This window comes from Amycolatopsis sp. NPDC104775 (genome assembly GCF_055583325.1).
In genome coordinates this window covers 115344-220823 of the sequence record NZ_JBVJOE010000001.1, presented here as the reverse complement: position 1 = coordinate 220823, position 105480 = coordinate 115344, and the positions used below count along the sequence as shown (strand labels likewise).

The 105480-nt window shown below is 70.1% G+C and carries 84 protein-coding genes (1 of these 84 cut by a window edge); 44 read left to right on the top strand and 40 right to left on the bottom strand.

The genetic code is table 11. The features are described 5' to 3' along the window. Positions 1 to 121: 121 nt before the first annotated feature. The 6 genes from ACZ63D_RS00885 to ACZ63D_RS00860 form a co-directional block, all read right to left on the bottom strand. Entirely contained in the window at positions 122 to 2473 is a 2352-nt protein-coding gene (locus ACZ63D_RS00885) for an alpha-L-fucosidase (protein ID WP_465352208.1), read from the bottom strand. Positions 2474 to 2670: 197 nt separating this feature from the next. Then, positions 2671 to 4257: a glycoside hydrolase family 13 protein gene (locus ACZ63D_RS00880; RefSeq protein ID WP_465352207.1), complete on the bottom strand. Its 1587-nt coding sequence runs from the start codon at positions 4255 to 4257 to the stop codon at positions 2671 to 2673. A gap of 48 nt (positions 4258 to 4305) precedes the next feature. Further along, positions 4306 to 5175, bottom strand: a complete 870-nt coding sequence (locus tag ACZ63D_RS00875) for a carbohydrate ABC transporter permease (RefSeq protein ID WP_465352206.1) — start codon at positions 5173 to 5175, stop codon at positions 4306 to 4308. Next, complete coding sequence (locus ACZ63D_RS00870) at positions 5172 to 6146, bottom strand: carbohydrate ABC transporter permease (protein ID WP_465352205.1); 975 nt, start codon at positions 6144 to 6146, stop codon at positions 5172 to 5174. The genes ACZ63D_RS00875 and ACZ63D_RS00870 overlap by 4 nt, the downstream gene beginning before the upstream one ends. Further along, positions 6124 to 7503, bottom strand: a complete 1380-nt coding sequence (locus tag ACZ63D_RS00865; RefSeq protein WP_465352204.1) for an ABC transporter substrate-binding protein — start codon at positions 7501 to 7503, stop codon at positions 6124 to 6126. Before ACZ63D_RS00865 ends, ACZ63D_RS00870 begins: the two co-directional genes overlap by 23 nt. 119 nt (positions 7504 to 7622) lie before the next feature. Next, positions 7623 to 8630, bottom strand: a complete 1008-nt coding sequence (locus ACZ63D_RS00860) for a LacI family DNA-binding transcriptional regulator (RefSeq protein ID WP_465352203.1) — start codon at positions 8628 to 8630, stop codon at positions 7623 to 7625. A 361-nt stretch (positions 8631 to 8991) separates the two neighbouring features. On the opposite strand from ACZ63D_RS00860, the gene ACZ63D_RS00855 reads away from it, so the two are divergent. The 14 genes from ACZ63D_RS00855 (at position 8992) to ACZ63D_RS00790 (ending at position 35271) form a co-directional block, all read left to right on the top strand. Further along, positions 8992 to 12579 (top strand): discoidin domain-containing protein, encoded by a 3588-nt coding sequence (locus ACZ63D_RS00855; RefSeq protein ID WP_465352202.1) that lies wholly within the window; start codon positions 8992 to 8994, stop codon positions 12577 to 12579. A gap of 68 nt (positions 12580 to 12647) precedes the next feature. Further along, positions 12648 to 16325: a CARDB domain-containing protein gene (locus ACZ63D_RS00850; RefSeq protein WP_465352201.1), complete on the top strand. Its 3678-nt coding sequence runs from the start codon at positions 12648 to 12650 to the stop codon at positions 16323 to 16325. Between the two features lie 153 nt (positions 16326 to 16478). Continuing rightward, entirely contained in the window at positions 16479 to 16760 is a 282-nt protein-coding gene (locus ACZ63D_RS00845) for a DUF1905 domain-containing protein (RefSeq protein ID WP_465352200.1), read from the top strand. Positions 16761 to 16885: 125 nt separating this feature from the next. After that, a complete protein-coding gene (locus tag ACZ63D_RS00840; protein WP_465352199.1) occupies positions 16886 to 19033 on the top strand; it encodes a N,N-dimethylformamidase beta subunit family domain-containing protein in 2148 nt (715 codons plus the stop codon). A gap of 18 nt (positions 19034 to 19051) precedes the next feature. Next, a complete protein-coding gene (locus ACZ63D_RS00835) occupies positions 19052 to 20074 on the top strand; it encodes an LLM class flavin-dependent oxidoreductase (RefSeq protein ID WP_465352198.1) in 1023 nt (340 codons plus the stop codon). 132 nt (positions 20075 to 20206) lie between these two features. Then, positions 20207 to 22318: an acyltransferase family protein gene (locus ACZ63D_RS00830; protein ID WP_465352197.1), complete on the top strand. Its 2112-nt coding sequence runs from the start codon at positions 20207 to 20209 to the stop codon at positions 22316 to 22318. A gap of 168 nt (positions 22319 to 22486) precedes the next feature. Further along, a complete protein-coding gene (locus tag ACZ63D_RS00825) occupies positions 22487 to 23605 on the top strand; it encodes a cobalamin-independent methionine synthase II family protein (protein ID WP_465352196.1) in 1119 nt (372 codons plus the stop codon). Positions 23606 to 23897: 292 nt separating this feature from the next. Further along, positions 23898 to 25166, top strand: coding sequence for an ABC1 kinase family protein (locus ACZ63D_RS00820; RefSeq protein ID WP_465352195.1), 1269 nt, complete (start codon positions 23898 to 23900; stop codon positions 25164 to 25166). Beyond that, positions 25163 to 26104 (top strand): DUF1702 family protein, encoded by a 942-nt coding sequence (locus tag ACZ63D_RS00815; protein WP_465352194.1) that lies wholly within the window; start codon positions 25163 to 25165, stop codon positions 26102 to 26104. The genes ACZ63D_RS00820 and ACZ63D_RS00815 overlap by 4 nt, the downstream gene beginning before the upstream one ends. Then, positions 26101 to 28014: a CRTAC1 family protein gene (locus ACZ63D_RS00810; protein WP_465352193.1), complete on the top strand. Its 1914-nt coding sequence runs from the start codon at positions 26101 to 26103 to the stop codon at positions 28012 to 28014. The genes ACZ63D_RS00815 and ACZ63D_RS00810 overlap by 4 nt, the downstream gene beginning before the upstream one ends. Further along, complete coding sequence (locus ACZ63D_RS00805; RefSeq protein WP_465352192.1) at positions 28011 to 28943, top strand: enediyne biosynthesis protein UnbU; 933 nt, start codon at positions 28011 to 28013, stop codon at positions 28941 to 28943. Before ACZ63D_RS00810 ends, ACZ63D_RS00805 begins: the two co-directional genes overlap by 4 nt. Continuing rightward, positions 28940 to 34150 carry an SDR family NAD(P)-dependent oxidoreductase gene (locus tag ACZ63D_RS00800; RefSeq protein ID WP_465352191.1) on the top strand — a complete coding sequence of 1737 codons (5211 nt, stop codon included), beginning with the start codon at positions 28940 to 28942 and terminating at the stop codon, positions 34148 to 34150. Before ACZ63D_RS00805 ends, ACZ63D_RS00800 begins: the two co-directional genes overlap by 4 nt. Then, entirely contained in the window at positions 34147 to 34578 is a 432-nt protein-coding gene (locus ACZ63D_RS00795) for an acyl-CoA thioesterase (protein WP_465352190.1), read from the top strand. Before ACZ63D_RS00800 ends, ACZ63D_RS00795 begins: the two co-directional genes overlap by 4 nt. 12 nt (positions 34579 to 34590) lie before the next feature. Further along, positions 34591 to 35271: a winged helix-turn-helix transcriptional regulator gene (locus ACZ63D_RS00790; protein ID WP_465352189.1), complete on the top strand. Its 681-nt coding sequence runs from the start codon at positions 34591 to 34593 to the stop codon at positions 35269 to 35271. Positions 35272 to 36048: 777 nt separating this feature from the next. Here the strand turns inward: ACZ63D_RS00790 and ACZ63D_RS00785 are convergent. Beyond that, positions 36049 to 36780: a hypothetical protein gene (locus ACZ63D_RS00785; RefSeq protein ID WP_465352188.1), complete on the bottom strand. Its 732-nt coding sequence runs from the start codon at positions 36778 to 36780 to the stop codon at positions 36049 to 36051. Between the two features lie 626 nt (positions 36781 to 37406). After that, positions 37407 to 37616 carry a CsbD family protein gene (locus ACZ63D_RS00780; RefSeq protein WP_037812879.1) on the bottom strand — a complete coding sequence of 70 codons (210 nt, stop codon included), beginning with the start codon at positions 37614 to 37616 and terminating at the stop codon, positions 37407 to 37409. 183 nt (positions 37617 to 37799) lie between these two features. Between ACZ63D_RS00780 and ACZ63D_RS00775 the strand changes: the two genes are divergently transcribed. The 6 genes from ACZ63D_RS00775 (at position 37800) to ACZ63D_RS00750 (ending at position 40982) form a co-directional block, all read left to right on the top strand. Beyond that, positions 37800 to 38261: an Asp23/Gls24 family envelope stress response protein gene (locus tag ACZ63D_RS00775; protein ID WP_465352187.1), complete on the top strand. Its 462-nt coding sequence runs from the start codon at positions 37800 to 37802 to the stop codon at positions 38259 to 38261. Then, positions 38258 to 38692 (top strand): hypothetical protein, encoded by a 435-nt coding sequence (locus ACZ63D_RS00770; RefSeq protein ID WP_465352186.1) that lies wholly within the window; start codon positions 38258 to 38260, stop codon positions 38690 to 38692. The genes ACZ63D_RS00775 and ACZ63D_RS00770 overlap by 4 nt, the downstream gene beginning before the upstream one ends. Then, entirely contained in the window at positions 38689 to 38865 is a 177-nt protein-coding gene (locus tag ACZ63D_RS00765; RefSeq protein ID WP_465352185.1) for a hypothetical protein, read from the top strand. Before ACZ63D_RS00770 ends, ACZ63D_RS00765 begins: the two co-directional genes overlap by 4 nt. A 3-nt stretch (positions 38866 to 38868) precedes the next feature. Next, complete coding sequence (locus ACZ63D_RS00760) at positions 38869 to 39261, top strand: Asp23/Gls24 family envelope stress response protein (protein ID WP_465352184.1); 393 nt, start codon at positions 38869 to 38871, stop codon at positions 39259 to 39261. Positions 39262 to 39885: 624 nt separating this feature from the next. Then, a complete protein-coding gene (locus ACZ63D_RS00755; protein ID WP_465352183.1) occupies positions 39886 to 40413 on the top strand; it encodes a DUF6286 domain-containing protein in 528 nt (175 codons plus the stop codon). After that, a complete protein-coding gene (locus ACZ63D_RS00750; RefSeq protein WP_465352182.1) occupies positions 40410 to 40982 on the top strand; it encodes an alkaline shock response membrane anchor protein AmaP in 573 nt (190 codons plus the stop codon). Before ACZ63D_RS00755 ends, ACZ63D_RS00750 begins: the two co-directional genes overlap by 4 nt. Positions 40983 to 40985: 3 nt before the next feature. Here ACZ63D_RS00750 and ACZ63D_RS00745 read toward each other — a convergent pair whose 3' ends face one another. Continuing rightward, positions 40986 to 41747, bottom strand: coding sequence for a DeoR/GlpR family DNA-binding transcription regulator (locus ACZ63D_RS00745; RefSeq protein ID WP_465352181.1), 762 nt, complete (start codon positions 41745 to 41747; stop codon positions 40986 to 40988). Positions 41748 to 41837: 90 nt separating this feature from the next. On the opposite strand from ACZ63D_RS00745, the gene ACZ63D_RS00740 reads away from it, so the two are divergent. Continuing rightward, positions 41838 to 43010 (top strand): MFS transporter, encoded by a 1173-nt coding sequence (locus ACZ63D_RS00740; protein ID WP_465352180.1) that lies wholly within the window; start codon positions 41838 to 41840, stop codon positions 43008 to 43010. A gap of 5 nt (positions 43011 to 43015) precedes the next feature. Here the strand turns inward: ACZ63D_RS00740 and ACZ63D_RS00735 are convergent, their stop codons facing one another. Genes ACZ63D_RS00735 through ACZ63D_RS00720 form a run of 4 tightly spaced genes read right to left on the bottom strand, consistent with a single transcriptional unit; the run spans position 43016 to position 45196 of the window. Further along, positions 43016 to 43510 (bottom strand): nitroreductase family deazaflavin-dependent oxidoreductase, encoded by a 495-nt coding sequence (locus ACZ63D_RS00735; protein WP_465352179.1) that lies wholly within the window; start codon positions 43508 to 43510, stop codon positions 43016 to 43018. 26 nt (positions 43511 to 43536) lie between these two features. Further along, entirely contained in the window at positions 43537 to 44052 is a 516-nt protein-coding gene (locus ACZ63D_RS00730) for a pyridoxamine 5'-phosphate oxidase family protein (RefSeq protein WP_465352178.1), read from the bottom strand. A 7-nt stretch (positions 44053 to 44059) separates the two neighbouring features. Beyond that, positions 44060 to 44716, bottom strand: coding sequence for a TetR/AcrR family transcriptional regulator (locus ACZ63D_RS00725; RefSeq protein ID WP_465352177.1), 657 nt, complete (start codon positions 44714 to 44716; stop codon positions 44060 to 44062). Between the two features lie 42 nt (positions 44717 to 44758). Further along, positions 44759 to 45196: a MarR family winged helix-turn-helix transcriptional regulator gene (locus ACZ63D_RS00720; protein WP_465352176.1), complete on the bottom strand. Its 438-nt coding sequence runs from the start codon at positions 45194 to 45196 to the stop codon at positions 44759 to 44761. 104 nt (positions 45197 to 45300) lie between these two features. Here ACZ63D_RS00720 and ACZ63D_RS00715 point away from each other — a divergent pair, with 104 nt between their 5' ends. The 7 genes from ACZ63D_RS00715 (at position 45301) to ACZ63D_RS00685 (ending at position 50590) form a co-directional block, all read left to right on the top strand. After that, on the top strand, positions 45301 to 46557 hold the full coding sequence (locus ACZ63D_RS00715) for an alpha/beta hydrolase (protein WP_465352175.1): 1257 nt from the start codon (positions 45301 to 45303) through the stop codon (positions 46555 to 46557). Then, positions 46532 to 46804, top strand: coding sequence for a zinc-binding dehydrogenase (locus ACZ63D_RS00710; protein WP_465353671.1), 273 nt, complete (start codon positions 46532 to 46534; stop codon positions 46802 to 46804). Before ACZ63D_RS00715 ends, ACZ63D_RS00710 begins: the two co-directional genes overlap by 26 nt. Positions 46805 to 46908: 104 nt before the next feature. Further along, entirely contained in the window at positions 46909 to 47553 is a 645-nt protein-coding gene (locus tag ACZ63D_RS00705; RefSeq protein WP_465352174.1) for a helix-turn-helix transcriptional regulator, read from the top strand. Between the two features lie 32 nt (positions 47554 to 47585). Then, positions 47586 to 48053 (top strand): DUF3291 domain-containing protein, encoded by a 468-nt coding sequence (locus ACZ63D_RS00700; protein WP_465352173.1) that lies wholly within the window; start codon positions 47586 to 47588, stop codon positions 48051 to 48053. A gap of 102 nt (positions 48054 to 48155) precedes the next feature. Then, complete coding sequence (locus ACZ63D_RS00695; RefSeq protein WP_465352172.1) at positions 48156 to 48635, top strand: DoxX family membrane protein; 480 nt, start codon at positions 48156 to 48158, stop codon at positions 48633 to 48635. 39 nt (positions 48636 to 48674) lie between these two features. Continuing rightward, positions 48675 to 49883: a hypothetical protein gene (locus ACZ63D_RS00690; RefSeq protein ID WP_465352171.1), complete on the top strand. Its 1209-nt coding sequence runs from the start codon at positions 48675 to 48677 to the stop codon at positions 49881 to 49883. 116 nt (positions 49884 to 49999) lie between these two features. Beyond that, positions 50000 to 50590, top strand: a complete 591-nt coding sequence (locus ACZ63D_RS00685; RefSeq protein ID WP_465353670.1) for a dihydrofolate reductase family protein — start codon at positions 50000 to 50002, stop codon at positions 50588 to 50590. Here ACZ63D_RS00685 and ACZ63D_RS00680 read toward each other — a convergent pair. The 4 genes from ACZ63D_RS00680 to ACZ63D_RS00665 are packed head-to-tail and all read right to left on the bottom strand — an operon-like array spanning position 50566 to position 55598. Next, positions 50566 to 52329 (bottom strand): dipeptide ABC transporter ATP-binding protein, encoded by a 1764-nt coding sequence (locus tag ACZ63D_RS00680; RefSeq protein WP_465352170.1) that lies wholly within the window; start codon positions 52327 to 52329, stop codon positions 50566 to 50568. The two genes, ACZ63D_RS00685 and ACZ63D_RS00680, sit on opposite strands and share 25 nt — an antisense overlap. Before the next feature lies 1 nt (position 52330). After that, positions 52331 to 53164, bottom strand: a complete 834-nt coding sequence (locus ACZ63D_RS00675; protein WP_465352169.1) for an ABC transporter permease — start codon at positions 53162 to 53164, stop codon at positions 52331 to 52333. After that, the gene (locus ACZ63D_RS00670) at positions 53161 to 54099 is read right to left on the bottom strand and encodes an ABC transporter permease (RefSeq protein ID WP_465352168.1); all 939 of its coding nucleotides are present in this window, start codon (positions 54097 to 54099) and stop codon (positions 53161 to 53163) included. The genes ACZ63D_RS00675 and ACZ63D_RS00670 overlap by 4 nt, the downstream gene beginning before the upstream one ends. Next, entirely contained in the window at positions 54096 to 55598 is a 1503-nt protein-coding gene (locus ACZ63D_RS00665; protein ID WP_465352167.1) for an ABC transporter substrate-binding protein, read from the bottom strand. Before ACZ63D_RS00665 ends, ACZ63D_RS00670 begins: the two co-directional genes overlap by 4 nt. Before the next feature lie 168 nt (positions 55599 to 55766). On the opposite strand from ACZ63D_RS00665, the gene ACZ63D_RS00660 reads away from it, so the two are divergent. Next, positions 55767 to 56234, top strand: a complete 468-nt coding sequence (locus ACZ63D_RS00660) for a cupin domain-containing protein (protein ID WP_465352166.1) — start codon at positions 55767 to 55769, stop codon at positions 56232 to 56234. A 42-nt stretch (positions 56235 to 56276) separates the two neighbouring features. Here ACZ63D_RS00660 and ACZ63D_RS00655 read toward each other — a convergent pair whose 3' ends face one another. Together ACZ63D_RS00655 and ACZ63D_RS00650 are read right to left on the bottom strand one after the other, a co-directional pair. After that, complete coding sequence (locus tag ACZ63D_RS00655; RefSeq protein WP_465352165.1) at positions 56277 to 57332, bottom strand: LacI family DNA-binding transcriptional regulator; 1056 nt, start codon at positions 57330 to 57332, stop codon at positions 56277 to 56279. An 80-nt stretch (positions 57333 to 57412) separates the two neighbouring features. Then, entirely contained in the window at positions 57413 to 58369 is a 957-nt protein-coding gene (locus tag ACZ63D_RS00650) for an Acg family FMN-binding oxidoreductase (protein WP_465352164.1), read from the bottom strand. Positions 58370 to 58689: 320 nt separating this feature from the next. Here ACZ63D_RS00650 and ACZ63D_RS00645 point away from each other — a divergent pair, with 320 nt between their 5' ends. Then, positions 58690 to 59148: an SRPBCC family protein gene (locus ACZ63D_RS00645; RefSeq protein ID WP_465352163.1), complete on the top strand. Its 459-nt coding sequence runs from the start codon at positions 58690 to 58692 to the stop codon at positions 59146 to 59148. Here the strand turns inward: ACZ63D_RS00645 and ACZ63D_RS00640 are convergent. Genes ACZ63D_RS00640 through ACZ63D_RS00630 form a run of 3 tightly spaced genes read right to left on the bottom strand, consistent with a single transcriptional unit; the run spans position 59139 to position 62601 of the window. Further along, positions 59139 to 60719, bottom strand: a complete 1581-nt coding sequence (locus ACZ63D_RS00640) for a phytoene desaturase family protein (RefSeq protein WP_465352162.1) — start codon at positions 60717 to 60719, stop codon at positions 59139 to 59141. The two genes, ACZ63D_RS00645 and ACZ63D_RS00640, sit on opposite strands and share 10 nt — an antisense overlap. A 4-nt stretch (positions 60720 to 60723) precedes the next feature. Then, entirely contained in the window at positions 60724 to 61794 is a 1071-nt protein-coding gene (locus tag ACZ63D_RS00635) for an NAD-dependent epimerase/dehydratase family protein (protein ID WP_465352161.1), read from the bottom strand. A 36-nt stretch (positions 61795 to 61830) separates the two neighbouring features. Continuing rightward, positions 61831 to 62601: an ANTAR domain-containing protein gene (locus ACZ63D_RS00630; protein ID WP_465352160.1), complete on the bottom strand. Its 771-nt coding sequence runs from the start codon at positions 62599 to 62601 to the stop codon at positions 61831 to 61833. A gap of 271 nt (positions 62602 to 62872) precedes the next feature. Here ACZ63D_RS00630 and ACZ63D_RS00625 point away from each other — a divergent pair, with 271 nt between their 5' ends. Together ACZ63D_RS00625 and ACZ63D_RS00620 are read left to right on the top strand one after the other, a co-directional pair. Continuing rightward, on the top strand, positions 62873 to 63202 hold the full coding sequence (locus ACZ63D_RS00625) for a hypothetical protein (RefSeq protein ID WP_465352159.1): 330 nt from the start codon (positions 62873 to 62875) through the stop codon (positions 63200 to 63202). 76 nt (positions 63203 to 63278) lie between these two features. Further along, a complete protein-coding gene (locus tag ACZ63D_RS00620) occupies positions 63279 to 64103 on the top strand; it encodes a DUF72 domain-containing protein (RefSeq protein ID WP_465353669.1) in 825 nt (274 codons plus the stop codon). Positions 64104 to 64111: 8 nt separating this feature from the next. Here ACZ63D_RS00620 and ACZ63D_RS00615 read toward each other — a convergent pair whose 3' ends face one another. After that, positions 64112 to 64873: a helix-turn-helix domain-containing protein gene (locus tag ACZ63D_RS00615; protein ID WP_465352158.1), complete on the bottom strand. Its 762-nt coding sequence runs from the start codon at positions 64871 to 64873 to the stop codon at positions 64112 to 64114. Positions 64874 to 64947: 74 nt separating this feature from the next. Here ACZ63D_RS00615 and ACZ63D_RS00610 point away from each other — a divergent pair, with 74 nt between their 5' ends. Both ACZ63D_RS00610 and ACZ63D_RS00605 read left to right on the top strand, forming a co-directional pair. Next, on the top strand, positions 64948 to 65889 hold the full coding sequence (locus ACZ63D_RS00610) for an amidohydrolase family protein (protein WP_465352157.1): 942 nt from the start codon (positions 64948 to 64950) through the stop codon (positions 65887 to 65889). 105 nt (positions 65890 to 65994) lie between these two features. Beyond that, a complete protein-coding gene (locus tag ACZ63D_RS00605) occupies positions 65995 to 67968 on the top strand; it encodes a hypothetical protein (protein WP_465352156.1) in 1974 nt (657 codons plus the stop codon). A gap of 104 nt (positions 67969 to 68072) precedes the next feature. Here the strand turns inward: ACZ63D_RS00605 and ACZ63D_RS00600 are convergent, their stop codons facing one another. The 5 genes from ACZ63D_RS00600 to ACZ63D_RS00580 form a co-directional block, all read right to left on the bottom strand. Beyond that, a complete protein-coding gene (locus ACZ63D_RS00600; protein WP_465352155.1) occupies positions 68073 to 69029 on the bottom strand; it encodes a M28 family metallopeptidase in 957 nt (318 codons plus the stop codon). A gap of 105 nt (positions 69030 to 69134) precedes the next feature. Continuing rightward, positions 69135 to 70739, bottom strand: a complete 1605-nt coding sequence (locus tag ACZ63D_RS00595) for a M4 family metallopeptidase (RefSeq protein ID WP_465352154.1) — start codon at positions 70737 to 70739, stop codon at positions 69135 to 69137. Positions 70740 to 71039: 300 nt separating this feature from the next. Continuing rightward, entirely contained in the window at positions 71040 to 71696 is a 657-nt protein-coding gene (locus ACZ63D_RS00590; protein WP_465352153.1) for an alpha/beta hydrolase, read from the bottom strand. Beyond that, on the bottom strand, positions 71693 to 72082 hold the full coding sequence (locus ACZ63D_RS00585; protein WP_465352152.1) for a RidA family protein: 390 nt from the start codon (positions 72080 to 72082) through the stop codon (positions 71693 to 71695). The genes ACZ63D_RS00590 and ACZ63D_RS00585 overlap by 4 nt, the downstream gene beginning before the upstream one ends. Then, complete coding sequence (locus ACZ63D_RS00580; protein ID WP_465352151.1) at positions 72079 to 73581, bottom strand: FAD-dependent monooxygenase; 1503 nt, start codon at positions 73579 to 73581, stop codon at positions 72079 to 72081. The genes ACZ63D_RS00585 and ACZ63D_RS00580 overlap by 4 nt, the downstream gene beginning before the upstream one ends. Positions 73582 to 73648: 67 nt before the next feature. Between ACZ63D_RS00580 and ACZ63D_RS00575 the strand changes: the two genes are divergently transcribed. Continuing rightward, positions 73649 to 74296: a TetR/AcrR family transcriptional regulator gene (locus ACZ63D_RS00575; protein ID WP_465352150.1), complete on the top strand. Its 648-nt coding sequence runs from the start codon at positions 73649 to 73651 to the stop codon at positions 74294 to 74296. Between the two features lie 427 nt (positions 74297 to 74723). Further along, positions 74724 to 75170, top strand: a complete 447-nt coding sequence (locus ACZ63D_RS00570; protein ID WP_465352149.1) for a hypothetical protein — start codon at positions 74724 to 74726, stop codon at positions 75168 to 75170. Positions 75171 to 75389: 219 nt separating this feature from the next. Here the strand turns inward: ACZ63D_RS00570 and ACZ63D_RS00565 are convergent, their stop codons facing one another. Continuing rightward, a complete protein-coding gene (locus ACZ63D_RS00565; RefSeq protein WP_465352148.1) occupies positions 75390 to 77315 on the bottom strand; it encodes a tachylectin-related carbohydrate-binding protein in 1926 nt (641 codons plus the stop codon). A 416-nt stretch (positions 77316 to 77731) separates the two neighbouring features. On the opposite strand from ACZ63D_RS00565, the gene ACZ63D_RS00560 reads away from it, so the two are divergent. Together ACZ63D_RS00560 and ACZ63D_RS00555 are read left to right on the top strand one after the other, a co-directional pair. Then, on the top strand, positions 77732 to 81019 hold the full coding sequence (locus tag ACZ63D_RS00560; RefSeq protein ID WP_465352147.1) for a chemotaxis protein: 3288 nt from the start codon (positions 77732 to 77734) through the stop codon (positions 81017 to 81019). Positions 81020 to 81085: 66 nt separating this feature from the next. Next, a complete protein-coding gene (locus ACZ63D_RS00555) occupies positions 81086 to 81547 on the top strand; it encodes a hypothetical protein (RefSeq protein WP_465352146.1) in 462 nt (153 codons plus the stop codon). 148 nt (positions 81548 to 81695) lie between these two features. Here the strand turns inward: ACZ63D_RS00555 and ACZ63D_RS00550 are convergent, their stop codons facing one another. Continuing rightward, positions 81696 to 82109 carry a nuclear transport factor 2 family protein gene (locus tag ACZ63D_RS00550; protein ID WP_465352145.1) on the bottom strand — a complete coding sequence of 138 codons (414 nt, stop codon included), beginning with the start codon at positions 82107 to 82109 and terminating at the stop codon, positions 81696 to 81698. 38 nt (positions 82110 to 82147) lie between these two features. Between ACZ63D_RS00550 and ACZ63D_RS00545 the strand changes: the two genes are divergently transcribed. Next, the gene (locus ACZ63D_RS00545) at positions 82148 to 83038 is read left to right on the top strand and encodes a helix-turn-helix domain-containing protein (protein ID WP_465352144.1); all 891 of its coding nucleotides are present in this window, start codon (positions 82148 to 82150) and stop codon (positions 83036 to 83038) included. 11 nt (positions 83039 to 83049) lie between these two features. Here the strand turns inward: ACZ63D_RS00545 and ACZ63D_RS00540 are convergent, their stop codons facing one another. Together ACZ63D_RS00540 and ACZ63D_RS00535 are read right to left on the bottom strand one after the other, a co-directional pair. Then, entirely contained in the window at positions 83050 to 84234 is a 1185-nt protein-coding gene (locus ACZ63D_RS00540; protein WP_465352143.1) for an epoxide hydrolase family protein, read from the bottom strand. Between the two features lie 103 nt (positions 84235 to 84337). Further along, positions 84338 to 87121 carry an AAA domain-containing protein gene (locus ACZ63D_RS00535; RefSeq protein ID WP_465352142.1) on the bottom strand — a complete coding sequence of 928 codons (2784 nt, stop codon included), beginning with the start codon at positions 87119 to 87121 and terminating at the stop codon, positions 84338 to 84340. A 278-nt stretch (positions 87122 to 87399) separates the two neighbouring features. Between ACZ63D_RS00535 and ACZ63D_RS00530 the strand changes: the two genes are divergently transcribed. Then, entirely contained in the window at positions 87400 to 88374 is a 975-nt protein-coding gene (locus tag ACZ63D_RS00530) for an alpha/beta hydrolase family protein (protein ID WP_465352141.1), read from the top strand. Positions 88375 to 88394: 20 nt separating this feature from the next. Here ACZ63D_RS00530 and ACZ63D_RS00525 read toward each other — a convergent pair whose 3' ends face one another. Next, complete coding sequence (locus ACZ63D_RS00525; protein WP_465352140.1) at positions 88395 to 89699, bottom strand: MFS transporter; 1305 nt, start codon at positions 89697 to 89699, stop codon at positions 88395 to 88397. Between the two features lie 98 nt (positions 89700 to 89797). Between ACZ63D_RS00525 and ACZ63D_RS00520 the strand changes: the two genes are divergently transcribed. Next, on the top strand, positions 89798 to 90706 hold the full coding sequence (locus ACZ63D_RS00520) for a LysR family transcriptional regulator (RefSeq protein ID WP_465352139.1): 909 nt from the start codon (positions 89798 to 89800) through the stop codon (positions 90704 to 90706). Here the strand turns inward: ACZ63D_RS00520 and ACZ63D_RS00515 are convergent, their stop codons facing one another. From ACZ63D_RS00515 to ACZ63D_RS00495, 5 genes are all read right to left on the bottom strand, one after another. Beyond that, complete coding sequence (locus ACZ63D_RS00515; protein ID WP_465352138.1) at positions 90707 to 91921, bottom strand: cytochrome P450; 1215 nt, start codon at positions 91919 to 91921, stop codon at positions 90707 to 90709. Positions 91922 to 92003: 82 nt separating this feature from the next. Next, positions 92004 to 95072, bottom strand: a complete 3069-nt coding sequence (locus tag ACZ63D_RS00510) for an AfsR/SARP family transcriptional regulator (RefSeq protein WP_465352137.1) — start codon at positions 95070 to 95072, stop codon at positions 92004 to 92006. 29 nt (positions 95073 to 95101) lie between these two features. Continuing rightward, entirely contained in the window at positions 95102 to 95926 is an 825-nt protein-coding gene (locus ACZ63D_RS00505) for a DUF4097 family beta strand repeat-containing protein (protein WP_465352136.1), read from the bottom strand. A gap of 204 nt (positions 95927 to 96130) precedes the next feature. Next, positions 96131 to 97297, bottom strand: a complete 1167-nt coding sequence (locus tag ACZ63D_RS00500) for an LGFP repeat-containing protein (RefSeq protein ID WP_465352135.1) — start codon at positions 97295 to 97297, stop codon at positions 96131 to 96133. Positions 97298 to 97318: 21 nt separating this feature from the next. Further along, a complete protein-coding gene (locus tag ACZ63D_RS00495; RefSeq protein ID WP_465352134.1) occupies positions 97319 to 97513 on the bottom strand; it encodes a hypothetical protein in 195 nt (64 codons plus the stop codon). Between the two features lie 193 nt (positions 97514 to 97706). Here ACZ63D_RS00495 and ACZ63D_RS00490 point away from each other — a divergent pair, with 193 nt between their 5' ends. Both ACZ63D_RS00490 and ACZ63D_RS00485 read left to right on the top strand, forming a co-directional pair. After that, complete coding sequence (locus tag ACZ63D_RS00490) at positions 97707 to 101345, top strand: ALF repeat-containing protein (RefSeq protein WP_465352133.1); 3639 nt, start codon at positions 97707 to 97709, stop codon at positions 101343 to 101345. Then, the gene (locus ACZ63D_RS00485; protein ID WP_465352132.1) at positions 101346 to 102137 is read left to right on the top strand and encodes a hypothetical protein; all 792 of its coding nucleotides are present in this window, start codon (positions 101346 to 101348) and stop codon (positions 102135 to 102137) included. Between the two features lie 434 nt (positions 102138 to 102571). Here the strand turns inward: ACZ63D_RS00485 and ACZ63D_RS00480 are convergent, their stop codons facing one another. Next, on the bottom strand, positions 102572 to 103132 hold the full coding sequence (locus tag ACZ63D_RS00480; protein ID WP_465352131.1) for an HAD family acid phosphatase: 561 nt from the start codon (positions 103130 to 103132) through the stop codon (positions 102572 to 102574). 137 nt (positions 103133 to 103269) lie between these two features. Between ACZ63D_RS00480 and ACZ63D_RS00475 the strand changes: the two genes are divergently transcribed. After that, complete coding sequence (locus tag ACZ63D_RS00475; RefSeq protein WP_465352130.1) at positions 103270 to 104133, top strand: hypothetical protein; 864 nt, start codon at positions 103270 to 103272, stop codon at positions 104131 to 104133. 124 nt (positions 104134 to 104257) lie between these two features. On the opposite strand, the gene ACZ63D_RS00470 is transcribed toward ACZ63D_RS00475, so the two are convergent. Beyond that, positions 104258 to 105480, bottom strand: partial view of a glycoside hydrolase family 31 protein gene (locus ACZ63D_RS00470; protein ID WP_465352129.1) — the 3' portion only. The gene runs 754 nt beyond the window's last position; 1223 of the gene's 1977 nt are visible here — the last part of the coding sequence; its start codon lies off the right edge, out of view — the gene reads right to left on this strand; the stop codon is at positions 104258 to 104260.

Below are 105480 nucleotides of genomic sequence, written 5' to 3'. Positions count from 1 at the left end.
GGGTATGGTTGGTGTGGCGTGGGGTGGGTGGGGTACGCGCTGTGTCTGTCCCCCCCTCCCCCCCCCCCCCCCCCCCCCCCCCCCCCCCCCCCCCCCCCCCCCCCCCCCCCACCGGCCGTCGTCAGCGCCAGTCCACTTTGAACACCCACGCGTGCTTCCCCGCCGCCCGCGCCGCCGCCGGGACGTCGATGACGAGACGGCCGTCGTTCTGAGTCCAGTGCAGCGGCCCGCCGTAGCCGAGCATGCTCACGCGGTCGCCCTGCCGGATCGGGACCGGAGCATCGACCACCAGCTGTGAACCGGGCGCGACGAGCGACATGACGTAGAACGCCGAACCAGGCTGCACGGTAAACCGCAGATCGCCGAGCTGGGCCATCCGCGACCAGTACGTGGTGCCGTAGATCGCCTCCCCGTTGGTGCGCAGCCAAGCGCCGGTCTCGCGCAGCCGTTGCTGCATCACGGCGGGGATGGTGCCGTCGAAGTCAGGGCCGATGTCCAGCAGGAAGTTGCCGTTCTTCGACACCACGTCGACCAGCGTGTGCACCACGTCGTCGGTGGTCATGTACTTGTCGTCCGGCGTCGCGCGGTTGTAGCCGTAGGAGAACGGGTCCAGGCCCCGGCTCGACTCCCACTTCGCGACGACGGTGTTCGGGTACGTCGTGTACTCCGGCGTGGTGAAGTCGTGGTCCGGGATGCCGCCGCGGTCGTTGTAGGTGACGTCCTTGGGCCGACGGCGGTTCTTGGCGCGGTTGAAGTACTCGGTGAGCACCTCGCGGCTGTCGTTCACGCCGCCGATGTCGAACCAGAGGACGTCCGGGTCGAAGCCGGAGATCAGCTCCAGCACTTGCGGCGCCTGGAGGTCCTTCACGAAATCGCGTCCGGCGGTGTAGCCGGTGTAGGGCAGCGGCGCACCGGTGTACGGATTGCGCGGCGCGTGGCCCATCCACGGGTTGTCCGGGTTGAACCATTCGGGCAGCGAGAAATACAGGCCGTTGCGCAGACCCGGCGTGTACTTGCGCGAGGCGGCGAACAGGTCGGCGACGAGGTCGCGGCGCGGGCCGAGCTTCTTCGCGTTGCGGCCGCTGACTTTGGTGTCCCACAGAGCGAATCCGTCGTGATGCTTGGACGTGAGCACGTAGTACTGCGCGCCCGCGTCCTCGATCAGGTGCACCCACGAACGCGGGTCGAACCGCGCTGCGGTGAACTTCGGGATGAAGTCGTCGTACACGAACGATTCGCCGTACGTTTTGGCGTGATATGCGTACGTGGGGCCGTTGGGATCTTGCTGGTTGTTCCAGTACCACTCGGCGTACTGCTGCCCGACCGGAGCCCACGCGGGCACCGAGTACACGCCCCAGTGGATGAAGATCCCGAATTTGGCGTCGCAGAACCAATACGGCGCGCGGTGGGCGGAAAGCGACGCGTCGGTCGGCCGGAAGTCCGGGATGCCGAGCGGCACCGGCAGCGTCCGGGTGGCGATCGCCGAACGGTCGGCGAGCACCCGGATCCGGCCGGTCGCCGGCGTCCCGGCGGGCAGGCCGCGATCGGGGATCAGGCCGAGCCGCACCGTGGTCTGCTCGCCCGGGGCGAGGCGGGGGACGGGCGCGGGCGTGCGCACCCGGCCGCCGGGGACGTCGAGCGTGACGGTGATCCGGTCGCGCGTTTCCAGCCAGACCGTGCCGGTGTTGACAATCGTCGCCTCGACCGCTTGCGGACCGCCGTCCTGCAGCAGGTTCGCGGTCGCGCGGGCATCGAGGACGGTGGCCGAACGACCTTGCGCGACCGGCTGCAGCGTCAAGGCGAACACATGCAGGCTCGCCACATTCGCCGCGGGCGGGGCGGTTTTGGGCAACGTCAAGCCGACCGCTTCCCGCGCCGGGTCGATCCACACCTGCGCGCTGCCGATCGACACCGGGTTCTGGTCGGTGACCCCGCCCGGGCCGTAGCGGAAGGCCGAGGCGACGGCACCGCCGGAGCCGTACCAGTCGGAACCGGAAAGCGTGGCGGTGCTTGTGCTGCCGTCGGCGTAGTGGACGGTCGCATTGCCTCCGGTGCTGCCGTAACTGCACGCGACGAGGAACGCGGCGCCGTAGTACCGGCCTTTCGGCAGGTCGATGCGCTGGCCGAGCGCGATGACGTTGTTCTTCGCCCCGGCTGCCGCCGAGCCGAGCACATACGGCACGCCGCCCGCGGTGACCGTGCTGCCCGCCGGGATTTGCTCCGCCGGGAAGGTGTAGCCGGAGCCGTCGAAGTTCCCGTCATGCGCACTCGCGGAGTCGATGCCGTCATTGTCGAACCACGCGTCGAGCGGGACGGGCACCGGCGGAGGCGGCGGCACGACCGGCGCGCCCGCCCCGTCGGCGACCACCGGTTGCGCTGTCCCGCCCGCGGCAGCCGCGGTGCCCGCCGTGCCGAGCAGAACCGCGCCGCCGAGAGCCAGGCCGAGCGCCTGCCGACGAGGATAGGTCGTCATGGAACCTCCACAGTGAAGTCCAGTGGTCCGATGCCTGACGGAGAAATGGGGGACCGGCAGGGAAATCGGGCGAGCATGCGGCCGATACATCTGATGAATCATCGTCGGCGCGCACTGGAGTGCTGTCAAGGAGATCCCGCTGAGCGGAGCAACGCGAGAAGCCGGCCGCGCGGGGTGGCCGGCTTCTCGCGCGAGAGTCAGGAACGCAGCCAGACCGCCGTGTCCGTCGGCAGCTCGGCGGTTACCGGGTCGCTGGCCAGCAGAATTTCCGCATGCGGCGGCAGCGGGACCGGCGAACCGGAGAAGTTGAGGACGAACGCAAACCCCGGCCCCCGGCGGAAGGCGAGGACGCCGTCGCCGAGCGAAAGCCACTCCAGTTCTCCGCTCAGTTCCGCGCGCAGCCGCAGCCCCGCGCGGTAAAGCCGGAGCATCGACGCCGGGTCCGCCGCCTGCGCTTCCGCCGTGTACGCCCGCCATTCCCCGGGCTGCGGCAGCCACGCACCCCCGGGGCCGAAGCCGAACGGCGGTGCTTCGCCGGACCACGGCAGCGGCACCCGGCAGCCGTCGCGGCCGGGGTCGGCGCCGTTCGTGCGCGCCCACACCGGGTCCTGCCGCAGCTCTGCGGGGATGTCCTCGACCTCCCACAGCCCCAGCTCTTCGCCCTGGTAGACGTACATCCCGCCGGGCAGCGCCATGGTCAGCAACGCCGCCGCGCGGGCCCGCCGGGTGCCCAGCGCCAGGTCTACGGGAGTGCCGTGCAGCCGGTCAGCGAACGAGAAACCGGTGTCGCCCGTTCGCCCGTACCGCGTGACGTGCCGGGTGACGTCGTGGTTCGACAGCACCCAGGCGGGCGGTGCGCCGACAGCGTCGTGCGCTCGCAGCGTCCGCTCGATGACCTCCCGGAAGCGCGCCGGATCCCAAGGACAGACGAGGAAATCGAAATTGAACGCCGAATGCAGCTCGTCGCGGCGCAGGTACCGCGCGGTCCGGGTCATGTCCGGCAGCCACATCTCGCCGACCAGCACGCGCTCGCCCGGGTAGCTGTCGGCGATCTTCCGCCACGACCGGTAGATCTCGTGCAGCCCCTCCTGATCGGAGAACGGCGTCTCGTCGCCCGCCTCGACGTCCGGCAGCCGCGCGTCCTTCACCAGCCCGTCGGCGACGTCGATGCGGAAGCCGTCCGCGCCGCGGTCGAACCAGAACCGCAGGATGTCCTCGAACTCGGCGCGCACGTCCTGGTTGTCCCAGTTGAAATCCGGCTGCCGCGAGCTGTAGAGGTGCAGGTACCACTCGCCGTCGGGCACCCGGGTCCACGCGGACCCGCCGAAGCGCGACTTCCAGTTGTTCGGCGGTTCGGCGCCGTCCGGCCCGCGGCCCGGCCGGAACCAGAACCGTTGCCGCTCAACCGATCCCGGCCCGGCGGCGAGAGCTGCCTGGAACCAGCGGTGCTCGTCGGAACAGTGGTTCGGCACGATGTCGATGATCACCCGCAGGCCGAGCCCGTGCGCCTCGGCGATCAGCGCCTCGGCTTCGGCGAGCGAGCCGAAAAGCGGGTCTATGTCGCGGAAATCGGCGACGTCGTAGCCGCCGTCGTCCATCGGCGACGGGTACCACGGGGTGAACCAGAGCGTGTCGACGCCGAGCGCGGCCAGGTGGCCGAGCCGCGCGCGGACCCCGGCGAGATCGCCGACGCCGTCGCCGTTGCCGTCGGCGAAACTGCGGACGTAGATCTGGTAGATCGCCGCGGTGCGCCACCAGCCGTCCTGCCTACGCGATGCGGTCACGGAAAAACCCTCCTCGTGGTGGGGGAAAGCCGAAGACGCGGAACGGGCTCAGCCCTTGAGCCCGCCCGCGGTGAGCCCGGAGAGGATCTGCCGCTGGAACACCAGGAACAGCGCCACCATCGGCAGGCTGGCCAGCACCATCCCGGCGGTCAGCACGTTGAGCGGCATGTCGATCGCCACGCGCTGCAGCATCACCGAAAGGGTTTGCTTGCCGGTGTCCGGGAACACCAGCAGCGGCCAGATGAAGTCCTTCCACGCGGTGACCACCGCGAGGATCGACACCACGGCCAGGATCGGCCGCGAGATCGGCAGCACGATCCGCCACAGCGTGCGGACCGGACCGGCACCGTCGAGCCGGGCGGCTTCGATCAGCTCGTCCGGGATCCGGTCGAAAAACCGTTTCAGCACATAGACGTTGAACGCGTTCGCGGCGGCGGGCAGCCAGACCGCGGCGGGGGAGTCGATCAGGTTCAGGTGCAGCAGCGGCAGATCGGTGATGGTGACGTAGGTCGGCACCAGCAGCGCGGCGGCGGGCAGCATCAGGGTGGCGAGCATGAGCCCGAGCACGGCGTTGCCGAACTTCGGCCGCAGTTTCGACAGCGCGAAGGCGGCGGGGACGTCGATGGCCATCTGCGCCAGCCACGCCCCGCCCGCGACGACCAGGGTGTTGAGGAAGTACTTGCCGAGGTTCAGCTGGTCCCAGGCCTCGGCGAAGGTCTCCGGATGCCATTCGTGCGGGACGAGCGTGGCCGGGGTCTGCGCGAGTTCCTGCGGCGTCTTCATCGCCCCGGTGACGGCCCAGTACAGCGGGAAGAGGAAGGCGAGCACGAAAACCAGGAGCGTGCAGGCGAAAACGACGCCGTAGACCGCCTTGCCGCGGCGGCTGCGCAACGCGCCGGGGGAGACGAGCGTTCTCATGCCTGGTCCGCCTTCCGGGTCAGCCGGACGTACAGCGCCGAAAACACGCCGAGCGCCAGGAACAGCAGCAGGCTCATCGCGCTGGCCGAGCCGAAATCGTTGTAGACGAAGGCGTAGCGGTAGAGCAGCAGGAGCACGGTCACCGTGGAATCGTCCGGCCCGCCGCCGGTCATCACGTACGGTTCGGTGAACACCTGCATGGTCGCGACGATCTGCAGCAGCAGGAGCATCAGCAGGACGAACCGGGTCTGCGGGAACGTCACGTGCCGCAGCCGTTTCCACATCCCGGCCCCGTCGAGTTCCGCGGCCTCGTACAGTTCGCCGGGGATCGTGCCGAGCGCGGCCAGGTAGATCAGCGTGGTGCTGCCCATGTTCGCCCACGTCGAGACGAACACCAGCGACAGCATCGCAGTGCCGCTCGAATCCAGCCATTGCGGCCCGGACAGGCCCACCGCGCCGAGCGCGGAGTTGAACAGGCCGGAACCCGGGTCGTAGAACCATTTCCACATCAGCGCGGTCACCACCGGCGGCAGCATCACCGGCAGGTACACCGCGAGCCGGAAGAACGCGCGGGCGTGGCGCAGTTCGTTGAGCAGCACCGCGGTCAGGAACGGCACCGCGAAACCGAAAACCAGGGCGAGAACGGTGAACAGCAACGTGTTCCGCCAGGCGACGCCGAACAGCGGGTCCGCGAACAGCCGGGCGAAATTGTCGAAGCCGACCCACGTGGGCGGGTTGACGAAATCGACCTGCTGGAAGCTGAGCAGCACCCCGCGCACGATCGGGTACCAGGAGAACAGCGCGAACACCACCAGCGCGGCGCACAGCAGGCCGTAGGCGGTGAGGTTCTCCTTGAGCTTGCGGCGCAGCCGGGCCCGGCGGTGCGCGGACGGGGAGGCGGCCGGGCGCCTGGCCGGCGACGAGGACGTCGCGGGCCAGGCGAGGAGGCTACTTGACCTGGGCGAGGACACTGGTGACCTTCGCCGCGGCGGACGAGAGCAGCTGGTCGACGTTCGCGTTCCGGTCGGTGAGCACCGCCTGCATCACGCTGTCCAGGATCGCGTAGACCTGCTGCGCGTTCGGCGGTTCGACACTGCCTTTGATCTTGCTCGTCGTGTCTACATAGGACTGGTAGTTCTTCGCCGGAACGTTGGCGTACTGGGCTTTCAGCGCCAGCTGCTTCTCGCGCACCGCGCCCTGCCAGACGTCCGGGGTCGGCTCGGCGGGCAGGCCGACCGGCTGCTTGCCGTCGACGTACTGCTTGATGTGCTTCTCGAAGCGGTCCGGGTTGAGATACTTCCACTGGATCCATTCGAGGCCCGCCTTGATCTTCTCCGGCGACGCCTTCGGGTTGATCATGTAGCCCTCGCCGCCGAGCAGCGTGCCCTTGCCGTCCGGCATCCCGGCGATGCCGTAGTCCTCGTACTTGCCGTTGAACTGCTTGACGAGCACGGGCACGTTGTCCGGGGCGGCCATGTACATGCCGAGCTGGCCCGCGCCCATCATCCGCTGCACGTCCTGGGCCTCCAGCAATTGCTTGCTGCCCATGGAATCGTCGGTCCAGCGCAGGTCGTGGAGCAGGTTCAGGGCCGCCTTGCCTTTTTCGTTGTCGAAATCGGCGACCCATTTGCCGCCGTCCTTGCGCGCGACGGAACCGCCCATCGACGCCAGCCAGCCGGTGAGATGCCAGCCGCCCTGGTTGTTCTTGCTGTAGTCGGCGTACCCGACGATTCCGTTGCCCAGCGCGGAAATCTTCTTCGCGGCCGCGCGCACCTCGTCCCAGGTCTTCGGCGGGTTGTCCGGGTCGAGCCCGGCTTTCTGGAACAGCGGGCGGCTGTAGAGCAGGCCCATGGTGTAGTTCATCGTCGGCAGGCCGTAGAGCTTGCCGTCCGGGCCGCGGAAATTGTCGAGCAGTTCCGGCTTGATGTCGTTGACGTGCGGGACTTTCTTGGCCGCTTCGGTGATGTCCGCGGCCTGGTGCCGGGCGATGATCTGGGCGGGGTCGGTGAAATAGACGTAGTAGACGTCTTCGAGCTGCCCGCCCGCCAGCTTCGCGCCGAACGTCTTGGGGTCCATGAACCCTTCGTGCGGTTCGATGCGGATGTTCGGGTGCGAGGCCTCGAATTCCTTGACGTCGGCGTCGAACACGCCGCGCTCGAACGGCTGGCTCGCCGGCGGCTGGCCGGTGACGGTGATCGTGACCGGGCCCCCGGCGGAGCTTCCCGGGTCTCCGCCGCTCCCGCAGGCGGTGGTTCCCAGAACCAGGCAGGTCGCGGCGAGCAGGGCGAACGTCCGGCGGGAAACGGCGGGGGACCAGGGTCTGCTCATCTCAAGCCTCATCTCGCGGGGGAGCAACACGTGATGGCGGTCACCCTAGAGGCGCGGACCGCCGATCCGCAAGAACTCGACGAGAATCTGCAACTTATGAACAGTCAGCTCGGGCAGGTTCAGCCGGTCCGGCGGGCAGTGGAGCCGCGCACCACCAGCTCCGGCGCGAACAGCAGTTCCTCCACCGCGACCTCGCCGCCGTTGATGCGTTTCACCAGCAGCTCGACCACTGCCCGGCCCATCGCCTCGATCGGCTGGCGGGTGGTCGTCAGCGGCGGGTCAGTGCAGTTCATCAGCGCCGAATCGTCGTAGCCGACCACCGAAATGTCGCCGGGCACGGACAGGCCTTGCCGCCGGGCCGCGCGGATCGCACCCAGCGCCAGCGGATCGCTCGCGCACAGCACCGCGGTGGCACCGCGCGGGTACAGCCGTGCCGCCGCCGCGTGGCCACCTTCGATGGAGAACATCCCGTGCTCCACCAGTTCGTCGAGCACCGGGAGCCCCAGTTTCGCGGCGTGCACGCGGAACGCCTCGAGCTTGCGCCGCGAGGGCACGTGGTCGCTCGGCCCCAGCACCAGGCCGATTTTCTCGTGGCCGAGCGAGCTCAGATGCCCGACGGCCTGCTCGACAGCCACCGCGTCGTCGCACGACACCTGCGGCAGGCCGAGGTGGCCGACCGCCGCGTTGATCAGCACCGTCGGCAGCCGTCGCTCCACGAGGCGGTGGTAGTGCGTGTGCGCGGCGTCGGCCTGCGCGTACATCCCGCCAGCGAACACCACGCCGGAGACCTGCTGCTGCAGCAGCATCTCGACGTACTCCGCCTCCGACACCCCGCCCGCGGTCCGCGTGCACAGCACCGGCGTGAAGCCCTGCTGGGCCAGCGCGTTGCCCATCACCTCGGCCAGCGCCGGGAAAATCGGGTTCTGCAGCTCCGGCAGCACCAGCCCGACGAGCCGGGCCCGCTCGCCGCGCAACTGCGTCGGCCGCTCGTAGCCCAGCACGTCCAGCGCGGTGAGCACGGCGGCCCGGGTGCTCGCGGACACCCCGGCCTTGCCGTTGAGCACCCGGCTGACCGTGGCTTCGCTGACCCCGACCTGGCGGGCGACTTCGGCAAGACGACGTGTCATGAGTGAAAGTTACCGCAAACCCGCGCAAGTTTCCGACAGAACGCGCGCACCGCTTGCTCTCGCGGATAAACTCCTGGTCGCGGGGCATGCTGCTCGATCAGCGGCGTTGACTTACCGCCAGCATTCGGCTGTAATTCTTGAACGAATCAGTGAAAATACCTGACGAGATCTCCGGCCACTGCGGTAGCCGCCCCGGGGATCCAGCCTCAACGAAGAGGTGCCATGCCCCCTGTTCCGCGCTGTTCTCGTGCGCCTCCCGGCCGGTGCGCCCACCGGTCCGCTCCCTGGTCCCCGCCGTCCCGCGCCACGCGGGGCGCTCCTGTTCGAGTCGTCTCCCTCCTCCTTGGATCAGAGGAAACCCATGAGAACGAAGCGACTGCTCGCGCGCGCCGCGATCGCCGCCCTGTCCCTTCTCCTGACCGCCCCCGCTTGGCCAGCGAGCGGTGCGTCGGCCGAACCTGCTGCTCAGCCAGTCGTCCAGCCCGCCGCTCAAGCCGCCACCGCGACGTACACCGCCAGCAGCCAGCTCCCCGGCTATCCCGTCGCCAACGTCGGCGACGGCAACCAGGCGACGTACTGGGAAAGCACGAACAACCAGTTCCCGCAATGGATCCAGGCCGACCTCGGCTCCGCGGCGAACGTCGCCCAGCTCGTCCTCAAACTGCCCGCGAACTGGGAAGCCCGCACCGAAACCTTCGCGGTGCAAGGCAGCGCGAACGGCGCGAGCTTCAGCGACCTCGTGCCGTCGGCGGGCTACCGGTTCGACCCGGCGACCGGCAATACCGTCACCGTGAACCTCACCGGCAGCACCCGCTATGTCCGGCTGACCATCACCGCCAACACCGGCTGGCCCGCCGCGCAGCTGTCCGAGTTCGAGGTGCACGGCCCGGCGGGCGGCGACACGCAGCCGCCGGCCGCGCCCGGCAACCTCGCCTACACCGAGCCCGCGTCCGGCCAGATCCGCCTGACCTGGTCGGCGTCCACGGACAACACCGGCGTCACCGGCTATGACGTGTACGCCAACGGCCAGCTGCGCGGCAGTGTCGCCGGGGACGTGCTGACCTACACCGACAATCAGCCAGCCAGCGCGAGCGTCGCCTACTACGTGCGCGCCCGCGACGCGGCGGGCAACCAGTCGGCGAACAGCAATACCGTGACTCGCAACGGCACGCAGAGCGGCACGAACCTCGCGCTGCACAAGCCGATCACAGCGTCGTCGACCCAGCAGACCTACGTCGCGGCCAACGCCAACGACGACTCGGTGACCACGTATTGGGAGGGCAGCGGGGCATACCCGAACCTCCTGACCGTGGCCCTCGGCGCCCACGCCGACCTCGACCGGGTCGTGGTGAAGCTCAACCCGGACCCGGCGTGGAGCGCGCGGACGCAGACGATCGCCGTCGAGGGCCGTGACCAAGGCGCGACCGACTTCACCACGCTGAGCCCCGCGCAGACGTACAGCTTCGATCCCGCGAGCGGCAACACCGTGACCATCCCGGTCAGCGGCCGGGCCAGCGACGTCCGCCTCCGCTTCACCGCCAACTCCGGCGCGGGCGGCGGTCAGGCCGCGGAATTCCAGGTCTTCGGCGTGCCCGCGCCGAACCCGGACCTCACGGTGTCGAACGTTTCCTGGTCGCCGCAGAACCCGGTGGAGACTGACGCGATCACGGCGTCGGCGACCGTCCGCAACGCCGGGACAGCGGCCTCGGGCGCGACCGACGTCAACCTCTACCTCGGCAAGACGAAGGTCGGAACAGCGGCGGTCGGCGCGCTCGCGGCCGGAGCGTCCACGACGGTTTCGGCGAATATCGGCACCCGGGACGCGGGCAGCTACGACGTGACCGCGAAGGTCGACGAGGCCAACGTCGTCGTGGAACAGAATGAGGACAACAACTCCTACACGAGCTCGACGCCGCTGGTCGTCAGCCCGGTGCAGAGTTCTGACCTCGTCGCGGCCACGGCGTGGTCGCCGAACAACCCGGCGGCGGGCAACCTGGTGACCTTCACCGCGACCCTGCGCAACCAGGGCACGGTCGCCTCGGCGGACGGTTCCCACGGCGTCACGGTGACAGTCGCGGACCAGAACGGCACGGTCGTCAAGACGCTGAGCGGTTCCTCGACCGGGGTTATCGCACCCGGAGCTACCGCAGCGGTGACGCTCGGGAGCTGGACGGCCACGAACGGCCGGTACACGGTGAAGACGGTCGTCGCGAACGACGCTAACGAGCTGCCTGCCAAGCAGGGCAACAACACCAGCACCCAATCGTTGTTCGTCGGCCGCGGCGCCAACATGCCCTACGACATGTACGAAGCCGAGGACGGCGTCGTCGCGGGCGGTGCGTCCGTGATCGGGCCGAACCGGACGATCGGCGATCTCGCGGGCGAGGCGTCGGGCCGGAAGGCCGTGACGCTGAACGCGACCGGCTCCTCGGTGGAGTTCACCACCCGCGCGGCGACCAACACGCTCGTCACGCGGTTCTCGATGCCGGACGCCGCGGGCGGCGGCGGGCAGAACTCGACGCTGAACGTGTACGTCGACGGCACGTTCCTCAAAGCGATCGACCTGACCTCGCACTACGCGTGGCTCTACGGGGCCGAAACGTCGCCGGGGAACTCGCCTGGCGCGGGACCGGCGCGGCACATCTACGACGAGGCGAGCATGCTGCTCGGCACGACCGTGCCGGCCGGGCACAAGATCAAACTGCAGAAGGACGCCGCGAACAGTTCGACCTACGCGATCGACTTCGTGAACTTCGAACTGGCCTCGGCGACCGCGAATCCGGACCCGGCGCACTACGCGGTCCCGGCCGGGTTCAGCCAGCAGGACGTGCAGGCCGCGCTGGACAAGGCCCGCCAGGACCCGAACCTCACCGGCGTCTATCTCCCCGCCGGGCAGTACCCGATGACCAGCAAGGTCACCGTGTACGGCAAGCCGGTCACGATCGTCGGCGCCGGACCGTGGTTCACCCGGTTCACCGCGCCGTCCGGGCAGGAGAACACCGACATCGGGTTCGACACGCAGGCCAGCGCGAGCGGGTCGACGTTCAGCGGGTTCGCCGTGTTCGGCAACTACACCTCCCGCATCGACGGCCCCGGCAAGGTCTTCAACTTCACCGGCGTCACGAACATGACCATCGACAACATCTGGGTGGAGCACCAGGTGTGCATGCTCTGGGCGACCAATGTGGACAACTCCACGGTGAAGAACTCCCGCATCCGCGACACGTTCGCCGACGGCGTCAACTTCACCAACGGCAGCACCGGAAACCACGTCACCAACAACGAGGCCCGGTCCACCGGCGACGACAGCTTCGCGTTGTTCGCCGCCACGGACATCAACCAGGGCAACCAGTACGACAACGTGTTCGAGAACCTGACCGCGCTGCTCCCGTGGCGCGCGGCGGGCCTCGCGGTGTACGGCGGGTACAACAACACCTTCCGGAACCTTTACATCGCGGACACGCTGACGTACTCCGGGATCACGCTCAGCTCGCTCGATTTCGGCTATCCGTTCCTCGGGTTCGGGCCGCAGCCGACGACCGTGCAGAACGCCTCGCTCGTCCGCGCCGGCGGGCATTTCTGGGGCAAGCAGACGTTCCCGGCGATCTGGATGTTCTCCGCGTCCAAGGAGTTCCGCGGCATCCGGGTGTCCGATGTGGACATTAAGAGCCCGACCTACAGCGGCATCATGTTCCAGACCAAATACGACGGCAGCCAGCCGGAGAACCCGGTCCAGGACACGGTGCTGACGAACGTGTCGATCAGCGGGGCGCACCGCAGCGGCGACGAGTTCGACGCCAAGTCCGGGATCGGGATCTGGGCCAACGAGCAGCCGGAGCCCGGACAGGGCCCGGCGGTCGGGTCGGCGACGTTCACCGGGCTCACGCTGAGCGACAACGACCAGGACGTCCGGAACACGACGACCACGTTCACGATCAACCGCACCTGAGCACGCGGGCGCCCGCTTCTCCGGGGCGGGCGCCCGTTTCCCCGCCGTCGCACAGAAGAGAAGACGCCATGACACGTATGCGTTTGTCCCGTCTCGTCGCCGGTTTCCTCGCCGCAGGGCTCTTCGCGGCGGGTCTCACCCACGCCGCCGCGGCCGGTGGCCCCTCGCCTGGCCCCGCTCCGAACGCCGCTGATGTGCCCTTGTCCCGGACAGTGTCGGCAAGCAGCGTGCAACCTGGCTATCCCGTCGCCAACGCCTTCGACGGCAATCAAGCCACCTACTGGGAATCGGCCAACAACGCCTTCCCGCAATGGATCCAAGCCGACCTCGGCTCGGCCAAGCCCCTCTCGCGGATCGTGCTGAAGCTGCCTGTCGCCTGGGAATCCCGCACTCAGACGCTCACCGTGCGCGGCAGCACCGACGGCACGTCCTTCACCGACCTGGTCCCCTCGACCGGCTACACCTTCGCTTTCGGCACCAACACGGTGACGATCCCGGTGACCGGGTCCGCGCGTTACGTGCGGCTGGACGTCACCGCGAACACGCAGTGGCCCGCCGCACAACTCTCGGAGTTCGAGCTGTACGGCCCGGACACCGGCGACACGCAGGCGCCGACCGCTCCGGCGAACCTCGCGCTGACCGAGCCCGCCGCCGGGCAGGTCCGGCTGACCTGGTCGCCGTCGACTGATGACGTCGGCGTCACCGGCTATACCGTCTACCGCGACGGCGTGCCGGTCACCACGGTCACCGGCACGACCTTCACCGAAAACCGGCCCGCGGGAACGCGGATCGAGTATTTTGTGCGCGCCAAAGACGCGGCCGGGAACGAGTCCGCCGACAGCAACCACGTGGTCCGGGCCGGAACGCAGACCGGCCAGAACCTCGCCGCGGGCAAGCCAATCGAAGCGTCGTCCATTGTCGGCGCTTTTGCGGCCGCCAACGCGAACGACAACAACACGGGTACTTACTGGGAGTCCGCCGCAGGCTACCCGAGCACCCTGACAGTAAAGCTCGGTGCTGACGCAGACGTCGATTCCGTCGTGGTGAAGCTCAACCCGGACCCGATTTGGGGCGCGCGGACGCAGAACTTCGAGATCCTCGGCCGCGCCCAAGGCACCACCGACTTCACCCCGCTGGCCGCGCGAGCCGACTACCGCTTCGACCCGGCCACCAACCAGAACACCGTGACCATCCCGGTCACCGGTCGCGCCGCCGACGTGCGGCTGCAGTTCTTCGCCAATTCCGGTGCGCCCGGCGGGCAAGCCGCGGAGTTCCAGGTGTTCGGCACACCCGCGCCGAACCCGGATCTGATCGTCACCGGCACCGCGTGGACCCCGTCGAACCCGACGGAAAGCAGCGAACTCGCCGTGTCCGCGACCGTGCGCAACGCCGGTTCCGCCCCCGCGCCCGCGACGACGGTCAACGTCAGCCTCGGCGGGACCGTCGTCGGATCCGCGCCGGTCAGCGCACTCGCCGCCGGAGCGTCCACCACGGTGACCGTGCAGGCAGGCAAGCGACCGCAGGGCACCTACCGCGTGGCCGCCACCGTCGACCCGGCTAACACGGTGATCGAGCAGGACGACACCAACAACACGTTCACCTCGCCGACGCAGCTGGTGATCGCCCAGGCGCCGGGCCCGGATCTCGAGGTCACTGGCATAACGCCGAACCCGCCGAACCCGGCCGTCGGCGCGCCAGTGTCCTTCACCGTCGCAGTGCACAACCGAGGCACGAGCGGCGCGGGAACTTCGATCACCCGGCTGTCCGCTGGCGAAACCACGCTGAACGCCGACACGCCCGCGATCGCAGCCGGGGCGACGGTGAACGTCGCGATGCCCGGCACGTGGACGGCCGCGAATGCGACCCTCACCGCGACGGCGGACGCGACGGACACGGTCGAGGAAACCAACGAAGCCAACAACACGCTCTCGATGCCGATGGTGGTCGGCCGCGGCGCAGCGGTGCCGTACGTCGAGTACGAAGCGGAAGCCGCGCAGTATCAAGGCCAATTGCTAGAGACTGACCCGCTGCGCACGTTCGGACACACGAATTTCGCGACCGAGTCCTCCGGCCGGAAGTCCGTGCGGCTGGCGAACCAGGGCCAGTACGTCGAATTCACCTCCACGAACCAGGCGAACTCGATCGTGGTCCGCAACTCGATCCCGGACGCTCCCGGCGGCGGGGGACAGGACGCGACGATCAGCCTGTACGTCAACGGCACTTTCGCGCAGAAGCTGAACCTGTCGTCCAAGCACAGCTGGCTCTACGGCAACACCGACGATCCCGAGGGACTGACGAACACTCCGGGAGGCGACGCGCGGCGGCTGTTCGACGAATCGCACGCGTTGCTGACGCAGTCGTATCCGCCGGGCACGAAGTTCAAGCTGCAGCGAGACAGCGGCGACAGCGCGGCGTTCTACGTCATCGACCTGATCGACCTGGAACAGGTCGCGCCGGCGTTGCCGAAACCGCCCGAATGCACGTCGATCACCGACTACGGCGCCGTCCCCGACGACGGGATCGACGATTCCGGGGCGATCCAGCGCGCGGTCACCGACGACCAGAACGGCGTGATCAGCTGCGTCTGGATCCCGCCGGGCCAGTGGCGGCAGGAACGCAAGATCCTGACCGACGACCCGGACGTGCCCAACGGCGGCGGGCAGTACAACCAGATCGGCATCTCGAACGCCACGATCCGCGGGGCGGGGATGTGGTACTCGCAGCTGTACTCGCTGATCCAGCCGCAGGACGCGGGCGGCATCAACCATCCGCACGAGGGCAACTTCGGCTTCGACATCGACAAGAACGTGCAGATCTCCGACCTCGCGATCTTCGGCTCCGGCCGGATCCGGGGCGGCGACGGCGGCGCGGAAGGCGGCGTCGGCCTCAACGGCCGGTTCGGCACCGGCACGAAGATCTCGAACGTGTGGATCGAACACGCGAACGTCGGCGTCTGGGTCGGGCGGGACTACAGCAACATCCCGGCGCTGTGGGGCCCGGCCGACGGGCTGGAGTTCAGCGGCATGCGGATCCGCGACACCTACGCCGACGGCATCAACTTCGCCAACGGCACCCGGAACTCGCGGGTGGTGAACTCGTCGTTCCGCACCACCGGCGACGATTCGCTCGCGGTGTGGGCGAATCAGTACGTGAAGGATCCCGCGGTGGACATCGGCCACGACAACGTCTTCCGCAACAACACGGTCCAGTTGCCGTGGCGGGCCAACGGCATCGCGGTCTACGGCGGGTACGGGAACAAGATCGAGAACAACCTGGTGTCCGACACGATGAACTACCCGGGCATCATGCTGGCCACCGATCACGACCCGCTGCCGTTCTCCGGGCAAACCCTGATCGCGAACAACGCGCTGTACCGCTGCGGCGGCGCGTTCTGGGGCGAACAGCAGAAGTTCGGCGCGATCACGTTCTTCGCCCAGGGCAAGGACATCCCCGGCATCGTGCTGCGGGACACGGAAATCCACGATTCGACCTACGACGGCATCCAGTTCAAAACCGGCGGCGGCGCGATGCCGGGCGTGACGATCAGCAACGTGAAAATCGACCAGTCGAACCACGGCGCGGGCATCCTCGCGATGAGCGGCGCCCGCGGAAGCGCGACGCTGACGAACGTGACGATCACGAACTCGGCGACGGGCGACGTCGTCCGCGAACCAGGCTCGCAGTTCACGATCACCGGCGGACCAGTCCCGGCGGTCGCAGCCCGCGGCCGTCGCGGCACGAGATAGGGGAGCGGCCCGGTGCCGGGGCGGCTTCCGTTCCGGCACCGTGCGTGATCATCCCCGGCCGCTGTGGAAATGGCCGGGGTACCGTGTCGAAATCCCGCGCACAGGTTCGTACCTCGGGGCGAACGGCCACCGGAGGACAAGGAGAACCCGATCATGACCGGCGAACTCAACGAGGAATTCACCGCGACCCTGCGCACAAGCCCCGCCAAGGGCGGCCACACCTACCTGGTCTGGCCCGGCTCCGCGGAGTTCTTCGGCACCCGCGGCCTGGTAAAAGTCCGCGGCACCGTGGACGGCGAACCGTTCCGCAGCTCGTTCATGGCACTGGGAGACGGCACCCACAAACTCCCAGTCAACGCCAAGCTCCGGAAGGCGATCGGCAAGGAGGCGGGGGACACGGTGACGGTGGTCCTGCTGGAGCGGCTCGCTCACTGAGCCCCGCGGGTGCCGTTGGGCTCATCGGGTGGTCGTCCGGTCGCCGGGTAAACGCCCGGCGACCACCCGAGCGTTACCCCATAAGACGTGTGCGACGGGACGCGCACCGAACTCCTGGGGGAGACATGGGGATTATCACCGGCCGTCCGGCATTGCCGATCAGCGAAGCGGCCGAGGGAACCGAATTCTCGGAAAAGGCACTGGAAACCGGAGCGTTCGATCCGCACCAGCGGTGGAGCAGGCTCGTCGGAGGCGGCGACGGAATCGTCTACGCCGTCCAGGCGGACGGCACCCTTTACTGGTACCGGCACCGGGGCTGGCCCACCGCCGCGTTCGACTGGGCCAACCAGGGCTTCGGGGTGCCGATCGGGTCCGGATGGCAGGACTTCGTCACCGTGCTCGGCGACCTGCACGGCGTCCTCTACGGCGTGCGAGGGGACGGGACGGTGCTGTACTACCAGCGTCTCGTCTCCAATCCGGACACCGGTGAGGGCACGTGGGCCAACAATGCGACCGGTGTCGTCGTCGGGAGCGGATTCACCGCGTTTCCGCGAATTTTCGGCGGACCCGGCGGAATCATCTGGTGCGTAGACGCCGACGGAATCCTGTACCGGTCGCGACGAATCAACGGCACTTTCGAAACGCCCCTGCCGCTCGGCGACGGATTCAACATCGCGCGCTATCTTTTCTCCGACACGGCGAATGTCATTTACGCCGTCAGCGGCACCGGCGCGCTCACCTGGTTCCGCTACCGCGACGGCGTCGGATGGGCGAACAGCGGGCGGCCCATCGCGATCGGCGACAACGACTGGTTCGAGCTGTTCCGCCGGGACCTGTTCGCCGGAGGCGGCAACGGCGCGATCTACCTGATCCGGATTGATCGCTCGACGGTGCCGGGCGACGACGGCGATCTCGTCGAACTGCGGCTCGCCAACCACGAGACGGTCGACACCGACGGCGGGCCCCGCTGGATCAACAACGCGACCGGTGTGGTCGTCGGGCAGGGCTTCACGGTCGAACGCAGTGCCGGGCTGCAGGGGTATCCGCAACGGCAGAGCGTGCCCGCTGGCGGCCGGGTGTCCATCGCGCTGTCGACGGCGTTCAGCTCGGTCACCGCGCAACTTGTGCGGGTAGTGCCCGGCGCGGACGCGCCGGAGCCGGTCACCGGGACGACGACCGTCGCGGGCGGCCTTCAGCTGGTGGCCGCGAACTACCGGTCCGCCGGATGCGGCTGGGCCGAGCGCTACGCCGCCGACCTCCCCGCGACCTGGCCGTCCGGGGTGTACGCCGCGCGGGTGACCGGGCGGTTCGGCCGGGTCCAGCACATCCCGTTCGTGGTGCGGCCCGCGGCACCCGCGCAGAAGATCGCCGTGGTGCTGCCGACCAACACCTACCACGCCTACAACGGCTGGAGCGGGCACGACCAGTACTCCGAGGGCCAGGAAGGCGTCCAGCGCACCATCTCGTTCCTGCGGCCCAGCTACACCTGGCTGATCGCCCCGAAGGGACAGTACGACGTGGAGCTGTACAGCGACCTGGAACTGCTGCGCTGGCTGAGCGCCGAGCAGATCGGGTTCGATTGCTACACCGACCACGATCTGCACACCGGCGGCTGGCTCCCGGCCTATCGCGCCGTCGTGCTCGGCTCGCACCCGGAGTATTTCTCGATGGCCATGCGCACCAACCTGGCGAACTACCTCGCGGCCGGGGGCAGCGTGATCGGCACCGGCGGAAACCAGATCTACGAGCGCGCGGAATTCGACGCCGACGGCACCGCCTTGACGTTCCGCGCCGCCGACGGCAGCCGCGACCTGTTCCTCGACCACTACAACCTGCCCGAGTCGCAGCTGCTCGGGGTGAATTTCGAATACGAGGGCTGGATGACCTTCGCGCCGTACCGGGTGCTGCGCGACCACCCGTTCCTGGCCGGGACGGGGCTGACGGCTGGCAGTGAGTTCGGCGCGCACGGCCGCAACGGCGCCGCGAGCGCCTGGGAATTCGACACGCTCCAGGGTCTCGACGGCGAGGTGCCGCCGAGCGGGGTCATCGCACAAGGCACGAACCCGACAGCCCGCGCGGGCGCGGCGATGACCTGCAAGGAACTGCCCGGCGGCGGATTCGTGTTCAGCGCGTCGTCGATGACCTTCAATGGAGCGATCCGGTCGGACCCGGTGGTGCGGAGGCTGCTGCGGAACGTGTTCGACCGGGCGCTCAGCCGTCCCGCGCCGACAAGCCCCGGCCCCGCCTCGGCCGCCGGGAATGAGACCGGATAGTTGAACGTTTGACGATGCGTGAAGAAGATTGGCTTCCTGTCGTTCGGCCACTGGTCGCCGAGCCCGCACTCCGAGACCCGGTCGGCCGCCGACTTCCTGCACCAGTCGATCGACCTCGCGGTCGCGGCGGAGGAGCTGGGCGTCGACGGCGCGTACTTCCGCGTGCACCACTTCGCGCGGCAGGCGGGCAGCCCGTTCCCGCTGCTCGCGGCCATCGGCGCGCGGACCTCGAAGATCGAGATCGGCACCGGCGTGATCGACATGCGCTACGAGAACCCGCTGTACATGGTCGAGGACGCCGGCGCCGCCGACCTCATCTCCCGGGGCAGGCTGCAGCTCGGCGTCAGCCGGGGATCCCCCGAGCAGGTGATCGACGGCTGGCGGTACTTCGGCTACGCCCCCGCGGAGGGCGAGACCGACGCGGACATGGCCCGCGAACGGGTCGAGGTCTTCCTGAAGCTTCTCGAGGGCGAGGGCTTCGCGAAACCGAACCCGCGGCCGATGTTCGCCAACCCGCCGGGCCTGCTCCGCCTCGAACCGCACTCCGAAGGCCTGCGCGACCGCATCTGGTGGGGCTCCGGTTCGAACGCGACGGCCGTCTGGGCGGCGAAACTCGGCATGAACCTGCAAAGCTCCACGCTCAAGGACGACGAAACGGGCGAACCGCTGCACGTCCAGCAGCGCAAGCAGATCGAGGCCTACCGCGAGGCGTGGAAGGAAGCCGGCCACGAGCGCGAGCCGAGGGTGTCGGTCAGCCGCAGCATCTTCGCGCTGACCAACGACCTGGACCGCGCCTACTTCGGCCGCGACCGCAACTCGCGCGACCAGATCGGCATGATCGACGAGAACACGCGCGCGATCTTCGGCCGCTCGTACGCCGCGGAGCCGGACGAACTGGTGCGCGAGCTGAAGGAAGACGAAGCGGTCCAGGCCGCGGACACCTTGCTGCTGACCGTGCCGAACCAGCTGGGTGTCGACTACAACGCGCACGTGCTGGAGAGCATTCTGACGCACGTCGCTCCGGAGCTGGGCTGGCGCTGACCGCGCCCCGGACGAGGGGACGGCCCACTGTTCTCTCGTCCGGCTCTCGCGAGGACGCACGCCCGTGCCTGGCCCGTCGGCCAGTCCCGCTAGCATCACTGAGTTTCGGCGAGGCGGGAAAAGGGGCGGAAAGTGGACACGGGGACTTTGAGCGGGCCGATCCGGCCCCCGCGGTCGTCGGACGGGGAGCGAAGACGCGTTTTCCGGCCGGACATCCAGGCGCTGCGCGCCGTCGCGGTCGGTCTCGTCGTGCTGAACCACCTCTGGCCCGCGCGCGTGACCGGCGGATACGTCGGCGTGGACGTCTTCTTCGTCATTTCCGGCTTCCTGATCACCTCGCACCTGGTCCGCGAGGTCGCGAGCACCGGGCGGATCCGGCTCGCGAAGTTCTACGCCCGCCGCGTGCGCCGTCTCCTGCCCGCGGCGTTTCTCGTGCTGGCTTTCGTCCTCGTCGCCGCGTATTTCCTGCTGCCCTTCCCCCGCTGGGAGTCCAACGCGCAGGAAGTCGTCGCCAGCGCGCTGTACTGGGAAAACTGGCTGCTCGCCGCGAATTCCGTCGACTATTCGCACCTGACCCAGTCGGCGAGCCTGTCCCAGCACTACTGGTCGCTCTCGGTCGAGGAGCAGTTCTACCTGTTCTGGCCGTTGCTGCTCCTGCTGCTGTTCAAGATCCGCGCGCGATGGGCGCGGCTGGCCGGGATCGTGCTGATCGGGGCCGCCTCCCTGGGCTTCAGCATCTGGTTCACCGATGTGTCCAAGAGCCAGGCTTATTTCGTGACGCCGGTGCGGGTGTGGGAGTTCGCGCTCGGCGCGTTGCTGGCGCTCGGCGGCGCGAAGCTCGTTCTGCCGAAGATCGCGGCGAACCTGGCCTCGCTGGCCGGCGTCGCCGCCATTGTCGCCGCGGCGGTGCTGTACGACGATGAGACCGCTTTCCCCGGTGCGACCGCGCTCCTGCCCGCGGTCGGCACCGCGCTGGTCATTTTCGGCGGCACCCGCGACGGGCGGCAATGGCACACGCCGCTGTCCTCTTCGCCGCCGGTGCAGTGGCTGGGGAATGTCAGCTACTCGCTGTACCTGTGGCACTGGCCGCTGATCATGCTCGCCCCGTTCGCCTTCCCCGGCGCGCTGGCCGCGGGAGCGCCGACCTGGCAGCTCAAGGTGGGCATCCTGGCCGCGTCGCTGGCCGTGGCGCACGTGTCGAAGCGGTTCGTCGAGGATCCGGTCCGGACCTGGCGGCCGTTGAGCCGCACCTCCGGGGTGACGTTCGCCGGAATGGCGGCCGGGATGGCGGTGGTGTGCGCCGCGGCGGGCGGGCTGACCTGGACCTACCAGCGGCACGTCGACCAGGAGGCCCGCGAGGTGGCCGCCGAAATGGCCGGCCCCTGCCACGGGGCGAGGGCGCTGATGGCGGGCAACGCGTGCGCCGACCCGTTCGGGCCGGCCAGGACCGTCGAGATGGGCCCGGCCAACCGGTACTACACGGCGCCCGCGGACTGCCCGCCGCCGATGTCGCAGTACGCCGCGAGCGACGGCACGAAGACGACCACCCGGTGCGATTTCAGCCAGGGCGCCGCCGAGCCGACAGTGGTGTGGCTGGTCGGCGACTCGCACGCCCAGCAATGGCAGGCGCCGCTGCTGAGCATCGCCCGCAAGAACCATTGGCTGCTTTACACGAGCTATCTGGGCGGCTGCCCGTTCGCGGACATCCGGGCGATGCAGTTCGGCCGCGACGTCACCGACCAGCGGTGCATGAGCTGGACGAAGCAGATGGTCGGCGAAATCGCGAAAACGCGGCCGGCTTACGTGTTCACGTCGTTCTACAGCCGCCACGAGCCGGCCGACGACCGCAGCGGCCGTTCGCAAACCGAGCAGTACCAGGACGGGCTGAACGCGTACTGGTCGAAATGGACCGCGGCGGGAGCTACCGTATTTGTGCTCGCCGACCCGCCGCTCAACGGACTTGTCCGCGCGACGGATTGCGTCGTGCTGAATCCGGACGATCCGCGGCAGTGCGCGGTCGACCGCTCCGTCGCGCAGCCGGAGGACCCGCTGACCGCGGCGGCCAAGGCGAGCACCGATCCGCAGGTCCGCCTGCTCGACCTGACGGACTACTTCTGCGACCGGCAACGCTGTTACGCGGTGATCGGAAAGGTCAGCGTCTACTACGACGCCAACCACCTGAACCTCGACTACAGCCTGAGTTTCGATCGGATCATCGCCGCGGCAGCAGGGATCCCTGGCTGACCGAGAAGACCGCGAGACCGGTTTTTCGCACTACGCCAACAAACCGCCTTTATCACCGTCGTGCCATGTCAACACTTTCGGTCCGCTAATGGCCCGAAAGGAGGAGAACAGCGTTCTCCGGCGTTCTTTCCTGTTCCGCTCCGTGCTGCCCGCTTCTACGCTCGTCCCATGACAATTCCTTCCGAACCCATCGGCAGCATCCCCCGTTCGGCCGAATTGCTCGGCGCTCTCGCCGCGCGCGAAAGCGGGCAGCTCGGCGACGCGGCTTTCGCCTCCGTTCTCGACCGGGCGGTCCGCGAGACCATCGAAACGCAGGCGAGCATGGGCGCGACCGTGGTCACGGACGGCGAGCAGCGCAAACCCAGCTTCGTCACCTACCCGATCGCGGGTTCGGCGAATCTTTCCTCGGACGGGGTCGTCATTCCGTTCGCCGACGGCCACCAGCGGCAGCTGCCCAGTCTGACCTCCGGCCCGTTCCGCTACCAGGAGCACGCCGAGCAGTATTTACGGGCCGCGCGGCAGTGCACGAATATTCCAGTGAAACAAGCGGTGATCGCGCCTTCCGCGCTGTCCCTGCTTTACCCGGCGTCGGGGATCGACGGCTATTCGCGCGAGAATTTCCTCGCCGACCTGGTCGACGGGGCCGAGGCCGACATCCGCGGGTGCCTGGACGCGGGCGCGCACGTCGTCCAGCTGGATTTCACCGAGGGCAGGCTGTCGCTGAAACTCGACCCCAGCGGCCAGGTGCTGCGCGATTTCGTCGAACTGAACAACCGGGTGCTGGCGCGGTTCAGCGAATCCGAGCGGGCGCGCCTCGGCGTGCACACCTGTCCCGGCGGAGATCAGGATTCCACGCACAGCCTCGACGTCGACTACGCCGGCCTGCTTCCCGAGCTGTTCCGGCACACTGCCGGCAATTTCTACGTCCAGCTGGCCAGCGAATCCGACCCGGACCGGGTTCTGCGCGTTCTGGCGGATCAGCTCAGGCCGGGGGTTCGCGTGTTCGTCGGGGTGATCGACCCGATCGACCCCCGGGTGGAGACCGCCGAGGAGGTGCGGGACCGGGTTTTGCGCGCCGCTCAGTACATTCCGGTGGAACAGCTGGGGACGTGCGACGACTGCGGCTTTTCCCCGTTCGCCGACGACCAGTCGACCTCGCGGGAGACGGCGTTCGCCAAGATGCGCGCGCGGCTGGAAGGCACCGCGCTCGCGGCGGAGCAGCTCGGGGTCGGTTTCCCCGCTGCCCGCGACAGCGAGGAAGCGCGGCGCACCGCGGCTGTCGACTGATTTTCGCGCGTCGCCAAGGAAAACGGCCCGGCGACGGCTACGCACGGTGTTTCGCCGTGCCGGGATCGGGCCAGTCGCGACCACGACCGAGTCAGCGGCGGTGACTCGCGTCCTAGGCAGCGTGCCGAGCCGGGCCGATTTCCTGGCCTCGACAGGGAAACAGCTTACCCAGTCGGGTGTTTCGGCCTGACTTTGCCGGAAAGGATGGTCCTGAGGTAACAGGGGGCATTCAAAGCACTACTGGTTGTAACGTCTCTCGTAGGGCGGTCGGCCTGGACGGCGAAGGGGAGAGATGAGGTTTCCGAAAATCAGCGGCGGCACGGTGGCGCTGCGGGCGGCGCGCGTGTTCGCGGTTTTCGCCGGACGGTCGCTGCTGCTGGGGCCGGCGGCGGCAGCGGCGCGGCTGCGCGGCGAACGGTTCGACCGAGACGTCTGGCTGGCGGACACCGTAGTGGCGTTGGGGCCGGCGTTCGTGAAGGCGGCCCAGCTCCTGAGCACCAGGGCGGATCTCTTGCCGCAGCGAGTGTGCCGCGCGCTTTCCCGGCTGCACGACCAGGTCCGCCCGGTTCCGCCCCGCACGATGCCGCCCGCGCTGAGGTTCGGCGCGGGCGAGCCGCGACTGGTCGGCGCGGGCAGCATCGCCTGCGTGTACCGGGTGGTCCTCCCGGACGGCCGGGCGGTCGCGGCGAAGGTGCGCAGGCCGGGGATCGTCCAGTCCCTTTCGGCTGATCTCGCGATGCTGGAACGGGCGGCCGGGGTGCTGGCCAAGCTGCCGACGCTGCGCGGCGTGCCGGTCGCCGCCGTCGCCGGGCAGCTCGCCGAGAGCATCCGCGCGCAACTCGACTTCGGGAGGGAAGCGGATCGGCTGGAAGGCTTCCGGAAAGCGCTCAGCGGCGCGGACGGGGTGACCGTGCCGGGAGTCCGTCCCGGACTGTCCACTGAGGACATTCTGGTGATGGACTTCCTGGACGGCCTGACCCGCCGCAGTCCGGACGAACTCGGCGAGGAGGAACGCCGGGACGCGGTCGTGCGTGCCTTGCGCGCGGTGTACCGGATGCTGTTCCTGGACGGCGTGGTGCACTGCGACCTGCATCCCGGCAACCTCTACTTCCGCGAGGACGGCTCGATCGTCGTGCTGGACGCGGGGTTCACCGTCCAGCTGTCGGAGTCCGCGCGGGAGAAGTTCGCCGCGTTCTTCTACTGCATGAGCCAGGGCGACGGCGAAGCCTGCGCCGACATCGTGCTGTCGACCGCGAAAGCCTCGCCGGGCTCCGACCCCGCCGGGTTCCGTGCCGAACTGTCCGCGCTCGTGGAGACACACACCGGACGCAGCGCGGCCGACTTCGACCTGGTTTCCTTCGCAGCCAAGCTGTTCGACCTCCAGCGCCGGCACGGTCTCCACGCCGACCCGCAGTTTGTCTTCCCGATCCTGTCCTTGCTGGTCCTGGAGGGCACAGTGCGCGAATTCCACCCGGACGTCGACTTCCAGCGGGAGGCCCGGCCGATGCTGGTCACCGCCTTGATGGAACGCGTCGTCGCCGTCCCGCAGGAAGCAAGATGATGTCCGGCGTTCTGGCCCGGGCGCTGCGCCAGGACTCGCGGCAGGTCGATTTCGGGCTGCGCCGGTTCCGGCTGCGGCCCGGGCCGGCGCGCGGTGTCCTGGAGTCGGCCGGCCAGGCGTTCCTGACCGGGCTGAACGCCTCGGTCGAGCCGGATCGCGACACGCTCGAGCAGCAGGTGTCCGCGCTCGAACCAGAGCTGCGCGGGTTCGCGTTCGAGGGCGCGGGAATGGGGTGCGCTCTGCTGGACCTCATCCTTCCGGCCCGGCGCGGGCGAGTCGCGGCTTTGCTGAAAGGACCGGCCGCGGGCTATCCGCACCTCGTGCACGTCGGCGTCGGCTGGGCGTACGCCCGGTTGCGGTTGCGTCCCTTTTTCCGGAGCACCGGCACGGATCCGTTGCTGCGCTGGCTGGCCTGGGACGGATTCGGGTTCCACCAAGGGTTTTTCCACACCGACCGGGCAGTCGGCCGCCGTCGGGTCGAACCCGGGCTCGGCCTCGGGCCGCGGCACGTCCGCGACCAGGGACTCGGCCGGGCACTGTGGTTCTGCGAATGCGCGGATCCCGAAGGCGTCGCACTGCGGATCGCCGAGTTCCCCGCCGGCCGGCGGGCCGACCTGTGGAGCGGAATCGGCCTCGCCGCGACTTACGCGGGCGGTGCCGACGCCGGTGAACTCGCCCGGCTGGCCGACCTGTCCGGGGACTGCCGCGCGCACCTGGCACAGGGTTGCGCGTTCGCCTGCGCCGCGCGGCGGGTCAGCGGAATCGTGCCCGCGCACACCGACAAAGCCGCCGAGGTGCTGGCCGGAGCCAGTACCGACGTCGCCGCGGACTGGACCGAGCAGGCGCTCGGACAGGGCGTGCCGCACCCGTCCACACTCGCGCACTATCAGCGCTGGCGCGCGGAAATCCGGTATCTCTGGGAGAGGAAGAGCCGATGAGACCTTTTCTGCGCCGGCATCTGGCCCGCGTGGTCGCGTTGCTCGGCTGCGCGGCGGTGTTCGCGTTCACGGTCGTCCCACAATCGTCTTCGGCGGAGAAAACCGCGCTGGCGCACCAGTTCTCGTTCGCCGCCTCACCCGTCAGCCCGGACGACGCACCCGGTGGGCGGCACGTCCGGACGGTCGCCCCGGCCTACGAGCAGATCCGGTCCTGGATCTCCTCCGTGGGAGCGGCGACCGCGTTGTTCGCCGCGGACGGCGGCCCGGTCTCGCACGACGTCTGCCTGGTGGATCCCCGCACGGACACGGTCACCGTCGAGCCCGCTCCCGGCACTGGCGCGCGGTACGAGCCGTTCACGCTGACGCCGTCGGGGCTGGAGATGCCGTCCTTCGCGGCTCCGATGGGCTGCCTGCCCGCGGACGTGGACGAGAACGGCCGTCAGGACGTCGTCGTCTACTACTGGGGCCGGTCTCCGGTGATCTTCGAGCGGCTGCCGGGGACCGTGCCGTCGGCAGCCGCGTTCCGGCCGCGCGAGCTGGTCAGCCCGTGGCAGATCTGGAACACCAATGCCGCCACGATCGGCGATTTCGACGGCGACGGGCACCCCGATCTCGTCTTCGGCAACTACTTCCCGGACGGCGCGCGCGTGCTCGATCCCACCGCGCACCAGCCCGAACTGGTGATGAACGATTCGCTGTCGCACGCGGTGAACGGGGGCACGCTCCGGCTGTTCCGTTCCGTGGGTGCCGGCCGGTTCGCCGAGGCTCCCGGCGCGTTCCCGCCGGAGGTGCGGACCGGATGGGCGCTGGCGCTCGGCGCGCAGGACATCGGCGGGCGAGGGCTGCCCGATCTCTACGTGGCCAACGACTTCGGCCCCGATCACCTGCTGGTCAACGAGTCCGCCCCGGGCCGCTTCGCGTTCCGCCCGGCGACCGGGACGCGGCACGCGACGACGCCGAAGTCGAAGGTGCTGGGCAACGATTCGTTCAAGGGAATGGGCGTGGCATTCGCCGACCTCGACGCGAAGGGTGTCCCGGACATCCTGGTCAGCAACATCACCGAGCCGTACGCCCTGCAGGAAAGCAATTTCGCCTACCAGTCCACTGTGGACCGATCCACGACAGCCGCCCGGCTGCGCGAAGGCGTGGCGCCCTATGACGACCACAGCGAGGATCTCGGCCTGTCCCGCACCGGATGGTCGTGGGATGTCAAGGCCGCCGACTTCGCCAACTCCGGTTCCGACGAGGTCATGCACGCGACCGGTTTCGTCGCCGGGGAGGTGAACCGGTGGGCGCAGCTGCAGGAGACCGCGATGTCGAACGACCTGGTGCTGAGCCATCCCGCTCTGTGGCCGCGTTTCACCGAGGGAACCGATCTGTCCGGGCACGACCGCAACTCGTTCTTCGTGCGCAACGGAGACGGCCGCTACGTGAACGTCGCTGACGAGGTCGGCGTCGGCACCGACAAGGTCAGCCGTGCCTTCGCGGTCGGCGACGTGGACGGCGACGGGCGGCTCGACTTCGTCGTCGCGAACCAGTGGGCACCGTCCACGTTGTACCGCAACACGTCGCCAGCCGGAGCGTTCCTCGGGCTGCGTTTGCGAAAATCGGTGGGCGGCGACGCGTGCCGGACGGGCGGGCCGACGTCGCCCGCGATCGGGGCAGAAGCGGAGGTCGCCGCGCCGGGAGGCGGTAAGCGGCTCCAGCAGGTGTACCCGGCCAATGGGCACAACGGCGTCAACGCCCCGGACCTGCACTTCGGCCTGGGCAGCCAGCCGCCTGCCGCCGTGCCGGTCCGCCTGTCGTGGCGAGACGGCTGCGGGCGCCGCCACGACGGTTCGACCTCGCTCGCGCCTGGCTGGCACCAGTTGCGGCTCAACCCCGACGGCACCATCGAGGAGGACCGGTGACCAAATCGCCGAGCGAACGCCGTTCCGCTGCCCTGCGCCGGTTCGGCGCGTCGATCACCGTGCTGACCGTGCTCGGGCACACCGTGCTCGGCTTCGAACAGGCATACCTCACCCCGGTGGTCGCCGTGGTCGCCGCCCTGACCGCGGAGATCGTGCTGGAGTCGGTCGAGGCCGCCACCGCCGGGCGTCGCCCGCGCTATCTCGGCAAACCCGGCGCGGTGGTCGACTTCCTGCTTCCGGCCTACATCACCGGCATGGCGTGCGCGATGCTCCTGTTCGCCAACGACCGGTTCATGCCGACCGTGCTCGCCTCGGTCGTCGGCGTCGCGTCCAAATACGTGGTGCGGGTGCGGATCGGCGGCAAGAGCAGGCACGTGCTCAACCCGAGCAACGTCGGGATCGTGGCGGTCCTGCTGCTGTTCGGCTGGGTCGGCATCGCGCCGCCGTACGAGTTCACCGAATGGGTCTCCGGCTGGTGGGACGCGGTCGTGCCCGCGTTGCTGCTGATCGCCGGGACCATGCTGAACGCCCAGCTCACCGGCAAGGTCCCGCTGATCCTCGGCTGGGTCGGCGGCTTCCTCGGCCAAGCCTTGCTGCGGGCGTTGTTCACTGAGGTTTCGCTGGTCAGCGCGGTGCTGCCGATCACCGGGACGGCGTTCGTGCTGTTCACGAACTACATGATCACCGACCCTGGCACGACGCCGTCGTCCCGGCGCAATCAGGTGTACTTCGGGCTTGCCACGGCGGCGGTGTACGGCGTGCTCGTGCAATTCCACGTCGTATTCGGCCTCTTCTTCGCGCTGACGATCACCTGCGTGCTGCGCGCTGCGGTGCTCGTCGTCGCCGCCCGGAAGAGTCCGCAGTGGACTGTCCTGCTTCCGGCGCAGCGCAGTGCCGCCGAACCGGTGCCGGCGCGGGAGCCCGCGTGACCCGCCGGGAGGCGGGCGAGCCGATCGCGATCGTCGGGATGGCCTGCCGCTACCCGGACGCGACCGGCCCGGACCAGCTGTGGGAAACCGTGCTGCACCAACGCCGCGCGTTCCGGCGGCTGCCGCCGGGACGGCTGGACCTCGCCGATTACTGGAGCGCCGACGCGAGCGTCCCGGACCGCACCTACAGCGCTCAAGCCGCGGTGCTGGCGGACTGGGAGTTCGACCGGGAGGCGTTCCGGATCCCCGGCTCGACGTTTCGCGCCGCCGATCCCGCGCACTGGCTGGCATTGGAAACCGCGGACCGCGCGCTGGCCGACGCGGGTCATCCCGCCGGATCCGGTCTGGAAGCCGATCGGGTGGCTGTCGTCGTCGGCAACAGCCTGACCGGCGAAGTGACCCGTGCCCGGACGCTGCGGCTGCGCTGGCCGTACGTCCGGGACGTCCTGCGCGCCACGCTCGGCGAGGTGGACCTCGCGGAGGTCGAAAAGCGTTATCTGGCCGCGTTTCCGGAGGTCGGCGACGAAACACTGGCCGGAAGCCTCGCGAACACCATCGCGGGCCGGATCTGCAACCATTTCGGCTTCCACGGCGGTGGGTACACAGTGGACGGTGCGTGCGCCTCGTCGATGCTCGCCGTGATCACCGCCTGCCGGGCGTTGCGGGACGGCGGGGCCGACTTCGCGCTGGCCGGGGGAGTGGACCTGTCGCTCGACCCGTTCGAGCTGGTCGGCTTCGCCAAGACCGGCGCGCTCGCCGCCGACGAGATGCGGATCTACGACGAGCGTTCGGCGGGCTTCTGGCCGGGCGAGGGCTGCGGGATGCTCGCGCTCGCCCGCGCCGAAGACGCCCGCGCGGCGGGCTTGCCGGTGTACGCGGAGATCCTCGGCTGGGGCGTTTCCTCGGACGGCCGCGGCGGCATCACCCGGCCGGAAGCCGACGGACAACTGCTCGCGCTGCGCCGGGCGGGCGAGATGGCCGGGATCGAGCACGCGGAGATCGGGCTGTACGAGGGACACGGCACCGGGACGGCGGTCGGCGACCTCGTCGAGCTGACGGCGTTGAACCGGGCTCGGTCCGGCGCGCGGACCGCCGCCGCGCTCGGTTCGGTCAAGGCGAACATCGGCCACACGAAGGCGGCCGCCGGAGCCGCCGGGGTGCTCAAAGCCGCGCTGAGCGTGTCTTCGGGATTGCTGCCGCCGACCACCGGCTGCGCGACGCCGCATCCAGCGGTCGGGGAGACCTTGCGGGTGCTGAAGGAGCCGGAGCCGTGGCCGGACGGCCGCCGGTTCGCCGGAGTGAGCGCGATGGGCTTCGGCGGGATCAACACCCACGTCGTACTGGGCTCGCCGGCACGGCCCCGCTCGGTGCGGTCGCCGGTGGCGGACCGGCCGACGCCGGAATTCGACGTCTTCGCCGTCAGCGGGTCCGACCCCCTCCAGGTCGCTGCCGAGCTGACCTGGATCGCCGAGGCGGCACCGCGGCTGTCGCGGTCGGAGCTGCACGATCTCGCCTGCCACTACGGCCGCCGGGTCCCGTCCGGGCCGGTCCGGGCCGCGCTGGTCGCACGAACTCCGGCCGAACTCGCCTCCCTTGCCGCCCGCGCCGCGGCCGAAGTGCCTTCATTGGCGAATAGTCAGCTCTCCGCGTCCCCAGGCTCCTGGCTGGGCAACGCGGTGCCGGGCCGGGTAGCGCTGCTGTTCCCCGGACAGGGAGCGAGCGGTGCGGAACCGGCCGACACCACCGTGGCCCAGCCCGCGATCTACCGCGCGTGTCGCACCGCGCTGTCCCGGCTCGAAGACCTGGGCGTAACCGCCAGCGCCGCGATCGGCCACAGCCTCGGCGAGCTTGCCGCGCTCACGTGGGCGGGCTGTCTGTCGGCGGAGGACGGCGAACGGCTGGCCATCGAACGCGGTCGGATCATGGGCAAATACGGGACATCTGGCACCGGAATGCTCGCTGTCGCGGCGAGCGCGGCCGAGGCACAGGCGCTCTGCGCGGGGACGAAGGTCGTGGTCGCGGCCGACAACTCCGCCCTGTCGCAGGTGCTGTCCGGAGCTGTCGCCGAACTCCAAGTGGCAGCGGCCGCAGCCGAGCGACAAGGTTTCCGCGTCACGTGGCTTCCGGTGTCCCACGGCTTCCACAGTCCCGCTATGGCCGCCTGCGCCAAGCCGTGGCGCGCGTTCCTGGCGGGAGTCGAGCTCTCTCCGGTGCGGCGCACGGTGGTGTCCACTGTGTACGGTCGCGCGCTCACCGAACAAGACGACCTCGTCGAACTGCTCGTCGAGCAGTTGTGCGCGCCGGTGCGGTTCCGGGCCGCCGTGCAGGTCGTCGAAGCGGACTTGTTCTGCGAAGCGGGCCCCGGCCGGGCTTTGACGGCTCTGGCGGGGCGGGCGGCGGTCAGCCTGGACATCGGCGAATCCGGCGATCGCGCGTCCGCCGATTCCGCTGCCGCGCTGTTCGCCGCCGGGGCCGTCGCGAACCTCGTCCGCTGGTTCGCCGGACGCGCCGCGCGACCCATCGACCTCGGCCGCGAGCCGGAGTTCCTGACGAACCCCTGTGCGGCGGTGGCGGCGGTCGTCCCCGCCCCGAGGGAGGCGACGGACGCCGCCCCGGCTCGGGACGCCGCCGCGACAGTGACCGGCCTGCTCGCCGAGGCCACCGAGCTGGACGCGGCACTCATCGGCTCCGACGCCCGTCTGCTCGCCGATCTCAACCTGAGTTCGCTGCGGGCCACCCAGCTCGTGGTCGAGGCGGCGTCGGCACTCGGCCGGAAGCTGCCGTCGGTGTCGATGGCGTTCGCCGACAGCTCGGTCGGCGAGGTGATCGCGGAGATCGAACGGCTTCCGGAGACCGAGGAATCCGACGGGGAAATACCGGGCGTGCGGCCCTGGATCAGCTGCTTCGCCGAAGCCTTGGTCCCGGCCCGGACGGAACCGTGGCGTCCGACGGAAACGGTGTACCTCGCCGACCCCGAAGACGTCGAGGCGCTGCTCGACGCTGGCAGGAAAGCCCTGCGTCACCAGGCGCTCGTCGTGGTCACGCACGGCTGTGCGGTGAGCGGCTTCTTCCGTTCACTGCACCAGGAACATCCCGGCATCGGCATCACGCTCGCTCAAGTCCCGGTCGGTGCGGCGGATTTCTCCGCGCTCCACGCCGAACCCGGCCGGTTCCGCGAACTGATCCTCGGCGAGGACGGCACCTGGTACGAACCGCAGGAGCGGCCGGTGCACGCGGAGCCAGACGAAACACTGCTCGACGACCAGGACGTGCTCCTGGTCAGCGGCGGCGGCAAAGGCATCGGCTACGAGTGCGCGCGGGCCCTCGCCAGCACGACCGGGGTCGCGCTTGCCGTCCTCGGCCGCTCCCACCCGGAGACCGACGAACTCCTGCGGTCCAATCTGGACCGGCTCCGGGCGGACGGCATCCGGGTCGCCTACGAGGCCGCCGACGTCGGCGATCCCGCCGCGGTCGCGCTGGCCGTGAAAAAACTGACCGCCGAGACCGGGCCTGCGACCGCGCTGCTGCACGCGAGCGGCGTCAACGAACCCGCCCGGTTCGCCGATCTGACCGCCGAGGCGATCCGCGCGCACCTGCGTCCAAAAGTCACTGGGCTCCGCGCGTTGCTCGCCGCCGTCCCGCCTGAATCGCTGCGGCTGCTGGTCACCTTCGGCTCGGTGATCGGGTCCGCCGGGATGGCGGGGGAGTGCCACTACGCGCTGGCCAACGGCCTCCTGCGCGCCGAGGCCCGGCGGCTGGCGCGCGAGCTGCCGTCCTGCCGGGTGCTCGACATCGCCTGGTCCGCGTGGTCCGGCGCCGGCATGGCCGAACGCATGGGCGCGGCGCGGGCCCTCGCCCGCTCCGGGGCCACGCCGATCCCGGTCGAGGAAGGAACCGAGCTGTTCCTGCGGCTGCTGCGCACGCCGTCGATGCCCGCCGACGTAGCCGTGCACGGACGCCTCGGCGAGGAATTCCCGGCGGGCACGGGCCGGTTCCTGGAGCGGATCCGCACGGGCCACCCCGGCGTCGAACTCGTCGCCGACGCGACTCTTTCGCTGCGCACCGATCCCTGGCTGGACGGCCACCGGGTCGACGGAGCGGTGCTGCTGCCCGCCGTCGTCGGGCTGGAAGCCATGGCGCAGGCCGCTTCCGCGGTCGCCGGCCGGGCACTGACGACGGCTTGCGATGCCCGATTCGACCGACCGGTCATCGTTCCCGAAACCGGCGAGCACACAGTCCGGGTGTGCGCTTTGCGAGACGGGGACGTCGTCACCACCGTGCTGCGCTGTGCCGAATCCAGCTTCCTCACGGATCATTTCAGCGCGACTTTCCCGTTGTCCGCCGAGGAAACCGAAGCACCTCCGCCCGAGGTCCCCGATCGCGGCCGGATCGAACCGGACCAGCTGTACGCCCTTTTGTTCCACAGCGGACCCTTCCGCCGGGTCGCCGCGGCCGCTGTCCCGGACCCGTGGTCCTGCCGGGCCACGATCACCCCGAACGCCGAGCCCTGGTTCACCTCGGTACTCGGCGACCCAGCGGCCCACGACGCCACCGTGCACGTCCTGCAAGCTTGCGTTCCGACGCGGCGCTTGCTGCCGATCGCCTGCGACCGCGTCGATTTCGACCCGCGCGCCGCGGGCCCGTGGGAACTCCGCGGCTCCGAACAACACGCCGCTGACGGCCGCTACACCTGGAACGTCGTGGCCACCGACCCGAATGGCCGCACCGCCATCCGCTGGACCGGCTTGCGGCTGGCGGACACCGGCTCACTGTCCGACGATCGGCCGTTGCCGCCAGTCTTGCTGTCCGCGGCGATCACCCGGACGGCAACCGCGCTCGGGCTGGATCCGTCGCTGCGCGTGTCCATCGGCGAACCGTTCACCGTGAACGCCACCAGTTCCGGCCCGGCCGCCTGCGCTTGGGAGTTCGTCGAACCGCACGAACGACCGGATCCCGAACTGCTCCGCGTGCTCTCCGGCCCCTGCGACGAATCGCCCGAGCGGCTGGCCGCGCGAGCCTCGACGGTGCGGCGATGTCTGACGCGAGTGAGCAGGAACCCTTCGGAAACAAGACTTTCCGGTGCCTACGAGGGCGGCTGGCTGGTCCTCTCCACCGGAACCGCGCGGATCGCGTCCGCGGTGTTCGCGGTGGACGGATACCGCCTGCCCGTCGCGCTCGCGCTGCTCACGGCCGGTGGCGTGGCATGACCCCGGCCTACCGGTACCGCCATCCCGTCACGCTGGAGGAAACCAACCTCGTCGGCAATGTCTACTTCGCGCATTACCTTCGCTGGCAAGGACACTGCCGGGAACGGTTCCTTGCCGAGCACGCCCCGGACGTCCTCGCCTCGCTCACCGGTGGCTTCGCCGTGGTCACCACCGGGTGCGGCTGCGAGTACTTCGGCGAACTGACCGCAGGGGACGTCGTCGAACTGCGCATGACCCTGACCGGACTCGAAGACCACCGCGTCGCGATGGCCTTCGACTATTACCGGACCGAGGTCGCGGTGCCGCAGCTGGTCGCCCGCGGGCACCAGGCCGTCGCCTGCATGACCCGAGGACCCGGCGGCCTGGCACCGGTCCCGGTCCCCGAACAGCTCCGGAGTGCCCTGACGCCGTACTTGAAAATCCAGTAGTACGCTGGGGCGGTGACGACCACCGCCAGAGGAGAACGGCAGTACCGCCAGTACTGCGGGCTCGCCGCCGCCCTCGACACCGTCGGCGAACGCTGGACCCTGCTCATCGTGCGCGAGCTGCTGCTCGGCCCGCGCCGGTACACCGAGCTGCTCGCCGACCTGCCCGGCATCGGCACCAATCTCCTGGCGGACCGGCTGAAAAAGCTGAGCGCCGCCGGAATCGTCGAACGCTCCGAAACCCGAGCCGGGCACGCCTACCGGCTCGGCCCGCTGGGCGAACAGCTGCGGGAACCGGTGCTGGCGCTGTCGAAATGGGGCATCGGCCTGCTTGACGAACCGAGCGCGGACCAGGTCACGCGGCCGCATTGGGCCCTGCTAGCGGTCCAGTCCATGGCGGACGCGAGCCGGCTGCCCGAGGTCGCGGAAACGTACGAATTCACCGTGGACGACGAAATCTTTCACTTGACCGTCGACCGCGGAGCCCTGACCATGGCGCGCGGCCCCGCCGAAACCCCGGCGCTGAGCATCCGCACCGATGCGACGACGTTCGTCCGGATCGGCGCCGGAGCGCTCGAGCCGTTCGAGGCGCTGGCCACGGGAAAGCTGACATTCGACGGCGACCCGGACGCGGTAGTGCGCTGCTCGACGGTGCTGGGGCTGATGGTGCGGGCTGATTCTCGTGCTGTCGGCTGAGCTGGGTGCCTCGTCCGCTGGTGGTGCGGTGCTCGGGTGCGAGAGTGAGTGGCCAGAGGTTTTGCGCGAGTGCTGGGGTTGATGGAGCGGGTCGAATTTCGTCCCGTTGGCTGAGCTGGCGGTTCTCGGGAGCCGCGTCCGTTGGTGGCATGGCGCTGCGGTGAAACTCGGGCGGTCGAGCGCTTTGCAGGAATGAAGGGGCTGGCTGCCCGCGAGTTCTGCCGCCGGTTGCCCGTGGAGAATCTGGCCTGGCGGCGAGTTCTGTCCCGTGCGGGCAGGTGGCCCCGCCCGCACGTGGTGATTTGGTGCTTCCGCGCGACCGGAAGCTGGAGCCCCTGGCCGTCCTGGGATGCGGTGCTGGCCGAAGCGGTCTGGCGAGTGGCCGGAGGAGGCGTGCTCATGACACGGGCGGCCCGCAACCATCGGCGATCCGGTTGCCGAGGCCGGTGTCGCGGCCCGGCGGTGCCGTCCGTCTCTTGGCAGTGCCTTGCCTTCGGGTTGTCTGCCTGGCCTGCCTGCGGCGAGTCGTGTGGTTCCGCGCGGTCGGATGCCAGGAGGCTGCCGCCGCCTTCGTCATGCTGAGCGCGGCTCGACCGATCCTGCCGAGGTGGGCGCGCAGCCCGCCTCATCGACGGTCCGCGGCCCGGCGGCCAGAACGGAAGGGTCCCCGAATCTCGAAAGGGCCCGCTTCCGTCAGCGACCCGCCCGCACGGCGGGGTCCTGCGCAGCGACCCGGCCCGCGTATCGGCGGGTCGGGCCGCTGCGTGGGGCTGAACCTCAGAGGCCGCCCACCTTCACCGGGAATTTCTGGATCGACGCGATCGTCGTGTCCGGGTCGTCCGGCAGCACCAGGTCGATCGGGTTCTGCAGCTGGTAGAGGTCGCCGCGCGGCGGGAACTGGGTCAGCTTTCCGACCAGCATCCCCGGGTCCTTCGTGGTCAGCACGAGCGGCTCGTAGGCCTTCCGGGACCGGATGCCCGCCCGGCGCAGCAGGCCGTCGGGCTGGTCGATCGTCATGGTGAAGCTCAGCACCATGACCTGCTCGAAGCGCGGCGGGAACCGCTGGGTCAGCTTGAGCAGGCTCTTGGCGTCCACGTCCACGTCGTTCTGCTCGATCGTGATCGTGCCGCCGCCCTGGTCGGCACTGTCGCCGCCGGGCAGTTCGGCCGTGACCCGGTGGCCGACGACCCGCAGCCGCACCGAGTTGACCGGGTCGTCCGGGTTGACGTCGACCCGGACCCTGATCCCGCCGCGGAAGTCGACGCTGACCAAGGACGTGCGGATCTGCAGCGGGGTGTTGATCGCCAGGCAGCTGCACGGGATCTCCGCCCCGATCGGCGGAAGGCCGGTCTGCTGCGGGGAAGCTTCGGCAGGCCGCCCGCCCAGCAGCCCGCCGGCGGCGACCCCGCCCATCCCCAGCGCGGCCGCGGCGGCGGCTCCCTTCAGGAAGCCCCGCCGGTCCTTGCCGGGGCCTGGCTGTCCGGGTGTCTCGTCGTTCGGAGCGGGCATCCTCTACCTCCGCAGGTGCGTGTCGAAGACTCTGGCTCGCTTGAATTTAAGGTAGTGATCTCCCCGGCGGCCAGGGAGCGGAGCAAGATCGACCCGGTTGTGTCCGCCTCCGGTGACCCACGGCGACCGGCCTCCGGGGAGGGAGCGGCCGGACCGGCGGCGCCGGTCATCAGATCGGGGGTGGCTGACCGGAACGGGGCGGAAGAATGCGTGAATCCGTGACCGGGAAGTGCTGCCGCCGGGCATATCCGGCCCGCCGATCGTCCGCAAAGGACTCAAGATGTGCCGGTCCGTCGGCTGAAATACGCGATCCGGCCGAGCGTGGCAAGCGATTCGAGCACCGGAAAATCGTGGAGATGCTTACTCATCGCCTTCCGAGTCGCTCGGGAGCGTATGCGCCTTCGAAGGAGCAGCCGGGATCGCCGAATCGCTCAAGGTAGCGGCAGGGAAACGTTATTGGCTGCCTCTGTTCGCCGTCTTCATCGAGTTCCTGGGCCACGCTGGCAAGTCCTGATCCCCCTATTCCGGCTTCGCCTGACGGGCTGCACTGGGCTTGCCCGGTCCCGGATACGCGTGCGGGGTCCCGGCGACCGTGCCGGGACCCCGCGTGCTCACCGCGAAGAAAATCAGTCTTTCTTCAGCGCGTTCTTGACCTTGCCCGCCGCGTCGCCGAGGGCGTCTTTCACGTTTTCGGCGGCTTCCTTGATCCCGGCCTTCGCCTGGTCGGCCTTGCCTTCGTTCTCGAGCTTTTCGTCGCCGGTCAGGGAACCGGCGGCCTCCTTGGCCTTGCCGCCGAAGTCGTCTGCCTTGGCGCCGATCTTGTCACCCATAGACATGAAATGCTCTCCTTCATCGCCGGACAATGAACGCGAGAATGCGTCAAGCGTAAGGACACCGCGATCGCCAAACCGTCATTCACTCGATGATGTGATCGTCACCACTCGTTCGGGGCGTGAGCTTTGTGCGGCGGTGGAGTCGAACCGATGAACTGAACAACGGGAACCGACTGGAGGAGAATCATGGCTTCGACGACTGACACGGCGGCCAAGTCCCAGGACGTGGAGAAGGTCAACGCCGGTCCGCTGACCAGTTCGCAGGGGACGACCACCGTCGCGGACGTGGTGGTGCAGAAGATCGCCGGCCTGGCGACGCGCGAGATCCCCGGGGTCTACGACCTCGGCGGCGGCGCGGCGCGGGCGTTCTCCGCGCTGCGGGAGCGGATCCCGGGCGCGACCGCGTCGGCCGGGCAGGGCGTTTCGGTCGAGGTGGGGGAGAAGCAGGCCGCAGTGGACCTGCAGATCGTGGTCGAGTACGGCGTTTCGATCGCGGAGGTCGCGCGGTCGATCCGGCGGAACGTGATCAGCGCGGTGGAAGGGATGACCGGGCTGGAGGTGGTCGAGGTCAACATCAACGTGGGCGACCTGCACCTGCCGTCCGACGACGACGAGGACGCCTCCGGCGACAGCGGCCGGGTGCAGTGAGCGGGCCGGCGAAGGCCGGCCGCCCGGATCTCCCTCGCCAGGAGCGCGGAAGCGGGCCGGGCGGCGGCGCCCGGCCCGCTGACCCGGCGCGGCGGGCGGATCCGGTGAATCCGCTCGCGGAGGCCCGCCGGATCGCCGCCGCGGTGCGGGAACTGCCGGAGGTGGCGGACGTGCACAGCGGCAGCTTCGGCAAGATCGCGACGCTCGGCGCGGGCGGCCGGGTGAGCGGCGTGCGGGTCACCGAGGAGGACGTCACCGTCGGCGTGACGGTCCGGGCTCCGTTCTCGGCGGACGACGTGGCGGCCGCGGTGCGCGCGGCCGTCGCGTCCCCCGGCAGTCCGGTGCACGTGGTCATCGCCGACGTCCTCGTCGCCGAAGCGCCGGCGGCGGCGGAAACCGAGTCAGAAAACCGGAAGGAGACGGTGTCGTGAACGCAACCGGATTGGGGCTGATCACCGGCCTCGTGCTGGGCATCGCCGCCGCTGTCGGCGGGTTCGGCGCTTTCCTGCTCGTGCTCGTGCTGGGCGCGGTGGGGCTGCTGGTCGGCCGCTTGCTGGACGGCAAACTCGACCTTTCGCAGCTCACCGGCCGCGACCGGGGGTGAGCCGTGACTGTCGCAGCGGAGCGCGCGATCGGAACCGTGCCGGAGGACCGCGGAAGCCTCACGATCAGCGAGCACGTGGTCGAACGGCTCGCGGCGCACGTGGCGGGTGAGGTGGACCGGGTCGGCGGCTCCGCCGGGCGGACGCTCGGGATCAGCCTCGGCGGCGAATCGCTGGACCGGTCGGCGAAAACCACCGCCCGGATCGCGGGCGGCGAGATCGAACTGGACGTGCGGATCTCGCTGGAGTACCCGGCCCCGGTCGGCGCGACGACCGAACGGGTCCGCGGCCATCTGCGCGAACGCGTCGGGGAAATGACCGGGATGCCGGTCAGCCGCGTCGGCATCACGGTGACGGCGCTGCACACCGAGGCCGCCGGGCAGCGGAGGGTCGAATGAGACTTGCCAGCCCGCCGCGGTGAGCTGGGAGCCGAGGTTTTCGCCGCGCTCCGGTCGCCCATCGGGGATCGTCGCGGACGGGCTGGCCGATGTCGTTCCGGCGAGGTCGACGGCTAGTGCGCGGTCGCGGCACAACGGCGAGCGGCCGGGCCGCTGGTGTTCTGGCCTCGGCGGGTTGGTCCAGTCGGTGACGGCTGGCGCGCCGTATGCGGTCGCGGCGCAAGGGCGAGCGGCCGGGCCGTTGGCGTTCCGATCTCGGCGGTGCGGTCCAGTCAGTGACGGCTGGCGCGCCGTGTGCGGTCGCGGCACGAGGGCAATCAGTCCGGGCCGCTGGCTTTCCGGCCTCAGCGGGGTGGTCCAGTCAGTGAGGGCTGATTCGCGGTGGTGGCGGCGAACCGGGGCGATCGGCTGGACCGCCGGTGTTCTGGCCTCGGCGAGGTGGTCCAGTCAGTGACGGCAGTGCGCGGTCGTCGCGGCGAACCGGGGCCATCGGCCGTGGCCGCTGGCGCACTGGACCCCGCGGAGCGGCCCAGCCAGTGACGGCTCCGCGTGTCGGAGCCCGGCCCTGGCGCATGGTGGGGCGGCAGCCGCGACGGCTCCGCCCGCAGGACAAAGGAGGATCGAGTGAAACGCCGAACCCGCCGGTCGCTTCCGGCGACCTTGACCGCCGCGGTGCTGCTGGCGGTGTGCGTCCTGGCAGCTGTCGCCGCGATTCAGCGGCTGACCGGGCACCAGCCGTGGCTGGACTACCGCGCGGCCGCGACGACGGCCCACGACGCGCACTGGACTGATCTCGTCCCGGCGCTGATTTCGGGCGCGGTGGCGCTGCTCGGGCTGGTGCTGCTGGGGGCAGCGCTCCTGCCAGGCAAACGCCGGATCCTCCCGCTGACGGGAGCCCCGGACTCCGGTGCCGACACCACGGGCTACCGCGCCGCGTTGCGCGCCGCAGCGGCCGACGTGGACGGGGTCGAGCGAGCCCAGCTCTCGACCGGTGCGCGCAAGGTCAAGGTGCGGGTAAAAACCGCGCGCAGCCGGACGGACGGATTGGCCGACGCCGTCCGTGCCGCCGTCGAATCCCGGGTGGACCGGATCGCGCCTGTCCGGCGTCCGGCGGTGTCCGTGCGGGTCCGAACCACGAGGGAGCAGTCATGACCACGCCGAACCGTCCGGCCGCGCTCAACCGTTTTCTGCTCGCGCTGTTCGGCCTCGTACTGCTGGCCGCGGGCGGATTCGGCCTGGCGACCCACTTCCGCGTGCTGCGGCTCGTCGACCCCGAGGCTCCGCTCGTGCCGGGCACCGCCGAGCCGCCCGTCTGGGTCTTCTACGTGATCGCCGCGGTCGCGGTCGTGGTGGGACTGCTCGCCCTGCGCTGGCTGCTCGCCCAGCTCGTGCACCGGCCGCGCACGGGGGTGTGGCGGTTCGAAACCGATCCGGCTCACGGCCGCACGGAGTTGCACGCGGACGACGCGGTGGCCCCCTTCGTCGAGGAACTGCGCGAGTATCCCGGAGTGCATCAGGCCCGGGCGTGGCTCGCCGGGTCGCGGGAGAGGCCGTCCCTGGCGCTGATCATCACGTGCGAACAGGACGTGGACCTCGCCGAGATCCGCGCGCGCGTCATGGAGGAAAGCCTTCCGCGGTTCAAGGAAGCGTTGGAGCTGGACGACATTCCGGTCGAGATCGAGTTCCGGTTCACCAGCCGCACGACGTCCCGCGTCGGGTGAGCATCAGACGATTGTGACGATGACGCCGGCGTTTTCGAGCGCGGCGAGTTCGGCGTCGGGTGCGGTGTCGTCGGTGACGATGGTGTGGAATGCCGCGACCGGGCCGACGTACGCGTGGGCGGTGTGGCCGAGTTTGCTGCCGTCGGTCGCGAGGACCGCGCGGCGGGCGGAGGCGAGCGCGGCTTTCTTCACGGCCGCGTCGTCGAGGTCGTAGGCGGTGAGGCCGTCGGCCGCGGTGAGGCCGCAGCAGCCCAGGATCGCGGTGTCGAAGCGCAGTGCGGACAGTGAAGCGAGAGTCAGCGGGCCGGTCAGGGCCCCTTCGGCGGCGCGAGGTTGCCCGCCGGGCACGATCAGAGTCGCGGCTCCGGGGGTTTCGCCGAGGACGTGGATCGCCTGCAGGGACAGCGGCAGCACGGTGACCGGTCGCTGCCGCAGCTCTCGGGCGATCTCCACGCAAGTGGTGCCGCTGTCCAGCAGGACGGTCTCGCCGTCGGCGACGAGCGCGGACACCTCGGCCGCGATGCGGCGTTTAGCGGCGAGGGCTTCGTTGGCACGCAACGCGAACGGCGGTTCCTCGCCGCGCAGCAGGAGGGTGCGCGCGCCGCCTCGGACGCGTTCCAAGACGCCCTGTCCGGCCAGCGTGTCGAGGTCGCGCCGAATGGTCATCTCCGACGCGCCGGTCAGTTCGACGAGTTCGCCGACGGTGGCGCTGCCGGACTCTCGGACGGCCTGGACGATCAACCCGTGGCGGCCTGCGTTGCTCATGCCGTGATTCAACCGCCTCTCGTATCGAACATGCAATGTGTGCGAATACCTGCTTTTCAATCATCAAGCGTGTTCGTTATGGTCGTTGGCATGGACAGACCTCCTCGCTCGGCCCGGGTGGCGACCTTCGTGTACTTCGTGCTGTGCGGCACCCTGATGGGTGCCTGGGTAGTGCACATCCCCGCCGTCGAGGAGCGCGTCGGCATCACGCACGCGACGCTGGGCGGCCTGCTGGTGCTGCTGGGCCTCGGGGCTTTCCTGGGCATGCGGGTGGCCGGGACGCTCAGCGACCGGCTCGGGACGCGGATCGTGCTTCCCACCGGGGGAGTGCTGGCCAGCGCGGCTTTGGTGCTTCCCGGCCTGGCCTGGGACCCGTGGACGCTGGGCGGCGCGCTGCTGGTCTTCGGCTTCTGCCACGGCTGCCTGGACGTGAGCATGAACGCCCACGCCGTGCACGTGGAGAAGGCCTACCGGCGGCCCGTCATGTCGGCGTTCCACGCGACGTTCTCCGTCGGCGGTGTTCTCGCCGCGCTGATCGCTGCCGCGGCGGCGGGCGTGGGTCCGATCGCGACCTTGACCGCAGTGGCGGTCGTGGGCGTCGTGACCTCGCTCGTCTCGGCTCGCAGACTGCTGGCGACCGAAACGGAGCGACCTGCTCTTGCTGCCGAGGTACGGTCGGCGAAACGTTCCCGGCACATCTGGGTTCTCGCGGTCTTGGCGTTGATGATCATGCTGTGCGAAGGAGCGGCCAACGACTGGAGTGCGTTGCAGCTGAAAGACATCCTCGGGGTGCCGGCAAGCGTCGCGGCCTTCGGCTACGGCGCCTTCGCCGCCACGATGACGCTCGGCCGGCTGCTCGCGGACCGGTTCTCCGCCCGGTTCGGTCCGGTGGCCGTCCTGCGCTACGGCTCGGCGGTCGCGGCGGCCGGAATCACGATCGTGGCGGTCTTCCCGTCGGTCACGGCCGCGTTCGCGGGGTGGGCGTTGTTCGGCCTGGGGCTGTCCGGTTGTGTCCCGCAGCTGTTCAGCGGAGCCGGGCAGGTCGATCCGTCCGCCGCCGGCGCCAACGTGTCCCGGGTGGCGGGTCTCGGTTACGTCGGGATGCTGGCCGGTCCGGCTGTGATCGGCTGGCTGACGCGTCTCGTTCCGCTCGACCGCACTTTCTTGCTGCTGACCCTGTTTTGCGTGATCGCCGCCGTGAGCGCGGGAGTTTTGCGCGTCAAGCCCAGCCGGAAACCGGAGATGGCTGACGCTGGCCGCTAAGGCGCTCAGCGCGGAGTCAGCACTACCACTGGAATCTCGCGATCCGTCCACTGCTGGTACTTCGCGAAGTCGGCATACAGTTCGACGAGCCGCGGCCACAGTTCGCGCCGTTCGTCCGCCGACGCGACCCGCGCGGTGACCGGCACGTCGCGGCGGCCCTTGAGATGCACGCGGGTTTCCGGATTCGCGCGCAGATTGAAGTACCACTGCGGATGTTTGGGCAGCCCGCCCTGGGAAGCGACGAGGACCAAGTCGTCGCCGGAGCGCAGGTACAGCAGCGGGGTGGTGAAAAGCCGCCCGGACTTGCGGCCGCGGTGGTCCAGCAGCAGGGTCGGCACGGGCTTGCGGAACCCCGCGCCGACGCGCCAGTTGTGGCCGATCCGGCCGTTCGTCAGCGTGAAGACCTTGACCTGGATTCTGGCCATGTACTTCATGAGCGCCGCTGTCACCGGCGAGTCCAGGCCCTTCGGCGCTTGCGCGGGCAGGGAAAAACGTCCCATCGTGACCTCCTGTCGGGGCGAACGCGTCAGCGGGCAGGCGGCGGCGAGAGGTGCGCGGCGGTCGATCCGGCGAGCGGCATCGGGTCCAGCCCGAGCTTGCGGTGGTCCCAGGAACGGACCCGCTCCACGTCGACGCGGATCGCGACCCGTTTGCGGAGCATGAATTCCACCATCGGCTTCACCTCGTCGGTGTACTCGCCGTGGTAACGCTCCCAGACGTTGACCCCGACCGTCCAGAGCGCCTCCGGATCGTCGACGACCTCGGCCCGGCCTTCCAGCGAGACGCCGCGCAGGACGTCGTAGGTGAGGCCGTCCTCGATCAGCACGGTGACGCGCGGATCGCGGCGGAGGTTGACCGCCTTCTGCGCCTTGGCTTTCGTTTCGAACCACAGCACGCCGTCGACGACCGCGTACCACATCGCGACCGCGTGCGGATGCCCATCGGGGCCGAGCGACACCAGCGTCGCGGTGCGCTGGGAGGCGAGGTAGGCCGACACCTCGTCCGGGGTCATCTCGATCTGCGCTCGCTGGTTGGTTCCCATCGGTTCCTCACTTCCCGCGGCGTGCCCCGGGCGGCCCGGCGAGCACGGAGGTCACGACGTCGACGAGGTCGTCGACGAGCTGGCCGGTGGTCCAGTCCGCCGCGTCCGCGCCGTGCAGGCGGCGGGTGCGGCCGATGTCGCCGAGGACGTTCAGCGTCACGGTCATCGCCTGGGACAGCCGGAAATCGAGCGTCCGGCGGGGGACGCCCGGGCTCAGCCGGTCCAGCAGTTCGACGAACGCGGCGTTGCGCTCGAAGAACGAATCGGCGATCGCGTCCAGCCCGTCGCCGCCGGTCGCCAGCAGCCGGCCGACCAGCCGGATCCAGCATTCGCCGCCCGATTCGAGCACCGTGACCACCGGCTGCACGTACGCGCGGGCCAGTTCGCGCGCGGTGACGTTCTTGCCGGAGAATTCCCGCAGGACCGCGTTCCGCTCGCCGGTCACCTGGCCGAGCCGGCTGCGGAGGACGGCGTCGAGCAGTCCTTCCTTGGAACCGAAGTGGTAGTGGATCGCCGCGACGTTTGTCTGCGCCGCCTGCATGACGGTCCGCAGCGACACCGCCCCGACGCCGTGCTCGGCGAAGAGCCGTTCAGCGGCCGCGATCAGGCGCTGCTCGGTCGCCTCCCCGCGACTGGCGGGGACCCGCGCGGCTTCGGTGCCCATGCCGCGGACTCTATCAGCCGTTTCAATCAGTTGATAGAGCTCTCAGAGCCGGTCGTACAGTTCGGCCAGCCGGGTGAGAACCGTGCCGGCGGCGTCGATCGCGTGGTCGTCGAGGTCTTCGGTCAGTTCGCGCAATCCGGCGGCGAGAATGTCCTCGCGCTCCTGGTGGCGTCGGAGGCCCGCGTCAGTTAGCGCGACGATCGACGTGCGGCGGTCTCCGGAGGCCGCTCGTTCGCGCGTGACGTAACCCGCGCCAGCCAGGCCGTTGACCAGCTGGGTGACCGCTGCGCCGGTCGTCTCGACATGTCCGGCGAGCTGGTTGACAGTCATCGGCCCGTGTTCGGCCAGGCTCTTGAGCGCGCGGGCGTGCGCGAGCGAAAGGGCTTCGGCACTGCGGGTCGCGCGGCCGCGCAGCCGGGAATCGGCCGCGCTGAGCCGGTAAGCGGCTCGCGCCAGCCGGGTGATCGCCTCGTCGCCCATCGGTTCTGTGCTCCTGTGCTGCTGTGGCCCTGGCCGCATTCCTTGCCGCGCGGAGTCTAGCCGTGCCAGATTGGCTAAGTACTTAGTCAACTGAGGAGGCGGACATGACGACACGTTCGGCCGGGCAGAGCTGGGCCTTGGACATCGCGCTGGCCCAGGGCGGTTTCGACGCGCTGCATCCGGAAGGCAAGGGCACGCTCGAACAGCTCGGGCACGACCACGCCGACTTCGACAAGGTGTTCGCGATGGTCCGCGCCGGGGCGATGCTGCCGAAGGCGTGGGCCGTCGTCGCGGGGCAGGCGGAGCAGCGGGCCGCGCACCACGAGCGGCTGGGCTATCGGCGGACGGCGTCGGACCTGTATCTGCGGGCGGCGGTGATGTACGGCCGCGCGCAGTACTCGATCTTCGATTCGAGCGACGGCCGCAAGGCGAAGTTCCGCGAGCGCTGCGATTCGTGCGTGGCGCGGCTGGGCGAGCTTCGGGGAAACACGGTGCGCCGGGTCGAACTGGACTTCGAGGGCGGCAAGATCTTCGCTCTCCTGCACCTGCCGGCACGGCCGGTTTCCGGTGCCCCGGCGGTGATTCTCGGTCCCGGCATGGACATGATCAAGGAGGACTACATCTTCGCGGCCGAGCGCTACTACACCTCGCGCGGGATCGTGGCGCTGTCCGTCGAGGGACCGGGCCAGGGGGAGACCCGGGCGCGCGGGCTGACCGTGACGCTGGACAACTACGAGCGGGCTCTCGAAACTTACGCCGCCTACCTCGCCGGTCTGTCCGAAGTGGACGAAAGCCGGATTGGCATGTTCGGCATCAGCATGAGCGGATACTGGGCCTTGCGTGCCGCGGCGACGCCGGGAACCCGCTTGCGCGCGGTGGCCGCCTTCGAAGCGGTGGCGGGCGATTTCGAGACGATTTTCGAGCGCGCGCAGCCGAGTTTCAAGAACAACTACATGTACATGGCGGGCTACACCGACGAGGCCGCGTTCGACCGCGACCTCAAGGAAAAGATGCCGCTCGGCGACCTCGTGGCCGGCATCGGCTGCCCGGTGCTGCTGGGGATCGGCGAATTCGACGAGCTGACCCCGGTGGAAAGCGCGCTGGAAACCTACGAAAAGATCCGTGCTCCCAAGGAAATGCGCGTCTACGAGGACGAATTCCACCCGCTGGGCGGAACGGCCGCGGAAGTGTTCGCGTTCGGCGCGGAGTGGCTGACGCGCGGCCTGGACGGGGAGTTCGACACGCCGGGCCGGGACGAGCGGTTCTTCGTCCACCGCGACGGCCGGACCACGGACGGAACGGCCGACCCGCGCTGGTGGCTGGACGCGGTTCCGGCTGGTCTGGCGGAAGCCCGGAAGTGAGGCCGCGCGGTTCGAGCGCCGAAGGTTCAGCGCTCGAGCCGCGCCGGACAACCCGGGACGCGGGATTCGCACCGCTCGCGTGTTCGTCGTCAGCAATGCCAGGCAACTGGCCGAACTGGTTTCGCGAGTCGATGCGGGAACATTGCGGATCACCGTCGCCGACCGACAGCCGCTGGCGGATCTTCCGGCGGTGCACGAGGAAGCGGCTTCAGGACGGCTCGTCGGCAAGCCCGTTCTCATTCCCTGAAAGCGCCGCCCGGCCGCAGCTCACCACTTATTTCGCGCTCATGGAGGCGGTGAGCCTAGCCTGGTTCGTCTAACGCGCATCCTCGTTGTTCTTAGACTGGCGGCGTGGAAGACATCGAGGTGATCGCCGTCCTGCAGGATCCGGTCCGGCGGCGGCTGTACGACTACGTGGTCGCCCAGGATCACGACGTGAGCCGGAACGAAGCGGCCGAGGGGGCCGGGATCCAGCGCACTCTCGCCGCTTTCCATCTCGACAAGCTCGTGGACGCGGGGCTGCTGGAGACCGAAAGCAAACGGCTGAGCGGACGCTCGGGCCCGGGTGCGGGACGCCCGGCGAAGCTGTACCGCCGCTCCGGTGCCGAGCGCCAATTCTCCGTCCCGGCGCGCGATTACCGCACCGCCGCCGACCTCCTGGCCGAGGTCGCCGAGGTCGCCCGCCTCGACACCGAACTGCAGGCCGCCGCCCGGCGGGAGGGCCGCGCCGCCGCTTGCCCGGTCGAGGACCTCGCCGCAGCGAAGGAGCTGCTGGCCGCCCGAGGCTACGAGCCCCGGCTGGACGACGACGTCCTGCGCCTCGTCAACTGCCCCTTCCACGTCCTCTCACAGCGGCATCCGGGGCTGGTCTGCGGCATGAACCTGGCGCTGCTGGAAGGGCTGCTGGAGAGTGCCGAAGGCCTGCGCGCCCGCATGGATCCGCGCCCCGGGCTGTGCTGCGTCGTCGTCGAGTCTTCTAAAAATAATGAGAGTTGACATAGAAGGCCCGGCGATGGTGAGGTGAAGGAGTGACAGAACATCACCTCGCCCAGCTCAACGTGGGCATCCTGAGATTTCCCCTCGACGACCCCCGGATGCACGGCTTCACGTCGATGCTCGACACCCTGAACGAGGTCGCCGACAACGCGCCCGGCTTCGTGTGGCGTCTGGTCGAGGACGGCGGCAACGACGCCACCGCGATCCGGACTTCGCTCGGCAGCGACGTCCTGGTGAACATGTCGGTCTGGGAAAGCCGCGACGCGCTGTGGGACTACGTCTACCGCAGCGGCCACCTGGACATGCTGCGCCGCCGCTCGGAATGGTTCGAACTGCCGAAGGCGCCGTTCCAGGTGCTGTGGTGGGTTCCCGCCGGGCACCTCCCGACGGTCGAGGAAGCCGTCGAACGCCTGGAACTGCTGCGGGAGCAGGGTCCCTCGCCGAGCGCGTTCGGCTTCCGGGACAGCTACCTGCCCGAGGGAGCCGCGTCCGCGCCGTGACGGTTTCCGCGACACGTCCGGTGGGTCGCTGGGGGTGATCCGCCGGATGGCTAGGGTGTCGGCGTGGCGAACATGTCCCGTTGGTCGGATGAGAATGGCGGCTTGGACTTCGGTCTGCTGGTGCTGCGGCTGATGCTGGCGGTCGCGATGGGGGCGCACGGGCTCACCCAGGTCTTCGGCCTGTTCGGGGGCGAAGGCATGGCGCACTTCGAGACCCTGCTGCGGGGCTACGGGTTCAGCCACAACATCGAATTCCTGACCTGGCTGACCGGCATCACCGAGGTCGGCGGCGCCGTCCTGCTGGCGCTGGGCCTGCTCACCCCGCTGGCCGCGGCCGGACTGCTGGGCGTGGCGATCAGCGCGGTCCGGGTGAAATGGGCGGGCGGCTTGTTCGGGACTGCCGGACCGGGCTTCGAACTGGAACTGACGCTCGCCGCGATAGCCCTGGCGCTGCTGTTGACCGGGCCGGGCTGGTACGCCTTGGACCGGCACACGGCGTGGCGGCAGAAACCGCTGGGGTTCGGGGTGGGCGGGCTCTTCCTGTCGGTGTGCGCGGCGGTCGGGGTGGGGTCGCTGTTCTGATCGTCGACGGCCGCGGGCCCGGTCTGGAAAGCTGATCTCGTGTTGGCAAGCGAGGACAACGGCGACAAGCTGAGCGCGGAATTCTCCGTGGTTTCCGACGGCACGCGGTTGAGTCTGGTCATGGAGAGTGCGGGCGGCAAGGGAGCCGGGCCGCGTCCGCGCAACTACCAGTACATTCCGGCCTTGGAACTGTTGCTCCGCCGCCTTCGGGACCGGCAGGCGGTCGTGGTGTCCGGCGTAGTGGCGTCGTCGCGGACCGCCCGTCTGTCCGAGGCGAAGCGCACCATTGTCCCGGTCCCGATCCGCTTGGCCGACGAGCCGGACATCGGCCAGGTGCGGCGGCGGATCACCCGGGCGCAGGGGAAGGTCGGCCTGAAAGACGGCGCGGCCAAGGAAGGCAACAACCAGAAGCGGATCGAGCTGCGGCTGGAGGTCCCGGGCTACGGTCCCGATGATGCGGCGCGGCTCGAGGCGGATCTCGCCGCACCCGCAGAGGTGCAGGCGGCCGACCTGCTCCGCGGTCTTACCGGCGAGACGATCCGGACGGTCGCCGGCAAGGAGAACCGGATCCTCAAGGTCGAGGACGGATGGGTGCTGGTGGGCACCGACCGGTCGCCGGAAGGACAGCCGGTACCCCTCGGAGAGGTCCAGCAGGGGTTGGACGTGCTCGCCGCGCGAGGAAAGTTCCAGGTCTCAGTCGAGGAACACGATCCTCGAAGCGAGTTCGTCGGGGCCGTGCTGGCTGCACTGCCGCATGCCGCCACCGATGACTCCTCGGCGACGGTGACGTGGGACAGCTCTGCCGCCGAACCCGACGCGACCGACGTTCACTTCGGCGAGCTGGACGTGCGGGCGCAGGTGAAGGTCCGGACCGAACAGCGCAAGCTCCGGCGATTGCTCGCAGGGGACCGAGCCACCGCGCCGTGTGCGTTGTGCGGCGACGAGTTCCCGGTGGAGTTCCTGGTCGCCGCGCACGTGAAGAAGCGGGCAGCCTGCTCTGACGACGAACGTCGGAACCTCCGCGACATCGCCATGCTCGCCTGCAGTTTCGGCTGCGACGTCCTCTACGAGGCGGGCTGGGTCGCCGTCGACGAAACCGGCCGCATCCGGACTGTCGAGCTGGGCAAACTTCCCGCCGGAAGCCTGAAATTGCGCATGCAGCACCTGGCCGGTCGTCGTTGCGGGGCGCATCGCGAGGCCTCCGAGCCGTACTTCGCGTGGCATCGCACGACCACGTTCCGGGGCTGAGCCGCCGGATCCCGGCCAACGCGTAGCGCTCGCGGCTCCCGAATGCTATGTTCCCCGCAACCGCTTGCAGACCGCAATCACTCGGGAGGTCCGCCGTGCCGGACACCACCTGTCACATGTCGATGTCGCTGGACGGGTTCGTCGCCGGGCCCGCGCAGAGCCGGGAGGATCCGCTCGGGAAGCGGGGGATCGAGCTGCACGGCTGGCACATCGGCGACCCCCGGGCCACCGAGGCGGACAAGACCGCGAGCGGGTGGCTCATGCGGCCCCGCGGCGCGTATGTGATGGGGCGGAACATGTTCGGGCCGATCCGCGGCGAGTGGGACGAGGACTGGTCCGGGTGGTGGGGTGCCGAACCGCCGTATCACGCTCCGGTTTTCGTGTTGACTCATCACGCGCACGAGCCGATCGAGATGGAGGGCGGGACGACGTTCTACTTCGTCACTGATGGCTTCGACGCTGCCTACGCGGCGGCCTGCGAGGCCGCCGGAGACAAGGGCGTCGACATCGCTGGCGGGGCATCCACGGTCCGGCAGGCGCTGAACGCCGGGGTGATCGACGAGTTCACGCTCGACATCGCACCGGTCCTGCTCGGCTCGGGCGAGCGGATGTTCGACGGGGTGGAATCGTTCGGCTTCGAGCCGGTCGAGGTGCTGCATTCGCCGCTGGCCACGCACATCCGTTATCGCCGCGTCGGCCCGAGCTGATCTGGCACCGTCAGCGTCGCGGCGAGCAGGCTCCTCGTGTACGGATGCGACGGCGAGGCGAGCACTCGCTCAGTCCGTCCCGATTCGACTACGCGGCCTTCGCTGAGCACGACGACCTCGTCCGAAATGCTGCGCACCACCGCGAGGTTGTGCGTCACGAAGATCATGGACGGGCCGTCGGTCATCAAGGAGCGCAACAGTTCCACGACGGACGCTTGCACCGAAACGTCCAACGCGGACGTAACCTCGTCGCAGATGATCAGTTTCGGCTCGCACACCAAGGCCCGGGCGATCGCGACTCGTTGACGTTGTCCGCCGGACAGTTCCGCCGGGTAGCGGTCGGCCAGCCGGGCGGGGATTTCGACGCGGTCTAGCGCGGCCCGGGCCCGGCGACGGCCTTCGCGGGTGTTCACGCCGAAGTAATGGCGCAGGGCGACCAGAAGCCCGTCCTCGACAGTCCGATGTGGACTGAGCGAGCCATAGGGATTCTGGAAGACGTACTGCAGTTCACGCCGGGTGCGGGAGTCTCGCCGGGCGGCGGCGGCCGGGACTGGCTTGCCCGCGAAGGCGACCGCGCCTTGCTGTTCGGCGTGCAGCCCGGCGAGGCACCGCGACATGGTGGTTTTGCCGCTGCCTGATTCGCCGACGACGGCGAGGCATTGGCCTGGTCGCAGGTCGAAGGAGACGTCGAAGACGACCTGTCGTCCGTGGTAGCTGGCGTTCAGGCCGGAGACGGACAGCAGGGCGGGCTGGTCGGCGGGAGGAACGGTTGGCTCTGGCGCGCGTGGCACGGCGCGGGCAGTACGAGCGACTTCTTCCGCGTGAATGCATCGTGCGAGGGTGCCGGTAGGTCCGCGTAGTAGGGGCGGTTGTGTTGTGCCGCAGGAAGTTGTGGCGTAGTCGCAGCGTGGGGCGAAGGCGCATCCGGCTCGGGCATCGTCGATGCTGGGCGCTCGGCCGCGGATGGGGACTAGGCGGTGCCGGTGGGTCCCGGACGGAACGGCTGACAGCAGGGCACGGGTGTAGGGATGCGCGGCGCGGGTGAGGACCTCGCGCGCGGCACCGTGTTCGACGACCTCGCCGCCGTACATGACCATCACCTGGTCGGCGACGTCGGCGACCACCGCGAGATCGTGCGAGACGTAAATCGCCGCCAGGTCGCGGGTCCGGCACAGTTCCCGGACGAGGTCGAGCACGCGGGACTGGGTGGCGACGTCGAGTCCGGTCGTCGGTTCGTCGAGCACGATCAGCCGCGGCCCGGCGGCGACGGCCATCGCGATGGCGACCCGCTGCTGCTGGCCGCCGGAAAGCTGGCGCGGGCGGCGGCGCAGGAACGCGTCGTCGCTGGGCAGGCCGACGGTGTCGAGCAACTGCCGTACCCGAGGCAGCGCGGGCTGGTCCAATCCCTCGGTCAGCTGGGTCGCGACGCGCAGGCTCGGGTTGAGCGCGGTCGCCGGATCCTGGGGCACGTACGCGACTTTCCGGCCTCGTGCGCGGCGCAATTCCGCGGCGGGCAAGGAAAGCAGGTCGACGCCGTCGACCACGACCTGTCCGCTGGTGATCGTCGCGCCGGTGCGGGCGAAACCCAGCAGGGCGAGCGCGAGCGTGCTCTTGCCGGAGCCCGATTCTCCGACCACGCCGAGGACCTCGCCGCGGCCGAGCTCGAAACCGATGTCCCGCACGATGGCGTTCCCGGCGGCCTCGACGGTCACGCCCGATACCGCGACTTCCTTGGCCACGTCAGCTCTTTCCTTCCGTGCGGCTGACTGTCCGCGCGACGGACTCGGCGACGAGATTTCCGCCGAGCGCCATCATCAGGATCAGCGCGATCGGGGCTAGCACCGGCAGCGGCGCGGCGGCAAGGCCGTCCTGGTTCTCGCTCACCATGAGCCCCCAGTCGGGGGCGGGCGGGGTGATGCCGAAGCCGAGATAGTTCAGCGAGGCGATCGCGGTGACCGCCCACACCAGGCGCATCCCGGTCTCCACCATCAGCGGCGAAGTCACGCCGGGCAGTACTTCGCCGAGGACGATCTGCCGTCCGGGGAGCCCGTTCGCCTTGGCCCACAACACGTATTCGCTGTCGAGCACCGGCAGCGCGGCACCGCGCAGCACGCGCGAGACGCCGGGAGCGAACGCCACCCCGACGAGCGCCGCGGTGAGCAGCGGATGGCGGCCGAACGCGGCCACGAACACCAGCACGAAGATGGTCTCCGGAAAGCTCAGCACGACGTCCATCGCTCGCATGAGGACGGTGTCGGCGAGCCCGTCGCGGTAGGCGGCGGTCAAGCCGATGAGCGCTCCGAGGACCACGCCGACGGCGGTGGCGAGGAGTGTCATCCAGACGAGGGTGCCGCCGCCGGAGAGCAGGCGGCTGAGCACGTCCCGGCCGAGCAGATCCGTGCCCAGCGGGAATTTCGCGCTCGGCCCTTCCAGTGGCGGAGCGACGATGGCGGTCGGCGGCCACGGGGCGAGCAGCGGGCCGAAGACGACGATGAAGGCTGTCGCGGCGAGCAAACCGAGGCCGAGCCGCGCGCGTCCGGTCCGAACCGCGCGGCGCACTGCCGAAACGCTCATCGGGTCCGCCCCACCGCGGCCAGGATGTCCGCGAGCAGATTGCACAGGTAGTACGTGGCCGCGAGGATGAGCACGCACGCTTGCACCACCGGCAGATCGTGCGAGTTCACCGCGCTGACCAGCGCCGTGCCGAGCCCGGGGTACGAGTAGACGTATTCGACCACTACGACGCCGGTGATCGTGACGGCCGCGACCAGACCGGCCGCGGGCAGGCTCGCCGCGATGGCGTTGGGCAGCGCGTGCCGGAACAGGACGCGGCGACGGCTGAGTCCTTTGAGGACTGCCATCTGCACGTATTCGCTGTCGAGCGCGTCGATGACCGAAGCGCGGACCAGTCGTCCCAAGTACATCACCCCCATGAACGCGAGCGTGGCGACCGGCAGCACGAGGTCCGCCGGATGCCACCACGGCAGGTCGCCGGGCGGGATGTCCGAAACCCCCGGCAGCACCCCGAGCATCGAGGTGGCGAAGAACGCGATCAGCAACATGCCCACGACGAACGGCGGCAGCGCCATGCTGAGCGACGTGACGGCGACGAACGCCTTGTCCGCCAAGCTGTCGCGGCGCGCGGCGCTCAGCACCCCGGCGACCACCGAGAGCGGCAGGATCAGCGCCATCGAGAGGAAGCCGAGAGTGAACGAGTTAAGGATCCTCGGCCCGAGGATCTCCGAAACCGGCTCCCGGTTCTGCAGCGACACTCCGGGATCGCCGGTGAGCAGCCCGCCGAGCCAGCGGCCGTACTGCGTTACGAGCGGCTGGTCGAGCCCGAGCTGATGCCGCAGGGCGGCCACCTGCTCGGCCGTGGCGTCCTTGCCGAGGACGATCCGGGCGACGTCGCCCGGCAACGCTTGGGTCACCAGGAAAACCAGGATCGACACCACCAGCAGCACGAGCGCTCCGAGTGCGAGCCGGCGCGCGAGCCATCGGGCGGTCATCCGACGGTCACGTCCGTCAGGAACGACAGCGGGCGGCCGTTCACGTCCGGCACCAGCCCGTGCACTGCCGGCCGGTGCGGCATGAGCACGTCGGAGAACGCGGGCGTGATGTTCGGTCCGCTCGTGTACTCGATTTCGTGCATCTGGTTCATCAGCGGGCACTGGTCTTGTTCGGGCGAGGAGAACAGCTTGCCCGCGAGCTTCACGAACGCGGGGTCGTTCCAGTTCGCTCCGTTGCCGATCCGGTCCGGCAGCAGCGAGCCGAGCACGGAGGGCAGGTAGGGGACCGGGTTGTAGTCGACGAAAGCCGGCCACTTTCCCCATTTCGCCAGGAGTTCCGGCGTCGGGACCACGTTGACGCTCACCTTGACCCCGGCTTCCGCGGCGTTCTGCGCGAAGACCTGCGCCAGTTCCGACATGCCGGGCAGGAGACCGTCGGTGGTGATCTCGAACGCCAGATCGCTCTGCCCGGCCTCGGCCAGCAGCCGTTTCGCCGCCGCGACGTCCGGTGTCCGCTGGGGAATGCCCGGTGCGACGCACGGTGGTGCGGTGGTTTCGTAGTCGTTCGCGATCCGGGCGTAGCCGCTGAACACATTGGACACGATCTGCTGCCGATCGACCAGGAGCCGCAAGGCTTGCCGCGCCCGGACGTCGCGGAACGGCGGGACGGCCGTGTTCAGGCCGATCCGCAGGCTGAAATTCCCTTTGCTGTCCAGCAATTGGATCCCCTCCCGGCCGACGAGCGTTTTCGCGATCGTCGGCGTCGTGTTCGACGCGATGTCGACCCGGCCGGACAGCAACGCGTTCGCCTGCGCCTGCTGGCTCTGGTACTCGATCAGCTTGACGGCGGCGAGTTTCGGCTTCCGGCCCCAATAACCGCCGAACCGCTCCACGGTGGACTCGCGGCCCGGCGCGAACGAGGCGACCGCGAACGGCCCGGTGCCGATCGGCTTCGCCGGAGCGGAGCCCGTTTTGGTCATCGGCAGCAGCACGCTCGCCCAGATCTCCTTGAACGGGCTGAACGGTCCGGTCAGTCCTATCCGGACGGTGAGCTTGTCCACCGCCTGGACGGCGCCGGGGTCGATCATCTGGATCAGGGACAGTCCTTGTGCGGCGTGCGCGGGATCTCGCAGGTACTTGATGCTGGACACGACGTCGGCGGAGGTGAATTCGGTGCCGTCGGTGAACTTCACGCCGGGGCGCAGCGTGATCGTCCACTGTGTCCGGTCCGCGTTCGGCGTCATGCCGGTCGCGAGCCGCCATTCGGCCCTGCCCTGAGGGTCCAGCGCGGTGAGCCCTTCGAAGAGCAGGGAGGTGCGCAGTTCCTGGATCGGGCTTTGGCTGCCCACGTAGGGGTTGAGGCTTTCGCCCGCGTCGGCGGAAACGGAGATGCGGAGCGTGCCGGCTCCGCCCGCGGCCGCGTCGTCCGGAGGGCCGCAGGCCGCGAGCAGCGCCGCGGCGAGCAGGAGGGCGGGCAGGCAGCGGGGTCTGCGCGACACGGGGAACCTCCCGGGAAGCCAAGAATCTAAGCCATTAGATGCCAAGCGTCGCCACAGGGTAAGGCCAGATTTCCCGTGAGGGAAGAGTCTACAAGTGGAGAAGCTAATCGTTTAGAGTAAGTCCGCAGCCGGCTCGACCCGTCCGGGAGCAGAGGAGGAAGTGGCCGCATGACCAGTCCGTACGAGCGCCTGTTCGTGAGGAAAATGCCCAACTGTCTCGACGACCTCGTCAACGAGGGAGCCGCGGCGGGCGTCGTCGAACCGCCCAACGTCGGCGAGTCGCTCGCCCTCATGCGCGCGAAGGAGGTCCCGGAGAGCAAGATCCACCTCACCTACACGTGGATCAGCGAATGCGACACTCCGGTGCAGTGGGTGAAGGAGCACCAGCACGACTACGACGAGGTCCTGATCTGGCACGGCAACGACCCGGCGGACCCGGACGACCTCGGCGCGGAGATCTACCTCGACATCGAGGGCGTCCGGCACGTCATCACGACCAGCGGTTCGGTCTACTTGCCCGCCGGCACGCGGCATTGCCCGCTCGGCTTCACCCGGGTGGAGCGGCCGTTCCGGTTCAGTGCTTTGTCGCTGAATTCCGAGTACGCGTCGGACGAGCACAACACTCTCGCGCGGTAGCGGGCCGCCCCGTCGCGCGGCCGTCTCGGCGCGGCGGGGCGGTCATCCGCTGACGACTGCTCCGGCGTGTGCGGTCTCCGCCGCGGCGCCGGGTTCGCAGCCGCAGGTCACCCCGAGGCTGAGCGTCCCGTCCAGCACCGCCGAGGAATCGCCCCGGCCGTCCAGCGCGTCGAAGGCCCGGACCGCGAATTCCTCCAGCGGGACGCGGACCGTGGTGAGCGGGACGTCGCCGAGCCGGGCTTCCCTGGTTCCGTCGAAGCCCACGACCGCGAGGTCTTCCGGCACGCGCAGGCCCAGGCTGTGCGCGATGCGGATGGTCACCACGGCCTGCTCGTCGGTGGTCGCGTAGACCGCCCGGATCCGGCGGCCGCTCGTCAGCACCTCGCGCACCGCGCGGCCCGCCTCGACCTTGTCGAAGGACGTCCGGACCAGCCTGCCCTCAGTGGAAAGACCGGCGTCCGCCATCGCGCGGCGCCAGCCCCCTTCCCGGCCTTCGGCCGGTCCTACCGCGATTTCGCCTGCCACGCACAAGATGTCTTCGTACCCGTGCCCGAGCAGATGTTCCGTCACGAGCCGCGCGCCGGCGAAGTCGTTGAACACCACGCTGGGCGAGTCGTCCGGCGCCGCCCATTGCAGGAAGACGCACGGCGTTTCCGCCGACAGCCGGGGCTTTTCGCCGGTGGTCACGAAAATCCCGCGCGGCCGCAGTTCGGAGAACGCCTCGCCGTATTCGTCGGCGAGCCCCGGCCGGTAATCGGTGTTGCCGAGCAGCGTGAGCAATCCCCGGCTGCGCCCTTCCGCCTCCAGGCACCGCGACATCTCGCCGAAGAAGGCGTTCGCGGTGTCCGGCACCAGCAGCCCGACCAAATTGGACCGGCCGCCGCTCAACGCCCCGGCGAGCGGGTTGCGCCGGTAGCCGAGCATCCGGATGGCGTCCTCGACCTTGCGCCGTGTTTTTTCCGCCACCGGGCGAGGGCCGTCGTTGAGGACGTAGCTGACCACTGCGGTGGAGGTCCCGGCGAGGCGCGCGACATCGGAAAGGACCGGCCGGCGCCCCGAGCGCCCGGCGCGGGGGAATTCGCCGGTTTCCGCTGCCACGCCGCCACTCTAAAGCACGGAGGGCGTCCATTCGGCACAGTGGGAAGCCGACCGCCTCCCCGGCGAGCCGGAGCGGCCGCTCAGCCGCCGTATCGCGGCGGAGCCTGGAGCGGTTCGAGCACGTCGTCGACGGTGGCCCGCGACCTCGCCAGCTGGAGCCGCTTCACGCCGACCGGCGGCCGTCCCACCCACAACACCGCTTGGGGCGCGTGGCCGAACGTGACGCGTTCGGAGAGGGTGTCGCGCAGCCGCCGGCTGGCCCGGCTCAACCGGCCGGACGAAAGTCCGTGGACGGTGGCGGTCAGCAACACCGAACTCAGTGCCTCTCCCGCGTGCAGCCAGGCGAGCGGATCGTCGCCAGGCGTGCTGAGCACCACCAGCGACGCGCTGTCCCGCCGAGATTCCGGCGCGAGCGGCAGCCTGCCCGCGGCAGCACGGACGAGAACACCCTGCCGAGCGGGGGACGAGCTTCGGGCAGGCACCTCTTCGCGGCGCAGCTGGGCCGGAATCCGGGCGGCTTCGCCGAGCGCGGTCATGAGGTAGCCGCGGACCGCGCGGTCCTCCACCGGATGCAGCACCGCGCCTTCGCGGGCGGCGGCTTGGGCGAGCCGGTCGAGGCAGTCGGAGGACACCGGCCGTCCGCCGCACGGCCGCAGGTCCTCCCGGCGGCGGGCGATGGACGTCGCCAGTGCGGTGTCCGCGCGGCTCGGTTCACCCGGCTGCGGCGTCACGACGGCAAGATGGCCCGGCTCGGCCGGGGAGGGCAAGCGGTCGACGTCGCAGGTCCAGCCGAGACCGGCGAGGGCGACGCGGAGATGGTGCAGGGCCGCGCCGCTGCAGAGCGTTTGCCAGCGTCCGGCGGGGTCGTCGGCGGCGCGCCACCGGGCTGGGTCCGCGTAGAGGTGCAGGGTGCGGTAGCCGACGCGCCAGTGCCAGAACGGGGCGTCGGACGTGCCCGGAGCGAAGAGCGCGGCGGCGACCGCTGCCTCGACGGCGGCGGGGCTGGGAACCCGCGAATTCGGCAGTGAATTCAGCATTGTTGCTTCCCGCTCGGGTTGGGGGGAGTGCGTCCGGTCGGTGCCGGGGTCCATGGTGCGCCTTCCGGGCGGGCCGCGATAGAGGCCAAGGTTCATCAATTCGGAGCGATTCGTGACCTGGGTCCCGGCAAAACTCGCGGTGCGGCGCATTCGGGACGCCGGGCGTCCGCGGCTCGATCCGCTGGCCGCCGCAGCGGATTCGGCCGGTTCGCGCAGCCGCCGGACCGTGCGCGGGCCGCGCCGCCCCGGCGATCGCGGCCGGCTCGGAGTTTGCCCGCGCCGCCCGGGGGAATTCCGGCGGGGAGGCGAGGAGGAGACACATGGTCGAAGTGAGCCGGACGGTGCCAGTGCCGCCGGAAGCGGTGTTCGAGGTCCTGGCGGACGGCTGGTCGTACTCCGGCTGGGTCGTGGGCAGCTGCCACATCCGCGATGTCGACGCGAGCTGGCCGCAGGTCGGCGCACGCATCCACCACAGCGTCGGTGGCTGGCCGCTGCAGCTGGAGGACACGACTTCGGTGCTGGCCGTCGAACCCGGGGTTTCCCTGGAGCTGGAGGCCCGCGGCGGCGCGCTCGGCACAGCGAAGATCGAGCTTTCGCTGACCCCGGACGGGGCGGGCGAGACCACCGTCCGGATGGCCGAATGGGTGACCAGCGGGGTGGGCGGCTTGCTGCCGGAAAGCCTGCAAGCGCTGATACTCGGCCCGCGCAACCGGGAGTCGCTCGCGCGGTTGTCGGCGCTGGCGCTCGGGAGATGGCGGGGGAGGGGGACTCAGCCGTAGACGGCCCGGTTCGCGGCGCGGATCACGGCGGCGTATCCCGGGCCGAGCAGGTGGTCCCGGGCCAGGGCGGCGCGGGCGGCGTTCGCGCCCGGCCCGCCGTGGACCGCGCCGCCGGGGTGCGCCGCGGCGCCGGCGAGGTACAGCCGGTCCACCGGGGTGTCGGCGCGGCCGAGGCCCGGCACCGGGCGGAAGAACAGCTGCTGGTGGATCGCCGTCGTGCCGCCGTTGACCGCGCCGCCGACGAGGTTCACGTCGTGGTCGGCCAGCTCTGCCGGGCCCTGCACGCGGCGGGCCAGGATCAGGTCCCGGAACCCGGGCGCGTTGCGCTCCACCGCCGCCTCGATGCGTTCGGCCTGCCGCTGCACCGTGTCCCGGTCGCTGCCCCGCGGAAGGTGCGTGTACGCCCATACAGACTCCGTACCGGCGGGGGAGCGCGTCGCATCCGCGGTCGTCATCTGGCCCAGCAACAGAAACGGGCGCTCGGGCACGTGGCCGCGAGCCAAGTCCGCGCCGAAAGCGGACAGTTCGTCCTCGTCGCAGCCTAAGTGGATAGTGCCCGCTCCGCGCGCGTCCTCCGCGGTCCACGGGATCGGCGCGGACAGCGCCCAATCGAGCTTCACCGTCGCACTGTCCCATTCGAACACCTGGAGATCCGCCAGCAACCGCGACGGCAGCCATTCCGGCGCGACGAGGTTGCCGTACAACGCCTCCGCGGTGACGTCGGCCAGCACGGCCTTGCGGGCCCGGATCGGCTCGCCGTCCGCGCAGCGCACGCCGACTGCCTTGCCGCGCGCCACCAGCACTTCGGTCACCCGTACTCCACAGTGGACAGATCCGCCCTTCGCGCGCAGCCGGCGAGCCAACGCGGCCGCTAGTGCGCTCGCGCCGCCTTCGGGCACGGGGAATCCGATGTCTTGGGCCAGCATCCCCAGCAACCAGCCGAAGACCGCGCTACCGGCGTTGTCGACGGAAAGGTCGCTGTGCGCCGCGTTTCCGGACAGCAGCAGCCGGGCGCCTTCGCCGTCGAAACGTTCGCGCGCGAACCGGCGGGCGGGCAGCGTGAGCATCCGCGCGAGCCGCAGCAGCTCGGCGGTTCCGGTGCGGCGCACGAACCGGGCACCGGCTCGCACCGGGGGGAACGGGGTGAAGAGAGCGTCCAGGAATTCCTCGCGGAACCCTTGCCATTGCGCGAAAAGCTCCCGCCAGGACCGGGCGTCCGCGGGAGCGAACCGCGCGACTGATTCCGCGGTGCGGTCGAGATCGCGGGAAAGGACGGCGCAGCGGTCGTCCGGGAAGACGTGCGCGAGCGGGTCCGGCGCGTGGAGCCAGCGCAGGCCGTGCTCGGTCAGATCGAGGCCGCGCAGCACCGGGGAAGCCGCGCCGAGCGGGAAGAAAGCGGCGCACAAGTCGGACCGGAAGCCGGGTGCGGTGATCTCCTCGGTGCGCAAGGCCCCGCCCGGCTCGGGCTGGTCTTCCAGCACGACGACGTCCCAGCCCGCGTCGGCGAGGAGGTTCGCCGCGACGAGGCCGTTGTGCCCGGCTCCGATGACGATCGCGTCGGCGGTGTGCACGGGCTCAGGCCTGCGACTGGCGGGTCGGGCGGCCCCGGCCCAGCGCCCGCACGCGATCGAGCGGGCCGGGCCGCGACGAGGCGAGCGGGGCCGATGGCGCACCGGCCTTCCGGCGCATCCCGGCGACCAGGTCCTGAACGGCTTCGGCCGCGCTGTGCCGCGGCGTCCAGCCGAGCACGAGCCGCGCCCGCGACGTGTCGACCAGCGCGGCTTGGTCGGCCAGTTCGAGCCAGCCCGGGTGCAGCGGCTGCAGCCCGGCCAGCCATGCCGCGCGAGCGACCGTCCGCGCGACCGGCTTCGGCACCGCGACGCGGGTGCCGCCCACCGCGTGCGCGAACGCCGACGCGTCGAGCACGTCCTCGGCGGCGAGGTTGAAGGGGCCGACCGCGCGCTGGGCGAGTGCGAGTCGGAACGCTTCGGCGACGTCGTCGGTGTGCACGGCCTGCAGCCGCAACCCCTGCCACAGCGGCACCGGGGAGAACCGGCCGCCGATCAGTCGCGGCGGCAGAGCCGGTGGGAGCAGCCATCGGGTGAACTCCCCGGCCGCCCGCCGCTGCAGGATCGCGCAGGGGCGCATCCGAGCGACGGCGACGTCCGGGTGCGCGGCCGTGAACAAGTCCAGCGCGTCTTCCAGGTCCGCTTTGCCGCGGCTGTAGGCGCTGGCGGCGATCCCGCGGCACGGCCAGTCCTCGGAGACTTTCGCGTCGTGCGGTTCCGGTGCGTAGGCCGCCGCCGAGGACGCGCACACCAGCTGCCGGACGCCCGCGTCGCCGACGGCTTTCAGCACGTTCGCGGTGCCGCCTTCGTTGGTGCGCGCCATCGGCGGGTCGCTCCACGCGGGGGAGATCGCCCAGGCGAGATGCACGACGGCGTCCGCGCCGCTGAAAATTCCGGTCAGCAGCTCGTCGGCTCCGGGCGCGCCGATGTCCGTCGAATGCCATTCCGCGCGCGAGTACGGCTCAGCGGCGCGATCCGGCACCCGGCGGGCGATGCCGACGATTTCGTGGCCGGTTTCGAGGGCGCGCAGCAGCGCGGTGCCGACGTTGCCGCTGGCGCCTGTGATCACGATCCGCATGCGGCCCGTTTACCCGCTCCGCACCGGCGGAAACGTTCAGCCCGGGTTGGTCTGCGCGACTCCGCCGGATTCGGTGGCGGCACCGGTCGCGTACGCCACGAAGCGGGCGGCGACGTCGCGGAGCTTGGCGTTTTCCCGTTGCGACTGCTTGACCAGCACCTCGAACGCGGCGTCGGCGTCGATCTGCCGCAGCGCCATCAAGATGCCCTTGGCCTGGTCGATGGCCGCCCGGGTGCGCAGCGCGGTTTCCAGATGCTCGACCTTCTGGCGGGCGCAGGCGTAGCGGGCGTGCACGCGCAGGGCGGCGGTGGCGGCGCTGGTGAACAAGTCGAGCAGTTTCTCGTCCAGATCGGCGAAGCCGTGCCCGTGCGCGCTGTAGCAATTGACCGCGCCGGTCTGCTCGTCACCGACGAACAGCGGGGCGGAGAGGAAGCTGCCGAACCCGGCGGCGTCGGAGTCCCGGGCGAACTTCGGCCACCGCTCGGCGGCTTCGGAGATCGCCACCCGCGTGAGCTTTCCGTCGCGGGCCGCCTGGACGCACGGTCCGTCCCCGGCGGAGTACTGGTCGCGGTCGAGCTCCGCGGCGGCTTCGCTGGTCGTGGCGGCGGTGGTCGCCCGGCCGTCCCGCAGAAGGGTGACCGTCGCCTCGTCCACGGCCGGCACCGCGGCCGCGACCTGCCGGCAGACTTGGTGCAGCAAAAGGCGGAAATCGTCCTCGGTGCTCAGCACCGCGGTCAGCGCCTCCAGCGCGCTGGTCACGTCGTCGAGAGCGACCGGCCATCGCTGGCCGGCGGCGTGATGAGTCATCAATCTCTCCCGGCGCGAACCGCTTTTGGCGTCGTTCGCGCGAAATCGTGCATTGCCGAGGCGGCGAACCGTCTCGGCCGGATCGCGCGAAGAACCTCGGCTTCCCCGGGTACCCGCGGACCCGCCGCGCACACGTGGACGGAGCCTCGAGACCCCGGTCACGTGCTGTCCAGTCCAATTTGACACCCGATGCGAACACATGTTCGACTCCCGTCCTGGGCCGCCGGGAACCGGGACGGCCCGGAACTGGACGCGAGCAGGTGAGCTTGAGGTGACCGAGTGGCCGTCGACCGTGCGGAAAGTGGATCCGCCGATTCCGGTGTGGGTGGGTGTGCGCAAGCTGCTCGTGCTGGGCACCGAGATCCTCGCGCCGCGCGACCGCGCCGGGCTGCGGATCGAGACCGAGCACCCCGGGCTCCTGTTCGAATGGGCGCGCCGCGAGGACGGCGGGCTGCTCGGCTGGGTGACCTACCAGCTCGTCACCGCCGACGACCAGTGGTCGCGGCCGGTCAGCCACTACGTGCCCGCGCATCTGCTCCGCCGCCGGGGGCCCGCCCGGCGGCAGCAGTACGGCGATCGACGGCCCCGGACCCACGGATGACCGCGCCGGGGTAGTACTTTCCCTTGCGAGCGAGGGGAGCGGACGAGAAGTGGCACGTCTTCATGTCGGGTGCGCGATGTGGACGCACAAGGCGTGGCCGGGGCGGTTCCTGCCGCAGTCGCTGCCGGCGAAGGAGCGCCTGCGCGCCTACTCCGGCTGGTGCAACGCGGTCGAGGGCAACACCACCTTCTACGCGACTCCCGCCCGCAGCACCGTCGAGACGTGGGCGCAGCAGACCGGCCCCGACTTCCGGTTCGTGGTCAAAGTGCCCAAGACCGTGACGCACGAGCGCCGGTTCGCCGGGGTCGAGACCGAGATGCGGGCCTTTCTGGACGCGATCGAACCCCTCGGCGAGCGGGCCGTGCTGTGGACCCAGATGCCCGCGTCATTCGGCCCTTCGGACGTCGACGTCCTCGGTCGCTTCCTGCGTCGCCTGCCCGCGAACCGCCAGCGCGCGGTGGAGGTGCGGCATCCCGAGTTCTTCACCGACTCCAGCGCGACGTCGCTGCTGGAGGGGACGCTCGCGACCGCGGAGGCCGAGTGGGTGCCGTTCGACACCACAGTCTTCTTCCAGCGCCCGCCGGCCAGCGAAGCCGAGCAGGACGCCTGGGCCAAGAAACCTCGGCTGCCGCGCCGGACGCGGGCGCTGACCGACCGGCCGGTCGTCCGCTACCTGGGCCGGGACTCGGCGGAGGAAACCGCCGCGGGCTGGCAGCCGTGGACCGAGGTGGTCGCGGGCTGGGTGCGGGAAGGCCGTACGCCGACGGTTTTCGTGCACACTCCCGACAACGACGAAGCACCCGCTCTCGCCCGCCGGTTCCACGAAGACGTGCGTGCGCTGGTGCCCGGCTTGGCCGCCTTGCCGGAGCCGGAGCCGGTCGAGCCCGCGACGCTGTTCTGAGGTTCTGCTCAAGCTGGCACGAACGTGATCAGCCTCTGATGGGGGTCGTCGACCACCTGCAGCACCACCTGGTCCCACGTTTCTTCGGCCCCGCCCGGCAGCCGGAGCCGCACCCGGAGCTGGGTGTGCGGCCGGACGACGTCGTTGCGTTCCCAGAGGGCGGTGAACTCGGCGTCCGTGCGGAGCAGTTCGCCGATCCAGTCCCCGGCAGGCGGGCCCGCGGGCGTGCTCGCGCGCACGATGCCGATCACGGTGCGCCGCATGGCTTCCAGGTCCGCGAACCGGCTCTGGAGCACGGGATCGGTGAAGAGCAGCTGCACATACCGGCGGCGCTCCGGCGGGACCGCGCCGAAATCGGTCAGCAGCCGTGCGGCGGCGGAGTTCCAGGCCAGGACCGAGGTCGCGGGTCCGACGAGGAGCGCGGGCACGTCGCCCATCCTCTCGACGAGGCGGCGCAGCGGATCGCCCGGCTCGGGATTTTGCGGCGGGGTGTCGGCGACGGCGACGAGATCCAGCGCGTACCGCGTCTGGTCGGCGTCGAGCCCGAGCGCGTCGGCGACGCGGCGGATCACGTCGGTGCTCGGCATGACCCGGCCCTGTTCGATCCTCGTGTAGTACTCGTCGCTGACGAAGGCCAGCGCCGCGACCTCGCCGCGCCGGAGGCCGGGCACCTGCCGCCGTCCTGGTCCGGCGGAGGCGGGCGGCGGGGCCTCGTCGCGCCGGGCGTGCAGGAACGCTCCGAGTTGCTTGAGCCGCGGGTCACGCGCCATCAGCGAGGGCTCCCGGGGAGGGGGATCGGATTCCTCCCCTCCCGCGCCCGGATCGGCTGAGCGACGGTGGAGGCATGACCGACCGCGAACGCATCGACGTCCACACCCACCTGGTCCCTCCGTTCTGGGGCGAGGCCCTGCCGCGGCACGGCGGCGACCCGTCGGGCTGGTCGCTGCCGCCGTGGACGCCGGACGGCCACCTGAAATTCATGGACGCCAACGGCATCGCCACGAGCGTACTGTCGCTCACCGCTCCGAGCGTGACGGGCTGGTCCGGCCCGGCGCGCCGCGAGATGGCCCGCCGCGTCAACGAGTACACCGCCGAGCTGGTGCGGGAACGCCCGGACCGGTTCGGCTTGTTCGCCACCGTCCCGTTGCCCGACGTCGACGGCGCGGTGGCGGAGGTCGACCACGCGTTCGGCGCGCTCCAGGCCGACGGCGTGGTCCTGCTCTCCAACTACGCCGGGGTCTACCTGGGCGACGACAGGTACGCGCCGCTGTGGGAAACGCTGGACCGGCATCGCGCGGTGGTTTTCCTCCACCCCGCGCATCCGCTCGTCCCGCTGCTTCCCGGAATTCCGGGTCCGCTGGTGGACTATCCGTTCGACACCACCCGCAACGCGGTGCACCTGGTGTTCCACGGCATCCCCGAGCGATACCCGAACGTCCGGGTCATCCTTTCGCACGCGGGCGGTTTCGTGCCCTTCGCGGCGTTGCGGTTCTGCCAGATCCAGGCCGCGCTGGAGCCCGCCGGACCCACCGCCGACGCCTTACTGGCGCGGTTCCGCGGCTTCTACTGGGACACGGCGTTGTCGTCGGGGGAGTACGCCTTCGGCGCGCTCGCCCGGTTCGCCGATCCCGCGCGGATCCTGTACGGCAGCGACTTCCCATACGCCCCACCGGAAGTGGGCACCCGGTTCACCGAGATCCTGGACACCGAAAGCGGGCTGACCGCCGGGCAGTCCCGCGCGATCGACTCCGGAAACGCCCGCGCGCTGTTCCCTCGATTGAGCTGAAACCGGGTAGCTCGCCTGTCTGCCTCGGCTCCGGTGCACGACCGGACCGGGGCGTTCAGCGGTTGGCGCCGAAAATTGTCGGACCCTCTCGCTACCGTTTCCGACATGACGCTTCTGGGGTTCTTCGAGGAAGACGAGTACCTGCCCGACTACGGCACCATTGTGCTCCGAGACGTATACCGCGACGGCAGTTTGCCCGCTCTGGACAACGAAATGCTCGCCGAGCTGGCGACGAACGCGTTGTCCGGCACGGTCGCGACGGCTGGCGACGGCTGGCTGCACGCCACGGCCAACGACCCCTGGCAGGCAGTGCGCTGCGAAGCACACGACGGACCGCCGGAACCGCGCCTTGAGGCATGGGAAGACGTTGTCGAGTCGCCTTTTCACAGCCGGTCCGGGGTCGTCAGCCTGGGTTTGCTGACCGGAGGCACTTACGACGAAGAGCTGAATCTGGGAGCACGAGGGCTTTTCCGCGTCCGGGTCAGCCGGAAGCCGGCGGAAGCCGGCGAGGAAGGCGACGTCTGGCTGATGCAGTTCTGGCCGTCGCCTGCCGGGCCGGAACCGCCGCGGTGGCTCAAACGCACGCGCGCCGCGGTGCACGGCGAGGACCCAGGGTGGCAGCAAGTGCTGGGTTTCCACCTCATCGAAGTGTCGTGGTACTTCACGCTCGTCGGCATGCCGCGGCCGGACGGCTGGCTCGACGAACCGTTGCCCGGCGAGCCGCCCTCGGACACGGTGTGCGCTCAGTTGGGCGTCGACCCGCCGCGCACCCGACGGGACGCAATTCCGTTGCTGGTAAAGGCAGGTCTGCTCGTGGAGGACGGGGCCGACGGATACTCGGCGGGAAGGCCGCGGCGTGCCACGGAAGTGCTCGACCTCCCGGCCGACTTCGCAGCACAGCTGGATGCCGCCGCGATCAGCGCCAGGTATGTCTGGCTCGCGGCCGACGTCGTCAGCGTCGCGGCCTGGTCGAATCCGGCGCACGTCAAGGATTTGGCTGCGTTGCTGGCTGTCCCGGAGGAAACAGTCGAACCCTTGCTCGCGTATGCGGTCAGGGACAGGCTGATCCGCCGGGAAAGCGACCTTGTCACTCCGCTGCCTCGCCCGCCCCTGCGGACCGAGGCGGTACCGCGCGTGGAGATCGTTCGCGGGGAGCAACCTCCGACCGTGCCCGGTGCTCCGCCGCGAGCCGGGTTCGTTTCCGGAGACGGCACTGTGGGCATATGGCGCGCAGGGGAATCAGTGGTCCTAGGCCGGGTCGACAGCGATTATCGCTATCGTGCGTTCGAGACCCTGGCCGGAATTTACGTCGCGGCCTCCGGCGGGCAAGGACAACTGATCGACTGGGCGGGCGATACCAGCCGATTGCCGGTGGATTTGGGTTTCCTGCCGGTCCGCAGCGCGGACGGACGCTACTTGGCAGGCGTGGAGATGCACGTCGGCCGGCGATCCTGGGACCGGGTGCACTTGTTCGACGTGACCACGAAAGAAGCCTGGAGCCTGCCGAAATCCCCTGAGCTGACCCAAAACGTCCTGGGCATCTACGACGGTGCGGTCTATTTCACCACCAGTTCGGGAGATCGGTCCTTCGGCACGTCCCGGTGGGCACTAGGCCAGGAACCGGTCGAGCTCGCCTCGCCGGTGCATCGGCTCGACCCGTTGTCCGGTGCGCAGCTGCGCGAAGAAGGCGCGGTCTTCACTGCGTCCGGCGAACGGCTGGTGATCCCGGAACCCCATCGCTGGCGTTTCGTACCGGGCGCCGCGCGGATGTATTCGTTCCAATACCAGCCGCCCGCCGTGGAGCTGCTCGACCTGGCCACCGGGGCAACCACCCGCCACCCGTTGCCCGAAGGCTGCGACACCGGCGAAACCATGCCGACCGCGCCGGTCTGGGAAACCCCCGACACTCTGGTCTTTTCCCAGCCACACCACGCCTCGACCCGCCGCGTCGTCCGGTGGCACTCGCTGCGCGACGAGTTCGAGCATTTCGATCTGCCCGAGCACGCAGGATACCGCCCGTTCCTGATCGAACCGATTCTCCGCGGAGAGTCCGATTCCGCGAACCAGGCCCGATCATGATCCGCTATTCAGTCAAAACACGACCCCGGGCAGACGGAAGCCCCATGCCGCCGCGATGGTCGCTGCGGCGGCATGGAGCGATTGCCCGGCTCTGGCGGTCAGGTTCAGCTATGCGCCGGCGCGGCGACGGCCAGCTTCCACACCGCGTAGCCGATCGCGTCGGAGTTCTTCTCCAGCGGCGTGTCCGGGATGTTCGACGTCGTGTCGCAGGAGCGGTGGTAGCAGTTGTCGAACGGCGCGCCCGCGGTGCCGCCCCACTTCTCCGCCTGGTCGTCGCTCTTGATGTCGCCGGCTCCGGTCGCGAGACCGCCGACCGGGATGCCCACGCGCTTGAACGACGCGTGGTCGGACCGGCCGTCGCCTTCGGTGTCCCCCTCGGTCTCGATGCCGATGGAGGCGAAGTACTCGTCGAACACGGCCTTGACCGAAGCGACGTCGTCGTAGACGAAGTAGCCCCAGTTCTTCGAACCGATCATGTCGAAGTTGAGGTAGGTCTTGATCTTCGCGCGCTCAGTGCTCGGCAGGGTGCTCACGTAGTACCGCGAGCCGACCATGCCGGACTCCTCGTCGGCCCACCACGCGAACCGGACGCGTTTGGCCATCGCCGGATTGGTGCGGGCCAGCGTCAGCGCGACCTCGAGGATCGACGCGCTGCCGGAACCGTTGTCGTTGATGCCGGGGCCGGCGCTCACCGAATCGAGGTGCGCGCCGAGCATCAGGACCTGGTTCGCGTCGCCCTTCGGCCATTCCGCGATCAGGTTCTGCGACTGGCCGGTGCAGCTCGTGCAGGTCTGCCGTTTCGTGGTGTAGCCCGCGTTCTTGAGCAGGTTTTCCACATAGGACACCGACGCCGCGTAACCGCCGCCGCGCGGCGAACGCGTGCCGCCGTTGGCGCGGGCGATGGACTGGAACTGATTCAGATGCGTCTTGATGTTGGCCAGCGAGATGTCCGGAGCGGCGAGCGCCGAGGCGGGCGCGGCGGTGGCCGCGGGCACGCTGACGACGCCCAGTACCGCCACCAGGGCGGTGACCCCGGCGCCGAGTCTTGTCTTCCACTTCATGGCGGTGCGTTCCTTAAGTCGGGGGAGGGGGTTTGCTGGGGGAGCGGGCCGGAAGCGCGGCCGGGTCCCGCGGGCCGGTGGCGGGCGGGACCCGGCCGCACCGGGTCAGCGCGTCGTGCAGGCGGGCTCGCCGGAGACGGCGGGCACGGAGACCGCGTTCCACGCGGCCTTGGTGGCGTTGAATTCGGTGCAGCTGCCCGGGTAGAGCGCGATCGCGGCCTCGAGCGTCGCCTTGCGGGCGGCGCGGTGGTTCCACGACGAGGTCTTCTTCAGCAGGCCGTTGTAGAAGATCTTGGCGGCCTTCTGGATGCCGATCCCGGTGACGCTGCTGTTGTTGCAGGTCGGGCTGGCCGGCTTGCCGCCGCCCGGGTTCGAGCCCTCGGCGAGCAGGTAGAACCAGTGGTTCTGCGGGCCGGCCGCCGCGTGCACCTCGGTGCTGGGGATCGACGACGAGTAGCAGTTCGGGTCGCCGACCTTCGAGGGGTCGTACATGTAGCGGATCGGGCCCTGGCCGACCAGGTTGACGCCCTCGCCGACCTCGTAGTCCGGCCGGTCCTTCGCGTTGTTGGCATACGCTTCGGTCATCGCGCCGAAGATGTCGCCGGTCGACTCGTTCAAGCCGCCGTTCTCGTTCCCGGAACCCGCGCCGCCCGGGGTGGTCTGGAAGATGCCGTGCCCGAATTCGTGGCCGACGACGTCCATCGAGGTGGCCTGGCGGCGGTTGTCCTGCGAGTGCCCGAAGTGCGTCGAAGAGCCGTCCCAGTAGGCGTTGACGTCGTTCAGGCCGACCGACGCCGGGTAGCCCCGGCCGCTGCCGTTGATGCCGTTGCGGCCCAGCCAGTCTTTCAGCATCTTCCACTCGGTCTGGACGCTGAAAAGGGTGTCGACGCAGCCGGTTTCGAGGTTCGTGCCCGAGCCGTTGCCCCAGCTGTTGTCCGGTCCGCTGTAGACCGATCCGCCCTCGCGGCCGCAGCTGATGCCCGGGCGGCCGGGGTCGCGCATCGAGTACGAACTGCCGGAGCCGGTGGTGTCGATGGAAACGGTGCCGACGTAGTAGCTGTTGCCGGTGCCCGCGGCGTTGACCGCGTTCGGCTGGCTCTGGGATTTGGCTCCCGAGCTGAAAGTCTTGATGTCGTCCCGCTTGTCGAGCACCGCGCCGGTGGCGGCGTCGACGAACACGTGCAGCCTGCTCGGCGCCGTGGCGGTGCGCCCGGCGACGACCACCTCATACGCCAGCTTCGGAGAGGTTCCGGCCAGCACCACCTTCTCCGGAGCGCTCACACTGTCCACAGTGGGCAGTTGGGCGCGCGCAGTCGAAGCGGCTTTCGCTGCGTCGAGGACGGCCTGCGTCCCGACGGTGATGGGCGCGGTTTCCGCGGCGCTGGTGCCGCGCACGTTCCCGGCCCCGTCCGCGACGACGACCGCGTCCCCGCCCACGACCCGCAGGCCCTGGTAGGTGCGTTCGTAGGCGCTGTAGAAGAGTCCGGCGTCGCCCGCGGTCTGGCCGACGCGCCGGAACGCCTCGGCGGGACCGCGGCTGAGCGCGGCGAGCCCGGAGGCGACCGCTTGGTCGGCCGCGCGAGCGGCGGCCACGTCCGGGGACGCGGGCTGGGCTTCGGAGGCCGCGCCCGCCGGAACGGCCGGCAGCGCGAGTGTCATGGCAAGACCGGCGGCAGCCGCCAAGCCCGTGGTGAATCCGCGATGGGGCATCGAGATCTTCCTTCCAGGAAGGCAGGACGATGGGTGCGGGGAGAGGAACCGTGCCCGGCCGCTTACGGTGGGTATGCGGCCGAGCACAGTCGAGTAAAGGATCAGCGCACCAGAGCGTCAATGCTCCAAACAGACCAATGGAATGTTCCGGATTCGGCGGTCAATTGGGATAAGCCTTGCCAGTGCTGGGATTTTCGGCGTTTTCGGCGCCTGGCCGACTTTCGTAGGGAATGTCCCGGGGGCCGTACGAATGTCGGAAGAGTCCGGGCCTCCGGAGCCGCCGGGGAGAGCTGTTCCTCGTCAGGCGCGCCTCGCGGCCGGGACCCGCCCGGTCATGGCCGCGCACACCTCCGCGGCTGCCGTCCACAGTCCTGCATGGCTGGTCGCGATCGTCTGGCACGCCATTCCCCGCCCCCGGGCGCGGAGGGACATGGAGGCGAAGGCGGAGTGCTCGCCGAAAAGAACGTAGCGGCCCGGCGGTCGCTGGCCCGTGGCAGGCGGCAAAGGTTCTTCGTGAGTGGCGAGGGCGATCGGCCGCAGCCGGGAGACCACGTCGGGGTCGGTGAATCCGAGTGCGTCGAGCCCGAACGGCGGCACGGTCTTGCCCGACGGATCATGGGACCTCGCCGCTTCGGTGAACAGCGGACGCAGTCTCGGCATCAGATCGAACGCGGATTCGCCAGGTGAGGGAAGGAAAGCATCGAGATAGATCGTTTCGCGCACCGCTTCCGGATGGGCGTCCGCGACACCGGCGACGACCATCCCTCCGTAACTGTGGCCGACGAGGACCACCTCGTCGTCGAGCAATCGTCCGACCTCGTCGAGGTGCTGCGGCAACCCGGGACCGGTGAGGGTGGGCGCGACGACGGTGTGCCCTTGCCCGGACAGCCGCGCCGCGATCCGGTCCCACACCCAGCCGCCGCACCACGAGCCGTGCACCAGGACGTAGCGGCTCACGGCGCGGGCACCTTCGCGACGACGTCGACCTCGACCAGCACGCCGGGGGCGAACAACGCCGCGACGCCGACCAGGGTGCTCGCCGGAGCCGCGGGCACCCCTTCGCGCAAGGGGCCGAAGAGCCCGGGGAGCAGTTCGGGCCGGTGGTCTACCACGTAGACGGTTTCCTTGACGATGTCCCGGCGTGCGCAGCCGACGGCGGCGAGCGCGGTGTCGAGGTTCTGCGCGATCCGCCGCATCTGGGTCACGTGGTCCTCGCCGCACAGGTTCCCGTGTTCGTCCCACGCGACTTGCCCGGAAAGGAAAACGAGGTTCGCGACGCGCACGACAGGGGTGAAGGCTCCGGGGATGTGGTGGAGCCCGGCGGGGGCCAGGTACTCGGTCATCGCCGCACCGCCGCTCGCTCCGGGGCTCCGGCCCAGGCCGTGATCGCGGCTTCTCGGAGTGCGGCGTCCGGCGGGTCGTTTTCGCGGCGCACCCACGCGATGTGCCCGTCCGGCCGGACGAGGGCTTCGCTGATGTTCTCGAGCTTCGCGTCGGCCGCGGTGATCCGGTGCTTCCAGTCCTCGGCGACCTGCGCGGCGGCGTCCCCGACGTATCCGAAGGTGCCGCTGTGCAAGAGATCCGAGACTCTCGCGCCGTCCGGGCCGAGCGGCGGGTCGGGCATGCGGGCGCCGACGAGCGGATCGCCGTCCGGGGCTGGATAAGACGTCGCCAGCGCGGACACCAGACCGGCCAGCCGGGCGTTGACGTCGGGGATTTCCAGCAGCGAGTCCAGCAGCCCGCGCAGCGCGGCCACCGGGCGCTGGTAGTCGGGGACCAGGGTGAGTTCCAGCAGCAGAGTCTGGGCCTGGGTGTTGTCGGTGACCTGCTGGCCCACCGGGAAACGCTCCGCGTGGTAGGTGTCGAGCAGGCCCGGCGGTGCCCAGCCGTTGATCTCGGCGGCGAGTTTCCAGCCGAGGTTCATCGCGTCCTGCAGGCCGGTGTTGAGGCCCTGGCCCGCCGCCGGGAAATGGATGTGCGCCGCGTCGCCCGCGACGAAAACGCGCCCCGCGCGGTAGTTTTCGGCCAGCCGGGTGGCGTTGCCGAACCGCGACAGCCAGCGCGGCTCCGCGATCCCGAACGACGTGCCCGTCAATTCCACCAGTGCGGTGCGGAATTCTTCGAATGTCACCGGCTCCGTTGCCGGGACGCGCATGCGCTCCGGACTCGTGACCACAAAGCGGGTCAGCCCTCCGGAAAGCGGGACGATCAGCACGGGACCTCGCCCAGCCGTGGCGATCTCCTCCTGGTCGGCCACGGCGAAGTCGCCGAGCATCGAGCTCATCGTGCCGTCCGAGCCCGGAAAGCCGATGCCCGCGGACTCCCGCACCTTGCTCCGGCCGCCGTCACAGCCGACGAGATACGCCGCGCGAAGGCGAAAGTCCCCGTCCGGCCCGGTCCCCGCGACCTCGACCCCGTCGTCGTCCTGCGTCAGCGACAGGACTTCGTGCCCGTAAGAGATTTCGACACCGAGTTCCCGCGCTCGTTCCTCCAGCACCTGTTCGGTCCGCGCCTGTTCCAGGAACAGGGTGTAGCCGTGCCGGGTGTCCAGCGCGGAGAAGTCGAGTTCCCGGGACAGCCCGGCGAAATGCCAGCTCGGGACGGTGCGGCCCAGCGAGAGAAACCGGTCGGCCAGGCCGCGCAGTTCGAGGATTTCGATGCTGCGGGGATGCAGCGTGAGCGCGCGGGACTGCTCGTGCCGCGCTTTCTGCCGTTCGAGGATCCGGACCCGCACTCCGGCCAATGCGAGTTCCGCGCCGAGCAGCAGCCCCGTCGGGCCCGCTCCGCTGATCACGACCTCGGTGTCCACAACCGCCTCCACGATTTTCCGAACAACGTTCATTTAGGCCTGACGCCAGTGTCCTGAGGAAGCGCGAAGCTGTCAAACACGCTGCTAGGCTCACCTCGCCATGACCACCCGCCAGCCCCGCACCCGAGGCCGCCCGCCCGCCGCCGACCGGGCCCACGTCACCGCCGCCGCGCTCCGGCTGCTCGGCGAAGAGGGCCTCGACGCGCTCACCATGCGAAAACTGGCCGCCGCGGTCGGCGTCCAGGTCGGGACGCTCTACGGCTACTTCCCGACCAAAACGGCCCTGCTGACCGCCATGGCCGAGGCGATGCTGGACGGCTGCCGCGGCGCGGCCGACGGAATCTCCGATCCGCGGGAACGGGTAATGGCCCTGGCGAGAAGCCTGCGCACGGCCCTTCTGTCCTATCGCGACGGTGCCAGGGTCTACGCGGGCACGCACGCCACCGGACCGAACACCCTAGGCTTCGCCGAAGCCCTCAACAGCGCTTTGCGGGACACCGGACTCGACGCCGCAGCGGCGATGAAAACGGCGCTCCTGGTCCTGCACTTCGCGACCGGCCACGTCCTCGAGGAACAAGCAACGCTCCAGTCCGGTCCCGACCTGCCTGCCGACATCAGCTCCCTGCACCAGGCGATCCAGGATGGCGACTATCCGCGTCTCGCCGAGGCTCAGGACTACCTGACCGGGACTGACCTGACCGAACTCTTCGAACAGGGCCTGCGCCTGCTCACCGCGGAGCTGCCCTGACGGATTTCACCGCGCTGGCAACGGATCCGGCGCGTGGTGCGCCCGGCGGCGGACCGGTGACGGAGAACCAGCGCGCACCGCATTGCCGAACGAAGACTCCATCAAGGGGTGCCGCTGCGAGCGCGTTGGCCATTCCGCGGTTTCTTTCTCCGGGCGGAAGCGAGCGGTTTCCGGGTAACCGGCGGCATACGCGTCCGGGTTGTTGAGCTGAGGCAAACAGCCTCGACCTGTCCCACGACCCGGTGAACGAGGCTGGCGTGCCCGGGTTTTCCGGCGAATAGTTCATCAGCGGCAAGGAACGCGCCGCTCCGGGCAGCGAAGGCCTTGGAGCTCAGCGGGAAGCGATCTCCGGCGGTGGGCGTTCTTGCGCTCCGCGGGGTGGAATCGGGATCCTGGTCTCACCAAGGCGCAGGGGAGGAGCTGGGCGATGGACGACGTGGAGCTGACGCATCGCGAATGCGTCCGGCTGCTTCGCTCACCCGAACGGGGCCGTCGCGGGATTGTCGCGATCGACGGGCTCAAGCCGGTTCCGCGGGTCTGCCTTCTTCTCGACGCGGGCGACGTGCTGATCCCGACCGGGCCGGACAGCGGGCTGGTGCGCGTGGCCGCGTTGCGTCCGGTTTCGCTGGAGTTCACCGATCTGGACAAGGACGGACGGCTGCGGTGGACAGTCCGCGGGATCGGCCTGGCCCGGCCGATGACCGGGCTCGACGTTCCGCGTCCGGTGCCGCGCAGCACCGTGCTCGCGGCGATGCCGGACGCGTTCCGCAACGGAGTCCGGGTCGTGGTGGCCCGCTATCGCGGCAATCGGTTCGCGGACGAGTTCGTGATCCCCGCGCCGCGCGACGGTGCCGGGCCGCCCGGCGACGACTGAAACACATCGCTCCGCAGGACGAACTTCGGCCCCCGTTCGGGTACCGAACGGGGGCCGTGGCGACACCCCGTGGTGCCTGCGTCCGGAAATGCGGACGTAGGCACCACGGGGGTGTTCTCTTCGAGAACGAACGAAACGGTTCGCCTAATGCCAGGGAATCGCTTCCGCTGACGCACTGAACCTGTTACGCCGCGCTCTGCTTAGCGCGCCCGGGGCGGGTCAGCCAGCGAGACGGCAGGAGTCAGGCGCCGCGGACATGCCGGGGAGCGTGTACCAGCCGGTGCCGATGACCTTGCCGTTAGCGCGCCCGGTGTCGGCCCAGGTGTTGCTGGCGGGCAGGTACCGGTACCAGAGCAGGGCTCCGTTGTCGGCACCGTAGGAACTGTAGAGGACGTCGCCTCCGGGCGAGGTGATGGTCTTGAACCCGGTCCAGCCGGTGCCGGACGGCTTGGCCCACTGGGTCCACTCGCCGGTCGCGGCGTTGAAGACGAAGCGGAACAGGTCGCCGTTGGCGTTGCGGGCGTAGAGGACCCCGTCGCCCGCGGCCGCGATCAGGTTGTACTGGCCCCAGCCGTCCTTGAGGACGCGGTGGTCCCACTTCTTGGTCGCGGGGTCGTAGTTGCGCCAGTGCAGCTTGCCGTCCGGTTCGACGGTGTAGATGTGCCCGAGCGAGTCGACAGTGATGCGGTTGCGGTACTCGGCGGTGGTGTAGCGCTCCCAGCCGTGGTCGATGTCCTCATACCACGGGGTGGGGCCGGAATTGAGGTCCCAGTCGGAGCCGTTCCAGCGGAACTTGCGCAGCTGGCCGTTGCTGTTGGGCTGGTAGACGATGCCGTTGGGGCCGGCGAGGACGCGCCCGTTCTCCCAGCCGCTTCCGACCTGCCGGCCGTTGCCGTTGACCCAGGAGAAGGCGCCGTTGCGCGGGTCGGTGTGCTGGAACAGCCACAAGGTTCCGTCGGCGCGGGTGTTGAAGATCGGCGCGGAGGGCTTGCAGACGATGGCGAGGTCGGGCACGTTCTGCCGGATCCAGCCGCCGAGGTTGTCGATGCGCGCCAGCGTGGCGCCCGGTGTCGCCTGCGCCGCGCTCAGGCAGCCGCTCTGGGTGGAGGTGCTGGTGAGCGCGACGAGTTCGGCCTGTCCGTTGTTTTCGCGGACGACCGGGCCGCCGGCGTCTCCCTTGCACGGGCCGATCGGGCCGGTGGCGTTCACCGAGGTGTCGGTCGTCTCGCCCGCAGTGAAGGACGTGGTGTGCGCTTTGGTGGGCACCCAGGTGTCGGCGGTGCGGCCGTAACCGGTGACCTTCAGCGTTTCGCCGGAGACCGGGGCAGTGGAGCTCAGTGCGACCGGGGCGACGCCGTTGACCGGAGCGGAAAGCTTGGCCAGCACCACATCGCGGTCGGGGCTCGGAACCAGGGCGGCGACGTCCACGACGGCGCCGCGGTCGGTCTGGCCCAGATCGGGCCGGCCGACGACGGCAGTGGTCTTCTGCTTGGGCGCGCCGGCGGGGACGGTGCTCGGGTCATCGGCGAAGCATCGGGCGGCGGTTGCCACCCACTGGGACGCGATGAGCACGCCGCTGCAGGAGCGCCCGTCGATGCCGGGCTGCCCGACGGTGATCTTGGCCGTGTACGGCGCGGCGTCGACCGGCCCGGTGGCGGCGGGTGCCGCGCCGGAGGTCTTGATTTCCACCAGGGTGGCCGGGCCGTTGTCGGGATCGGCGGACTCGCCGAGCTTCGTCCAGGTGTCCTTGCCAACCGGCACGGTTTGCGACTTGCCCTTGTTGGTCAGGGTCATTTCGACGGTGCTGCCGTCGCCCTTGGCCAGGAAGGTGGCCGGGATCTCCAGCGAGAGATAGCCCTTCGGCCCGGCGGTCTCGAAGCAGAACGTTTCCCGGACGCTGTCGCGGTTCGACACGATCCTGATCACATCGGTCCGGTCGCCGCATGCGACCAGGCGGATGTTCCCGTCACCGGTTTTGAGCACGATCCCTTGTTCGGCAAGGATCTTGTCGGCTCCGGGGTAGGCGTAGTCCTCCACCGCGGGGCTTTGGCCGGTGGTGGTCGCCGCCGCCGCGAGACCGGGACCGGCGGACAGGGCCATGCCTGCTGCCGCGCCCAGGGCCGACAGCTGATAACGCTTGCGCAACGGCCACTTCCTCTCTAGTCGTACTTCTTCGGTTCGTCGTTCCGCCGACCGCGCAAGGGAAACAGGGCGTATTCCGCCCTCCGATACACGCGCAACGTCGCCTGCCGCGAACTCGCGCGGACGAGAGGTCATGCGATCCAGCACCGCGTCAGTGTCGAGCGGCGCGCCCCCAGAACAGTCGGCTTCACGGCATAAATCGCCCAGACCCGCCGAGTGTTACAGATTGCTCCAAAGGGGCGGATGGGTCACATTTTTGATGGTGGTTCAGACCATCTGCGGTAGTTTCATCCGAAATCCGGAATCTGTGCGTTTTGTTCGCCGCGGGGTGCGTGCACGACGCGAGTGTCGCGTGTGGACAGAGGGGGAAAATGGTGAAGCTGGCGCGTGGTAGAGCGAGAACGCGTCTCGGTCTGGCGATGGCGACAGCGGTCATGCTGGCGGCGGGGTTGTGCAGCGCGCCGTCAGCGGCCGCCGCGGCTGCCGCGGCCGATGCGCCGCCGACCGGCATGCCCGCGGGGTACGAGTCGCCGCTTCCGGCGACCGACCGGGCGGGCGTGGTGCGGTTGATGACCGAGGGCGGTCCGGCGACCCGGCGGGCGGCGGAGGCCGCGCTGACTGGTACGGACCAGGACCTGCAAGCGTTCCTGAACGGCGGGCAGGGCCCGGCGCTGGACGTGGACGTGACGTTCAACGTCGCGCGGATGATCGGTCTCGGCGGACGCAAGCTGGGCGAGGCCGTGCAGAAGGCTCTCGACAGCTCGGTCGCGGACCAGCGGCAATTCCTCAAGACCGGCTGGCAGGAGCCGTACACGGCCGATCAGCAGCTGAAGATCGGCACCATGCTGGGCGGTGACGGCCGCAATCTCGAGGCCGCGGCGCAGAAAGCGCTGAACGCCAACACCGCGGCCGCGTTCCGGGACTTCCTCGCCAACGGGCAGTTGACGGCGCAGGAGGCCGACGACTGGATGCGGGTCTCCCGGATGCTCGGCAGCGGGGGCGCGAACCTGGAACGGGCCGCGCAGGACGCTCTCGACGACGGGACCTGGCCGGTCATCCAAGACTTTCTCGTCACGGGCCAGCGGGTGGCCCGCGCCCGGGACAAGGAAGCCGCTGACATCGCCGAGCTGACCGGGCAGGCGCAGGCGGCCGGGAAGTGGGCGCAGGCCGAGACCAAGGCGGCCAACGAGGCCGCCGATTGGGCCGTCGCCGCTTCGCAGCGCGCGAGGCAGGCCGCGGAGAAGGCCGCGCAGGAAACCGAAGCCGCGCACGGCAATGCGGTGCAGGCCGGTCTAGCGGCCGGGCGGGCCGCCGACGCCGCAAACGGAGCGGCCGCTGCCGCGCAGGCCGCGACCACCGCGGCGAACGATGCTCACCAAGCCTCCCGCGTCGCGGCGTTGGCCGCTGCGCGGGCCGCGTCGGCGTCTGCCGCTGCGGGCACGGCCGCGTCTCGGGCGCACACTGCCGCCGCTGCGGCGGCGCGCAACGGCGGCGACGCCGCTGCGGCCCGCAAGGCTGCCGAGACCGCGCGAGACGCGTCTCAGCGCGCTCAGTGGGCGGGTGAAGCCGCCGGTCACGCCGCGGAGGCGTCCGGTCAGGCCAAGTCCGCTGCCCAGTCGGCGAAGTCCGCTGGCGCCAACGCGTCCGCTGCCGCTGGTGCGGCTGAGCAGGCCGGTCGGAGTGCCGCTGCCGCTGGCGCGGACGCGGGTGTAGCCAACCGAGCCGCGGGGCAGGCGCGCAACGCCGCCGCCACCGCTTCCCGCGCCGCGGACAGCGCCGAGAACCTCGCTGGCCAGGCCGCGATTGCCGCCGGTGAGGCGAGACAGGCCGCCAACGCGGCGAAGGCCAACGCCGACGCTGCGGCCCTCGCGGCCGACGAAGCCGCTGCGAGCGCCGGCCAGTCCCACGAGGCGGCGCGGTTGGCCCGGGCGCACGCGGACAACGCGATCAAGGCCGCTGAAGCGTCCACTGCCGCGGCCGAGCAGGCCAGCCGGGTGGAGGAGACCGCTCGCAAGGCCGAAGCGGACGAGTTGACGGCCCGCACCCAGCGGGAGCGGGAAGCGGCCAAGGCGATGGCGGCGAAGGAAAAGGAGCAGCAGAACCAGGCGGTTTGGAACGCGGCCGAGCAGGACCGGCTCGACGCCGCCACCCGGAAGCTGCTGGACGAGGCCGGTGCACCCGGCACGCCTCGGGCCGAAGCAGTAGCGAAGGCTCGCAAGGCAATGGTCCGGCTGATCAACACCGGCGGCCCGTGGACCCGCGACGCCGCCACGGCCGCGCTCGCCGGTGGTGAAGAGGACGTCGTCGAGTACATCCGCGCCGGCCGGGCCACTGCCGCCGAGGCCGACGACCGCGCCCGCGCCGCCCACCTCTCCGCGACTGCCGCCAAACCCGCCATGAAGCAGGCTGCCGACACCGCGCTGGCCGGCGACTGGGAAGCGGTGAAGAAGTTCCTGCGCGAGCAGGACTACTCCAGCCGCGACGCCGACAACAGCATGCGCATCGCTCAGATGCTGGACAAGAACCGGCCTGCGTCCTACCGCGCCGCCCAGGCGGCTCTCGACGGCACTCCCGCCGACCGGCAGGCGTTCCTCGAAACCGGCCAGTACCAGGCCGCGGTTTCCGACGACGTTTTCCAGACCAGCCAGAAGCTCGGCTCGGGCGGGGCGGAACTGGAGGCCGCCGCCCAGACCGCGCTGGAGGGGCCGACGTGGCTCGCCCGCTCGTTCCTGGAAGTCGGCCAGTATCAAGCGCTTCAGCGAGACCAGTACACCGAAGCGCACGTCAAGGCCATGCACGCCATGCTTGAACAGGCTCACCAGGCGGCCGCTCAGGCGCGTGCCGACGCCGCCAAGGCCGGAGAGTCCGCAGCCCGTGCCCTGGGCGCGGCCCAGGACGCCGACGTCTATGCCGCGTGGGCCGGGCAGTCCGCGGCCAAGGCCCGGGACTGGGCGAATCAGGCCGAGGGGTCCGCGAACGCGGCCCAGCAGTCGTGCAATCAGGCGGCGCAGTCGGCGAAAACCGCCCGCGCCGCGTCCGTGTCCGCTAACAAGGACGCGAGCAAAGCCGCTGGGTCCGCACGGCAGGCCAACGCTTCCGCCGCGCGCGCTTCCGCGTCGGCCAGCAGTGCCAGTGCGGCCGCGGCCCAGGCTCGCAACAGTGCGCTGGCTGCCGGGAAGGACGCCGCTCAGGCCGCGCAGGCCGCAACCGACGCCTACCGGGCCGCGGCGAGCAAACCTCAGCAGCCCGCACCTGGGACCGCGCAGGACAACACTGGCTGGCGCGGCCACGACCCGCAAACGTTGGGCGGCGGCGCCACCAACGACGCCCTCAACAAAAGCGGAAGATTCGGCAACCGCGGCGGAGGCGGTGCCGGTGGAGCAGCCGACGACGATCCGCCGGACGGCTGCACGTTATCGCCTGACCGGTACCCCACCGTGCTCGGCAACGGTGCGGACTTCAAGCCGGCGTGCGACGCCCACGACATGTGCTACAGCAAGGGCAGCACCACCGACCGGAAAGTCTGCGACGAAGCCCTGCTGTCGGACCTCCAATCTTCTTGCAAGAACACCTACTCATGGTGGGATGGGGACCGCTACCTCTGCAGTTATGTTGTAGCCCCCACCTACTATGGATTCGTCCGTGCGATCGGGGGCGGCGGTCTGTTCTGGGATCCTTTGTACAAGGGAAGCGGGAACCCTGAATAGCCCAGCCGTATCATTGCGCGCCGACGTCAGCCAGCGGAAGGAACCATGAGACCCCCTGCAAAGCGCTTGCGCGCCATCGCGATCCGGCTGATCGTCGCCGGGGACGTGCTACTGGGCGCGGGAGCCCTCATGGCGATCGCTAAGCCATCCGGACCCGGCGTCAATTTCGGTGCGGGCGGTTCTTTTCTCCTCGGTCTGTATGTGGCAGGGGCGGGCCTGCTGCTCGGCATCGCGGCGGCAGCGGCCTGGCTGTGGGGAAGGAAAGGCGACCGGCAGCCACCTGCCCAGCTCCTGCCTCGGGAAAAGCTGCTCAGGCGCTTGAACACAGCCGCGGTCGGCCTGATCACCGTCGGGGCTGTCGTGCTGGGTGCGGGCCCCCTCTTCTTCCGCGGGGCTCCGGGCACCGGCTTCGAACGCGACATTCCGATCTTCCTGGTCGGCCTCGGCATTTCCGGTGCCGGCTTGCTGGCCGGAATTCCGCGCGCGGTGCAGTGGTGGTCGGAACGGAAGAGCGAAGTCGAACGCTGACCTCTTCCGCATGATCCTGGCGCGACTTTCCAGCAGCGCCAGAGAGTACGAAGGAACACGGTCCGGTGGGCGGGATCGGCGCTGGAGATCGCGCCGGTCCCGCCCACTGCGTTTCCGGACCGGATACCGGAAACGAGCCACTGCCGGGTCAAGCAGGCCGCATCGTCCGCATAGTGCGTTCCAGTTCCCAAAAGGCGCGCACCGCAACGACCTTCCCCGCCTCGTCGACCCGGTAGACAAATACTCCCTCGGCCTCGAGCACCTGCCCGTCGTGCTGGCTGCGGACGTGGCCGGTGTACGCGACCTCGTCCCCGCAGGCGAACGAGTCGCCGAAGACGAAATCGATCGACTCGTTGGGTGCGATGGCCTGGTCCCAGAACGCCGAAATGGCGTCCCGGCCTCGATGCCCGTTGCCGTCGGGGTCGAAATGCGAGGGGCCGACCGGATCCTCCACAAGCGCGTCCGCGGCGAACAGGTCCAGCCAAGCTTCCTTGTCCTTCCTCCGGACGGCGTCGTGCAGGGCCTGGCTGGCGGTGCGCGCGGGATGGGGTGCGGCGGTCATCGAGCCTCCTGGTGCCGATCGTCGCTAGCCTGTGAATCATGGTGTTCGACTCCACGCGGCTGGACCTCCAGCCGTATGCCGGGTTCGAAATGGAGCACTACGTCCGGCGCACGTATTGCAGCTGGGAGGACGCGGGCTGGGAGTCCCTGCTCGTGCAGCGGTTCGACCACGTCCCCGTCGCCGAGGAGGTGCCGCTGCCGGCCGCGGCGGATTTGCATCTGGTGTTGCCGGTGGGGAGAAGCGCGGTGATGGAGACGTGCCGGGGCGGCCGGTGGGAGCGCACTCCGTGGACGCCGGGACGCGTCGAGTTGATGCTTCCGGATCAGCCTGCCCTGCGGCGTTACCGCGCGGACGGGGTGCTGAACAGCGTGCAGGTCCATATTCCGCGGGCTACCGTCGACGCGACGGCGGCGCAGCTTGGCGGTGCCGCGGTGGACTTCGCCGCGGTGGCGGCTTCTCTGGCGGCTGGGGATCCGCTGGTCGAGGAGATCATCCGGGCGGTCGGCGGCGCGGGCGCGGCTGGCGATCTGTACGCCGAGTCCGCGGCCGCGTTCCTGACGATGCAGGTGCTCACCCGACACACCCGGCGGTCCGCCGAGGCGAGCCCGGCGAGAGAGAATCCGAGGGTCCGGGCGGTCGTCGCGGCGATGCGGGAACGGCTCGCCGAACCGCTCACCCTGGCCGATCTCGCTGGTGAGGTGCACTTGAGCGTCTACCACCTGCTCCGGGTCTTCAAGGAGGCGACCGGGGTGACGCCGTACCGGTATCTGACCGGGTTGCGGATCGACGAGGCGAAACGGCTGCTGCGCGACACTGATCTGACGATTTCCCAGATCGCGGGGCGCTGCGGGTTTTCCGGCCCGGCAGCGTTGTCCACGGCCTTTCTGCGGCACACCGGAGCGCGGCCCTCGGCGTACCGCGATTCCTGACCGATGCCGCATCAGGGCTTTCGCGTGTGCCGGAACGCGTCCCGGATCTCCGACACCAGCAGGTCCGGCTGCTCCAGCCCGGGGAAGTGGCCGCCGCGGTCCAGTTCGTGCCAGGAGCGCAGGTCGAGGTAGCGGCGTTCGGCCCAATGGCGGACGGTCGGCCAGGGATCGGCCGGGAAGATCGAGCAGGCGGTCGGCACGGTCACCGGTCGCGCGTTCTCCTCTTCCGCGCCGCGGGGCACCCAGCGCATCGCCTCCCAGTACCAGCGCGAAGAGGACGCGCCGGTGCCGGTCAGCCAATACAGCGCGATGTTGTCGACCTGCTGCGCAATGCTGACGCCGCCGCCGAATTCGGGCCGGGTGTCGGAGTAGGCGGCGAACTTCTCGCCGAGCCACGCGGCGAGGCCGGCGGGGGAGTCGAGCAGTGAATAGCCCAGGGTTTGCGGGCGCGTGCTCATTTGCACCCCGAAGCCGTAGCCGTCGGTCAAGTGCCGGTTTCGCCGGTCTAGGACGCGTTGTTCGGCGGGTCCGGGGGCGAGCAGGTCGTCGGGCGTCGGCGAGGCGATCGGCATCGTCAGGTGCAGGCCCGCGACGCGTTCGGGAACGAGCCGCGCGAGTTCGGTGCTCACGAACGCGCCCCAGTCTCCGCCGTGCGCGCCGAAACGCGGATAGCCGAGCACGGTCATCAGCTGTGCCCACGCCTCTGCGGTGCGCGCGGGATTCCAGCCCTGCTCCCGGGGCCGGTCGCTGAACCCGAACCCCGGCAGCGCCGGGATCACCAGGTGGAAGGCGTCGCGTGCGGAACCGCCGTGCGCGACCGGATCGCTCAGCGGCCCGATGACGTTCTCGAATTCGAGGATCGAACCAGGCCAGCCGTGCGTCAGGACCAGCGGAAGCGCGTCCGGTTCGGGCGAACGCACGTGCCAGAACGCGATCCCGAGGCCATCGACGACCGCGCGGTAGTGGGGAATGGCGTTCCACTGTTCTTGCCGCGCGTGCCAGTCGTGCTCTCGCCACGCGGTCAGCAGCGCCGACAATTGCGCCAGCTGGAGTCCTTGGGCGGTGTCCGGCACGGTTTCGTGTTCGGGAAGCCGGACCCGGTCCAGTCTGGTCCGGAGGTCGGCGAGTTCCGCGTCGTCGACGCGAATGGCGAAACGCTCGGGGGAGGGTGTTTGGTCCGCGGGAATATCAGCCACGAAACGACCGTAGGGGCGGGGAGGGGCGCTGCTCCATGTTTGAAATTGCGGCGTGCGAGTTGGTGATTGCGGTACTTCGCACGCTGCTCTCGGCGGTACAGGATCACTGCGGGGAACGGCGTGCGCCATAGTCTTCGGCGCTGGCCAGCGCGTCGAGAATGCGTTGCTGCTCACCGCTGCCGGTGGTCGGCAGGCGCAGCAGCGGCAAGCCGTGCACTCGCAGGATTTCGTTCTTGAGCGCGTCGCGGGCCAGCTGGACCGGCTTGTTCTCGTGGAAGGCGAAGCCGTCGACCTCGATGGCCAGCAGCGGTTGGTTGGTCACCCGGTTGTAGACCACGAAGTCGAGCGAAGCCCGCCGTCTCACGTACGCGGCTTGTTCCGGCGTGAGCCGGTCGAAATCGGGCAGCAGATTCTTCAAGAGGACTTGGGGCACTGCGGTCAGGTGCGCGTAGCGCTGCTGCGCGAAAATGTCGTGCAGCACGGTCCAGATGATGTCTTCCGACGCGTACTTGAGTTCGTTCCTGCGTCGTGCGGCCAGCGGACGCAGCTTCTCCGAGTAGGCCGCGTAGAGGAGGTCGAACACGGAGACCACTGTGCTGTCGACGACCTCGTCGCCGGGATTGTGGTAGCGGATGTAGCCGACCAGGTCTTGGATGTGGCGGCTGGTGGGCATCAGGTCGTGGTTGGTCACGAGGATGAACCGCCGGACCGCGCGCGACACCGCCACGTTGATCAGGTGCGGATCGTCGACGAACGGCAGTCCGGTGCGGCCGCGCCACGTCTCGTCCAGGACAGTGGTGAGGATGACCACCTGTTTCTGCCTGCCCTGAAACCGGTGCACCGTGTCGGACTGGATCTGGTCGAGGACGTCGCGGGTCTTGTCGGCCTGCAGCCGGTACGGAGTGGTGACCCCGATGTCCGAGTCCGCGAAGCCCTGGCAGTGGTCCCGGATCACCTCCTGGCTGATGACGTCCACCTCGCGCTGGTTCGAGCGGCCTCCCGTGAGATGGCGGCGCATGTGGTTGCCCTCGACGGTGCGCACCACGATCATCGGCTGCTCGGCGCCGCCGGTGGTGTACGGAATGAGTTCCCCGTCGTAGAACTTCTTGTTGCAGAATCCGATGATGGCCGGGTCGCACCGATAGTGCTCCCGCAACAGGGCGCTGGGCAGGTCCGCGCCGTACAGCTCCGACAACGAGGACAGGAGATTGTGCTGCCGGCAGTCGTAGGCCGGCCTCGGCGGCGTGAGATCGGCGGCTTCTTCGACCGGGATGGGCGGGAGCTGCTTGCGGTCGCCGACCATGACGACGTTGCGGGCGCAGGACATCGCCAGGCCGGCCAGCAGCAGGTTGACCTGGGACGCCTCGTCGACGATGAGGTAGTCGAGCAGGTACCCGTCGGCGATGCTGGCCCGCAGCGAATGACAGGTGCTGAGCAGCGCCGGGTAGTCCTCCATGAAGGTCGCGAACGTGTGGCCGTCGCGATACGACTTCGCGTCGTAGGCGGTGCGCGCCAGCTTGCGGTACCGGTCGGCGAGCTCGGCGTGGAGCAGCTGGACCGACAGTTTCCGGTGGTCCTCGGCGATCTGCTCGAATTCGGCTCGCCGCAGCCGGTTGCCGAGAAGTTCGACCTCCTGCTCGAGTTCGGCGATCCGTTTGGTGTAGTACGCCAGTTGCAGGCGGAGCACGACTTCGGTGTCCGCCGGGTCGAGCGTCCGCAGCGACCCGTACTTGAAGTAGTTGCCGATCCGCCGCAGCAGCCGCGGGCGCGAGCCCTCCTGTTCGAGCTGGCTCTCGGCCAGATAGCCGATGACCCGGTCGGCCGACTTCTTCAGCAGGGGAAGCTTTTCCAGATCCGGAAGCCGCACCTGCTCGAGATGGCGTTCGAAGTGCCGCAGCTCGAGCCGGTGGGCGTCGAGCGACTGCCGCCGGTCCGCGCAGAGGCGCTCGTGTTTCTGCAGCTCGCGCAGGCGCTGGTCCAAATCTGCCAGCTGTTTCGGATCAGGGGGCGGCGGAGCGGCGGACACGAACCGCGCGACCGCCGCGTTGCGGTCCTGTTGCCGCGCGAAGAACTCGTCTCGCTTCTGTTTGCGGCCGAGATTGCCGAGAAGGTGGCCGAAGCCGAGCTCATCGAGTTTTTCGCGGACGTTGTCGACGGCCGCGTTGCCGAAGGACACGATGCCGACGGTTTTGTGTTGCACGGCGGTGATGGTCGCGATGAGGTTGAGGATCGTCTCGGTTTTCCCGGTTCCCGGGGGTCCCTCGATGACCGAGATCGAGCGGCTCAAGGCGTTTTCGACGGCCGTGCGCTGGCTGAGATTGCAGCGGAACGGGAAAATCGGAACGACGTCCAACGGCCGGGACGCGATGGGCGCACCCGCCAGGTACGCTCCGAGCACGCTTTCCGGGTGAACGAAGGAAAGCCGCTCGTACGCGGTGCGCAGCGGATCGTCGGAGTCGAGGCGGGACACGATCGAGCGCCAGTAGCGCACGACGTCTTTGGCGAGCGGGACGGCGGTCCCGGAAGTGACCACTCGGACCTGGTCGGCGGGGTAGGTGCGGTACCTCTCCCCGGCCCGGGTCTGGTAGAAGACCCGGCACCACGCGCCTTCGGGTCCGGAGAAGGCGACTGTTTCGGTCGCGCTTTCCCACAGGCTTCCGTCGACTTCGACCCGGTCGTCGCCGGTGACGACGTGTCGCGCCGTGCGGCGCAGGATCCGCACGCGATCCGGCCCGTACGGGAAAACCTTGCCCGGGCCGGTGAAGGCGATGCGAATGCGCTGGCTGGCGGAGTCGAACTCGTAGCGCGCTACTCGCTGGGTTTCGTCTTTGAAGACGTTGGTCCGGCGATCGAGGATGAACACCGCTTCGCTGCGTGGATCGATCACATTTCCCCCATAGCCCGTTTCTCCCGCGGTGCGAAAAGGACACTCCGGCGGACATTACCCGGGCTTGCCGGTCAGGAGAATGCTGACCCCTGAACGGCCGAGTATCGATGCTTCGGGATTACGATAAACGTCACTTCGCTTGAATGGTAATAAAGATTAATGAATAAACACAGTCGTCTCTGACGTTTTCCGTTAAGCGGGGTGGCAGCTGAGGCGCCACGGCTGGCAAGCCGGTCGAGCTCACGAGTCCCTGACACTTCTTCGGCACCCTGTCCGCCATGACTTTCCTTCGTGCAGCCGTCGCCGCGCTGGCGGTGGCCTTGGTGACTCTCCTTGCGCCGCAAGCGGAAGCCGGGCAGAGGGTCGGCGTCGTCGAGTACGACCTCGGCGATCAAGCCTTCCACGATCCGACCGTGTCCGTGCCGATGGAGCTGGCCGCGGTCGTGCATTACCCGCGCGATCTCGGCGGTCGCCGGCATCCGTTGATCGTGCAGGAACACGGCAGCTGGTGGAGCTGCGTGGACCCGGTCGCGAAGACCCCGGGCGGGGATTGGCCGTGTCCGCCGGGGCAGCGGTCGCTGCCGAGTTACCGCGGCTATGACTATCTCGGCGAGAAGCTGGCCGAGCGCGGGTTCATCGTGGTGTCGATCAGCGCCAACGCCATCAACGCGCATTTGCTCGGCGACGAGGGCTACTACTCCCGCGCTCATCTGGTCAACAAGCATCTGGAGCTGTGGCGCGACCTCGCACGCGGCGAGGGTCCGCTGGCGGCCGCGCTCGGGCGGTTCCGCGGGCACGTCGACCTCGGCCGGGTCGGGACGATGGGGCATTCCCGCGGCGGCAAGGGCGTGATGTGGCAGGCTTCCGACAAGCACACGCCCGAATGGCCCGCCGGGGTTCGGATCCGTGCGGTCGTCCCGCTCGCGCCGGTCTATTTCAACTCGACCGAGGACGACAACAGCGACGTGCTGGTCACCCGGATTCCGTTCAAGGTGATTGTCAGCAGCTGCGACGGTGCGGTGGGAACCGTGGGACTGCAATACGTCAAGGACGTGGCCGGGAAGAACCGCGATGCCAGTGCGGTGACGTTGGCAGGGGCGAACCACAACTTCTTCAACACGGAATGGTCGCCCGGCAAGATCGGCGGGGAGGACGACACGACCGCGGGCTGCGTCGGCAAGCTGACGCCGGGGCGGCAGCGAGGGGCGGCGGTCCGCGAGATCGTGTCGTTCTTCGCCGACCGGCTGCGGTGAGGTCCGAAGTGGACAGTCGGTCAACGCGAACAGCCTGATTCGGCGAGTTGTGGTGGCCGAGCGGTGGTGAGCCGGACGAAGCCGGGCCGCGCGGCCACGAGGCCGCACGCGAGTTCGGGCACCAGCAACAGAATCAGCAGCCAGATCGGGGCTTTCCAGCCGCCGGTGAGGGTGTGCAGCACTCCGAAGGCGAGCGGGCCGCACGCGGCGAGGAGGTATCCGCCGCACTGGGCCATGCCCGACAGCCGCGCCGTGACGGTGTGTGTGGCTGAGCGCAGGTTGAGCAGGGTCAGCGCGATCGGGAAGGCGGAGCCGGTGGCGACTCCGAAAACCGCGATCCAGATCCATCCGGCTCGCGGGGCCAGCAGCAGGCCGACGAGGCCGATCGCCATCAGGGCGACGACCGCGAGGACAAGCGGCCGCTGGTCGCGCAGCCGGGCGGCGAGCACCGGGACGACGAAGCCGAGCGGGATGCCGATGACGATGACGACCGAATTCATCGTTCCGGCGGCGGCGGGGGAGAATCCTTGGCCTTGCATGATTTCGGGGAGCCACGACGTCAGCGTGTAGAACATCAGCGACGCCATGCCCATGAAGATCAGCACGCACCACGCCAGCGGCGAGCGCAGCAGGGACCCCGTTGCGTCCGGGGTCTCCGCGGGCGGCCGGGTGCGGAGGCCGAGCGGAACCCACGCCAGGGCGGCGATCGCGGCCGGGATCGCCCAAGCGGCCAGCGTCAGTTGCCAGCCGCCCAGTTGTTCCAGCGGCACGGCCAGACCCGCCCCGGCCGCGCCGCCGACGGACAGCAGCATCATCGAAAGGCCAGTGAGCGGTCCCACGCGATGGGGGAAGAAGCGTTTGATGACGGCCGGGAGCAGGACGTTGCCGACCGCGATCCCGGCTCCGGCGAGCACGGTGCCCGAGAACAGTGCCGCCTGCGCGGAAACCGCGCGCAGCAGCAGGCCGAGGGTGATCGCCAGAAGAGCCGCGGCGATCGCGGCTTCGGTGCCGATCCGCCGCGCGAGCACGGGGGCGAACGCGGAGAAGACGCCCACGCACAGTTCCGGCAAAGCCGTGAGGACGCTGACTCCGAGCCCGGTCAGCCCGGACGCGTCCTGAAGTTCGCCCAGGACCGGGGGAACGCCGGTGATGGCCGCGCGCAGGTTGAGCGCCAGCAGCACCAGGCCGAGCAGCGTCCAGGCGGAAGCGGTCCGGCGTGCCTTCCCGGCAGGGCCCGGCCAGCGGGAGGACCAGCGAACCAGTCCGGCCGCAATCGCCGTCGCTGCAACGGCTTCGGCGAACAACGACAGCCACACCGTGCCCATCAGGACTCCCTTCGCAGTCGGTCTCCCTTCCAGCGTCGTGGCCTGGACTCGGCAGGTCCAGGTTGCCTTTCCGTAGTGAACTGTGAAGAATCGGCTACATGATCGATCTGCGCCGCCTCCACGTGCTGCGCGCGGTGGACCATTACGGCACCGTGACCGCCGCGGCGCGGGCGCTGCATTTCACGCCGTCCGCGGCGTCCCAGCAGATCCGTCAGCTGGGCCGGGAACTCGGGGTCGTGCTGCTCGAACCGCGGGGCCGCCGGGTGCGGCTCACCCCGGCGGCGCAACGGCTTCTGGCGCACGCGGACGACATCCAGGCGCGCTGGGAACTGGCCGAACTGGACCTGCGCTCCGACGGCGGCGAACCGGCCGGGCCGCTGCGCCTGGCCGGTTTCCCGGTCGCGGTCGCCGCGCTGCTCGCCCCGGCCGCCGCGGCGCTCGTCGCGCGTCATCCCCGGCTGGTCCCGAGAATCAGCGAGGCCGAGGCCGCCGACTGCTTCGACCGGCTGTTCGACGGCGACATCGACCTCGCTGTCGTGGAAGCGGCCCCGGACGAGCCGCCGCGCGAGCAGGCCCGGTTCGAGCAGCGGCCATTGCTCGACGATCCGTTCGATCTGGTGGTCGCGGCCGACCATCGGCTCGCCGGGCGCGACCAGGTGGATCTCGCCGAAACCGCCGGAGAGCCGTGGATCGTGCCCAGCGAGACGTGCACCTGCCGCACGCACGTCCTGTCCGCCTGCGGTGCGGCCGGATTCACGCCGGACGTCGCCCACGACTCGCTGAACTGGAACGCCACCTTCGCCCTGGTCGCCCACGGGCTCGGGGTCGCGCTGGTGCCCCGGACGGCGCGGGCTCCGGCGAACGCCGCCGTGGTCCGGCTGCCGTGCGCGGGCGAGCCGCGGCGGAAAATCCTCACCGTCACGCGGCCGGGCGGTCGCACCAGTCCGGCGATCGCGGCGGCGATCAGCGAACTGGAGAGCCTCGTTCCGGCGCTGGTCGCCGTCTAGTCAGGACCAGGTGACCAGAAGCTCGTGCACGCCGTAGATGTTCATGTTGGTGCGCAACGGCACGTCCTCGGCCGGGACCGCGAGCCGCAGGTCGGGGAAGCGGCGGAACAGGCCTTCGAATCCGGCGCGCATCTCGATGCGGGCGAGCTGCTGTCCGAGGCACTGGTGGATGCCGTGCCCGAACGCGACCTGTCCGCGGACCTTGCGGTGCAGGTCGATCGTGTCGGGGTTCTCGAAGTGGCGCGGGTCGCGGTTGGCGGCGAGCAGCGAGACGACGACGGTGGAGCCGGCCGGAATCGTTTCGCCGCCGAGTTCGACGTCTTCGGTCGCGTAGCGGTAGAAGATGTCGGCGACCGACAGGTAGCGCATGAGTTCTTCCACCGCGTTGGGGAACAGGGCCGGGTCGGCGCGCAGTTCGGCCAGTTGCGCGGGGTTTTCCAGCAGCGCGAAGGCTCCCAGCGACAGCATGTTCGCGGTGGTTTCATGCCCGGCCAGCAACAGCAGGAACGCCATGCCGGTCAGTTCTTCGACGCTGAGGTCCTCGTCGCGGGCGAGGTCGGAGAGGATGTCTTCGCCGGGTTCGGCGCGCTTGTCCGTGCACAGCTGGCCGAGGTAGCCCATCATCGCGCCGAAGGCGGCCATCTTGTCTTCGAGGTTGACGTCCCGCTCCATGAACTTCGACGAGTTCGCCTGGAAGGTCTCGCGGTCGGCGTAGGGAACGCCGAGCAGTTCGCAGATCACCAGCGACGGCACCGGAAGCGCGAACTCCCGCACGAGGTCGACCGGCGCCGAGAGCTGCGCGAGCGCGTCCAATTGCTGTTCGGTGATCGCGACGATGCCTTCTTCGAGCTGCTTCATCCGCTTGACCGTGAACGCGCCGGTGAGCTTGCGCCGCAACCGGGTGTGGTCGGGGGCGTCCATGCTGATGAACAGGCCGGGGATCTGCGGCGACGGCTCGGTGGCGACCGGCATTCCCGGCGTCTCGTACGGCACGTGGATCACGCCCAGGTCGCCGCGGCTGCTGAACCGGGCGTCGGACATGACCTGGCGGACCGCCTCGTATCCGGTGACCAGCCAGCCCTCGTGGCCGTCCGGGAAGAGCATCGGGCTGACCGGGCGGGTCTCGCGCAGCGCGGTGATCGCGGCGGGCGGGTCGAACGGGCCGGCGTCGCGGTCCATCGGCAGGCCCTGGACCGGGGAAAGCTGCTGGCTCATCGGGAAATCCTCTCGTGGTGGCTTGATGTCACCACGATCTCCGGGAGCCCAGACACCGGGCCGTCACGGCGCTGACACGGGATCAGGCCCGCGTCAGCGGCACCGTGACCAGTTCGGTCCACTGGCCCGCGGCACCCTCCCGTTCGGCCTGGTCGAAGGCTTCCTCGCTGAGGTGGCCGCGCGCCTCCTGCTCGATGCGCGGCACGTCCGGATTGGACAGGTCTTTCCGGCCGAGCACCCGCGCGCTCGCTGCCAGCAGACGTGCGGCGTGGTCGTACTGTGCGCGCCGCAGGGCCAGATCGGCGACTCCGACGATCGCCTGCGCGATCTCTGGTGCGCGTCCGGTTTCCTCCGCCGCACGACAGGCCGCGGCGCGGTGTTCGCGCGCCTCGTCGAGATCGGCGGCGAACCAGGCGTACAGGTCGTGCTTCGCGGCCCGCAGATGCGGTTGATGTGCTTCTTCGCCCAGCAAATTCATCGCGACCTCGAACTGGTCGAAGGCTTCCTGCGCGTCGCTCTTCCACCGCGCCAGTTCCGCTCGGACCAGGGCGAGCGAGGCCAACGTTCCCGGCCACGTGACGCCCTCGGCGAGCCGTTCCGCCTCGGCGACCGCGGCGGCGCTGGCGTCCTTGTCTCCCGCGAGCCAGTGCAGCCGGGCCTGGCGCATGCGCAGCTGGACGACGTCGTCCAGCGCGCCGAGTTCGGCGACGACGGCGATCGCCTGTTCGAAGTGCTCGCAGGCCTCGGCGAATTCGCCGCGCACGGCCAGGCATCCGGCCAGTTCGGTCTGCGCGAACGAAATGCCGAACCGTTCGCCGAGCACGCGGAACTCGACCAGGGATTCGTCGAACCAGGATTCGCAGTCCTGGCCCAGCATCATCCGCAGCTTGCCGATGTGCAGCCGGGACAGCGCCCGCACCCACGGGTCCTCGTCGTCCAGCAGCGACTCCCAGGCCGGCAGCAGCGCGTCCGGGTCGCCCAGCATCATTTCCAGCGGTACCACCAGACGGAGCGCGGCATGGGAGTGCCTGCTGTGCTTGCCGAATTCGTACGCCTTGTGGATCCACTCCGCGGCGTTCGGCATGTCGCCGGGGCCGGAGGTGAGGAACATCGAGGTCAGCGCGTACACCACGGCCTTGGTCCCGTCGGGCACCTCGCCGGGCGTCTCGATCGCCGCGGTGATCAGCTCCATGCCCTCGGCCTTGCGGCCCACGAGCCACCAGTACCAGGCGCAGGCGGCCGCGAGCCGCATCGCCGCGTGCGCGTCGCCGTCCGCGAGCGCGCCGCGCATCGCCGAGACGAGATTGTCGTGTTCCGCGTTGAGGACGGCGAGCCATTCGAGCTGCTCGCCGCGGCGCAGGCGAGGTTCGGCGGTCTCGGCCAGCCCGGTGAAGTACGCGAGATGCGCCTGCCGGGCGAGGTCGGTCTCCCCGGCCTCAGCGAGCCGTGCCGCGCTGTACTCCTTGATCGTGCCGAGCATCCGGTACCGCGGCGTGCCGTCGCCGGACGCGACGAGCAGCGATTTGTCGCTCAGCGCGGCGAGCACGTCCAGCACCTCGTACTCGTCGGCCAGCTCTCCGGCGCAGATCCGTTGCGCCGCTTCCAGGCTCGCGCCGCCGGCGAACACCGAAAGTCTCCTCAGCACGAGCCGTTCGGCGTCGCTGAGCAGTTCCCAGCTCCAGTCGACCATCGCGCGAAGCGTCCGGTGCCGGGGCAGCGCGGTGCGGCTCCCGCCGGTCAGCAGCCGGAACCGGTCGTCGAGGCGGTCGGCGAGCTGGTCGGCGGACATCGTGCGGAGCCGGACCGCGGCCAGTTCGATCGCGAGCGGCATCCCGTCCAGCGCGGTGCAGATCCGGGCCAGCGTCCGGTCGTCGGCGACGTCCGGACGTCGCGTCGTGGCCCGGTCCCGCAGCAGCTGGACCGCTTCGGCGGGCGCGAGCGGTTCGACCGGCCACAGCGCCTCGCCGGTGATCCCGAGCGGTTCCCGGCTCGTCGCGAGAATCCGCAGTCCCCGGCACTCGCCGAGCAGCCGGTGCGCGAGGGCGGCCGCGGACTCGATGACGTGCTCGCAGTTGTCCAGCACCAGCACCATTTCGCGGTCGCGGATCGCCGAGACCAGCCGGTCGAGCGGATCCGCGGCGGACGCGTCGCCGAGCAGCGCGTCGCGCAGGCCGAGCCCGGACAGCGCGGCCTGCGCGACGTCGTCGCCGGTGCCGACCGCGGCCAGCTCCACCAGCCACGCGCTGTGGCGCAGGCCGTCGACCACCGTGCGGGCGGTTTCGGTCGCCAGCCTGGTCTTTCCCGAGCCGCCGGGGCCGGTCAGGGTGGTGAGCCGGTGGCGCGACACCAGGTCGCGGACCGCGGCGACGTCCGCCGTTTTCCCGACGTAGCTGGTGAACTCGGCGCGCAGGTTGGTCTTGCGGCTCTCCTCGCGCCGGCCCACCTCGCCCCGCAGCAAGGCGACGTGCAACGCGGACAGTTCGGGCGACGGGTCGGCGCCCAGCTCGTCGGCCAGCGTCTCCCGGAGGCGCTGAAACGCTTGCAGCGCCTCAGTGTTGCGGCCGGCGGCGGCGAGCGCGCGCATCAGGGCGCCGACGAGCTTTTCCCGCACCGGGTGCGCGGCCACCAGATCGGTCAGTTCCGCGACGAGGTCCGCGCCGCCGCCGAGGTCGATCTCGGCTTCGAACCGGTCTTCCAGCGCGGCCAGGCGCAGGGTTTCCAGCCGGGTGGCCGCCGCCTCGAACGCCTCGCTGTCCGGCAAGCCGACGTCCTGCATGGCCGGGCCGCGCCACAACTCCAGCGCTTCGCGCAGCCGCCCAGGCCCGCGGTCTTCCCGGGCCTGGGCGACGAGCCGCTCGAAGCGGACGGCGTCGACCGCGTCCGCGTCGATCGCCAGCCGATAGCCGTCGGTCAGCCCTTCGACCACGGCTCCCGGCAGCGCCTTGCGCAGCCGGGAAACCAAGCGTTGCAAGGCGTTCGCGGCGTCGGCCGGCGGGTGCTCGCCCCAGATCCAATCGATCAGCGTCGCCTTCGGGACGACCTGGCCCGGCCGGAGCGCGAGGGCGACGAGCAGTCCGCGCAGCCGCGCGCCCGGAACATCGGCCACGTCGCCGTCGCGAACTTCGAACGGGCCCAGGATCTTGATGTGCACCCGCCCGATCCTGCCATCCGATCGAGTGGTCAGGCGGCGGAATAGAGCACGATGTCGTCGAGCCGCGTGCGGGCGTGGACCTTGAGCGTCACGTCCGCGCTGTCCGGAGTGCCGAGGCTGCTGCGCACGACGCCCTTCGTGCTCTTCGCGTCCACGTCGGCGGCGATGCCCGCGCTGACGCCGACCTCGATCCCTCCGGCCGCGTTCGACAGCTCCACCTGGCCGCGCGTGACCCGCCCGATCCGGATCGGGCAGCGAGCCGCCTTGGCGACGACGTTCCCGTCCGCCGTGCCGATGTCGAAGCGGCCGTTCGCACCGCCGAGGTCGACGTCGGAGCGGGCGTGGCCGATCCAGACCTCGCCGCCGGTGCCCTGGTACCGGATCTCGCCGCCGGCCTCGCCGATCCGCAGGCCCGCCGAGGCGCCCTCGACGACCGCTTCCCCGGCGACGTGGCCGACCACGAGGCCGCCCGCGCCGAGGTTGCCGCGCAGCGCGGCGACCCGGTCGAGCCGGACCTGGCCCGAGCCGATGCTGACCTCGCAGTCGCCGAGCGCCCCGTCCGCCTGAACCTCGGTCCAGGCCGTGTTCAGGACCAGCTTGGACCCGGCGGGCAGCTCGATCGCGATGTCGACGGAGCCGGTCTGGCGGCCGGATTTGGCCGTCTTGACCGCGAGCACGCCGTCGGCGAACTCGACCTTGGTCTTCTCGGCGACCTTCACGTCGGTGGAGTCGGCCGCGTCGACGGGCTGGACCCGCACGACGGTTTCGGTGCGCTCGCCCGCGGTGATCCGGACGCGGGCGCCGGCGGTGGTGAGGGCGGCGGTGATGGGGCTGGGGGTGGTGAAGGTGGACATTTCCGGTTCTCCCTGGCTGGCTTGGTGGTTCGTGGTGACCACATTCGCCTGCTGGGCGGACACGGGGCTGTCACGGCTCAGACGCGGGTCGCCCGCCCGTGTCAGTACGTGGGCGGGCGACCTGCGAACGGTGCCTCGTCTTGCCGGATTTGCTTGTGCCGCGGCGAAAACCCGCTGCGCGGGCGGCGAGCAGGGCCCGGCGGGTCAGAAGGTGGTGAGGACGGGTGCGCTGGCGCCGCGGTTCCAGGTGATGGTGCCGTGCTGGAAGCGCTGGGTCCAGCCGGTGCTGGTGGTTTGCTCGTCGGTGGTGGGGAAGCCGAAACGGCCTTGTTCCCAGCCGTTCTGGCGCCAGGTCTGCCGGATAGAGCCCTGGACGGCGTGCGCCTGCCCGGTTTGCTCGCTGTAGTAGATCGAGGCGTTGGCGGGGCCGTTCGGGTCGCCGAAGGCGGCGTCGGTGGGCTGGCCGAAATGCACGTAGGACCCGGCGCCGTTGGGGCCCTGGGGATTGGGGGTGGGGGAGAGCCCGGTGAGCGGGTGGGGGAACCAGGTCTCGCGGCCGAGCGCGATCCATTTGTCCCAGACCGGTCCGTAGAGTGCGCGTGCGTCGTCGCCCGGGCCGGCTTCGGGGGTCCAGTAGACGGATCCGCCGTTGCCGCCGCCGGCGGCGGGGTTGCCGGTGAAGTCGGCGTGCATGACCTCGCCGCCGAGGGCCTGGCTGGTGGCCGGATAGCCCAGCGGCCCGGCTGGCCCGCCGGTTTTCAGGTAGCGGGAGTAGAGCGGGCCGTAGATCGCGTGCGCGCCGCCGGCGGCGGTGTAGTAGATCGCGCCGTACTCGTATTGCTGGATCCAGCCGAGGCGTTCGGGGATTTCGGCGGCGGCCGGGTTGGCGCGCTGCACGTGGCCGTAGGCGCTGCCGAGGAAGAACTCGGCCGCTTCGTCGGCCGCCAGCCGTTGCCGTTCGGCGGTGACCGCGGCGTAGCCTTTCGCGGTGGCGGCGCTGATCAGCCGCAGCGCGGACGCGGCGGTGCCTTCCTTGCCCGCCCCGACCGAGGTCCAGCCGCCCAGGTCGATGTCGACCGCGCCCGCCTTCCCCGCGTCGTCGATGAGCGTGACGGTGATCGGGTGGGCGGCGTCGCCGGACAGCAGGTAGGCACCGGGCACGTCCACCGCGTATTCCCCGAAGTCGTCCGGGATTTCGAAGCACACCGGCCGGCCGTCGCCCGCCGAGGACTTCACCCGCACCACGTCGGTCCGCCCGGCGCAGCTCACCGGCTCCAGCGGCACCGGGTCCGCGGCCGCCGCCACACCCGGCAGGCTCAGCCCCGCCAGGACGCACGCGGCGACCACGCCGATCCGAGACACGCGCACCATCGATTCCCCCTCGTCGAAACATCAGTCTGAACCGGCGTGCCCGAAACCGTGCACCGCGCACGGCGGGATCTCCACAACGCCGGTACGGCATCCTAAACCGGGCAAAACAGCTGAAGCGCGGAAGATGCCATTCGTTACTTTCCGGACAAGCATTTTCTGCTCGATGGTCATGATCGGATAATCGCCAACAGCGGCAAAAGTCTTGTCTCGCAGCATGTCCCGAGCGTCGGGTGTGACGCCCGTTACAAACCGGAGTGCTCCACTTGTCTCGATGCTTACGATTCGTCCCGTCCCGTCCGGTACCGGGGGCCGGAAATCGCTTTGACAACGGCGTGCTCGACGGAAATCGGCGCGGCGTTTCTTTTTCATGCGCGAAATCTGCGCGCGTGTTTCCGAGGGGGATGGGCAAGTGCGGACATCAGGGACGGCTCGTGCCGGGCGCGGGGGCGCTGCGGCGCGGGTGGTGGCGGGCGTGCTGGCGCTGGCGGTGACGGCGGGCTTGACGGGCGCGCCCGCGGCGTCCGCGGATCCCGTTCCCGTCGCCGCGCCGGTCGCGTCGGACCGGGAACAGGTGCTCGCGGTGTGGCGGGACGGCGGACCGGCGGTGCGCGCCGCCGCCGGAGCGGCGCTGACCGGCACGGACGCGCAGCTGAGGGCGTTCCTGGAAACGGGACAGGCAGCAGCGGACGCTCAGGACGCGCGAGCGCAGGTGGAGCAGATCGCCGCCGGGGGCGGCGCGGCGGTGCGCGAAGACGCGGCGAGAGCCCTGGCGGGCTCGGCGCAGGATCTCAAGACGTTCCTGGACTCCGGGTGGCGGGGCGGGTATCTGCGCGATCTGCGCGGCCAGGTGGACCAGATCCGCGCGGGGGCCGCGGAAGGCACTGAGGTCCGCCGCCGCGCCGAGGCCGCTCTTTCCCAGGACACCGTGGAGGCGCTGCGGCGATTCCTGGACACCGACCGGACCGTCGGCGAGAACATCGACGTGGACATGCGCGTCGCCCGGTTGCTGGATGCCGCTCCGAAGGGATCCGCGGTCTACCAGGCGATCCAGGTGGCATTGGACGGGACACCGGAGGAAGAGCGGGAGTTCCTCGACTTCGGGTACGCGCTCGCGGTCGCGCGCGACAACGAGCTGCTGTCGGTGCGGACTCTGGCTGAACAGGCCCAGTGGGCGCGGCAGCAGGCCGCCGAGCAGACCGCGGTGGCGAAGGACTCGTCCGCCCGCGCGGTCAAGCTCGCCGACGCGGCCGCCTGGGCCGCTGAGCAGGCCGGGTGGGCTTCCGGGAACGTGGAGCACCAGGCGGGGCAGGCCGCCGCCGACGCGGCTCGCGCCGCGGATCTGGCCGGCCGGGCCGCGCAGGCGACCCAGCAGGCCGTGGCTTCGTCGCGGGCCGCGGCGACCGCCGCGCGCACTGCGGTTTCGGCGGCTTCGCGCGCCGCGGCTGCCGCGGCAGTCGCTTCCCGCGCGGCAGGGAAGGCCGCCCGCGCGGCGGCTGCTGCGGCGGGAGACGCGCGCAAGGCCGCCGACGCTCGCGCCGCCGCCACCGCCGCCCGCGACGCTGCGGCCGGAGCCCGCACCTCCGCCGAGGCTGGGCGGGCCGCTGGCGACGCGGCGATCCAGGCGGGCATCGCCGCGTCTGCCGCAGCCGGAGCCGGGGAGAAGGCCGCAGCAGCGGCAGCCGCGTCGGCGAATGCCGCCCGCGCGGCCGGGACCGCGAACGCGCATTACCGGCAAGCGGTGCGGGCCGCGGCTCGCGCGCAGGCCGAGGCCGTCCACGCCCGGGCGGCGGCCAACACCGCCACGAATCTGGCCGGGCAGGCGAACTACGCCGCCCAGGAGGCGGCCAACACCGCCGACAGCGCGGCGGGCTTCGCCGAAGCGGCCGCGACGCAGGCCGATGACGCGGCCGCGCACGCCCGTGATGCGGCCGAAGCAGCGCAGGCCACCGTGACCGCTGCCCAGGCCGCCACCACCGCCTCGGACAACGCCCGCGCCGCCGCGGACAAAGCCCAGGCCATCGCCGACAAGGCACGTGAGGCCGAGGCGGCCCTGGTGGCCGCCGCGCACCAGCACAAGCTCGCCCTCGCCCGCGCGGCGGCAGAGCAGCCCGACGCCGAGCACCCGGACGACCCCGCCACCGACACCCCCTCCGCCGGGCCCGAAACCCGCCGCTGGGACTCCGACACGCAGAAGCTGATCACCGCGGCCCGCGACCCGCACGCCACCCAGGCGGCGCGGGCGGGCTTGGTCCGCCAGGCCGCGCTGCGGCTGGCCGAGAACCCCGGAACCGGCCCCTGGACCCGGTCGGTCGCCGAAACCGCTCTCGGCGGCACCGACGCCGAGGCCGAACTGGTCGCCTGGGCCGGGCTCGACGCCGCCGCCGAAGCCGACGACCGGGACCGGATCGCGATGCTCGCCGACCCCGGCAACGTCGTTTCCGACGCTGGCGACCCCGGCAAGCTCCGGGCGGCAGCGGCGAGCGCGGCGGCCGGGACGATCGAACAGATCCGCAGCTTCCTCGCCGATCCCGCCTATCCCGGCCGTGACACCGACGACCAGAACGCCGTCCGGGCCGTGCTGGACACCGCCCGCGCCGCGGGACAGCAGGCGCTCGCCGACGCCGCGACCGCCGCGCTCGCCGGGAACGCGGCCGACGTGCGGGCCCTGCTCGCCCGCACCCAGGCCTACCGGGAGGAACGCGACGACATCCTCGCGGTAGGCCGCATCCAGGCCCAGGCGCGCACCGACAAACAGCAGAACCTCGGCGACGCCGCCGAGGAAGCCCTCGCCGGTCCCGCGGCCGGAGTCCGGGACTTCCTCGACCGCGGCCAGCACCTCGCCCTCGCGAAGGACAAGGTCACCGCCGCGCACATCGCGAGCGTCGAGCACTTCCTCACTCTCGCCCGCGAAGCGGCGGCACTCGCCGCAGGCGACGCCGCCGACGCCTGGAACGCCGTCCCCGCCGCACTGGCCGCCGCCAACAAGGCGGCGGAACAAGCCCAGCGCGCCCGCGGCTACGCCGACCAGGCCGCCGGATTCACCGCCCAGGCCCGCGCCGCCGCCCAGCGCGCCGCCGATTCCGCCAACCAGGCCGCGGAATCCTCCCGGAAGGCCCGAGCCGCCGCCGACCAAGCCAACAATTCCCAGACCACCGCCACCGCGGCGGCCCAGCGCGCCTACCGCTACGCGGCCACCGCACGTGTTTCCGCGCAGCAGGCCGCTCTTTCCGCTTCGCGCGCCGCCATCTCGGCAGCCGACGCTGCCCACGATGCCGCCGAAGCCCGTGACGCCGCTGACGCCGCCTACCGCATCTACTACGCGAAGGTCGCCGCCGAAGTCCGGCTCAACCGAGCCAACCCCGAGGAACACACCACCGACGGCAGCGCGGCCGACGACCTCGCACAGCCCGCGCTCGGGCACGACCTGTCCGACGAACGCTACGAAGCCCTGCGCGGGCTCGGGTACACCGGCTCCCGCCGCTTCACCTGGCAGGAAGCCCTCGACTTCGCCTCCCGCGGCCCTTGGCCCCAGGCCGAAGTCTGCTACGCCCTCGGCGGCACTGCCGACGAATGCCGTCCCGACGGTCCTCTGGGCGGTTTCGCGGGCCTCATTTACGACATTTTCCTCTCCGACATCAAAGCCTGCGCTCTGATGGACGCCAAAGCCTGCACCATGATGGCCGCGGGCGCCGCCGGCCGCGGGGCCAAGATCATCCGCGAAGCGGGCAAGATCGGCGAAGGAGCCGCCCGCGTCACCCTCCCCAAAATCGGCGAGAAACCGCGGAAGGTCGTCAACACCGACGTGCGGCACCTCGGCGACGACGAGCGATGGCGCCGCGGCGGCTTCCCGGACGAGAAAACGGCACGGGAAGCGGTGCAGGGCCTCGGAAAGTCGATCGAAGGCAACGGATTCCCCGCCGGGACCATCGCGGACAGTTCCCGCGTCGACCGCCTGCTGGTGCCGCTGAACGACAAGACCTACGCTGTCTACCAGATCAAGCCGAACGGCAACGCCGTCTTCAAAACCATCCTGATCAAGCGAGGCTAAGTGACCGCAGGGCAGACGAAGCCTCCGCCGGCCGCCTTCTGGCGGTTCGGCTCCGACGGCGAACGCCGCGTCGTGCGCGACGTGCTGTACCGCCGGTTCCCGCGCTTGACGAGCCTGCTCGCCGACAGTTTCGCCCGGGTGCTCGGCGGCGACGTCGCGCACCCGGGAAACCCCGGCGGCGGCAACGACGTCGTCCTCGAGACGATCGTCCTTCTCGCCGAGGTCAACGGGAATCTCGGCCGCGTGCCCGCCGGACGGCTGCCCGACCTCGTCAGCGAGGCCATGGCCCGCAGTCTCGGCCACGCGGCCGAACCCGGCGCCGTGCGGGAGGCGGCCAGGATGATCGGCGCCGCGGCGGAGGCCGTCGACTGGGAAGCCCTCGCCTGGGCCGCGACTGATTACGACGGAGGAGCGCTCCCGGAGGACATGCGCCCGCGCAGCGCCCCGTTCTGGGCGTTGCTGAACACGCCGGAGGAATACGCGGCGGCGAAGGCGGTGCTGGACCGGCAGTTCCCGCGGACTGTCGCGGTCTTGTCGCAGTGCCTGGAACAGGCCGACCTCCAGGATCTCGTCTATCCCGGCCAGACCCCGGAGTATTCCGACCTCGTGCGCGAGACGCTGGTGCTGCTGGCCGACGTGCGAGCCGACCTCGGCCAGGTGTCCCCGGAACGGCTCGGGCACGTCTTGCGCGAGGCTGACGCGCGATGTTTCGGCGAACCGGCCGAGGAGCATCGGGTCCTTCGCGCGGTCGACCTCATCCTCGCCGAGCACGCTGCGGTTCAGGGCGGGTGACCGAAGGCCGCGACCGCCCGAGGCGCGCCTCTTTCGCGGGGTCCCTCCGATCGCACGACCGGCGTAACTGCGTGCACTGGTCGCCGTCTCCGCGGCTGGACTGAAACCGCTGCACGAAAGACATTCGGTGCCATGGCCGAGGCACGATCGCCTGGCCAATTCCCCGCTCCTCGGTTCCGGTTCAGCTTCCTGTGGGGGAGCGGATCGGATGGCGGACCAACGTCGTGCCCTCTGCGGTATGAGAACGACTGGCCGGGCTGGGAAAGCCACGGAGGTGGACGGTGCGTCCGCTTGCCGCCGGTCTCGCGATCCCCGGCGAGGGGGTCTGCAGCTGAGGCCGGAGCCGGGCCACCCGGTGCCGGGAGACCGGCCCGCGTCCGGTCTTCGGATGCCCGGTCGCGCCGCGCGGCCTCAAGCGGGTTCCGCCGGGACGCTCAGGACAGCTGCCCGTCGTAGTCCGGGAGCTTGAAGCCTTTCTCGTAGTTGCCGCCGGTGAAGTCGCCGGGCCGGTTGCCGACATTGGCGATGATCGTGTAGCCCGCGGCGGCGTATTCCTTGCGGCAGCGCTGTTTCGTGTCGGTCGCGTGCTGTTCGCCGCGCTTGCGCACGCATACCTGGTCCACGCTGTACCCGACGTCGGTCAGCGCGCGCTTGGCCTCCGACGCGTCGCTGCGGTAGCTGGCGACGAGCACGCTCACGCCGAGTTTCTTGGCGTGCTGCGCGAAATTCAGCACGTCCTGGGTCGCTTCCCCGGGCCGGTAGTAGGTTTCGAGGGCGGTGTTGTCGATATCGGTGACGATGGCGAGCTTCGAGCCGCCCTTGGCGACCCGGTCGTCGAGGTAGCCGAGGCCGCCGGACATGGCCTCGCGGACGTCGGAGAGCCAGGTTTGGTAGCTCGGCACTCCGCTCGCCGAGGCCGGTGCGGCGGCTCCCGTCGCGACGGTGGCGCAGGCCAGCGCGACCGCGGCGAGGCGGCCGGTCACGTGATTCCGCATGATTCTCCCTTGTCGGTGAAGGAAACTTCGAAGCCGGTGGGAATGCTACGGAGACGGCGGGCGGGCTGAACCCGGCGAAAGTCGTTAACAGAGTGCGCGAAGTGGCGGTCCGGCGCCGTGCCGAGCATCATCGGGCGATGTCCGAGACGACGTTCGCCCGCGCGTTCACGGCCGCTGCCGACCGTGCTGGGTTCAGCCTGCGGCAGATCCAGCGCGGACTGGCGCGCCGGGGCACGACGGTGAGCGTGGCGACGTTGAGCTATTGGCGCAGCGGTCGGAGCCAACCCGAGCGGGACGCGGCGGCGGCGTTGGCCGCGCTCGAAGATCTCCTCGGCGTGCCCGCGGGCGAACTGTCCGGGCTTGTCGGCGGACGCCGTCCGCGTGGCCGTGGAACGCCGTCCGCGCAAGAGGTGCACCGGCTGGCGAATGTCTGGGGCGCACCGGATTCCCTCCGGGCCGCGCTCGGTCGGCTGACCGTTCCGCCGCTGCGCACGGTGTCCCGGCACGAGACGCTGTTCCTCGGCCGCACCGGCGCGAACCGGCGACTGGTCGTCTCCGCGACGCTGCGCGCGGTGGGCTCCGCCCGGACTGCCGTCGCGGTCGTGCGCGGCACGGCCGTCGGGCGCGTTCCGGTGCTCGGCCGGACCCGCGGCTGTGCGCTGCGCCAGGTCCATCCTGTCGCCGACCAGGGAATCGCCCTGCTGGAACTGGATCTCGGTCGTCCTTTGTCCACAATGGACACGCGGCGGATCTGGTACGAGGTGTTGTTCGACGACGACGTCCGCAGCGATCACTGGTTTCACCGGCCGTATCGCACGCCGGGCGAACTGCGGGTCACCGCGGTGTTCCGGCCGCCCGCGCTCCCGTCGGCGGTCGCCGTGGCGGCTCCCGGGCCGCATCCCGGCGCGCACCTCGCCGGAAACCGGGCTACGGCGGTGACGAACAACGCCCGCCCGGGCTGTTTCGGGCTTCGCTGGAGCTGGCCCGATCTCGGGGGATGACCGGTCTGGCAAGAGATGCCGTGCGTCGGCGTGGGAGAACCAGCGGACGGATGGCTCGCGGAGCCGGAAGCGCACGGCGGAGGCTGCCCGGGGCGGGCGATCGCCCGCCCCGGGCAGCGGCGGTTCAGAGACGCGACGCGAGATCCGCCCACCCGGGAGCTCCGATCCGGACGAACATCGGGGTCGTGTCCAGCGGTGCCGCGTAAGCGCGCAGCGTCCGGCCGCCCAGTTCGACCCGCTTGGTGTGCGGGTCGAACCACAATCCGGGCGGCAGCGCGATGTCGCGCGACGTGCCCGCGGTGATCATCGGGGCCGCCAGCAGGGCGGGGCCGAGCATCCACTCGTCGTCGACGGTGTCGAAGCGGTGGTCGGCGGGGAAATCGAAGTACACCGGCCGCATGATCGGCGAACCGTCCTTGACTGCTTGCTGCACCTGGGCTTTCAGGTAGTCCGCCAGTTTCGCGTGCGTGCGGACCGCGGCGGCGTACAGCTTCGCGGTGTCGGCCGGGTAGGCGACTGGCTTGCCTGTCGTGGTGTCGACCGTCGTCACCGGGGACGTCGAGGCGTACATGAGCGGCATCAGCGACGCGGCCTGCGCCCAGCGCACCAGCACCTCGCGCGACGGCGGCGGCATGCTGTTCGAGCCGCCGATCATGTCCGTCTCGACGAAGGGGTAGCCGTTAGCCGAGATCGCCGACGCGCGGCGCAGCGACGTGCGCAGGCCGTCCCACGTGGTGTCCGCGTCGACCGCCCGGATCACGAAGCCGTAGCGCTGGTTGCCCCAGTGCGTGCGGATGCCCGCGCCCTGCTGGTCGAACGCGTCGGTCATGTCCGCGCCGAGCTTCTGGTAGTCCTGCGGGGTCAGGTTCCCGGTGGTGGCGCAGCGGTCGTCGAAGAAACGGGTGTCGAACTTGAAGCCGTCGACGCCGTAGTCCGCCATCAGCTTCCGCAGGTTGCCGGTGTACCAATCGCGGGCCTGCGGGTTGCCGAGGTCGATGATGCCCGCGGTGCCGTTCCACCAGGTCACCGTGCACGGCTGGGCCGGGTTTCCTTTGGCGCGCACGAGATAGCCGTGGTCGCGGGCGTAGGCGTAGTTCGCCGAGTCCAGGTTGATCCAGAAAGTGGTCCACAGGCCGAATTTCTGGCCCATCGCGTGGATGTCCTCGGCCAGCTTCTTCGGGTCCGGGAACGTCTTCGGGTCGAAGGTCAGGTTGCCGTAGTTGGATTCCCATTTGTCGTCGAGCTGCACGGTGTGCCCGGCGACGCCCGCCGCTTTCAGGTCCCGCGCCCACGAAAGCACTTTGTCCTGGTCGATGTCGCGGTAGTACTGCGCCCAGGAATTCCACA

Excerpts from the sequence above, each read along its gene's own strand:
- ACZ63D_RS00715 (WP_465352175.1), top strand. The coding sequence starts at position 45,301 with ATGACGACACGTTCGGCCGGGCAGAGCTGGGCCTTGGACATCGCGCTG.
- ACZ63D_RS00515 (WP_465352138.1), bottom strand. The coding sequence starts at position 91,921 with ATGAGCCAGCAGCTTTCCCCGGTCCAGGGCCTGCCGATGGACCGCGAC.
- ACZ63D_RS00520 (WP_465352139.1), top strand. The coding sequence starts at position 89,798 with ATGATCGATCTGCGCCGCCTCCACGTGCTGCGCGCGGTGGACCATTAC.
- ACZ63D_RS00850 (WP_465352201.1), top strand. The coding sequence starts at position 12,648 with ATGACACGTATGCGTTTGTCCCGTCTCGTCGCCGGTTTCCTCGCCGCA.
- ACZ63D_RS00840 (WP_465352199.1), top strand. The coding sequence starts at position 16,886 with ATGGGGATTATCACCGGCCGTCCGGCATTGCCGATCAGCGAAGCGGCC.
- ACZ63D_RS00580 (WP_465352151.1), bottom strand. The coding sequence starts at position 73,581 with ATGAACGTTGTTCGGAAAATCGTGGAGGCGGTTGTGGACACCGAGGTC.
- ACZ63D_RS00730 (WP_465352178.1), bottom strand. The coding sequence starts at position 44,052 with ATGGGAACCAACCAGCGAGCGCAGATCGAGATGACCCCGGACGAGGTG.
- ACZ63D_RS00620 (WP_465353669.1), top strand. The coding sequence starts at position 63,279 with ATGTGGACGCACAAGGCGTGGCCGGGGCGGTTCCTGCCGCAGTCGCTG.
- ACZ63D_RS00525 (WP_465352140.1), bottom strand. The coding sequence starts at position 89,699 with ATGGGCACGGTGTGGCTGTCGTTGTTCGCCGAAGCCGTTGCAGCGACG.
- ACZ63D_RS00865 (WP_465352204.1), bottom strand. The coding sequence starts at position 7,503 with ATGAGCAGACCCTGGTCCCCCGCCGTTTCCCGCCGGACGTTCGCCCTG.
- ACZ63D_RS00575 (WP_465352150.1), top strand. The coding sequence starts at position 73,649 with ATGACCACCCGCCAGCCCCGCACCCGAGGCCGCCCGCCCGCCGCCGAC.
- ACZ63D_RS00650 (WP_465352164.1), bottom strand. The coding sequence starts at position 58,369 with ATGCTGAATTCACTGCCGAATTCGCGGGTTCCCAGCCCCGCCGCCGTC.
- ACZ63D_RS00820 (WP_465352195.1), top strand. The coding sequence starts at position 23,898 with ATGAGGTTTCCGAAAATCAGCGGCGGCACGGTGGCGCTGCGGGCGGCG.
- ACZ63D_RS00740 (WP_465352180.1), top strand. The coding sequence starts at position 41,838 with ATGGACAGACCTCCTCGCTCGGCCCGGGTGGCGACCTTCGTGTACTTC.
- ACZ63D_RS00750 (WP_465352182.1), top strand. The coding sequence starts at position 40,410 with ATGACCACGCCGAACCGTCCGGCCGCGCTCAACCGTTTTCTGCTCGCG.
- ACZ63D_RS00855 (WP_465352202.1), top strand. The coding sequence starts at position 8,992 with ATGAGAACGAAGCGACTGCTCGCGCGCGCCGCGATCGCCGCCCTGTCC.
- ACZ63D_RS00845 (WP_465352200.1), top strand. The coding sequence starts at position 16,479 with ATGACCGGCGAACTCAACGAGGAATTCACCGCGACCCTGCGCACAAGC.
- ACZ63D_RS00610 (WP_465352157.1), top strand. The coding sequence starts at position 64,948 with ATGACCGACCGCGAACGCATCGACGTCCACACCCACCTGGTCCCTCCG.
- ACZ63D_RS00635 (WP_465352161.1), bottom strand. The coding sequence starts at position 61,794 with ATGCGGATCGTGATCACAGGCGCCAGCGGCAACGTCGGCACCGCGCTG.
- ACZ63D_RS00630 (WP_465352160.1), bottom strand. The coding sequence starts at position 62,601 with ATGACTCATCACGCCGCCGGCCAGCGATGGCCGGTCGCTCTCGACGAC.
- ACZ63D_RS00495 (WP_465352134.1), bottom strand. The coding sequence starts at position 97,513 with ATGCTGCGAGACAAGACTTTTGCCGCTGTTGGCGATTATCCGATCATG.
- ACZ63D_RS00670 (WP_465352168.1), bottom strand. The coding sequence starts at position 54,099 with ATGACCGCCCGATGGCTCGCGCGCCGGCTCGCACTCGGAGCGCTCGTG.
- ACZ63D_RS00530 (WP_465352141.1), top strand. The coding sequence starts at position 87,400 with ATGACTTTCCTTCGTGCAGCCGTCGCCGCGCTGGCGGTGGCCTTGGTG.
- ACZ63D_RS00645 (WP_465352163.1), top strand. The coding sequence starts at position 58,690 with ATGGTCGAAGTGAGCCGGACGGTGCCAGTGCCGCCGGAAGCGGTGTTC.
- ACZ63D_RS00780 (WP_037812879.1), bottom strand. The coding sequence starts at position 37,616 with ATGTCTATGGGTGACAAGATCGGCGCCAAGGCAGACGACTTCGGCGGC.
- ACZ63D_RS00815 (WP_465352194.1), top strand. The coding sequence starts at position 25,163 with ATGATGTCCGGCGTTCTGGCCCGGGCGCTGCGCCAGGACTCGCGGCAG.
- ACZ63D_RS00795 (WP_465352190.1), top strand. The coding sequence starts at position 34,147 with ATGACCCCGGCCTACCGGTACCGCCATCCCGTCACGCTGGAGGAAACC.
- ACZ63D_RS00735 (WP_465352179.1), bottom strand. The coding sequence starts at position 43,510 with ATGGGACGTTTTTCCCTGCCCGCGCAAGCGCCGAAGGGCCTGGACTCG.
- ACZ63D_RS00745 (WP_465352181.1), bottom strand. The coding sequence starts at position 41,747 with ATGAGCAACGCAGGCCGCCACGGGTTGATCGTCCAGGCCGTCCGAGAG.
- ACZ63D_RS00570 (WP_465352149.1), top strand. The coding sequence starts at position 74,724 with ATGGACGACGTGGAGCTGACGCATCGCGAATGCGTCCGGCTGCTTCGC.
- ACZ63D_RS00885 (WP_465352208.1), bottom strand. The coding sequence starts at position 2,473 with ATGACGACCTATCCTCGTCGGCAGGCGCTCGGCCTGGCTCTCGGCGGC.
- ACZ63D_RS00825 (WP_465352196.1), top strand. The coding sequence starts at position 22,487 with ATGACAATTCCTTCCGAACCCATCGGCAGCATCCCCCGTTCGGCCGAA.
- ACZ63D_RS00605 (WP_465352156.1), top strand. The coding sequence starts at position 65,995 with ATGACGCTTCTGGGGTTCTTCGAGGAAGACGAGTACCTGCCCGACTAC.
- ACZ63D_RS00675 (WP_465352169.1), bottom strand. The coding sequence starts at position 53,164 with ATGAGCGTTTCGGCAGTGCGCCGCGCGGTTCGGACCGGACGCGCGCGG.
- ACZ63D_RS00480 (WP_465352131.1), bottom strand. The coding sequence starts at position 103,132 with ATGCGGAATCACGTGACCGGCCGCCTCGCCGCGGTCGCGCTGGCCTGC.
- ACZ63D_RS00505 (WP_465352136.1), bottom strand. The coding sequence starts at position 95,926 with ATGTCCACCTTCACCACCCCCAGCCCCATCACCGCCGCCCTCACCACC.
- ACZ63D_RS00545 (WP_465352144.1), top strand. The coding sequence starts at position 82,148 with ATGGTGTTCGACTCCACGCGGCTGGACCTCCAGCCGTATGCCGGGTTC.
- ACZ63D_RS00560 (WP_465352147.1), top strand. The coding sequence starts at position 77,732 with ATGGCGACAGCGGTCATGCTGGCGGCGGGGTTGTGCAGCGCGCCGTCA.
- ACZ63D_RS00785 (WP_465352188.1), bottom strand. The coding sequence starts at position 36,780 with ATGCCCGCTCCGAACGACGAGACACCCGGACAGCCAGGCCCCGGCAAG.
- ACZ63D_RS00720 (WP_465352176.1), bottom strand. The coding sequence starts at position 45,196 with ATGGGCGACGAGGCGATCACCCGGCTGGCGCGAGCCGCTTACCGGCTC.
- ACZ63D_RS00600 (WP_465352155.1), bottom strand. The coding sequence starts at position 69,029 with ATGAAGTGGAAGACAAGACTCGGCGCCGGGGTCACCGCCCTGGTGGCG.
- ACZ63D_RS00875 (WP_465352206.1), bottom strand. The coding sequence starts at position 5,175 with ATGAGAACGCTCGTCTCCCCCGGCGCGTTGCGCAGCCGCCGCGGCAAG.
- ACZ63D_RS00500 (WP_465352135.1), bottom strand. The coding sequence starts at position 97,297 with ATGGTGCGCGTGTCTCGGATCGGCGTGGTCGCCGCGTGCGTCCTGGCG.
- ACZ63D_RS00775 (WP_465352187.1), top strand. The coding sequence starts at position 37,800 with ATGGCTTCGACGACTGACACGGCGGCCAAGTCCCAGGACGTGGAGAAG.
- ACZ63D_RS00660 (WP_465352166.1), top strand. The coding sequence starts at position 55,767 with ATGACCAGTCCGTACGAGCGCCTGTTCGTGAGGAAAATGCCCAACTGT.
- ACZ63D_RS00725 (WP_465352177.1), bottom strand. The coding sequence starts at position 44,716 with ATGGGCACCGAAGCCGCGCGGGTCCCCGCCAGTCGCGGGGAGGCGACC.
- ACZ63D_RS00475 (WP_465352130.1), top strand. The coding sequence starts at position 103,270 with ATGTCCGAGACGACGTTCGCCCGCGCGTTCACGGCCGCTGCCGACCGT.
- ACZ63D_RS00585 (WP_465352152.1), bottom strand. The coding sequence starts at position 72,082 with ATGACCGAGTACCTGGCCCCCGCCGGGCTCCACCACATCCCCGGAGCC.
- ACZ63D_RS00550 (WP_465352145.1), bottom strand. The coding sequence starts at position 82,109 with ATGACCGCCGCACCCCATCCCGCGCGCACCGCCAGCCAGGCCCTGCAC.
- ACZ63D_RS00860 (WP_465352203.1), bottom strand. The coding sequence starts at position 8,630 with ATGACACGTCGTCTTGCCGAAGTCGCCCGCCAGGTCGGGGTCAGCGAA.
- ACZ63D_RS00810 (WP_465352193.1), top strand. The coding sequence starts at position 26,101 with ATGAGACCTTTTCTGCGCCGGCATCTGGCCCGCGTGGTCGCGTTGCTC.
- ACZ63D_RS00685 (WP_465353670.1), top strand. The coding sequence starts at position 50,000 with ATGTCGATGTCGCTGGACGGGTTCGTCGCCGGGCCCGCGCAGAGCCGG.
- ACZ63D_RS00615 (WP_465352158.1), bottom strand. The coding sequence starts at position 64,873 with ATGGCGCGTGACCCGCGGCTCAAGCAACTCGGAGCGTTCCTGCACGCC.
- ACZ63D_RS00595 (WP_465352154.1), bottom strand. The coding sequence starts at position 70,739 with ATGCCCCATCGCGGATTCACCACGGGCTTGGCGGCTGCCGCCGGTCTT.